Genomic DNA, 112,596 nt, shown 5'->3' with positions numbered 1-112,596 from the left:
CGTGCACGGTGATCAGGCCGCGGCCGTCACCGTCACCGTCCTGGATGCATGGTCAGTCGTACCACGCCCGACGGTCCGACGGGCCGAGCGACTCGCAGCCCCGGGCGCCCTCCCGGCGGCCTGCACGAGCGGTGGAATGCCGTTCCCGGAGGCGGTCCGGCAGCCGTCCGGCGTGGCGTGGCGTGGCGGCCCGGTCCGAGCGGACGAGTCCTGCCCCGGAGGTCCGGGCCGCGTTCGGGACGTTGCCCGACGACCGGTACCGGGCCGGCACGGGGGCCACGGACGGCCTGCCCCGTCCGCGTCCTCCGCGGTTCCACCACGACCGCGGCTGGAGCACCCGCCCGCCGTGTCGCGGCCCGCCTTCTCAGGCGGCAGGCCGTGCGAAGCCGGTGGTGAGGTACTGCACGAAGGTCTCGTTGCCGAGTGCCCGGGGCGAGCGTTGCCGCCGGATGAGGCTGATGGCCGCGTCGGGGTCGTGGCCCAGCTCGACGAGGGTCTGTGCGGCGACCAGTCCGGAGCGGTTGTAGCCGGAGCGGCAGCGCACGAGTACGGTGCGGCCGTCTCGCAGGGCGTGTGCCGCCGTGCGGGCCGACTCCTGGACGGCGTCGATCTGGTCGGCGGTGAGCGGTCCGTCCGGGAGCTCGGTGATCAGGTGCCGGACCGCCGGGTGCGGACCGTGGCCCGCGCGGGTCAACAGGCTGATGACCAGGTCGAACTCGTCAGTTGCGACAGCCGGCCGCTCTTCGCCGGTCGGGTCGGTCCAGAAGTGCCCGCCCATCCAGAGCCCTGGTCGGATCTCGCTCCAGGGCTCGATGGGCTCGGGGATGTCGCGGTCTTTCCGGCGGGCCTTCACTTTGATCCTTTTCCTGAGGAACGACGGCGTGGTCGAGCGCTGACGTGATCTTCTGCGCCTCGGGCACCTCGTGCCCGCGTCACGAGCCGTGGGACACGGCAGGTGGGAGCACCGGGGGCGTAGGCGACCCCGTACGAGTCCGCGCACGGGCGTGAGGGGTCAGGCGCCGGTGGTGAGGGCTCGGGTGAAGCGGGTGATCCGGTCGAGTGCGTCGCGGAGCTGGGCGGTGGGGACGGTGTAGGAGATGCGCACGTGGTGCGGGGCGGCGAAGTCGGCGCCGGGGACGACGGCGACGTTGGCCTGGGTGAGGAGGAGTTCGGCGAAGTCGGCGGCGCTGGTGATGGTGCGTCCGGCGCTCTGGCTGCCGTAGGTGCCGGTGACGTCGGCGAGGAGGAAGAAGGCCCCGTCGGGGTCGCCGTCGACGCGGATGCCGGGAGCGTTCCCGAGGGCCTGGACGGTGATGCGGCGGCGCCGGTCGAGTTCGCTGCGGCGCTGCTCCAGTTCGTGGCGCAGATCGGCGGTGAGGGCACCGAGCGCGGCGTGCTGGGAGATGGAGGACGGCGCCGAGGAGGTGTGGCTCTGCAGGGCCGTGACGGCGTCGGCGACGGGAGCGGGGGCGGCTGCCCAGCCGATGCGCCATCCGGTCATGGCGTAGGTCTTCGAGACGCCGCCGATGGTGACGGTGCGTTCGGCGATCTCGGGTGAGAGGGCTGCGACGGAGGTGAAGGAGGCCCGGCCGAACACCCAGTGGTCGCAGATCTCGTCGCTGACGATGGTGAGGTCGTGGTCCACGGCGACCTGGGCGAGGGCGGCGAGTTCGTCGCGGCTGTAGACGACGCCGGAGGGGTTGGCCGGGCTGTTGAGGAGCAGGACGCGGCTGCGGTCGGTGACGGCGGCGCGTACGGCGCCCGGCGTGACCTTGAGGCCCGGGCCGGGCTGGACGGGGACGGCGCGGGCACCGGTGAGCGCGATGAGGTGGGGGTAGCTGACCCAGTAGGGGGCGGGCAGCAGGACCTCGTCGCCGGGCTCCAGCAGGACGGTGAAGGTGTGGTGGAGGGCCTGCTTGGCACCGGCGGTGATGACGAGTTCGCTGCTGCGGTAGGCGGTGCCGTGCCGGTTGAGGTGGTCGGCGGCGGCCTGGCGAAGCTCGGGGATGCCGGCGGCGGGGGTGTAGGTGGTGCGGCCCTCGGAGATGGCGGTGCGGGCGGCGCGGGCGGCTTCCGGGACGGTGGGGAAGGCGGGCTCGCCGCTGGTGAGGTTGACGACGTCCGCACCGGAGGCGATCAGGGCTTTCGCGCGGGCGTCGAGTGCGGCCGTCGCGGAGGGCGGTATGGCGGCGGCGCGGGCGGCGAGGCGGGGTGCGGTGCGGGCGGGCATGCTCACGGGATCCTTCGGGAAGGGTGGCCGGTCGGGGTGCGGAACGGTCGTCAGATGCGGGTGACGCGCAGGCTCATCCTGGCTTCCTGGCTGCGCCGGTGGGCCACCGCGCGGGCGGCGGCGTCGGTGACCTCGCTGCAGCCGTCGCAGAACCGGATCCCGGCCTGCCGGGTGTTTCTGCGGGTGAGGGAGATCCGGCGCAGGGAGTGACGGATGGACATGCGAACCTCTTTCATAGATGCCTGTCGATGGGTCAAGTCTGGCAGAACTCATAGATGAGTGTCAATGGATTGGAGGGGTGCGGGCCCCGGCGCCATGCGTGGTGGACGCGTGCGGCCCGGATCCGCCACATTGGACACATGATCGGACAGCCTCTTCCCGTCTCCTCTGCCGACTCCTGCTGCGCCGTGCCGATGACACCGGCTCAGGCGGACGACCTGGCCGCAGTGTTCAAGGCGCTCTCCGACCCGGTACGGCTGAGGATCGCCAGCATCGTGGCCTGCTGCCCGGCCGGCGAGGTCAACATGGGAGAGATCGCCGCGGCCTTCTCCGTGACCGGGCCGACGGTCAGCCACCACCTGAAGAAGCTCCGCGAGGCCGGGGTGCTGGCGAGCGAGCGCCGCGCGAACGAGGTCTACTACTACGTCCGGCCCGAGAGGCTGGGCGCGGTCGTCGGCCAGCTCACCGCCATGGGACTCGCCCGCTCCACGGACTCCCGCATCGCTTCGCAGGCCGACTGAGGTACGGCCCTGCGCGGCAGCGCCCCGGTCACCCGGCCCCGGGGACTCGTGGGGCCTGCTCCCGGCTCCGGCGCCGTCCGGTCCGGCTCCGGCCCCCCACGGGCGCCTGCTGCTGCCCTCGACCCGGCGCCGGGCGTCGAGGACGCCCGCGGGCCCTGCCTCGGTGCCCCGGACGGCTACGGGAGGAATCCGCGCCGGGTGCCGACGGGGGCGCGGTCCGCAACGCGGTACGGCCCGCCCCCTGGAGCCGGGGGCGGGCCGTTGCCGTCGGTGCGTCGTTGCTCAGGTGTGCTCGGTGCCGCCTTGTGTCAGAGCCAGAGGGGGGCGAGGTAGCCGAGGGCGACGGCGCCGGTGAACAGGATGCCGACGACGAGGCCGACGACACGGATGCGGGCGATGAGGAGCATGCCGCTGATGGCGCCGATGCTGGTGCCGGCTCCGGTGACCAGGAAGGCCAGGGCGGGGCCGGGGCCCATGCCGCCGTGCATCAGGGTGGCGACCAGGGGCAGGGAGCCGTCCGAGTTGAGGTAGACGGGGATGCCGATGAGCGCGGCGAGCGGCACGGCGAGGAGGGAGTCGCCGCCGAGGTAGTCGGTGAGGAAGCGGGTGGGCAGGGCCTCGATGAGCAGGTAGCCCAGGGAGGCGAAGCCGAGGAAGTACAGGGCGATGCGCCGGGCGGTCGTCTTGAGCTCGGCGCCGAACTCGGCGAGCTTCCAGCGCTCGACGATGCCGGGCTCGGCCGGCGCCGCGACGGGGGCGGGTGCGGTGGGGCGGTTGAGCAGCGCGGTGCGGGCCAGGCCGCCACCGCCGGTGCCCACGCTCACGGGGACGCCGCCGCCGGGGGCCTCGTCCTCGCTCGTGCCGCAGCAGCCCCCGGCCTCGGGCTCGCTCTTGGCGGCGGGCTCGGCGGGTCCGCAGCACGATGCCTCGGCGCCGGCCATGCGGGCCTGGCCCTTGAGCCACCCGGTCCTCTCGATCGCCCAGGTCAGGGCGCCGGCGAAGACGCCGAGCACCATGGCGGCGACGAAGAACGTGGTCGCGAAGTCGAAGCCGAACAGGCCGGTCGAGTAGACGTACTCCTCCGGGCTCGTCAGGGGCGAGGACACCATGAAGGTCACGACCGGTGCCCACGGGACGCTGGAGGCGAGCGCGCCCAGGACGACGGCGGTGGTCCCGCAGGAGCAGAACGGGGTGAACGTGGCCAGGGCGATCGCGCCCAGCACCGCGACCCAGGTCTTGCGGCGCAGCCAGGAGGACAGGCGCTCGGTGCCGACGTAGACGGGGATGGCGGAGGCCAGCAGGATGCTGATCAGCAGGAACGGCCAGTTGTCCTGGAGGGAGTGCAGGACGTCCATGCCGGTGCGGCCGAGGACGTCGAGGACGGTGTGAAGCACGATGAGCTCCAACTCATTGACGGCTGTCGATGGGTCATAGTCTGGCGGAACATATCGATGTACGTCAATGAGTCCGGTGGGAACAATTCATAGACCGTCGTCGTTACGTGACGCATGCCCACCCTCGTGTCCGAGCTCTGCTGCTCACCTGTCCTGTCCGGTCCCCTCACGCCGGAGGCCGCGGACGACCTCGCCGCCGCCCTGAAGGTGGTCGCTGATCCCGCGCGCCTGCGCCTGCTCGGACTGATCCGCTCCCAGACCGACGGAGAGGCCTGCACCTGCGACCTCACCGAGCCCCTGGGCCTGACGCAGCCGACCGTCTCGCACCACCTGAAGGTCCTCTTCGAGGCCGGTTTCCTGGAGCGCGAGCGCCGCGGGCGGCAGACCTACTACCGCATCGCCCCCAACAGCCTCAGCGTGCTGTGCCAGGCCCTGGACCCCTCGCCCCGCGGCTGACACCCGCCCCGCGGACCCGGGACCCCGCACCTCCTGCCGCGTCCCCTCACGAGGGCCGGTGGCCCGCGGACAACCCGCAGGCCACCGGCCCTCGTTCGCATATCGGCAACACCTCGGTGCGCTTTCAGGCATGTGCCTGCCGGACGCGGTTCATGCCAGGCGTCATCCCTTCCCCGGCCCGTCGGCCTTCGCCAGACTCATGCACACCGGGAGGGCGACAAGCCCCCGGGACACCGGAGCCGGCCCGCCGAGCAGCCGGTCACCACACACCCGTCACCGCTCTTGGGGAGATCCATGTCCGTCGCGCGTACCCCGGTCCGCCTCGCCGCCGTCGTCCTTGCCGCCGGCCTCGGCATCGCCGCGCTCGACACTGCCGCCCACACCACCCTCGCCGGCAACGGCGCGGGCTGGGACGTCGTGCCCACCGTGCTCGCCGGAAACGGCGCAGGCTGGGACAGCACGCCCACCACCGTCCTCGCCGGCAACGGCGCGGGCTGGGACGTGGCCCCCCTGGACGCCCCCTCCACCAACGGCGCCGGCTGGGACTGATCCCCACGCCGCAGCCCACCCGCCGCACCCCGCCCGTCGCATCCCACAGCCGTTCACCAGCCGTTCACCGGCGCCCGCCCTGCGAGGAGACCACGATGAGCACCACCACCGACTGCTGCACCACCGAGGAGGCCCCCGCCCTCCTGACGATCGACCAGCCCGAGGCCACCGGCTGCTGCGGCCCGGCCGCCGAACCCGAGTCCGCCGTCCAGGAGGCCCCTTCGGGCTGCTGCGGCTCCGCCGCCGAGCCCGAGCCGGTCGCGGTGGAGGCCCCGTCCGGCTGCTGCAGACCGGCGGCCGGGCCGGAGCCGGTCGCGGTGGAGGCCCTGTCGGGCTGCTGCGGCCCGGCGGCCGGGCCGGAGCCGGAGGCATCGGGCTGCTGCGGCCCCGCGCAGGAGGAGGACCCGGCGCAGGTGCGCACGGGACTGAGCCTCGCGGACGCGCTCACCGCCCTCGGGGGCGAGGTGCCACTGGCCACCGACCCCGCCCCCTACCTGCGGGACGCCTGGCTGAAGGCGACCGAGGACAGCCTCGACGGCGCCCGGGCCTGGCACACCGTCGCCGACCGCGGCGAGCAGGAGACCGCGTTCCTGCCCGGCTTCCTCTTCACCGCCCCGCCCGTCGTGGACGCCGACCCGCGAACCTACCTCGGCTGGCAGCCCGCCTCCGGCGCCGTCGCCTGCTGCTCCGCCACCTCCTGCTGCGACACCACCAACGACACCGTGGAGAAGCTCGGCGAGGACGCGTTCTTCCCCGCCCTGCTGCTCGGCTCCCCGCTGGGCTACCGCAGCGAGGCCTCCGCCTCGGTCGAGGATCCGCTGCTGGTCGCCGACCTCGTCGACCGCATCGTGCCCGAGGCCCTCGGCTCCGGTGTGCGCACCATCGTCGCCCCGTGGCTGCACGACAGCGAGCACAGCGAAGTCCTCGCGCTCGCCCTCCAGGCCTACGGCGGCCACATCGCCTTCCACGGCGAGAACAACCACCTCGACCTCCAGCACGACACCTACGACGCCTACCTGGCGTCCCTGCCGGCCCGCAAGCGCCGCCGCATCAAGGAGGACCGCGACCGCGCCGCCGCTTCGGGCACCCGCATCGAGCGCCTGGACCGCGAGGAGATCCGCCCGTTCGCCGGCCGCATCGCCGAGCTGATCAACCAGAACCGGCAGAAGTACGGCGGCGGCGAGGACGAGGCCCACATCGCCGCCCTGCTCGGCGCCCTGCTCGACGGCGGCTCCGACGTCCGCGCCTACCTCGCCCACAAGGACGAGCAGGTCGCCGCCGTGTCGGTGACCGTCCGCCAGGGCAAGCGCCTGTTCGTGAAGTGGGCCGGCTTCGACTACGACCTGCTCGGCGAGCGCAGCGGCATCTACTTCGAGATCGTGCTCGACCGTCCGCTGCGCGACGCCTACGCCGAGGGCGTCACCGCCATCGAGGCCGGACCCGGTGCGGACGAGGCCAAGCGCCTGCGCGGCTTCCGCCCCCGCCGCATCCGCTCCGTCGTCCTGGCCGCCGACGAAACGCTGCGCCCGAAGGTCGCCGAACTGCACGAAGCCTTCGGCGAGGCCCGCCGCCAGGCCCTCGGCGCACAGGCGGAGGAGACCGCCGGCGTCGTCGGCCGGCTGCGCGCCCGGCTCCTGGGCAACACCGCCTACGAGCCGATCCAGCCCCTGCAGCCCGAGGGCGGCTGCTGCGGCTGAGCCCGCTCCACCACGGCCGCTGCCCGGCTCCGGTGTGCACCGCGCACCGGAGCCGGGCAGCGGCATGCCCCGGCCTCGCCGCGCAGTCGCTCATCCCGACCCGCCGCGGCCGAAAGCGTCGTCGGCCACCGGCGCGAGGTGCCTCCGCCCGGCGCTGCGCCGGCACGCCTGCACCGCGGTCGGCCGGATCGCCGCCTCCCGGCCGGATGTCCTCCGGCCGCCGGGTGTCCAGGGCGACCGTCGGCCTCCGTTGCCGGCGGTGTGCGGTTCAGTCGGTCCAGCCGGCTCTGGCGGCGAGGATGCCGGCTTCGAAGCGGCTGCGGGCGCCGAGGCGGGCCATCATGTCGGACATCATGCGGCGGGCGGTGCGCAGGCCGATGCCGAGTTTCTTCGCGGCGATCTCGTCGGTGGCTCCCTGGGCGAGCTGGCGCAGCAGTTCGCGTTCCTGGGCGGTCAGTCCGGCCTGGTCGCGGTCGGGGGTGCTGGCGATGGGTGCCGCCCTGGCCCACACCTCCTCGAACAGCGCGACCAGGGCGGTCATGACGCCGGGGCCGGTCAGCTGCACCGCGCCTTTCCTGGTGTTCTCCGGGTCGACGGGCAGCAGGGCGACCTCGCGGTCGAAGAGGACCATGCGCAGCGGGAGGGCCGGTGCGGTGCGGACCTCGCCGCCGCTGGCGTGCAGCCAGCGGGCGTAGTCGACGGTCGTGTTGTCGTTGCGGACGCTGTCGAGGTAGACGGTCAGCACGGACACTCCCCGGCCCATGAGGCAGGAGTCCAGGGGCCTGCTGGCGTCGAGGCTGGCCGCGCTCTGGGCGCCGCCGGGCATGAGGGAGAGGCACTCGCTCTTACTGCGGTGGGCGAGCTCCTCCAGCCGTAGCTGGATCGCCTCGATGCCCTGGAGGTACTCCACGCCGTGCCGTTCGCCGGTGCGCAGCTCGGAGTACTCGTCGAGGAGTTTGCTGATGGCGGCCTGGTTTTCGGCGAACTCCTGCTGCTGGCGCAGGAGCTGGGCCTGCTGGCGCTGCAGGAGGAGCTGGAAGCCGAGGTCCGGGCTGACGGGTCTGAGTCCGCCGGGTGCCTGTGCGGAGCGGCGCAGGAGGTTGAGCTCGGCCAGGCGGTCGAGTGCGCAGCGGACGTCGTCCTCGGAGCGGTGCAGGTGGCGGGCGATCTCGCCCACGCCCCAGTCCTGCTGCGTGAGCATGAGGCGGTATACGGATTCCGCTCCTGCGTCCAGCCCCAGACCTGCCAGCATCATGAGCCCCCTCATGCCGAGTCTCGCATTGTGAGACAATCTGACGTTGCATTAGTGAGGGCCGATCTTTACAGGTCATTGACCCCGGCCTCAAGGTGTGTTCTCGCGCGGGGTGGCCGGGTGCGGGCCTCGGCAGCCGCGCCTGTGCGTCCGCGGGGTGACGGCAGGCAGGTGCCTGCCGGACGCGGTTCGTGCCAGCCGGAAGGCCTTCCCGCCGCGCAGCGGCATCAGCAGACTGGTTCTCACCAGGGCGGAGCGGAGCCCGGAAAGCATCCGGAGAAAACCATTCCGCTCAAGCGCCGGGAATCCCTTGCCGGGCCCGCATTCGAAAGAGACGGGGGACAGCTGTGCCCACTGCGCGAAAAGCGCTCGACCGCGGCGGCGAAAGCGCCCCGCGGGGCGGATTCGCCCCGGGGTCGCGGAGGCGCTAGAGCCCGACGGGCCACCGCGCAGGGGCTGCCGCGCCCCGCCGCGGGGTCCGGGTGTGCCCCCCGGTTGGTCCATACCAGGACGTACCGCACGAAGGGGAAGTCGATGCACGTGTCCACCGCCACCCTCGTCGCAGACTGGCGAGCCGCCTCCACCCACGTGGCACCGGCTCTCGTCACCGACATTCTCTGGGCGGCGGCAAGACCCGGGGACGGCCTCGAACACGTCCATGCCCTGACCATGCCAGGGCGCATGGAACTCACCTTCTTCCACTGTGCGCCGAGCCTGGAGAAGGCGCTCGGATCCGCCGGCCGCTTATGCCGCCGCGCCCTGGATTCCAGCCCCGCCCTCAGCCATTGGCGCATCGCCGGCGACACCCCGGCCACCGACTTCGCCAGCACACCGCACCAGCCATCGAAGTGACACAGATCACACGCCAGAGGAAGGCAGCACCATGGGCACCGACCCGCGCCTGAAGGACGAGCAGCTCACCGTCGAGACCCTCGACGCCATCGACCACGACGTGAAGGTCCTCGGCTCCAAGAGCTACACCAACCGGCAGATCGCCATCGCCGCCCTCTCCGGCAAGGAGGGCGTCATCGACGGCGCCCTGCTGTCCGACGACACCGTCTACTTCACCCGCGCCGTCGAGTCCTTCGGCCACGTCAGCGCCGCCATCGACCACGACGCGAACCGCATCACCATCACCCCCACCGGCGCCCCGATGCGCGCCCCCGAGCAGGACGTCTTCGTCGGCGGCGCCGGCACCCCGCTGCGCTTCCTCATCTCCATGGCAGGCCTGGCCGAGGGCACCACCACCATCACCGGCAACGCCCGCATGCAGGAGCGCCCCTTCGGCGACCTGCTGGCCGCGCTGCCGCCGCTGGGCGTCGAGGCGGTCGCGGTACGCGGCAACGGCTCCCCGCCGATCCGCGTCACCGGCGGCACCTTCCGCGGCGGCAGGACCCGCATCTCGGGCGCCGTCTCCAGCCAGTACACCTCCAGCCTGCTCATCAGCTCCGTGCTGGCCGAGCAGGACACCGAGATCGAGATCATCGACGAGCTCGTCTCCAAGCCCTACGTCGAGATGACGCTCGCCACCCTCGCCGAGCACGGCGTCACCGTCGAGCGCGACGGCTACCGCTGGTTCAAGGTGGCGGCCGGGCAGTCCTTCAAGGGCGGCCACGCGATCGTCGAGCCGGACGCCTCGGGCCTGTCCTACTTCATCGCCGCCGCCGCCATCCTCGGCGGCCGGGTCACCGTCCCCGGCATCGGCTCCACCTCCCACCAGGGCGACGTCGGCCTGGTCGAGGTCCTGCGCCGCATGGGCGCCCACACCGAGGTCACCGAGAACTCCATCACCCTCAAGGGCGGCCGGCTGCACGGCATCGAGGTCGACATGGACGCCATGCCCGACGTCGTGCCCTCCCTGGCCGCGGTCGCCGCGTTCGCCGAGGGCAGGACCCACATCACCAACATCGCCTCCCTGCGCGTCAAGGAGTGCGACCGCATCGCGGCCGTCACCACCGAACTGCGCAAGATGGGCATCACCGTCGAGGAGTTCGACGACGCGATGACCATCCACGGCGGCACCCCCAGGGCCGCGGTCATCGACACCTACGACGACCACCGCATCGCCATGACCTTCGCCGTCATGGGCCTGCGCACCCCGGGCGTGGTCATCAACGAGCCCGGCTGCGTCGCCAAGTCCTTCCCGACCTTCTGGCAGACCCTCGACTCCCTGCGGGCCGGCCGGTGAGCGCCGCGAGCCCGGGCATCCTGCTCGTCCTGGACGGCTGGGGCCACGCCGAGGCGGGCGAGGGCAACGCCCTGACCCTGGCCCGCACCCCGGTCCTGGACGGTCTGGCCGCCAAGTACCCCGCCACCCTGGTGGAAGCCTCCGGCACCGCGGTGGGCCTGCTGCCCGGCACCGTCGGCAACTCCGAGATCGGCCACATGGTCATCGGCGCCGGCCGGCCGCTGGACTACGACAGCGTCCTCGTCCAGCGCCGGATCGACGGCGGCGAACTCGCCCTCAACCCGCTGCTGACCGCCGCCCTCGACCAGGTCGCCGCCGACGGCGCCGCCCTGCACCTGATCGGCCTGGTCTCCGACGGGCAGATCCACGCCAGCGTCGACCACCTGCGCACCCTGCTGGCCACCGCCGCCGAGCGGGGCGTGACCACCGTGTGGGTCCACGCCATCACCGACGGCCGCGACGTCGCCGACCGCACCGCCGGCCACTACCTGGAGCGCGTCGAGGGGTTCTTCGCCGACACCGGGGTGGGCCGGCTGGCCACCGTCAGCGGCCGCGGCTACGGCCTGGACAAGAGCGGCGACCTGGAACTGACCGCCAAGGTCACCATGGCCATCGCGGACGGCAGCGGCCCCACGGCCCGTGACAGCGGGCAGATCCTGGCCGGCGCCACCGACGGCGACGTGTGGATCACCCCCACCGTCCTGACCGACGAAGCCGGCACCGCGCCGGCCACCATCGGCGACAGGGACGCGGTGCTGTTCACCAACTTCCGCAGCGACCGCATCCAGCAGCTCGCCGACGACCTGGTCGCCCACCTCGCCGACACCCACGTCACCGTGCTGAGCCTCACCCAGTACGACACCCGCGCCGCCATCCCCGCCCTCGTCGGCCGCGCCGACGCCTCCGGCGGCCTCGCCGACGAACTCGAGAAGCACGGCCTGCGCTCGGTGCGCATCGCCGAAGCGGAGAAGTTCGAGCACGTCACCTACTACGTCAACGGCCGCGACGACCGGAAGCGCGACGTCGAGGAACACGTGAGGATCACCTCCGGGCAGGTGCCCGACTACACCGCCCGCCCCGAGATGAACCTGGCCGCCGTCACCGCCGCCGTCGCCGAAGCGGCCGCCCGCCCCGAGATCGACCTCGTCGTCGCGAACCTCGCGAACATCGACGTCGTCGGCCACACCGGCAACCTGCCGGCGACCGTCAAGGCCGCCGAGCACACCGACCGGCAGGTCGGGCGGATCCTGCGGGCCGCCGCCGCCACCGGCCGCTGGGTCCTGCTGGTCGGCGACCACGGCAACGCCGAACGCATGACCAAGCCCGGGCCCGACGGCACCCCCCTGCCCTACGGAGGCCACACCACCAACCCCGTCCCCGCCGTCATCGTGCCCGCCCCCGGCCAGCTCCTCCCCGAGCGCCCGGTCGACGGCGGCACCCTCGCCGACATCGCACCCACCGTCCTTCACCTGCTGGGCCGCGACCGCGGCCCCGCCATGACCGGCCGGAGCCTGCTGTGACCACGACCCTGCCCACCGCCCTCGACACCGCCCCCGAGCCCGCCCCCCCGGCGGACGCGGAGGCGACCACACCCGGCGGCCCGGCGTTCGCCGCCGCCTTCCGCGACGGCGCCACCGTCACCCCCCTGGACCTCGGCCCCCACCTGAAGGGCGAGATCCGCTCCTGCACCGACGCGACCGTCCACGTGCTGACGGTCCGCAACCCCACCGCACAGGTGCGGGAGTTCCTCCCCGAGGACCTGCTGCCCGAAGGCACGGGCCCGCTGCTCTTCCTCGGCGGCCGCAGCACCAGCGGCGAGCGCGAGGGACGCATCACCGCCCGCCTGGAACCCGACAGCTTCGTCCAGCTCGGACGCCTCACCGACCCCCGGCCCGGCTGCCCCGCCGATTCCCCGCAGGAGACCTCGTGACCCTCACGGCCGGCCCCGGCCCGCGCCTCGCGCTGGTCGGCGACCACGGCAAGGCCCCCGCCCACCCCCGCCTGGACGCCATCCGCGCCGAACTGGGCGTGGACAGCGAGTGGGTGCCCACCGACACCATCACCGGACCCGAGTCGCTGGCCGGCTTCGACGGCATCTGGGTCGTACCCGGCAGCCCGTACGAGAACAAGGACGGCGTACTGGCGGCGATCCGCCTCGCCCGCGAGACCGGCATCCCCTACCTGGGCACCTGCGGCGGCTTCCAGCACGCCCTGATCGAGTACGCCCGCACCGTCGTGGGACTGGAGGACGCCGACGACGTCCAGTACGACCCCGACGCCGCCACGCCGCTCATCGTGCCGCTGTCCTGCTGCCTGGCCGGCGAGCAGGCGCCGCTGCTGCTCACCGCGGACAGCCGCCTCGCAGCCGTGTACGACGGGGCCGGGCAGACCACCGAGACCTACCACTGCAAGTACGGCCTGAACACCGCCTTCATCGAGCAGCTCACCGACGCGGGCGTGCTGTTCAGCGGCTGGGACACCGAGGGCGCCCCGCGCGCCGCCGAGGTCCCCGGCCACCCGTTCTTCGTCGGCACCCTCTTCCAGCCAGAGCTGGTCTCGAGCCCCGGAAACATCCACCCGCTGATCCAGGCGTTCACGGCCGCGGTGAGCGCCAACGCGGCCGTCACCACCTGACCCTCCAGCCGGCCCCGGGCGGGCCACGTCTTGCCCCGGCCCGCCCGGGCTCAGCTCTCCGCCGCTGTTCCCTCGCCCCAGATCAGCGAGTCGAGCACGGCCCGGCGCTCGGGCCTGACCGCGTACCAGGCCCACGTGCCGCGCTTCCGGCGGCTCACCAGCCCGCCGTCCACCAGGATCTTCAGGTGGTAGCTGACGGTGGGTTGGGCCACACCCAGAAGCGGCGTCAGGTCGCACACGCACGCCTCGCCGTCCGGGGCGGCCAGCAGGACGCTGAGAATCTGCAACCGCGTCGGATCCGCGATGCCCTTCAGGCTGCGTGCGAGATCCTCCGCCCGTTCCCTGGACAGCGGCTCCACCTCCAGGGGAGGCCCGCAGGTCGGGTCCTCGTCGATGAAGGGCAGGAGCCCCGAGGGATTGTCGGTCACCTGTTCTGCGGGCATGCGGACAACCCTACGTCTGCCAACGGCACGCAGGCGTCACAGATCATCTTGTTCGCCTGGCGTTGGCCTGTTGTTAAGTTTCGGCCGCGCCGGGCCCCGGAGCCCCCCGTGTGAGGCAGGTGGGTGCCGCACGCGGTTCCTGCCGCACCAACTCCCTTCCCCGCCGGTCCTGCACCGGGCAGTCTCCTCATCACGGGGGTCGTTCAACCGCCCCGGCCCTCACTCAACCAACCATTGACCAGCAAAGGCACCGCCATGTCTTCTGTCACCACCGACATCCGCCAGACCTCGCCCCGTCCCACCGGAAGGCACGGGCAGGCCGGTCTGGCCGCCTCCGCCGCGCTGCTCCTGGCCACCGTGCTGACGGGCTGCGCAGGCTCCGCCAGCGCCGACTCCGGCACGCTGCAGGCCAGTGGCTCGACCACCGTCGCCCCGGTCGCATCGGACGCCGCCGAGGCCCTCAAGTCCCGCGGCCTGAAGATCACGGTGGCCACCCAGGGCGGTTCGGCCGGCGGCATCTCCCAGCTCGGCCTGGGCCAGATCCAGGTGGCGCTGAGCTCGAAGCCCCTGGCGGACAAGGACCGCAAGGACTATCCCAAGGTCGACTTCGTCCCCACCCAGATCGGCGCGGACGCGGTCGGCATCATCGTCACCAAGCAGGTCGCCGACGGCGGGGTCAAGAACCTCACCAAGGATCAGGTCAAGGGCCTGTTCGAAGGAAAGATCACCAACTGGAAGCAGGTCGGCGGCCCGGACCTGAAGGTCTTCGTCTACGACAAGGAGCCCGGCCGCGGCACCCGCGAGGTGCTCGACAAGTTCGTCTACGGCACCGGGACCCCGCCGGCGCCGCCGCAGTCCGGCAACTACGCCATCGTCGGCGGCAACGAGGAGACCCGCAACAAGCTGGAGTCCACCCCGGGTGCGGTCGGCCCGCTGTCGACCGGCTTCATCGAGGGGCACGACGGCCTGGTGGCCGTGTCGCTGGAGGGCATCGCCCCCACCGAGGCGAACATCGCGACCGCGAAGTACCCCATGTCCCGGCCGCTCTTCATGATCACCAACGGCGCGCCGCAGGGCGCCGCCAAGGACTACATCGACTACATCCTCGCGCCCGAAGGCCAGAAGCTGCTCTCCAAGCACGGCTACCTGACCCGCCAGCAGATCGGGATGTGACCGTGAGCATCACTCTGGAGCGCCTTTCCGAGGCGCCCGGACCCGCCGCGCCGCGGCCGCCCCTTCCGGGCGGCCGCCCGCGCCGGGCGAGATGGGTCTGGGGATGGACGTACACCGGGATGTTCTCGGTGGCCCTCTCCCTGATGGTGCTGATCGGCTACCTCGCCACCGGCATCGCCGGCGGCGACGTCGACTGGCTCGCCCTGATCGGCGAGTCGACCTGGAGCCCGCTGAACGGCGCCTTCGGCGCCCTGGCCATGATCTACGGCTCGGCCGTCGTGTGTGTCCTCGCCCTGGTGCTGGCCGTGCCGATCGGCTGGTCGGCGGCCGTCGCGCTCTCCGAGTACCTGCCGCCCCGCCTGGCCCGGCCCCTGCGGGTGAGCGTCGAACTCCTGGCGGCAGTGCCCTCCATCGTCTACGGCCTCATCGGCATCATGCTGATCCGGCCGTTCGTCGCCGCGCTGGGCGACGTGCCGGGCGGCGACAGCCTGCTCGCCGCCGGCATCGTCCTCGCAGTGATGATCATGCCGACGATCGTGGCGGTGAGCGTGGACGCCCTGGCAGCCGTCCCCGGCCGCTACCGGGAGAGCGCGTACTCCCTCGGCCTGACCCGCCGTGAGGTCGTACGCTCCGCCGTCCTGCCCCGGGCGCGAGCAGGCATGCGCGCCGGCGTCCTGCTCGGCCTGGCCCGGGCCCTCGGCGAGGCGATCGCGGTGTTCCTCGTCATAGGACGGGCCGACGGAAGGCTCCCGCAGTCGATCGGGGGCTTCTTCTCCTCCCTGGTCCACCCCGGCCAGACCCTGACCACCAAACTGGCCGGCCCCGAGCCGACGCTCGCAGGGACCTCCGGCCCCTACTTCGCGGCGGTGTGCGGACTGGGCATCGTCCTGCTCGTCCTGGTGGCCGCGGCCACCGTGTGGGGCACACGCGGAGCGGAGGGCCGCACCGCGAAGCGCGGTCGGCGCACGCACCGGGCCACCGCCTGGCTGCGCATCCCGCGGGACCGGCTCGCGACGCTCCTCCGGACGGGAGCCCTGCTGCTGCCCGCGGCCCTCCTCGTCGGGATGTTCGGGATCCTCCTGGTGCGGGGCAGCTCCGCGCTCAACCCGGCCTTCTGGCTCTCGCCCTCGGCCGGTGCGGACGGCGGCGGTGTGCGCGACCAGATCCTCGGCACGCTCCTGCTGCTGGCCACCACGGGCCTGATCTCGCTGCCCCTGGGCTACGGGGCGGGAGTGCTGGCCGGCACCCGCTCCTCCCCGAGGGCGGCACGCGTGCTGGAGACCCTCACCGTGGCCGTCGGCGGAACACCGACCGTCCTGCTGGGCCTTGCCGGGTACGTCATCTTCTCCACGGCCATGGGCTGGGGCAGGTCCTGGCTCGCCGGGGCCATCGTGCTGGTCCCCGTGGTCGTGCCGGTCATCGCCCTGACCACCGCGGGCCGGATCCGCAGCATGCCGGGCGAACTCACCGAGAGCGCCCTGGCGCTGGGGCTGTCCCGTGCGCAGTACGTCCGCTCGGTGGTCATCCCCTACACCTGGCCGGCCACACTCACCGGTCTGCTGCTCGGCCTGGCCCGGGCGGCGGGCGAGACGGCTCCCCTGATCTTCACCGCCACGGTGTTCTTCGGGGCGCCCGCCCTGCCGACCGGAATCGTCGACGCCCCGATCCAGACGCTGCCGACCCACATCTTCACCCTCACCCAGGACTCGGGCTCCCCGCAGGCGATCGACCTGGCATGGGGCAGCGCACTGGTCCTTGTCCTGATCACCGCGGCATTTCTCGGCCTGGCGGCGGCCCTGCGCAACCGCTTCGAAGGAGCACGATGGACAACGTGATAACCGTCCGCGACCTGCGGGTCCTCGACGGCAGGAAGACCCTGGTGGGCCCGGTCACCTTCGAGCTGCCGGGCGGATCGACCACCGGCCTGTGCGGCCCCTCCGGCGCCGGCAAGTCCACGGTGCTGCGCGCCCTGGTCGACCTGCTGCCCCACGGCCTCACCCGTGACGGCGACGTCGAGGTGCAGGGACAGGCCATCCGATACGGCAAGGGCGACTCCGCCCTGAGGAGCACCGTCGTCCTGGTGCCGCAGACGCCCGTGGTCTTCGGGGGCAGCATCCTGGACAACGCCCTCTTCGGGCTCCGGCACCTGGTGCGCGCCTCCCGGGCGGAGATGCGGGACCGGGTGGAGCAGGCCCTGCGGGAGGCGGGCCTGTGGAACGAGGTCAGCGGCCGGCTGGACTCCCCGGCCCAGGCCCTGTCCAACGGGCAGCGCCAGCGGCTGTGCCTGGCGCGTGCCCTGGCACTGGAGCCGGCGGCCCTTCTGCTGGACGAGCCCACCAGCGCCCTGGACGAGCGGAGCCGGGACACGGTCGAGGAGTCGGTGGCCGCCCTGCGCGGCAACCGCACGGTCCTGCTCGTCTCGCACGACCCGGCGCAGGTGCAGCGGCTGTGCGACCGCACGGTGAGCCTGGAGCACCCGGAGACCCTGGCGCTCTCCGCGGCGGCCGCCTGAGTACGGGATGCGGGGATCCGCAGCACCGTGGGGCCGGGCCCGGTCCGTCGTGACGCGACTACGACGGTCCGGGCCCGGGTCTGTTCCGGGGCCGCGCCCGCACGGCGGGCGCGGCCCCGCCGCATGCGTCACACGACGGGCGCGAGAGCCTCCGCCGGTACGTCGGCCAGCGCGGCCAGGTACCGCTCGGCGTCCAGGGCCGCGGCGCAGCCGGAGCCGGCGGCGGTGATGGCCTGGCGGTAGACGTGGTCGACGACGTCGCCCGCTCCGAAGACCCCCGGGACGTCGGTGCGGGTGGTGGGCGCCTGCACCTTCAGGTAGCCCTCGCCGTCGAGGCCGAGCTGGCCGGCGAACAGCTCGGTGCGCGGGTCGTGGCCGATCGCGACGAACAGCCCCGAGACGGCGAGCTCGCGCTCGGCGCCGGTGACGGTGTCGCGCAGCGTCACGCCGGAGACGAGCCGGTCGCCGTGGATCGCCGCGACCTCGCTGTTCCACGCGAAGGTGATCTTCGGGTCGGCGAAGGCGCGGTCCTGCATGGCCTTGGAGGCGCGCAGGGCGTCACGGCGGTGGACGACGGTGACCGAGTCGGCGAAGCGGGTGAGGAAGGTGGCCTCCTCCAGGGCGGTGTCGCCGCCGCCGACCACGACGACGTCCTTGCCGCGGAAGAAGAAGCCGTCGCAGGTCGCGCACCAGGACACGCCGCGGCCCGACAGCTCGTCCTCGCGCGCTATGCCGAGCTTGCGGTACCCGGAGCCCGTCGCCACGATCACCGTCCTCGCGCGGTGCACGGTGCCCGCGGAGTCGGTCAGCAGCTTGACGTCGCCGGTGAGGTCGACGGCGACGATGTCGTCGTCGACCATCTCGGCGCCGAACTTCTGCGCCTGGGCCCGCATGTCCTCCATGAGCTGCGGGCCGTCGATGCCGTCGGGGAAGCCGGGGAAGTTCTCGACCTCGGTCGTGGTGGTGAGCGAGCCGCCGACGAAGACGGAGCTGCCGAACAGCAGCGGCTTGAGCTGGGCGCGCGCGGTGTAGAGGGCTGCGGTGTACCCGGCCGGGCCGGAGCCGATGATGACGACCTCGCGCACGTCACCGGCGGTGTGCTGGACAGCGGTCATGGGGTCACTTCTCCGTCTGGGAGTCGATCTCGGCGATCAGGTGCTCGATGAGGCTCCTGATCTCGTCGCGTATGGGGCGGACCGCCTCGACGCCCTGACCCGCCGGGTCGTCGAGCTTCCAGTCCAGGTACTTCTTGCCGGGGAAGTACGGGCAGGCGTCGCCGCAGCCCATGGTGATGACGTAGTCGGACGCCTGCACCGCGTCGGTGGTCAGCACCTTGGGCCGCTGGTCGGAGATGTCGATGCCGAGCTCGGCCATCGCGGCGACCGCGGACGGGTTGATCCGCTCCCCGGGCACGGATCCGGCCGAGCGGACCTCGACGCGGTCGCCCGCGAGGTGGCGCAGGAAACCGGCCGCCATCTGGGAGCGGCCCGCGTTGTGGATGCAGACGAACAGCACGGACGCGGAAGCGGTGGTGGGCATGGTTCTTCCTTCATCGAGACCCGCGGCGGGGCGCGGTGCGTCTCAGGCCCGGGCGGGCCGTGCGGCTTGGGATTTTCCCCGACGGCCGCTAACGTATCAGCCCATGGTGATGTCAGTCGACAGTGACGTATTGAAGGCCCTGGCCGACCCGCTGAGGGTGCGGATCCTCGCGCTGCTCGCCCAGGAGGCGCTGTGCACGACCCACCTCGTCGAGGAGACCGGGGCCCGGCAGACGAACCTGTCGAACCACCTCAGGATCCTCCGGGACGCGGGACTGGTCGACACCGAGCCGTGCGGTCGCTTCACCTACTACTCCCTCCGCCCCGACGCCCTCGAAGCCGTCGCGGCGGAGTTCACCGGGCTGGCCGCCACCGCCCGCGAGGCCGCCGAGAACAACCGCAAGCGGTCCTGCTGAACCACCCACCCCCGCCCGGCGGCCAGCCCGCCCCTGTACGAGGAGTGCCCTCTTGAGCGCCATAGAGGCCCGACCCGACACCACGGACCCGCTCACGGTCGAACCTCCCGCCGTCCCGCTCGCCAACCGCGTCGCCGCCGAACTGGTCGGCACCGCCGCCCTGGTGACGGTCGTGGTCGGCTCCGGGATCCAGGCCACCGAACTCACCCGGGACGTCGGCCTGCAACTGCTCGCCAACTCCCTGGCCACCGTGTTCGGCCTCGGCGTGCTGATCCTGCTCCTCGGCCCGGTCTCCGGCGCGCACTTCAACCCCGTCGTCACCCTCGCCGAGTGGTGGACCGGCCGCAAGGACCCGAAGGGCCTCGGCGCCCGGGAGGTCGCCGCCTACATCCCGGCGCAGATCGCCGGCGCGATCGGCGGCGCGATCCTCGCCGACGCGATGTTCGGCAAGGCGCTGGTGCAGTGGTCCACCCACGACCGCTCCGCCGGACACCTCCTCCTCGGCGAGGCCGTCGCCACCGCAGGCCTGATCCTGCTGATCTTCGGCCTCGCGAAGACCGACCACCTGCGCCACGCCCCCGCCGCCGTCGCCTCCTACATCGGCGCCGCCTACTGGTTCACCTCCTCCACCTCCTTCGCCAACCCCGCGGTCTCCATCGGCCGGGCGTTCACCGACACCTTCGCGGGCATCGCACCCTCCTCCCTGCCCGGCTTCATCGGCATGCAGCTGATCGGCGCAGTGGCGGGTCTGGCCCTGGTGGCGCTGCTCTTCACGCACCGCGTGCGCCGCAGGGCCGACGCCTCGTGAGCACGGTCCGGCACGCCCGGGTCCTGGTCGTCGGCGGCGGCCAGGCCGGCCTGGCCGCCGGTTACCACCTGCGGCGCGCCGAACTGGACTTCGCGATCCTCGACGCCTCCCCGGGCCCCGGCGGTGCCTGGCAGCACTACTGGGACACCCTGCGCCTGTTCTCCCCGGCCGCCTACGCCTCCCTGCCCGGCCGCCCGATGCCCCACCAGGCGGGTGGGGAGTACCCGGACGCCGCGCACGTCGCCGCCTACCTCGCCGACTACGAGAAGCGCTACGACCTGCCCGTGCAGCGATCGGTTCGCGTGGAGCGCATCGAGCGCGGCCCGCACGGCCTGACCGCCCGCACCGACGCCGGCACCTGGCACGCCGACGCCCTCGTCATGGCGACCGGCACCTGGGAGCGGCCCTTCATCCCGGCGATCCCGGGCACGGCCTCCTTCACCGGCCGGCAGCTCCACACCCACGGCTACCGCACCGCCGCCGACTTCACCGGCCGGCGCGTCCTGGTCGTCGGCGGCGGCAACTCGGGCGCCCAGATCGCCGCCGACCTCGCCCCCACCGCCACCGTCCGCTGGGCGACCCCGCGCCCGCCCCGCTTCCTGCCCGACGACATCGACGGCCGCGCACTGTTCGACCTCGCCACCCGCCGCGTCCAGGGCGACGGCACCGGCATCTCCACCCTCGGCGACATCGTCGCCGTCGATCCGGTGCGCCGCGCCCGCGACACGGGCCTGCTGCACGCCCACCCCATGTTCGAGCGGCTCACACCCGCAGGACCCCGCTGGAGCGACGGCAGCACCTGGGAGTGCGACGCCGTCGTGTGGTGCACCGGCTTCCGCCCCGACCTCGCCCCTCTCGCACCACTCGCACTGCGCGCCCCCGGCGGCAGGATCCCCACCGACGGCACCCGCTCCCTCCAGGACGGACGCATCCACCTCCTCGGCTACGGCGACTGGACCGGACCCGCCTCCGCCACCCTCATCGGCGTCGGCCGCACCGCCCGCACCGCCGTCGCCGAGATCTCCGGCCTCCTGCGCTGACCCTCCCCGGCACCGGGGCGGAGGGTTGCAACCGGTACCCGGGTACAGGTCTACCGTCGGAGATGTCCCCGCCCGCACGGCGCGGGGACGGATGGGAGCGAGCCATGACCGAGCTGAGCTGGGTGCCAACGTCCTGCACCCTCCCCACCGAGCAGCAGCCGCTGCGGGTGGCGGAGTGGGACGAGCTGTTCGCCGAGCGCCTGACCGCCGCGACCCGCCGCGACCGGCTGCGGCTGCACCTGGTGCTCGCCGGCGGTGAGGGCGTCGAGGAGACGGTGCGGGACCTGGCGGGCCGCGAGAGCGGCTGCTGCTCGTTCTTCACCCTCACCGTCACCCCGGGCCCCGACGGCGACGTGCGCCTGGACGTCGCCGTCGACCCGGCGCACGAGAAGGTGCTGGACGCCTTGCAGGCACGGGCCGAGGGCGGCGGGCGATGAGCGGGGAGGGCCTGCGGTCCGGGCAGGTCGCCGAAGCCGCCGGGGTGAACGTCCAGACCCTGCGCTACTACGAGCGGCGCGGCCTGCTGGTCGAACCGGACCGCAGCCCCGGCGGCCACCGCCTGTACGACGAGGACGCGGTCACCGCGCTGCGGGTCATCAAGGCCGCCCAGCGCCTGGGCTTCTCCCTGGACGAGGTCGCCGAGCTGCTGGAGACCGGCCGCCACCGCCACGGCCGCCCCGTCCCCGGTCTGCAGGAGCGGGCCCGGGCCAAGCTCGCCGAGGTCGACGCGAAGATCGCCGACCTGACCACCATCCGCGCCGCTCTCACCACCGCCGTCGACGCCGGCTGCGACGACCTCACCCTGTGCGCCACCAGCCCGTGCTGCCCCATCCCGTTCACCGACCTCGCCGAGGAGCGCCGCCATGCCGGACCCTGCTGCTGACCAGCCCACCGCCCGCACCCCGAAGGCCCTGGGCGCACTGGCCGCCCTGGCGTGCGTGGCCTGCTGCGCGCTGCCCGTCCTGATCACCGCCGGGGTGGTCGGTGCCGGGGCCGGGGCGGTGGTGGGTTGGTTGCCCGCGATCGCCGCCGCCCTGGCCGTCCTCGCCGTCGGCACGTGGTGGGTGGGGCGGCGCAGGGCCGCGCGCGGCTGCGGCTCGACGGGCTGCGGCAGCGGCGGGTGCGGGTGCCAGAAGACCGAGGACCCGCTGCAGATCACCCCGGCCGGCCGCCGGTAGGGTCGCCGTCCATGACCGTCCTGCGCTCCATCGCCCTGTTCGTCGCCGCCGCCCTGTTCGAGATCGGCGGCGCCTGGCTGGTCTGGCAGGGCGTGCGCGAGCACAGGGGCTGGGCCTGGATCGGCGCCGGCGTCATCGCGCTCGGCGTCTACGGCTTCGTCGCCACCCTCCAGGACGACGCGAACTTCGGGCGCATCCTCGCCGCGTACGGCGGGGTGTTCGTCGCAGGCTCCCTGGCCTGGGGCATGGCCGTGGACGGCTACCGGCCCGACCGCTACGACGTCGTCGGCGCCCTCGTGTGCCTGGCCGGCGTCGCCGTCATCATGTACGCCCCGCGCGGCCACTGACGCCCCTCACCCCGACGAGCCTGCTGCACAGCGCCGTGGCCGTCGGCGCCCGCCACATCGCGTCGGCGGGTTGACGCGCCGCACGGGAAGCCCGGACAGCGGCCTCCGCGCAGGAGGTTCAGCCGATGGCGGGGCTGCGCCGTTCGATCAGCAGGACGTCGCGCCACACCCCGTGGTGGCGGCCCACGCGCTCGCGGGTGCCGATCACCCGGAATCCGGCCCGCGCGTGCAGGGCCAGGCTGGCGGTGTTCTCCGGGAAGACCCCGGACTGGATCGTCCAGATCCCCGCAGCCTCGGTGGAGGTGATCAGCTCCTGCAGGAGCCGGGCGGCGACGCCGCGGCCGCGGGCCGCCGGGTGGACGTAGACGGAGTGCTCGACCACGCCCGCGTACGCGCGCCGGGCCGAGACCTGGCTCACCGCGGCCCAGCCCAGCACCTCGCCGCCCGCCCCCAGCGCGACGAGGCGGTGGTCCGGCAGCCGGGCGGCATCGAAGGCGTTCCAGGCAGGGGCGGCCGTCTCGAAGGTGGCGTCGCCCTCGTCGATCCCGGCCTGGTAGATCGCCAGCACCTGCCCGGCGTGGTCGGCGGTCATCGGGGCAGTGGTGAAAGCAACCGGCACGGATTCCCCTGGGTGGAGGGCCGCCCTCCGGGGGCGGCACGACGAGGCGACCAGAGCGCATTGTGTCCTGCCCCCTGCCGGAGTTCCAGCGTCGGCACGGTACCGCCCGGCCGCCCGGTGCCGCGTACCGCCGAACCGTCCGGCCGGCCCGGCGGTCAGGTGCGCAGGTCGAGCATCGCCGACATCGCGGCGACGACGGACGGGGCCACCTTGTAGTAGACCCAGACCCCGCGCCGCTCGCTGGTCAGAAGGCCTGCCTCGCGCAGCTTCTTCAGGTGGTGCGAGACGGTCGGCTGCGAGACGCCGACGTCCTGGATGTCGCACACGCACGCCTCTCCGCCCTCGTGCGAGGCCACGCGGGAGAACAGCCGCAGCCGGACAGGGTCCGACAGCGCCTTGAACATCGCGGCCATCCGTACCGCGTCCGGCTCCGACAGGGGAGCGGAGGTCAGCGGCGGGCAGCACGGCACGGTCTCCGGCTGGAGGACCGGCAATTCCAACCACTCCAGATTCGACATGTGTCTATGTTGACATCTATCGATTCACGGGGCAAGCTCCAGACATAGACAAACATCGATCCAGGGCGGACCCGGCACCGAACACCCAACCCGCCCGGACGAAGGGAGCAACCATGCCCACCCCCGCCACCCCGCAGCCCACCTGCTGCGCCCCCGCCCCCGCCCCGGAACAGGCCGCCACCGAACCCAGGCCCGCCCCCGCACCCTGCTGCGGCACCGCACAAGCCGCCGCCGACAACAACGCCTGCTGCGCCCCGGCCGCCAAGGAGCAGGCCCGCGCCGCCGACGCCACCTGCTGCTGAACACCCGCCCCGCCAACGCCTCCCGCACGGAGAACCCCGAGATGAACGAGAACACCCCCGCCGACCACCTGCCCGTGCTCGTCATCGGCGCAGGACCCATCGGCCTCGCCGCCGCGGCCCACCTCGTCGAACGGGGAATCAGCCCGCTCGTCCTGGAAGCCGGCCCCACCGCCGCGGCAGCGGTACGCGAGTGGAGCCACGTCCGGCTGTTCTCCTCCTGGGCCGAACTCGTCGACCCCGCCGCCGAGAAGCTCCTGGCCCCCACCGGCTGGACCCGCCCCGACCCCACCGCCTACCCCACCGGCGGGGACTGGGCCGACCACTACCTCCAGCCCCTCGCCGACGCGCTCGGCCACCACGTCCGCTACAACGCGCGCGTCACCGGGGTCGCCCGCGCCGGACGCGACCGCGTCGTCGACGCCGGCCGCGCCGAGCAGCCCTTCACCGTGCACCTCACCACCGCGGAAGGCCGCCGCGAACGCCTCACCGTCCGCGCCGTCATCGACGCCTCCGGCACCTGGTCCACCCCCAACCCGCTGGGCGCCGACGGCCTGCCCGCCCTCGGCGAGGACGACACCGCCGCCCGCATCACCTACCAGGTCCCCGACCTCCGCAACCCCGAGGTCCGCGCCCGCTACGCCGGCAAGCGCACCGCCGTCGTCGGCTCCGGCGCCTCCGCCTTCACCACCCTCGCCTCCCTCGCCGAGCTCGCCGAGGACGCCCCCGGCACCCACGCCGTCTGGATCCTGCGCCGCGGCATCAACGGCACCACCTACGGCGGCGGCCAGGCCGACCAACTGCCCGCCCGCGGGGCGCTGGGCCTGCGCGCCAAGGCCGCCGTCGACGCCGGCCACGCCACCGCACTCACCGGCTTCCGCACCACCGCCGTCGAATCCGACGGCGAGCACGTCGTCCTCGTCGCCGACGACGGCCGCCGCAGCGACCCCCTCGACGAGATCATCACCCTGACCGGCCTGCGCCCCGACCTGTCCTTCCTCTCCGAGGTCCGGCTCGGCCTCGACGACCGGCTCCAGGCGCCCCTGGCACTCGCCCCGCTGATCGACCCGAACCAGCACTCCTGCGGCACCGTCCACCCGCACGGCGCCGCCGAGCTCGCCCACCCCGAGCAGGACGTGTACCTCGTCGGCATGAAGTCCTACGGCCGCGCGCCCACGTTCCTCGCGATGACCGGCTACGAGCAGGTCCGCTCCGTAGCGGCCCACCTCGCCGGAGACCTGGAGGCCGCCGCACGCGTCGAACTCACCCTCCCCGAGACCGGGGTCTGCGGCGGCGCCGGCCTGTTCGACGACCCGCAGGCCGCCAAGGAGACCGGCGGCGGCTGCTGCGCCACCCCCGCCGCGCCCGCCGCCGAAGAAGCCGCCGGCAGCCAGGACGGCGGCTGCTGCTCCGCCCCGGCGCCCCAGCTCCTCGCCGTCACCACCGGCGCCCCGGCCGGCTGCTGCTGCTGACCTCCGTCGTGACGGATCTTCAGGCCGGCGCGGCCACGACCGGAACAGGGGACCGGTCGTGGCCGCGCGCCGCCCTCCCCGCCCTGTGCGCCACCCAGATCATCGGCTGGGGCATCCTCTACTACGCCTTCCCCGTGCTCGCCCCCCACATCACCGCGGCCACCGGCTGGTCCACCGCGCAAGCCACCGCGGCGTTCTCCGCAGCCCTGCTCGTCTCCGCCCTCGCCGGCATCCCGGTCGGACGGATCATCGACCGCCACGGCCCCCGCACCGTCATGACCACGGGCTCCGTGGCCGGAGCGCTCGCCCTCACCGGCGTCGCCCTCGCACCCGACCTGCCGGTCTTCCTCGCGGCCTGGCTGCTCGCCGGTGCCGCCATGGCCGCCACCTTCTACCCGCCCGCGTTCGCCGCCCTCACCCGCTGGCACCACCCCCACCACGTCCGCGCGCTGACCACCGTCACCCTCGCCGGAGGACTCGCCTCCACCCTCTTCGCGCCCCTGACCGCGGCCCTGGCCGACCACCTCGACTGGCGTGCCACCTACCTCGTCCTGGCCGCGGTCCTCGCCGTCACCACGATCCCGCTGCACGCCCTCACCCTGCGCGCACCCTGGCCGCCGGCCCCGCGACCCGATCCCCGGACCGGAATCGCACCGGAGCACGCGGCCTCCTCGCCCGCCCGCAGCCGGCCCTTCCTGCTCCTGGCCGCGGCCCTGACGCTCTCGGCGTTCGCGATGTACGGCACCGTCTTCGCCCTCGTACCGCTGATCATCGCCCGCGGCGCCCGACCTGCCACCGCTGCTTGGACGCTGGGCCTCGCAGGGTTCGGCCAGACCCTCGGCCGCACCCTGTACGCCGCCCTGGCCCGCCGCACCGGCGTCACCGCCCGCACGACGGTCCTGATCGCGGCAGGAGGCGCCACCACCGCTCTGCTGGCCGCCGTTCCCGGGCCGATCCCGCTGCTCGTCGTCCTCGCCGTGGCCTCCGGCACGGTCCGGGGCAACCTCACGCTCCTCCAGGCGACGGCGGTCACCGACCGCTGGGGCACCGGCGCCTACGGCCGTCTCAGCGCCCTGCTCACAGCGCCCACCACGGTCGCCGCCGCCCTCGCCCCCTGGGCCGGGGCGGCGCTCGCACCCGCCCTGGGCGGCTATCCGGCCCTGCTGGCCGCATGCGCCGCGGTGTCCGGCCTCGCTGCTGCCCTCGCCGTCCTGCCCGCGAGGGCGCGGCGCGACAGCGCGTAGGGAGCCCGGCTGACCCCGCCCGTGGGCCGGCCCGCCGGTCAGCCCTGCCGGGTCGGCACCCACGGCTGACCGGTTCGCCCGCACCTCCCTCCCAGGGAGTAGGTCGAGTGGCGTAGACCGACGCCGGGAGGGGGTCCTGCGGCAGTCGTGGCCGCGAGCGCAGGTTCCTAGATTGGCGCTTCTCGCACGGATGTCCTGCGGCAGCAGCGGAGGCTTTGATGACGGACACGGGCCGGCCCCACGACGGTCTCTCCAGACGCGTCTTCGTGCGATCGGCGATCGTCGGAGGCGCGGGTGCGGGCACCGCGGCCCTTCTGCCCGGCTCCGCCCACGCAGACCCGGCCCCTACAGCGGCGGCAGAGGCCGGCTCCGCCGTGCCGGGCCCCCCGGTACCCGCCGGGGAGCCCGGCACGGCCACCGTCCGGACCCTGCTGCCCATGGCCGGCGGCGACTTCGTCAAGGGCTCCGCGGCCCTGGAGCCCGACAGGGTCGTCACCACCGCCTGTCAGTTCTGCAACTCCAACTGCCGCCTGCACATCGGCCTGAAGGCCGGGCGGGTCGTCTCCGTCGACGGCGAGACCAAGGACCCCGTGCAGCAGGGCAACCTGTGCATCAAGGCCGACCTGATGCCCCAGCTGGTCTACAACCCCCACCGGCTGACCCGCCCCCTCAAGCGCGTCAAGGGAGCCAAGGGCTCCACCGACTCGGTGTTCGAGCCCATCGGCTGGGACGAGGCGCTCGACATCATCGCCAGGAAGTTCCTCGCCCTGCGCGACGCCGGCCAGGTCCACACGATCGCCAACCGCACCACCGGCCGGCTGCCGCGCGGCACGGGCTCCCTGGTCGCACGGATCTTCCAGCTCCTCGGCAGCCCCAACAACACCGACGTCGGCCCCGTGTGCAACGACGCCGGCGGCAACGCCCTCGCCGCCACCTTCGGCCTCGGCAACTTCACCAACGGCTACGGCACCGACGGCGCCACCGGCAAGGAAGACCTCGGCTCGGCCCGGTACTTCCTGTTCCTGGGCACCAACCAGGCCGAGACCCACCCCGTCACCTTCGACCACCTGCTGCGCGGCCGCGCAGCCACCGGGGCCGAGCTCGTCGTCGTCGACCCCCGCCTCACCCCGACCGGGGAGAAGGCCGACCTGTGGGTCGCCCCCAAGCCGCACACCGACTTCGCCCTCGTCCTCGGCATCCTCCACCACGTCGTGACCACGGGCCGCTACGACAAGGCCTTCGTCGACCGCTGGGTGATCGGCTTCCCCGAACTGAAGGCCCACCTCGTCGAGCGGGGCTACACCACCGCGTGGGCGGCGAAGGTCACCGGCGTGCCGGAGTCGACGATCGTCCGCATCGCCGAGGACTACAGCGCGGCCAAGCCCGCCGCGATCTTCTGCAACGCCGGCATCTCCCACCAGCTCGGCGCGTTCGACACCTACCGGGCCATCGCCATGCTCGCCGCCGTCACCGGCAACGTCGGCGTACCCGGCGGCGGCTGCAACTTCATGCACAACACCTGGCCGGGCGGCCTCGACCTGCCGCCGCTCACCGTCACGACGCCACCGGTGGGCACCGCCCTGCCGGTCGGCCCCGACTATTTTGCCGAGTCGATCCTCACCTCCAAGCCCTACCGGCTCCGGGCGATCATGACCCAGGGCAACCCGCTGGTGTCCTCCGCGCACTCCGGCAAGGTCCGCGAGGCCTACGAGCAGCTCGAGTTCTACGTCTACACCGGCCTGTTCATGGAGGAGCCCGCCTACTACGCGGACGTCATCCTGCCGGTGTGCAGCGGCCTGGAGATGGACGGCGTCTACATGCGCCGCGACGACCGGGGCATCCGCTGGCAGGACCAGGCCGTCCCCCGCGTCGGGCAGTCCCGCCCCGACTGGGAGATCTGGATCGAACTCGCCTACGCCCTGGCCCGCAACGACACCAGGAACCCGCCCTCCTACTGGACCGACGCCTTCCCCCGCACATGGCTCGACTACACGAACCTGTGGGCCGAATTCGTCGCCCACACCCCCGGCGCCGGCGGCATGACCAAGGAGCGCATGGCCAAGCGGGCCGAACCCCTGCGCTGGCCCTGCCCGACCACCTCCCACCCCGGCGTCAGCACCCTCTACCTCGACCACCCCAGCTGGTACCAGGCCGCCGAGTCGCTCGACCCCGCCAACAAGGGCAAGCGGTTCCTCACCCCCTCCGGCAAGGTGGAGATCACCACCCCCGACCTCGACAAGCGCCTGCGGAGCGCCGGCCATTCGGCCCTGCCGGTCTTCTTCACCCACCCCGAGGTCACGGGCACCAACCCGACGCTGCGCTACGAGAAGCGGTTCGTCACCAACCCGGTCAACCCCCAGGCCGTCACCCACCCCGTCCAGATCGGCATCCCGTCCGACAACCGGGTCCACACCCGCTACCCCCTGATGGGCATGACCGGCCGTCCCAGCGTCGTGCACTTCGCCGAGGTCACCCACTGGACCTACACCGGCGAACAGCTCAACGGCATCCGCCTCATCCAGATCCACCCGAAGACGGCCCGCCGCGCCGGAATCGCCAACGGTGACGACGTCGTCGTCGAAAGCCCCCGCGGCCGGATCACCGGCACCGCCCTGCTCACCGAAGGCATCCGCGAGGACACCGTCTTCGTCCCCAACACCTTCGGCCCCGCCCAGAAGGTCGGCGACATCTTCGGCGACCCCCGCTACGAACCCGCCAACACCCTCCCCGACGACCAGTACTACGACAACCTCTCCGGCCAGCAGGCCTACAAGTGCTTCGCCTGCCAGGTCCGCAAGGCGTGACGGCGTTCGGGCCGGTCCCGCCGGAGGACGAATTGCACCTTCCGATGCTGCTGCCAGGAAACATTGATCGGTGCCGATGCCGACCCTATATTGAGTGCCGCCGACGATGATCGCGGGGATTTCCCCGTAGCGGCCGCACCATGCCTGCGCCCCGGCGCGGGAGGCGGTCGTTCCTGGGAGGGGCAGCATGCCGACACCGCCCGACCGGCTCCGCATAGCCCTGGTCGCGGACCAGCACCTCACCCGGGCCGGCTTACGCATGACCCTGGAGATGCACCCCGATCTCCACGTCGCCGCCGAAGCCGCTACCGCCGCCGAGGCGGTACACGCAGCCTCGGAGGCGGACGTCGTGCTGGTGGACACCGTCGAGCCCTGCTCCGACACCCGGGCCCTGACGGCAGCCGTCAAGCACGCCCACCCCTCCACCGCGCTCCTGGTGGTGGCCAGCCGGCTGTGCCCGGGCAGTCACCGCGTTCTCGACGTGGGTGCGTCAGGGGTCCTCCTCAAGAGCGCCCGACCCGAACAGCTCGCAGGTGCCGTCCGGAGTGTCGCAGCCGGCTACGCGGTCCTCCCCGCCCCGATGGTCGGCGAACTGCGAAGCAGCGGTGGGTTCGCGGAAGAGAGCCGGCAGCCGGACGGTCACCGGCCGGCCCAGTTCCGCCTGGCCAGTCTCACCAGCCGCGAACGCGACGTGCTGAAGTGCCTCGCGGACGGAGCCAGCAACGGTGAAGCCGCCCATCAGCTCCACCTCAGCGAAGGCACCGTCAAATCCCACGTACAGCACCTGCTTCACAAGCTCGGGGTACGGGACCGGATGCAGGCCGTCGTCTTCGCCTACCGAAGCGGCTTCGCCGACGTACGGCCGCGGCCCGACCCGGCAGAACACCCCCCATCGGCCGTGAGGGCGAGCTGACGGGCGGGGAGTGCCGCGCGGCCACGGCCGGCACCGGGCGCGACGGCGGGCACCCTCCCGCCGGCGCCCTGCCGACGTACACGGACGGTGTCCGATCCGCGCCCGTCGCAGCCGTGCGCGGATGCCTCTTGGGGCAGGGTCCTGCAGCCTGAAAAAATCGGCAGCCATCAATGTAGTGCCAATTCGTCTCATGACGTGAGACTCGGCATGAAGGGGCTCACGATGCTGACAAGTCTGGGACTGGACGCAGGAGCAGAGTCCGTCTACCGCCTCATGCTCACCGAACCGGACTGGAGCGTCAGCGAGATCGCCCGCCACCTGGGCTGGCAGGAGGACCAGGTCCGCACCGTCCTGGACCGCCTGGCCGAGCTCAACCTCCTGCGCCGCTCCGCACAGGCACCCGGCGGACTCAGACCCGTCAGCCCCAACCTGGGCTTCCAGCTCCTCCTGCAGCGCCAGCAGGCCCAGCTCCTGCGCCAGCAGCAGGAGTTCGCCGAAAGCCAGGCCGCCATCAGCAGCCTCCTCGACGAGTACTCGGAGCTGCGCACCGGCGAACGGCACGGCGTGGAGTACCTCCACGGCGTGGACGCCATCCAGGTCCGGCTGGAAGGACTCACCCACCGCAGCAGCAGGGAGTGCCTGTCCTTCATGCCCGGCCGCGCCCAGAGCCCGGCCGCCCTCGAAGCCAGCCGCCCCCTGGACGCCTGCCTGATGAGACGCGGGGTGTCGGTCCTGACCGTCTACCTCGACAGCGCCCGCAACGACAACACGACCGCCGACTACGCCCGCTGGCTGAACGCCGGCGGCGGCGAGGTCCGCACCGCACCGGCCCTCCCGCTGCGCATGGTCCTCTTCGACCGCGAAGTCGCCCTGCTGCCCCTGGATCCGGAGAACATCGCAGGGAGCGCCGTCCAGCTGACCGGCCCCAGCATCCTGGCCGCCCTGGTCGCGCTGTTCGAGGAGGTGTGGGCCAGGGCGGCACCCATCGCCAGCACCCCCGACCGCGACCAGGCCGGACTGACCGCCCAGGAACGCGAACTGCTGCGCCAGCTCGCCCAGGGAGCCACCGACGAGATCGCCGCGAAGAAACTCGGCATCGGCCTGCGCACCGCCCGCCGCATGATGTCCGACATGATGGCCCGCCTCGGCGCCCGCAGCCGCTTCGAAGCCGGCATCCTCGCCGCCAGAGCCGGCTGGACCGACTGAACCGCACCCGCACACCGGCACACCCGCGCACCGGCGAACGGCACCCCGGCGAACGCGCCCGGCCGGTGCGCTCGACGGATTTCGCCGCGCACCTGGCCGGGACGCATCAGCCGTACCGAACGAGGACACTCAGCCGCAGCAGCCGCCCTCGGGCTGCACGGGCAGGACCGGCTCGTAGGCGGAGTCGCCGCGCAGGCGCGCCCGCAGCCGGCCCACCACCCCGGCGACCTCCTCCTCGCCGGCGCCCAGGGCCTGACGCTGCGCCTCGCCGTAGGCGGCGTGGAGCCTGGCCGCCGCGGGGCGCAGCGCCTCGTCGGCCAGCAGGATCGCCGAGCGCACCTGGCGCGGGCGGAAGCCGCGCAGGCGCTTGGCCTCGTCGGCGCCGGGGCCGGCCTCGATCACCGCCAGGCCCTCTTCGAAGGAGTCCCGCACCGGCCGGTCGAAGACCAGCTCGAAGTACAGGCCGCTGCGCTCGCCGAGGATCTCGTAGTCGAAGCCGGCCCACTTCACGAACAGGCGCCGGCCCTGCCGGACGGCCACCACGGCTGCGGCGAGCCGGTCGTCCTTGAAAGCGAGGTAGGCCCGCACGTCGGCGCCGTCGTCCAGGAGGGCTCCCAGGAGGGCGCCGATGTGGGCCTCGTCCTCGCCGCCGCCGTACTTCTGGCGGTTCTGGTTGATCAGCTCGGCGATGCGGCCGGCGAGCGGGCGGATCTCCTCGCGGTCCAGGCGCTCGACGCGGGCGCCCGAAGCGGCGGCGCGGGCGCGGTCCTGGCTGATGCGGCGGCGCTTGCGCGAGGGCAGTGCTGCCAGGTAGGCGTCGTAGTCGGCGTGCTGGAGATCGAGGTAGTGGCTCTCGCCGTGGAAGGCGACGTGGCCGCCGTAGGCCTGCAGGGCCAGGGACAGGACCTCGCTGTGCTCGCCCTCGTGCAGCCAGGGGACGACGACGGACCGGATGCCCGACTCCAGGGCGCTCGGCACGATCCGGTCGATCAGGTCCGCGACCAGCAGCGGGTCCGCGACGGAGGCGGCGGTCTCGCTGCGGTAGCCGAGCGGGGAACCGAGCAGCAGCGAGGGGAAGAAGGCGTCGGCGCCCAGGGCCTCGACCTCGTCGACGGCGCCGTCGCAGCAGGAGGTGGTGGCGGAGCAGCAGGCGACCGTGCCGGAGGCGGGCTGCCAGCCGAGGTAGGTGCGGGGGTCGGCGTCGACGATCGGGTCGGCGTCGAAGACGAAGCCGGGCAGGAGGGCGGTCTCCTGTTCGCCGCGGTCGGCGACGGAGTGCCAGGCCCTGGCGTTGTCCAGGCTGGCCTCGGTGGCCTTCAGCCAGCCCGGCAGCAGGTACGGGGAGGGCTCGGTGGCCAGGGGAAGGCCCGGGCCGACGACCTTGGTGGCCTCTTCCAGGGACAGGCCGGTGGTCACCGCTGCGGGCTCGCCCTCCTCGTCGGCGCCGGTGGCGCAGCACGAGGTCTCCTGGACCGGCTCCGCGGTGGCGCAGCACGAGGTGTTCTGCGGGGCGGGTTCGGGTGTGGTGGAGCAGCAGCCGGTGGTGGGCCGGGCGAGGGGGAGGAGCTGCGCGGGGGCCGCCGCCTCGGGGGAGGTGGTGCCGCAGCATTCGGTCGTCATGTGCGTGGTCTCCTCGGTCTTCACTCGGTTGCGGAGTGTCGTGTCGTCAGGTGTCCCTGCAGTGCTGGTGCTGGTACTGCGGCTGCTCGGCTCCCGGCCGGCCTCGATGGCCGGACGGTCGCCGTCGGGCCGGACGGTCGGGGCGGCGGGTCAGACCCGGGGGCCGTAGGCGGCGCGCAGGGCCTCGGCGTGGCGGCGGCGCTCCTGCGCCCGCGAGGCGGCGTCGCTGACCGTGGAGCACTGCTCGCACAGCTGCACGTCACCGGTGCGGTGGGTGCGCGTGGAGAGGACACGCTGGAGGCCGCGGAGGATGGCGGGCATGGCCGACCCCTTTCCATAGATGCCTGTCGATGTATCGAGTCTGGCATTCCCATAGACCATCGTCAATGGTTTGGTCCGGGGCCTCCTGCGCGGGCGGATGCGGACGGGCCGCCGGTGAACCCGCGACACCGGGCCCACGGCGGATCGGTCGCCCTCCGCCGGTCCGGCACCCCGTCGCTCCACGGGCCCTCGCGGGGTTTCCCGATGACCTCACATCAGGCCGTCGACCTGGCAACCGCGTTCAAGGTCTGGCGGATCCGGCCACGCCGAGGAGCGCCGGCATCGTGATCCGGGCGTTGCCGCAGCCGCCGCGGCGCGCGGCGCAGGCTGCCTGGGGTGGGCCGGGCTGTCCGGGAGGGGTGAACGTCGGTTAAAGTCGTGCCCGGAGTGCCGGGAAGCCTGGTCGGCGATCAAGGGACAGTTCTCTTCATCGCTCGGGGTTGCCATGGTGCTCATCGCTGTTTTCGGGGTCGCGTTGCCGGTTGCGGTCCTGCTGTCCGACCTGACGGCCCGCACGGTGCTGCCAGCCTCGCTGCTGCCCTCGCCGGTCCGCTCCCGGATCGAGCGGCGCAACCAGTCGGTCGCCGCGTGGTTCAGCTCCAAGGGCTTCGCCTCCGTGGTGCACGCCGGCTCGGACGTGCCCGTCGCCCGCCTCTTCGACGTCACCCCGACGGACACCGCGGACACCGCCTCCGCGGGAGTCGCCGCCGGTACGGCGACCGGCCCGCTGGTGCAGCCGATGCCGGGGACCCCTGCTCCCGCCGCCGCCCCCTTCCCCGTTTCTGCGGAACGCGTCCCGAGCGGCGTTCCCACCCTGACGACCAAGGAGATGCCCTGATGCGTGCGCGTGACCTCGTCGAGCCCTACCCGACCGTCGGCCTGGACGACCAGGCCCTGGACGCGGCCCGCCTCCTGGCGGAGCGCCGGCTGCCCGGGGTGCTGGTCGTCGACGACCGGGGCCTGCCGACGGCGGTGCTGCCCGCCTCGCAACTGGTGCGTCTGCTGGTGCCCGGCTACGTGCTGGAGGACCCCTCGCTCGCCGCGGTGATCGACGAGGCGCACGCCGACCGGATGTGCGCCGCCCTGGCCGGCCTGCGGGTCCGCGAGTGCCTGCCCAGGGACGCCCCGCCCCCACCCCTGGCCGACGCGGACGACACCACCGTCGAGGTCGCCGCCCTCATGGCATCCGGCCGCACCCCGCTGATCGCCGTCCTGGAACACCCCGCCGACCGCGACCCCACCGGGACCCGCCTGCTCGGCGCGATCACCGCCGCCAACCTCCTGCAGCACCTCCTGGACGCCGCCCGATGAACAACTGGCACGCCTGGGCGGCCCTCGCGGTGTTCGCCGCCGCCTACGTCCTCATCGTCACCGAATGGGTCCACCGCGTCGCCGCCGCCCTCGGCGGCGCCGCCCTCATGCTCGCCATCCGCGCCACCGACGACCACGCCGCGTTCTTCTCCACCGACACCGGCATCGACTGGAACGTCATCTTCCTGCTCCTGGGCATGATGACCATCGTCGGCGTGCTGCGCCGCACCGGCGTCTTCGAGTACCTGGCCATCTGGTCCGTCAAACGGGCCCGCGCGAAGCCGTTCCGGGTGATGGCCATGCTCATCGTCATCACCGCCGTCGCCTCGGCCCTCCTCGACAACGTCACCACCGTGCTGCTGGTCGCCCCCGTCACCCTGCTGGTCTGCGACCGCCTCGCGCTGAAAGCCGCGCCCTTCCTGATCGCCGAGGTCTTCGCCTCCAACATCGGCGGCACCGCCACCCTCGTCGGCGACCCCCCGAACATCATCATCGCCAGCCGCGCAGGCCTGGCCTTCAACGACTTCCTCATCCACCTCGCCCCCCTCGCGATCGTGCTGACCGGCGTGCTGCTGCTCATGTGCCGGGTGATGTTCCGCCGCTCGTTCGTCTTCGACGCGGACCGCGCCGCCGAGGTCATGGCCCTGGACGAACGCGAGGCGATCCACGACCCGCGGCTGCTCGCCCAGGGCCTCGCCGTCCTCGCCCTGGTCGTGGCCGGCTTCGTCCTGCACCCCGTGGTGCACTACGCCCCGTCCGTGGTGGCCCTGCTCGGAGCCGGCCTGCTGGTGGCCGTCTCGAAGGTCGAGGTCAAGGACGCCCTCGCCGACGTGGAGTGGCCCACCCTCGCCTTCTTCGCCGGCCTGTTCGTCATGGTCGGCGCCCTCATCGAGACCGGCGTCATCGCCACCGTCTCCGAGACGCTCGCGGACGCCACCGGCGGCAACGCACTGGCCGCCACCATGACCCTGCTCGGCGCCTCCGCCGTCCTGTCCGCGATCGTCGACAACATCCCCTACGTCGCCACCATGGCCCCCATCACCGCCGACCTCGTCCACACCGTCGGCGAACCCCACGGGCAGATCCTGTGGTGGGCCCTCGCCCTCGGCGCCGACCTCGGCGGCAACGCCACCGCCATCGGCGCCTCCGCCAACGTCGTCGTCCTCGGCATCGCCGAGCGCAACCGGCAGCCCATCAGCTTCTGGACCTTCACCCGCTACGGCATCCCCGTCACCGCCGCCACCATCGCCATCTCCGCCCTCTACCTCTGGCTCCGCTACTACGCCCTCGCCTGACACGTCCGCCACGTCCGCCTCCGTCGCCGTCGCTGCTCGGGCTGGTGCCGCCCTGGGCGATGGCAGCGGTGCGCCTGCCGGAACTGCTCCACCGCTCGGTCTGCTGCTCCTCCGCGGTGCCGACGGCCGGGCTCCGTGGGAAGCCTTACGGAAGGGCGCCCACGGGGACGGCCAGTGCGCCGGCTTCGGCTTCGGTCTCGGGGGTGACGGGGATGTCGGGGGTGCGGAAGCGGTCGAGGAGGGCGAGGGCGATCGCGGGGACGGCGAGGTAGACGAGGAGGACGGTGAGGGCCTGGGTGGTGCCGTGGCCGTCGAAGTAGATCGTGTTGCGGAGCAGGAGGTAGGCGTTGCGCGGTGGCAGGAAGGGGCCGATGTCGCGCCAGAACGCGGGGAGGTAGGGGACGCCGTTGGCACCTCCGGAGGAGGGGTTGCCGAACAGCACGATGACGATGACGGTGACGAGCGTGCCGACGGCTCCGAGGAGCTTCTGCAGGACGGCGGCGACCAGGGCGACGCCGGCGATGACCAGGGAGAGGACCGGCCAGACGATCCAGAACTTCTCCAGGGGGTAGCCCTGCAGCCAGGGGCCGACGACGAGGTTCATCGCGAGGCCGGCCAGGGCGGAGAAGCCGAGGAGGGCGGTCAGCCGTCGGCGTCCGGTGGCGCTGCCGGTGACAGCCCTGAGCAGGGTGGAGGCCATGTAGCCGCCGACGAGCAGCGGGACGAGCATCATCGAGGGGACGAGGCCGAAGGGGTCCTTCTTCGCCAAGGGGTGCGGGGCGTACTGCTTGACGCTGAGCGGCTTCCCGAGCTTCCTGGCGGCGAGTTCGAAGTTCGCGGCCAGGTCGAGGGGCGCGACGTCGCTGATGCTGGGGACGACGAGCAGGGTGGTCGACGTCCGTCCGGGGATGAGGGCTCCGTAGATCCTGGCCTGGTCGATGGCCTCCTTCGCGGCCTGCTCGTCGGGGTACAGGGTGACCTTGAGGGAGAGGTTCTTCTGGGCCGCGGCCAGGAGCGGGGACTGTCCGGTGGCACCGAACGGCATGTTCGTCGCGACGGGTTCGTGCGCCGAGCTGATGTAGTTGACGGTGAACAGGCACTGCATGACGGCGGCGATCGCCAGGGCGGCGAGGACCCTGACGACGGTCTTCCGGCCCCCGTTCTTCGGGCCCGTCGCCCTCGCGGCCGGGGCTTCTGCGGCATCGGCGGGCGCGGCCGGGCCGACCTTCTTCACCGGCCGCCAGCGCCCCAGGTAGCCGATGACGACGGCTCCGACCAGGGCGTACAGGCCGAGGACGATCAGCGGCATGGTGATGTTGTTGCCGTTGAAGTAGATGACGTTGCGGATCAGGGTGACGGCGTGCTGGGGCGGGAAGACCGCGCCGAGGTGCTGCCAGTACTCGGGTAGGAGGGTGACGCCGACGCCGCCGGCCGCGGAGCCGCCGATGATGATGAACAGGGTCGCGACCACGAGGGTGCCCGCAGGCCCGAGGAGGCGTTGGAAGGCGGCGGCCGCGAGGGTGACGGATGCGGCGATCAGGATGAAGCAGGGCAGGAGCGGCCAGAAGTGGCTGTTGGAGTAGGCGCCGAGGCCCGGCCCGGCGATGAGGTCGGTCAGCAGGGCGCCGACGGCGGAGTAGCCGACGAGCATGGCCACGTGCCAGGGTGCTGCCGCCGTCCTGGTCGCCTTGAGCAGCAGGGTGGCGGCCAGGTAGCCGCCGATGAGCAGCGGGATCAGGAGCAGGCCGGAGACGCCGCCGAGGCGGTCGTACTTCGGCAGCGGCTTGACGGTCCGCACCGTCAGCGGGCGGCCGATCTTCTTGGCCGCGTCCTCGAACGCGGCCTCCAGCTCGACGCGGCCGAAGAAGCTCTTCGCGGGGACCACGACCAGGGTGTCGCTCTTCGTGCCGGGCAGGTAGGCGCCGTAGAGCTTGCTCTGTCCGATCGCCTCCATCACCGCCGCCTCGTCCGCGTAGCCCAGCGACTGCAGGGACACCTTCGAGGCCACGGCGTTCACGACCGGGGACGCGCCGGTCACCCCGAACGGGGTGTTGCGCAGTACGAGCAGCTGCAGCGCGCTGACCAGGCAGAGCGCGAACAGACTCTGCAGGACCAGCACCACCACGAGTGCGGCCACGGCTTTCTTCAGCATGCCGGCACCCGCCGGTCAGTGTCCGCGTCGGCTCCGCGGCACCGGTCGGGCCAGGGCCGGTCCGGCCTGCGCCGAACACCCGGGCGGCCCCGCCGTCCCTGACCCGCCCCCACCGCATCGCTGCACATCGTACTCATGTGGACACGCTACGTTTCGGGCATTCGCAGGGACGGCAACGCCACCAGGTCGGCTGACGGTGCGCCAGGAGGTGTGGCACCGGCGTCCGCGTCCGGCACCGGCCCGGTCCCCGTACGGCGGGGACCGGGGGGACCGGTCAGGTCCAGTAGCCCTCCAGCGGGGCCCGGGCCTCCTCGTACAGGGCGGGCCCGTCCTGCCTGACCACCGGTGCGGTGGTGGAGGGTCTGAGCGCGGCGTTCTGCTCGCCGGAGAGGGCGAACACGACCCGCCCGAGGCCGGAGCGGTCGATGGCGGCCGCGCACATGCCGCAGGGCTGGCAGCTCGTGTACATCGTGGTCGCGGCCGCCACGGCGGGTTCCAGCTCGCGGGCCGCCCAGACGGCGAGCTTGAGCTCGGGGTGGGCGCTGATGTCGGATTCGGAGAGCACGGTGTTGTGGTCCTCGGCCAGCACCGTCCCGTCCGGGCCGACCAGCAGCGAGCCGAACGGCGCGTCCCCGCCGGCCCGCGACTCCGCGGCCAGGTGGATCGCGCGGCGCAGGAAGGCCAGGTCCTCTTCGGTCATGGTTGCTCCGTTCTCGGTGCCCGGTGGTGGGCGATGACGGTCGCGAGGGCCTGCCACGCGACCTCGGGACGGCGGGTCTCCTCGGGATCCCCCGCGAAGGTGTCCAGCACGACGGTCGCGGCGCCCAGCAGGCGGAGCCGGTCGAGGTCGGCCAGGACCTGTTCCACGGTGCCCTCGCCCGCGAGGCGCCCGGTCGTGGTGATCGGTTCGGGCGTGAGCCGCAGGGCGATCCGCGGGGCGAACGCGGGGACGGGCCGTTGCTGCTCGTCCGCGATCGCCTTCATCCGGTCGAGCCCGTCGTGCAGCGCGTCGATCGTGAGCCGCAGCGGATGCCACGCGTCGCCGTGGCGGACCGCCCGGCGCCGTCCCGCGTCGCCGTTGCCGCCGACCCAGACCGGGATCCGCCGGCCCCGGTGGCCGGCTTCGGCGTCCCACGCGGCGCGGATGGTGCCGAGGTGCTCGTCGGTGAGCCTCCCGCGCCGTTCGAACGGGACGCCCAGTGTCTCGAACTCCTGGCGGGCCCAGCCGACACCGACGCCGAGGACGAACCTGCCCCCGCTCAGGTCGTCGAGGTTCGCGGCCATCCGGGCGACCAGCAGGGGATGCCGGTACGGAAGGACCAGCACGGTGGTGCCCAGCCGGATGCCGTCGGTCGTCCCGGCGAGCCAGGACAGCGTCGTGAACGGTTCGTAGAACGGCTCCGGGTACTTCCCGGCGACGTCCGGAGTCACGGCGACGTGGTCGGAGACCATCAGCAGGTCGTACCCCAGGCCCTCGACCGTGCGGGCCCAGCCGCGGAGGATGCCGGGATCGGTCCCGGGGCCGAAATTCGGTACGTTCACGCCCAGATGCATGGCCCAAGGCTATCCAGCGGTTCCCGGCACCAGGAAGTGATCTTTCGCTGCGTCGGGCGGCCTCCGCCGTGGATCTGCCGGTATCCTGGCCGGATGGCCGAGACTCTCGACGCGACCGACTGGGCGATCCTCGCGGAGCTCCAGCAGGACGGCCGCGTTCCGCTCACCGTGCTCGCCAAGCGGGTCAGCCTCAGCGCCTCGGCGACGACCGAGCGGGTCAGGCGGCTGGAGTCGGCCGGGGTGATCACCGGGTGCCACGCGAGCGTCGACCTGGAGAAGGCCGGGTACGCCGTGCTCGCCGTCGTGCGGCTCAAGTACCCGGGCAGCAACCACGGACCGCTCCACCGGCTGCTCGCGGAGCGGTTCGAGATCCTGGAGTGCCTGCGTACGACCGGCGACGACTGCTACGCCCTGAAGGTGGCGGCCCCGTCCATGGGGCGGCTGGAGGAGATCGTGAACGAGCTGGCGGCGTTCGGCAGCACCAACACCAACGTCGTCTACCGCCAGACGCTGCCCTACCGGGGCCCGCACGGCGGTTGACGCTCCCGCGGGAGGAGGCGGCCGCTCGTCCCCCGTCAGCCGCACGCCCCCCGGCCGCACGTCCCCGTCGGGCGACGAGCCCGTAGACGCTCCGGGCGGTCGGCGGGCATCCCCGAGCCGGGTGCCCCGCGGGCCGCCTGAAGCGATGCAGGAACAGTGCAACTAGCCCTTTCGGGTGCTTCCGGGCGAGCGTTACGGCGTGACGACGCTCAGGGGGTACCGATCCGACAGCGACTCCCCGGGTTCCGTGCGGCTCTCCGGATCCGGGCTCGGTCCGGATGACCTGCGCCATCAGATGACGCTGGTGGCCCTGGGAGACCATGATGCGTTCGCGCGCCTGTACGACGCCGTCGTCGCGCGGGTTCTGGGCCTGGTCCGCCGGGTGCTGCGGGATCCGGCGCAGTCCGAGGAAGTGACGCAGGAGGTCATGCTGGAGGTGTGGCGGACCGCGGCCCGCTACCGGCCGGAGCGGGGTGAGGTCATGCCGTGGGTCCTGACCATCGCGCACCGGCGGGCGGTGGACAGGGTGCGCGCGGTGCACGCCTCCGCCGACCGCGACCGGAGGGTTGCCGCCTCCTCCCACACCCCGGTCCTCGACGAGGTCCCCGAGCAGGCCGAGGGCCGGCTCGAACGCGAGCAGGTGCGACGCGTCCTGCGGCAACTCCCTCATCGGCAGCGCGAATCGCTGGTGCTCGCCTACTACGGCGGATACTCGCAGGCGCAGATCGCCGACATCCTCGGCACGCCGCTGGGTACCGTCAAGACCCGCATCCGTGACGGGATGATCCGGATGCGCGGCATCATCGCCACCGAGAGTTGACGGGTCCGGCCCGGCCCGATTGCCGGAGTCCAGGCTTCGGCCCCGCGCCGCCCTGCCGGACCCGCCCCGACCCGCGCCGCCCTGCCGGCCCCGACCCGACCCGCGCCGCCCTGCCGCCCCGACCCGCCCTGCCCGCTGTCCGGCTGAGCCGGCGCCGCTCTCACCCGCCGTCCGTCCAGGTCCCGGTCGCCATCGCGTACTCGGCGGCCAGCGCCTCCGCCATCGCCTCGACCGAGAAGCGGGCCGCCACCGTGCCCCGGCCGCGCGCCGCGACCTCCGCCCACCGCGCCGCGGGCAGGTCGCAGACCTCGCGCAGCCGCGCGGCGAGCTCCGCGGTGCAGCCGGTCGGCAGCAGGAAGCCGTTCACCCCGTCCCGGACGTAGTGCGGAACACCACCGCGAACCGGCCCGGCCGCGGGCAGGCCGGCGTCCATCGCTTCCAGCACCGCCAGCCCGAACTCCTCCTTGGCGCTCGGGCACACGTACAGCGCCGGGCCGCACCAGCGGCCCGAGGCCAGCGCCCGCTCCAGCACCCGGACCTGCCGGTTGGGCACGGCAGCCCACTGTGCGACCCGTCGCCGGGCCGCCGGCCGGGCGGACAACAGCCCGGAGATCCGGCTGCGCATCTCCGTCTCGGCGGACGTCGGGTGCGATGCCGAACCACCGACCAGGAGGAGGGCCGTCGACCGGTGGAGGCCGGCGTCGAGCCAGGCTTCCACCAGCCGGTCCTGCTGCTTGACCGGGTTCAGGCGGCCCACGCTCAGCAGCACCCGCAGCCCGGGTCCGGCGTCGAGGCCGTCCGGCCGGTCGCCACCGGCGAACAGCCGCCCCATGAGCGCTGCGGCGAGTTCCTCGTCGTCCTCGCCGGGTTCGAACGGCGGGATGCCCTCGGGCGGTGCGGCGATCCGGCCGGGACGGCGCTGCGGTGCCAGCTGGGGGAAGTGCTCGGGCAGGTCGGCGGTGCCCGCCCGGCCGGGAATCGTCACCAGCAGGTCGGCACGGGCGACCAGCCGGTCCGCGACGAAGACCCGGTGCAGGTCCGTGCGGAGGGCCGTGGCCGGCTCGGCCTGCGATCGCACCGGCAGACCGCGGTGCCGCTCGGCGGTCGTGCGGTGCGGGTCCGGTGTGACGGTGAAGGCGAACCGGGCGCCGCGTCGCCGTGCCGCCTCCGCCACGGCCAGCGAGCCGTCGTCGGCGAACCTCGCGTGGACGACGTCCGCGGCCGCTCCGGGCAGTGACAGGAGCCTGGTCGTCCACCAGGCCAGTGCCGCGCGGTGCACGGCCGCGGTCCGGGGCTCCAGCGGCCCCCGGTCGTCGACCGGGATCCGCAGCACCCAGTGGTCGGGACCCCGCCGCACCACCAGGGGTCGGCCGGCGCCCAGGTGCTCGGGCCCGGAGGTGACCAGGGTGAGCACACGCGCCACCCGGCCCGTGCGGGTCAGCGCATCGCCGAGCCCGCCGAGCAGGACGCTCATCCCGCCGCTCGGTCCCGCCCCGGGCTCGTCCAGCCGGCCCAGGAGCATCGACTGGGCGACGGTGAGGCCTCGCCCGGCCGCGTCCGGCAGCGGCCGTACCGCCCGCCGGAAGGCCTCACCGGCCGCTGCCCCCGGCACCGCCCGCTGCCAGGCCGCGGCGAGCAGCAGCCCCTCGTAGTGGTCGGCGGGCCGCAGCGCGACACGCGGCAGGACCTCCGCACCGTGAGGCGTCCCGGACAGGTAGCGCCAGACGGCGTGCCGCTCGGCCCGGTCCGCCGACCGCGCCCGTGCGGCGCACTCCGCGGCCGTCAGCGGACGCAGCCCGCCGGTCTCGGCCAGGTCGAGCAGGAAGGCGGCCTCCTCGGCGGGCGGCGTCGCCAGCAACCGGTGGCGCAGCACGGCACTCGCGTGCCGTCCGTGCCCGGCCGCCAGGGTCACCGTCCAGGCCTCGGCGAGCGCGGTACGGACGGTGGGCGGCCCCTGCGCCGCGCGCACCAGCTCCGCGGGGTCCACCGCGAGGCCGCCGCGGGCCGCGCGCCGCAGGGCCGCGACCGCGAGATCCTCCGCGGAGAGCCCGCCTGCCGTCCCGTCGGGCCCGCCGTGGCCGTACTCGGCCCGGGCGAGTGCCCCGAGGAGGTCCCGGTCGGCGCCGGTGGGGGAGTCGCGGGTCCAGAAGTGCCGACGCCACCGGGCCAGTTCGTCGTCGACCGGCCGGTCGGCGCCGCCGTCCGGGGCGCTGCGGGGGTGTGCGGAGGTGCCGGGGGCGTTCCGCTCCACTGGGTCGGCCTCCCGTCGGTGGCGTGCAGCTGTCACAGCGCGTCGTTCGGAGCCGGGGGCCGGACGGATTGGCCGTACGGCGGCCCGCCCGCCGGCGTCCGGAACCGACCGCCACACCCCCGCGGTCTGGCATCATCGGCATGGCCGGACGTGCGTCCTGCGCCGCCCGACGCCCGCGAGAGGACTGGGAGGACGCAGTGGCCCGTGTCGTGGTGATCAGTCCGCCGTTCCGGTCGCACGCCGCACCGCTGAGCGTGCTCGGAGCCGCGCTGCGCCGGGCGGGCGCGGACGTGTCGCTGGCCTGCACATCGGCCTTCACCGACCTGGCCGACTCCGCGGGGCTCGGCTTCCTGGAGCTCACCGTCACCCGCAACGCCAACCACGGCATCGCCGAACGCACGGCGCAGGACGATGCCGAGGCGGCCCGGCTGCGGGAGTTCCTCGACGCGACCACCGAGGGAGCGGTACCCGCGCTGCTCACCCAGGCCCGCCATCGCCGGGCCGACATGCTGGCCGAACCCGACCGCGTGCTGCGTGACCTGCGCGAACTCGACCGCCGGGTGCGGCCCGACTGGTACGTCGTCGACCAGCTCAGTTACCCGGTGACACTGGCCCTGCACTGCCTGGGGCTGCCGTACGCGACGTTCTGCCCCGGCCACCCCAGCTATCTCCCCGCAGGCCCGGACGCCTTTTTCGGCCTGCCGTACGCGTGGCCCGACACCGTGCGGCCCGACCCGGCGGCGCTCGCCCGGCTGCGGGAGGCGGCCGCAGCCAACGACACCGCCTTCACCGAGGCCTTCCGTGCGGCCGTCCGCCGGAACGCTCCGCGGCGCCCGCTCCCCGAGAGGGCGTTCACGCTCTGCTCGCCGCACGCGGTCGTGTTCAACTACCCGGCCTTCCCGTGGCTGCCCGCAGCCCCGACCGGACCGCGGGCCCTGTACACCGGGCACTGCGGACCGGAGCCGGGCGCCCCGGACCCGGCCTGGCAGGCCGTCGTCGACCGGCTCACGACCGGCGGACGCCCGCTCGTCCTCGTCGCGCTCGGCACCTTCCTGTCGGCCCGTCACGATGTCCTGCGGACCGTCACCGAGGGGATCCTGCAGTACACCGCAGCGTCCGTGATCGTCGCGGCCGGCGACCGGGTGGCCGACCTCACCCGGGCCCCGGTGCTGCGCGCCGCCCCGCACGACCGGCTCCACATCGCGGCCACCGTGCCGCAGCAGGCCCTGCTGCCATGCGTCGCCGCGATGGTCCACCACGGCGGCAACAACTCGTTCACCGAGTGCCTGAACGCCGGGGTGCCCGCGCTCGTCCTGCCGTTCTCCAGCGACCAGTTCGCCGTCGCCCACGACGCCGAGCGGGCCGGGGCCGGCCGCAGCCTGGACCCCAACACCCTCGACCCGCCGACCGCCGGTGCCGCCGTGCGGGCCCTGCTGAGCGGCGACCGGACCGCCAACGACGCCCTGCGCGAGGCGGTCCGGGCCCGTGGCCCCCGCTGGGCCGCCGCGGAACTGCTGCACCGGATGCCCGCCCGCCCGCCGTCCACGCCCTGACGCACGGCCCGCGATCCGTCCGCACCGCCGAAGTGCCGCCTGCGAGGAGGACGGGCCGCCGACGAGGACGGTGGCCGTGCTCTCAGGGGTGGTTCCCGTGACGGGCCTCCCCGCTCCGGTGTTCCGACGTGCCGGCGGTGACGGTCGCAGGTCCGGGCGTGTGTCCGGTCCGGTCGGTGACCGAGACGACGCCGTCCACGGACCGGCACAGACGCAGCACGATCGGGACGAGATACGGCGGATCGATCGTGCCGCTGAGGACGACCCGGCCGTGCGCGACCTCGATCCCGACGGCTGCCGGGCTCACGCCTTCCACGTGGCCGAGCACCTCCTCGACGATGTCGTGCCGGATCGCCCGGTCGTCGCGGAGGAAGACCCGGAGGAGATCGCTGCGGCTGACCAGGCCGACGAGTCTCCCGTCCCCGTCCACCACCGGCAGCCGCTTGATGTGGTGGCCGGCCATCAGGCGGGCGGCGGCGACCACGCTGGCACCGGGCGTGGTGCACACGGCCGGGCCGGTCATCAGATGGCGGGCAGTGGCCGCTCCGGTCCGGTCCGGGCCTTCGGCCGGCAGCGAGGGGGGCTGCATGCCGGAGGGGTCCTCCTGGGCGGCCTGGGTGCGCAGGAGATCCGCCTCCGAGACGATGCCCACCGGACGGTCGTCCGCGTCCACGACGGGGACGGCGGAGATGTCGAACTCGGTGAGCAGGTCGACGATCTCGCGGAACCCGGTCGCCGGTGCGACCCGCACGACCTCGCGGGTCATCACGGACCCGACGGTGCGATGCGTCAGCACGACGGCTCTCCATGCGCGGCGGCCTCCCGGGAGCCGGTCAGGTCGAGGATCTCGCCGGCCGGACGGCGCGGGGTGGAGGGCCCGGGCGGACCGTAACCGAGGCGCAGGACGAGCTGGGCGTAGCCGATTCCTTCGGCCGGGTCACGCAGACCCCGGCGGGTGTCGGGCCACTCGACGGCCTGGTGGAGGACGGAGGCACGCAGGCCGTGCACCGTGGCCACCAGCCAGACGCGCTGCATGGCCTGGCCCGCACGGAGCCAGTCCGCCCGATGGTCGCCGTGGGTGGTGAGAGCGGCCAGCTGGGGCAGCGCCTCGAAGCGCCGGGACGGCGCCGAGGACAGTGACCCGCCGGTGAAGCTGCGCATGGGCACGCGGGCGTCGTGGTCCTGGGGGCCCAGGGCGGCCGCCGGTATGCCGTCCGCCGCAGGTTTCTCCAGCCGTAGCCAGCTGCGGGTCTCGGCCATCCGTGCCAGGTCCCCTCCGGTGCGGCGTTCGGCCTCGGCGGTCAGGGAGAGCACCCGACGCACCCCGTCCTCCTCCAGGGCGGACAGCACGGCGCCTTCGTCGAGGGCCGCCGCGCTCAGCTCACCCAGGACCGCCTCCGGCACGTCGCGGTTGGCGAACGGTTCCCGGCTGGAGTGGCGCTGCCCGATCGCATCGAAGAGGTCCTTCCCGAACGGGGGCGACGAGGGGGCGGGACGGGAGAGGCGGACCGTGGCCGCCAGGGTCGGCTCGGCCGCATCGGGCAGGAGCCGCACCTCCGGATCCCGGCCGAGGCGGAGCCCGGCGACCCGCAGGTTGAACAGTGCGGCGCCGACCGAGATGTGCAGCGCCCGGCCGTCCGGGTCGGTGAGCGGTACGGCCCGTCCCGGGTCGGTGTACACGTGCATGCCGAGTGAGTCGTGCACCGGCGCGAAGCGCCACGGCTGGCTGTTGTGCAGAGACGGCGCCGCGCCTGCCGCGGAGGTGAGGAACAGCAACTGCTCCAGGGTCAGGGCGTACTCGGTCATGGCGGACTGCTTTCTGCTTCCGGCTGCCCCAGCCGTGGTGGACGGCCTGGGCGCTGTGACGAGTGGGGGCCGGGCGAGCGCCGCCGCGTCGGCGGTTCCCGCACGCGGCAGCCGGTGGCCGAGGCCGACCGGGGCGCGGCCTGCTGCGAACTCGTCGCCGATCCCGGGGACCGAAGGGTCGCGGCATCGGCGGTGACGGTCACGGCCGGGTCCGTCCTTCCGGCGGGTGCTCCGGTCTGCCGTGCGGGTACCGGTATCCGACTCCTCGTTCAGGCTTCGGTTCCATGCTTCTCCGGGCGGGGCTCCCCGACATGGGCCCACCGGCCCGGAAGGCCGGCCGGACGGCCCGGGCCCGAAAGGACTGCGGACGTTCCCGTTCCCCGCTCCGGCCGGACGGGGAAGTGTCCGTCCCTCCCCGCCGGTGTCCAGGGAGAAGCGCCTCCCGGCCACGCAGCGAGCGCCCGCCGGGCCGTCGGGCGCAGTCGACAGGGTCTCCTCCGTGCCCTGTGCGCCTTTCCGCCGAACGCCGGACAGGGCCGTTCGGGCCGGAGGGAGGCCTCAGTGGGCGGCTGCGCTGCCCCGGTACCGCGCGAGCTGTCCCGCGATGCGCTCGACGAGGGTCTCCACGGCGCCCAGGACCGGCGTGGACAGGCCCGTGCCGTGGGTGCAGTCGGCACCCTCCACCGCGTACACGACCAGCAGGCGCGGCAGCCTGTTCAGCTCCCGGGCGAGTCCGACGGCGTCGCCGAGCCCGAGCCCGTGGGAACTCGTCGCACCGTCGGCCCGTGCAAACCCCCTGCCGTCCACCACCAGGCGGTGCACCCGGCCGGGCTGTCCGGGGTGGGCGTGCGCCGCGTCCACGACGACGGCGAGGTCCGTCCCCTCCCAGTGACCGATCAGCCGGGCCGGGTCGCCGTCGCACACCACGAGGGCGGGCCCGTGCGGCACAGGCAGGCGCTCCAGCCGTTCCGACAGCCGGGCGACGACGGCCGGGCCGACGCCGTCGTCACGCCGGTACTCGTTGCCGACCCCGATGACGACGGCCCTCGCGGCGCTGCTCACCCGGCATGCCCTTCCCCTCCGCGACGCCCGTCAGCCGCGGCGGGCGCCGGATCGGCCCGGACGAGGCGGGGAGAGGGCCACCTGGACCATCGCGGTGCGTCCTTCCTGCGCCGGGGGCTCCGGGCTCCCCATACTGGGCAGCACAGCCGCACAGGTCCCAGGAGGTTCGGTGGCGACGGACGGCAGCAGCTCGGCGGTGATCGACAAGGACGGCCTGGACGATCTGATCACGGCCCTCGCCGACCGTGGCCGGACGGTGGTCGGACCCACCGTCCGCGACGGCGCGATCGTGCTGGCCGAGATCTCCGGCGGAGCGGAGCTGCCCTACGGCTGGGGCGTCGAACTGGAGGCCGGCACGTACCGGCTGCGCGCCCGCGAGGACGGCGCCGCGTTCGCACACAGCGCGGGGCCGCAGTCCTGGAAGACCTTCCTCCACCCGCCGCGGGTCCGTGAGTGGAGTGCCGACCGCGGCGCCGACGGCGACCTGGTGGTGACCGAGGACGACACCGTGCCCCCGTCGTACGCGTTCCTCGGGGTGCGCCCCTGCGACCTGCGGGCCATCGCGATCCAGGACCGGGTGCTGACCGGCGGCCGGTACACGGACCCCGCCTACCGGGGCCGCCGCGAGCGGGCCTTCCTCGTGGCGGTGGAGTGCACCGATCCGGGCGCCACCTGCTTCTGCGTGTCCATGGGCAGCGGGCCCGCCGCGGGGCCCGGTTACGACCTGGCGCTGACCGAGGTGGTGGACGCCGGCGGACACCGCTTCCTGGTGCGTGCGGGGAGCGAGGAGGGCGAGTCGGTGCTGGCGGGGCTCCCGCGCCGTCCCACCGATGCCGCCACCCGGGCCGCGGCCCGTGAGCGGGTCGAGGGGGCGGCGGACCGGATGGGCCGCAGCATGCCGCCGGTCGACCTCCGGGCACTGATGCGGGAGACCCTCACGGCCGCCCGCTGGGACGACGTCGCCGCCCGCTGCCTGACCTGCGGCAACTGCACCATGGTCTGCCCGACCTGCTTCTGCACCACGGCCGAGGACGTCACCGACCTGACCGGCGACCACGCCGAGCGCTGGCGGCGCTGGGAGTCCTGTTTCGACCTCGACTTCTCCCACCTGCCGACCGGCCCCGTCCGCGAGTCGCCGCGCAGCCGCTACCGGCAGTGGGCCACGCACAAACTCGGCACCTGGTACGACCAGTTCGGCAGCTCGGGATGTGTCGGCTGCGGTCGCTGCATCGTGTGGTGCCCGGTCGGCATCGACATCACCGAGGAAGCCCACGCGCTCCACCGGGAACGGGAGAGCCAGAGCCCGCCGGCCGGGGAGGACCCGTCGTGACGCTCGCGGGCCAGGGCTTCCTCGCCGCGCTGCCGCCCGGCCACCGCGACCGGCTCGCGGACCTCGGCCACGACGTCCCGATCCCCGCGGGCACCCGCGTCTTCGAGGAGGACGGCGTCGCGGACCGGTTCTGGATCATCCGGTCCGGGACCGTCGCGCTCGACGTCCACGTCCCGGGGCGGCGGTCGGCCGTCGTGGAGACCCTCGGCGAGGGCGATCTGCTCGGCTGGTCCTGGTTGTTCGAGCCGTACCGGTGGCACCTGGGCGCACAGGCCCGCAGGACGGTCACGGCCACCGAGTTCGACGCCGGGCGCGTCCGCCACGCCTGCGGGACGGACCCCGCCTTCGGCCTGGCGGTGACCCACGCGGTCGCAGCCGTGATCGCCCGCAGACTGAAGGCGACCCGCACCCGGCTGCTGGACCTCTACGGGCCTCCCGGCACCGGGACGGCCGACGGACCGGCGGGATGACAGCGCCCGTCACGGCGGCACGCCGCGCCGCGACGCCCGTCCCGTACCGGGTGCTCACCCGCGAGACCGAGACGGCGGACATGACCACCCTCGTCCTGGAACCGGCCCGCTCCGCCCTGCCGCCCTTCGCACCCGGGCAGTTCGCGATGGTGCACGCGTTCGGCGTCGGCGACATCCCGCTGTCCGTCAGCGGGATCGACGGGGACCGGCTGACGCACACCGTCCGGGCCGTCGGCGCGGTCTCCGCCGCGCTGCACGGGCTGGGGACCGGTGCGACGGTCGGCGTGCGCGGCCCGTTCGGCACCGGCTGGGAACTGCCCGCCGCGGCCGGCCGCGACCTCCTGGCCGTCGCCGGCGGCATCGGCCTGGCGCCGCTGCGCCCACTGGTCCGCTCCGCGCTCGCCGCCCCGGAGGCCTACGGGCGGCTGAACGTCCTGATCGGCTCCCGCACCCCCCGGGACCTGCTCTACGCGGGGGAGACACGCAGATGGCAGCAGCAGGCCCGGGTGCTGACCACCGTCGACCGCCCCGACGCGTCCTGGGAGGGGGAGGTCGGTGTCGTCACGACCCTGCTCGACCGGGCCGCCTTCGACCCCCGGACGCTGGCGGCCTTCATCTGCGGCCCCGAGCCGATGATCCGCGCAACCGCCACGGAACTCGTCCACCGCGGAGTCGCCCCCGAACGGATCGCGGTCTCCCTGGAACGCACCATGCACTGCGGCACCGGCCACTGCGGCCACTGCCAGCTCGGCCCCCTCCTGCTCTGCCGCGACGGCCCGGTCGTCACCTGGACCACCGCCCGACCCCTGCTCGCGGTAAGGGAGTTGTGACATGACGGACGAGCCCCGCAGGCGGCCGACGCTCGCGGTCTGGAAGTTCGCCTCCTGCGACGGCTGCCAGCTCACCCTGCTCGACTGCGAGGACGAACTCCTCTCCCTCGCCGGACAGGTGGACATCGCGCACTTCCTGGAAGCCTCCAGCGCGAGCGGGCCGGGCCCGTACGACCTGTCGCTGGTCGAGGGCTCGGTCACCACCCGGCAGGACATCGACAGGATCCACCACGTCCGAGCGGTCTCGCGGCGCCTGGTGACCATCGGCGCCTGCGCCACCGCCGGAGGCGTCCAGGCACTGCGCAACTTCGCGGACGTCGACGAGTTCCGGGCCGCCGTCTACGCCCGCCCCGACTACATCGCCACCCTGGCCACCTCGACCCCCGTCAGTGCCCACGTGCCCGTCGACCTCGAACTGCGCGGCTGCCCCATCGATCGCCGCCAGCTCCTGGAGGTCATCACCGCCCACCTGGCCGGACGCACACCGGACATCCCCGCCCACAGCGTCTGCTTCGAGTGCAAGCAACGCGGCACGGTCTGCGTGACGGTCGCCCACGGCACCCCCTGCCTCGGCCCGGTCACCCACGCCGGCTGCGGCGCCATCTGCCCCACGTTCGGGCGCGGCTGCTACGGCTGCTTCGGCCCCGGCAACTCCACCAACCTCCCCGCGTTCGTGCCGCTGCTGCGCCGCGACGGCATGGACACCCTCGACGTGGTGCGGGTGCTGCGCACCTTCAACACCGCCGCCCCCGAGTTCGACGCGGCCGCACGGAAGGAACTCGAACGGTGACCCACCGCGGCTCCCGGGTGCTGCGCGTCGGATCGCTCTCCCGCGTCGAGGGCGAGAGCTCCCTGTACCTGCGGGTGCAGGGAGCCGAGGTCGCCGAGGCCCGGCTGGCCATCTACGAACCCCCGCGCTTCTTCGAGGCGTTCCTGCGCGGACGCTCGTACACCGAACCCCCCGACCTCACCTCCCGGATCTGCGGGATCTGCCCGATCGCCTACCAGCTGAGCGCCTGCCGTGCGATCGAGGACGCCTGCGGCGTCACCGTGGACGGCCAACTGGCCGCGCTGCGCCGCCTGATCTACTGCGGCGAATGGATCGAGAGCCACACCCTGCACGTCCACCTCCTGCACGCACCCGACTTCCACGGCTGCGACAGCGTCATCGAACTCGCCCGGACCGCACGCGCGGACGTCGAACGCGGCCTGCGGCTCAAACAGGCCGGCAACGCGATCGTCGAACTGCTCGGCGGCCGGGCGATCCACCCGGTCAACGTCCGTCTCGGCGGCTTCCACCGGGTGCCGGTCAGGGCCGAACTCCAGCCACTGAAAGAACAGTTGCTCAGAGCACGCGACGACGCCGAGCTGACCGTCCGCTGGGTGGCCGGGTTCGACTTCCCCGACGCGGGGTGCGACCACGACCTGCTCGCCCTGACCGAACCCGACACCTACGCCATCGAATCGGGCACCCCGACCGTCATGCCCGCCCCGAACACCGCCGGACTGCCCGCCACGAGCAGCCGCGCCCTGCCCACCCGCACCTTCGGCGTCCGCGAGTTCGGCGACCACGTCGTCGAGAACCAGGTGCCGCACTCCACCGCCCTCCACGCCCGCCTCGACGGCCGCCGCCACCTGACCGGCCCCCTCGCCCGCTACGCGATCAGCGGACGCCTGCTCTCGCCGATCGCCCTCCGGGCCGCCCGGGACGCCGGACTCGGCGACCCCCGGCAGGGCACCGTCTGCCGCAACCCCTACCGCAGCATCGTCGTCCGCGCCGTGGAGGTGCTCCACGCCGTCGACGAGGCGCTGCGCCTCATCGACGCCTACGAAACCCCGCCACGTCCCCACATCGAGGTGCGCCCGCGGGCCGGAACCGGCCACGGCGCGACCGAGGCGCCACGCGGCCTGCTGCACCACCGCTACACCCTGGACGCCCGGGGGACCGTCACCGAGGCGGTCATCGTCCCGCCCACCGCGCAGAACCAGGACGCCATCGAGGAGGACCTCCGGCGCGCCGTGCAGGAACACCTGCGGACGGGGGAGCCCACCGACGCCGAACTGACCACCCTGTGCGAACGGGCCATCCGCAACCACGACCCGTGCATCTCCTGCTCCACGCACTTCCTCGACCTCACCGTCGACCGGACCTAGGGCGGCACCTGACCGTGCTGCCGTCGGCCCCGCCGGTATCACGGCGTTCTGCGACCGTGCTCGGCGGCGACCCTGCGGGCGTGGTCGACGATCTCCGCGGCGGTGTGCTCGTCGATGCCGAGGGCGTGGGTGAGGCGGTGGGCGCTCCAGCCGTGGCGGGCGAGCAGGACGGCGACCGGGTGATGGCCGGAAGCCTCGACGGAGGGCCCCACGGGCGCGGGGACGAAACGCCTCGGCGCGGCAGGGACGGTCGTGCGGCGACGTACCAGGGCCCTGCGCAGTTCGTCCGCGCCCCAGACGACGAAGGGGAACGGTGCCACGATCGCCAGCTGGGCCGGGCTGAGGCCGGCGGTGCCGAACACGTGGTGCAGCGGGGGCAGGTAGACGATGGCGGCGGCGAAGGCGAGTGAGAAGCCGATGCCGACGAGCAGCTGCCGGTTGCCGAGGACACCGACGGACCGCAGGGAGGCGCGTTCGGTGCGGGCGGCGAAGGCGGTGCCGATCTGGCAGGTGACGATGCCCAGCCAGGTGACGGTGGTGGCCTGCTGGTAGACCGGATGAAGCGTGCTGCCCGCCCCCGTCGGGTCGCCGGGGTGCCAGCCGCCCAGCGTCAGGGTGAGCAGGAAGCCGCCCATCACGAGGAAGGCCGAGATCAGGCCGAGGAATCCCCAGGCCCGGGCCAGCATCGACCGCTGGATCACCTTCTCGCCGCGCGGGCGCGGCGGGCGGTCCATCAGGCCGGGCTCGGCGCGTTCGCGGCCGAGCGCGAGCGCGGGGAGGGTGTCCGTGCCGAGGTCGACGGCGAGGATCTGCATCACCGTGAGCGGGAGCGGGACGGCGCCGCCGGCGAGGGCGAAGACCAGGAAGGGGACGACCTCGGGGACGGCGTGGGCGAAGATGTAGACGATGAACTTGCGGATGTCGTCGTACGTCCGCCGCCCGGCCTCGACCGCCGCGATGATCGTCGCGAAGTTGTCGTCGGTGAGCACCATCGTGGCGGACTCGCGGGCGACGTCGGTGCCGGAGCGGCCCATGGCCACGCCGATGTCGGCGCGGCGCAGTGCGGGCGCGTCGTTCACCCCGTCACCGGTCATCGCGACGGTGTGGCCCTCGGCGCGCAGCGCGTCCGCGATCCGCAGCTTGGCCTCGGGCGAGGTGCGGGCGAAGATCACTTCGTCGCCGCGGGCGAGCAGGGTGTCGAGCTCCTTCTCGCCCATGGCCGTCAGCTCGGTGCCGGTGACGATGCGGGAGCCGCGGTGGCCGATGCCGACCCCGCCGGCGACGGCGGCGGCGGTCAGGCCGTTGTCCCCGGTGACGACGTGGACGGTGATCCCGGCGCGGTGGGCGAGGGTGATCGCGCCGGCGACCTCCGGGCGGGCCGGGTCGGCCATCGCGACCAGGCCGATCAGGCACAGATCCCGTTCGGCCTCCTCCCGCCGGTCCGGCGGTGCCTGGCCCGGCCGAAGGGGGCGCCGGGCCACGGCGAGCACCCGCAGCCCCCGGTCGGCCATGGTGCCGACGGCGCGGACGACCTCGCTCCTGTCGGGCGGGGTGAGCAGCCGCTCCCTGCCGTGGTCGAGAAGCCGGGCGGCCCGGGCGAGGACCTCCTCGGGTGCGCCCTTGGTGTGAAGGACGACCGTGCCGTCCTCGGGGTCCGCCGTCGTCATCAGCTTGATGCGGGGATCGAAACGGAACAGCGCCTGGCGGTCCGCGTCGCGCCGGTCGGGCACGCACACCGCACCGAGCCGGGCGGTCAGGTCGAGCAGGGCGACCTCGGTGGGATCGCCGTGACCGGCGTCCGGGTGGGCCGTCGTGCAGACCGCCGCCGCTTCGGCGAGCAGCCGGACCTCCGGCGGCGGATCCTCCGGGGTGCCGACGGCGTACTCCCCGCCCGGCGTCCAGACGGCCGTGGCCAGCATCCGGTTCTCGGTCAGGGTGCCCGTCTTGTCCGTGCAGACGACCGTGGTGGAGCCGAGGGTCTCGACGGCGGAGAGTCGCTTGACCACGGCCCCGCGCCGGGCCAGGTCGCGGACACCGGAAGCCAGCGACAGCGTGATGGTCGGGAGCAGGCCCTCGGGGACGTTGGCGACGAGCAGGCCGATCGCGAAACTCGCGGCTGCGGCCAGCGACAGGCCCGCGGCGAGGCCGATCGGCAGGAAGGCGACCCCCACACCGATCGCGACCAGCGCGATCAGGCGGGCGGCCCGCTTGACCTGGCGCTCCAGCGGGCTCTCCTCACGGTGGGTGCGCTGGCTCAGTGCCGCGATCCTGCCCAGTTCGGTGTGCATCCCGGTGGCGGTGACCACCGCCCTGGCCTGTCCGCCGGTGCAGGCCGTTCCGGAGAACAACAGGTCACGGGCGTCGAGCAGTTCGCCCTCGACGTCCACCAGGTCCGCCGAGCGGAACACCGGCACCGACTCGCCCGTCAGCGCCGAGAGGTCCACCTCCACACCGCCGGACAGCAGCCGGGCGTCGGCCGAGATCCGCTCGCCCTCCTCGATCACCAGGATGTCGCCGGGGACCAGCGACGTGGCCGCCACCTCGCGCCGCACCCCGTCCCGGACGACCGTCGCCCGGTCCGGCAGGAAGGCGTTCAACGCCTCCACCGCCTTCTCCGCCTGCTGTTCCTGGGCGAAGGCGAGTGCGGCGTTCAGCAGGATCACGGCCACGATCGCCACGGCGAGCGCCGGCGCTCCGCTGACGGCGGCGAGGACCGCCGCGAGTGCGAGGAGAAGGGCGAGCGGGTGGGTGAACTGCTGGGCGAGCTCGCCGGGCCAGCGCCGTCCACCCCGGCGGATGAGGGTGTTCGGGCCGTGAACGGCCTGGCGGCGGGCCGCCTCGCGTTCCGGCAGGCCCCGGCCCGAGGTGCGCAGGTCCCGGAAGAGCAGGGAGACCGGTTCGCGCGGGTCCGGAGCGTCGTCTCCGTCGCCCGGCTGCCGGAGTGCGGCCTGTCCGACGGTGTCGTGGCCGTCGGTACTCATGGGTTCGGGTGACCGGTCGGTCGGGGCACGGTGACGACCGGGCAACGCACGTGGTGCAGGAGGCCGTGCGGCACGGAACCCGTCCGCATGCCGTCGGCGGCCCGGGTCGTCGCGAGCCGATCCGGGCCCCGGGAGCCGACGCCGGGGACCACCGGACGGCGTCTGCTGACGGGTGCCATGGCTCCTCCACCGGTCGTCGACGGGCGGCCCGTGGGATCCGGGCCCCGTACGAACCGTAGGCGGCGGCCCGCGAGGGGCGGCAGGGCCGAGTGGCCCCGACAGGACGGCCGGGTGCACCCGCGGCCTTGGGGCCTGACGCGCCCGTGCAGGACCTCGCTGGCGGATCGGGCGGGAGGGGTGCAGCGTGGGAGGTGACCGAGACGGAAGCGAGGTGGTTCCGTGTGACCGGGAACGGCTCGACGGGCCGCGTCGTGGTGGGCGTCGACGGCTCGTCCTCCTCACGGGCCGCGCTGCGATGGGCGGTGAACCAGGCGGTCCGGACGGGAGCGACCGTGGACGCGGTGGGTGCGTGGGAGGCCACGCCGCTTTTCGCCGGCCCCACCGTGGTCGACCCCACGCTCGAGGCGGAGACGGCACGCCGACGTTTCGACCAGGAGGTCCACGACGTGCTCGGGGACGACCGGCCGGTCGAGGTCCGCGAACACCTGGTGCGCGGAAATCCGGCGGACGTCCTGCTGGAGGCTGCCGTCGGTGCGGAACTCCTGGTCGTCGGCAGCCGCGGGCACGGCACCTTTGCCCGTGCCCTGCTCGGTTCGGTGAGCCAGCGGTGCGCGTTGCACGCCTCCTGCCCCGTGGTGATCGTCCGTCCGCCCGCCTGATCGCGGTCGGACGTTCTCGTCCTCGTCCGTGGGGGACCCGGCGATCCCGTCGGCCGGTGACCGGGAGCCACGGCACCGGTGACGCCGTGGTGGCCGCACGGCTCGTCCGGCCCTCGGCCGTGGCGGCGTTCGTGCTGCCTGCCCACCGGGCTCCGGGGCCCTGATCGGTCGGCGGTCCGGACTCAGAGGGAGAAACGGTGGCTCCCGCCCGGCAGGACGGTCGTCGACGAGCCCCGGAAGACGATCCTGACGGGTGCCTGGTGGCCCTCGGGAAGGCTGACCGTGACGGTGCGCCGGTCGGCGGCGAGACGGACGCCCCAGTGCCCGCGGTAGCGGAGGTCCAGTTCCAACCGGCCGATCTCCGAGGGCAGGCGGGGGTCGAGCCAGAGCGCGTCCTGGCGGATCTCCAGGCCCGTGTAGCAGCGTTGCAGGAGGTCGACGGTGCCCGCCATGGCGCCGAGGTGGACGCCCTCGGCGGTGGTGCCGCCCTGTACGTCGATCAGGTCGCCGTGGAGGGCGTCGCGGAAGAACCGCCAGGAGGCGCGGCGGTCGGTGCGGGTCAGGACCCAGGCGTGCACCACCGCGCTGAGGGTGGAGCCGTGGACGGTGCGCCGCAGGTAGTAGTCGGTCGTGCGGTGCTGCAGTTCGTGGCCGGCCGGATAGCCGAGCCGGCGCAGGAGGTCGCGGACCTCGCGGGCGGAGAACAGGTAGAACAGCATGAGGACGTCCGCCTGCTTGGAGGCCCGGTACCGGTTGACGGTGTCGCCCTCGGCCTCCAGGACGCGGTCGAGCCGGCGCAGGTCGGGGTAGCGCCGGCGGTAGGCGGCCCAGTCGAGTTCGGCCAGGCGCTCGTAGCCGTCGAACTGGCTGAGGACCCCGTCGTGGAACGGCACGTGCAGGCGGCGGCTCACCTCCTGCCAGCGGTCGAGCTCGCCGGGGTCGAGCGCGAGCCGCTCCAGCAGCTCCTCGCGCCGGTAGGCGGGCAGCGCGTGGACGGCGTCGAGGGCGCGGGCGAGCACCCAGGAGGCCAGGACGTTGGTGTAGGCGTTGTCGTCCAGCCCCGGGCGGTCGGACCAGGGGTAGGCGTCGTGGTACTCGTCGGGTCCGAGGACGCCTCGGATCGAGTACCGGTCGCGCCGCGGGTCGTGCACGGCCGCCGACGACCAGAAGCGGGCGATCTCCAGCAGCATCTCGGCGCCGGTGCCCGCGAGGAAGTCGAGGTCGCCGGTGGCCTGGTAGTGCTGCCAGACGTTGTACGCGACGGCGGAGCCGACGTGGCGCTGGAGGTGGCTGTGGTCGGGCAGCCAGCGCCCCGACAGCGGGTTCAGGTGGAGCCGCTGCGACTCCTCCGCGCCGTCCGACGCGCTCTGCCACGGGTACATCGCCCCGCGCAGGCCGGCCTCCCGGGCGGCCTGCCGGGCGGCGTCGAGGCGGCGGTGGCGGTAGCGCAGCACGGCCCGGGCCAGCTCGGGGAAACGCAGGTTGAGCAACTGGAGGACGAACAGCTCGTCCCAGAAGACGTGACCGCGGTAGGCCTCGCCGTGCAGGCCGCGCGCCGGGATGCCGACGTCGAGGTCGACCGAGTGCTCGGAGTAGGTCTGCAGGAGGTGGAACAGGTGCAGCCGTACGGCGCCGATGCCGTCGAAGTCCGCGTCGATCCGGCAGCGGCGCCACAGCTCCGTCCAGCGCAGGGCGTGGTCACGGGCGAGCCGGTCGAAGCCGGGGGCCTGTGCCGCCAGCGTCCGGGCGGCTCGCAGCGGAGCACCGATGGCCGGATCGCGGGAGGTGTACACGGCCACGGTCTTCTCCACGGTGACCGGCGACCCCTGCGTCGCCTCCACGACGAGCGTTCGGGCCGCCATGCCGTCCCGGAGCTCGTCGGTACGGGTCACCGGGAGGGGGGTTCCCGCCCGGTGCACCCGGGTGCGGGCGGCGAGCGCGATGCGCAGCGGCGAGCCGGCCGCCGCCACCTGGAGCCACAGGGTGCCGTCGGGATCCGCGCCCTGCCCGTCGGGGCGGAGGTGCCGGCCGGTCAGCAGCCGGTAGCGTGCGACGCCGGTGTTGGACACGTCCGCGTCGAGCGCGGAGCGGACCTCCAGCGGGCCGGACCAGTTCTCGGGGACGAGTTCGGTCTCCAGCGCCACCAGGTGCGGCTGGGCCTGGCTGGCGATCCGGCGCTGCACCAGCTTGGTGCGGCGGCCGGATCCGTCCACGACGACGGCGTGCCGGGTCAGGACGCCGCGGCGCAGGTCCAGCTCCAGCCGCTCGGTGGCGGCGGGCCCGGCGAACCAGTCGCCGCCCGCCGGCCGGAAGGTGAGGGGGAGCCAGTTCGGGCAGTTGACCAGGTCCTCGTTCTCGACGGTGCGGCCGCCGACCACGGAGACCGCGCGGTCGTAGCAGCCGGCCAGGTAGGTGCCCGGGTAGTGGACGCCGTCGGCGCGGCTCTCGGGCGCAGCCGCACGGCTGACCAGGTAGCCGTTCCCCACCGCGCACAGCACCTCGCGGACGCCCTCCTCGGCCGGGTCGAAGCCCTCGTAGCCGAGCCGCCAGGGCTCTGCACGTCCGGCGCCGTGGAGGGCCGTGCTCCCCGCTCTCACGGTGCGTCGTCGGAGGCCGTCGTTCCGGCGCTGCGGATGACGCGTCCGGTGACCTTCTCCGGGCTGATCCGCACCCAGGTGTCGCGCCCGTCGCCCACCCAGGGCCTGGGGTCGGCGTGCTTCCCGAACCACGTCACGGCGTCCGCCTCGGTGACCTGACGGGCCGGGCCGGTGACGAGGACGCTCCAGCCGGTGCCGAGCGCCTCGTCGAGCCGGTCGACCTCGAAGGCGACCTGCTTTCCCACCGCGGTGGCGGCGACGCTCCGCGTCGTGGTGCGGTAGAGCACGGTGCCGTCCAGGATGCGGTAGTTGACCGGCAGGACCTGCGGGCCCCCGGAGGTGGACAGGGCGACCCGTCCGACGCCGCCCGGTTCCATCCTCGCCCAGCACTCCCAGGGTTGCAGCTCCTCCACCACGGGGCGCAGGGACGGCGTGCCCTGTCCGGGCGGCAGGTCGAGGCCCCCTTCGAGGAGGTACCGGACGGACGTGCCGAGCGGGCCCGCGAGCGCGGTGACCGTCTCCACGCCGACGTCGGCCGGCCGCGTCTCCAGGTGTTCGAGATAGGTGGCGGCCACACCGGCCCTGGACGCCACCTGCTCGCGGGTGAGTCCCACCTGCTCACGGCGGTGCGCGACGCGGCGGCCGATGTCACCGGGCTGCGGGGGACGGCCCTTGCTGCGGCTGCGTTCCGATGTGCTCATGAACATCGCTGTTCTCCCGTCGCGGCCACCTGTGTCCGATGGGGCTCCCGGCCTTCATCGTCCGGCGCGCCCTGCGCGCGGGCGAGGGCCGTTCGGGACCCGGCGGACGGCCGACCGGCCCTGCCGGACACGTGCCGGGCGCCGAAGGTCCGCTCGGGGCCGACCGGCCCTGGCGCGGCGCGGCGGTGCGGGCGGACGCTGGAGTCGGACCCGCCACGGGCCGCCCTGCCGTGGCCGGGCCGGACCGAGGGAGCCGCAGATGTCCACCGCTCCGTACCTGCCGTCCGCCGCGGAAGTCCTGCTGGCCGACGGCACGACCGCGTTCATCCGGCCGCTCGGGCCACGGGACCGGGCCGCCGCACTGGACCTGCACGAAGTCCGGATGTCCGAGGCGAGCCGCCGGATGCGCTTCTTCGGTGTCAGCCGTACGGCGCCGCAGATCGCCGCCGACCGCCTCTGCGGGCCGCCCCGCCCCGGCTTCCTGGCGCTGGGCGCGTGGGCCGGGGGCGAGCTGATCGGGGAGGCCGACTACGAGGCCGGGGCCGGCCGCGAGGACACCGCGGAGCTGGCCCTCTCCGTCGCGGACGCGTGGCAGCACCGCGGCGTGGCGACCCTGCTCGTCGAGCACCTGCTCCACGCCGCCCGCGAGCGCGGCGTCCACGTGGTCGAGGCCGACACCCTGGCCGGCAACCGGGCGGTCCACCAGGTCTTCTCCGACCTCGGACTGCCCGTCCGCCGCAAGCTCGAACAGGGCGAGATCCGGGTGCGGGTCCCGCTGGACGAGGCCGACGAGCGGTACCGCGAGGCGGTCGACGAGCGCGGGCGAACCGCCGACGTGGCCAGCCTCGCGGCGCTGCTGCGGCCCCGCTCGGTCGCGGTCGTCGGCGCGTCCCGGCGGCCCGGGTCGGTCGGCCGGACCGTCCTGACCAAGATCCGTGAAGGGGGGTTCACCGGCCCGGCGTGGGCGGTCAACCCCCGTGCCGGGACGGTCGCGGGCGAGCCCGCGTACCCCTCGGTCGCCGGCCTGCCGGGAGTGCCCGACCTCGCGGTGATCGCGGTTCCGCCCGCCGCGGTGGCGGGCGCGGCGGAGGAGTGCGGCCGGGCCGGGGTCCGGGCCCTGGTGGTGCTCACGTCCGGCCTCGACGCCGCCGTCGCCCGTCGACTGGTGCACGCCTGCCGCAGCCACAGCATGCGCCTGGTCGGCCCGAACAGTCTCGGCATCGCGCAGACCGACCCGGCGGTCCGGCTGGACGCCGAGTTCGGCGGGGCGTTCCCGCTGCCCGGCACCGCGGGGGTCGCCGCGCAGTCCGGCGGAGTCGGCATCGCCCTGATCGAGCGGCTCACCTGGCTCGGCATCGGCGTCTCCGGTTTCGTCTCGCTCGGGGACAAGTACGACGTCAGCGGCAACGACCTGCTGCAGTGGTGGGAGAGCGACGGTCTGACCGACCTGGTCCTGCTGCACCTCGAATCCTTCGGGAACCCGCGCGCCTTCGCCCGCACCGCCCGCCGGGTCACCCGCCGACTGCCGGTGCTCACCGTCGACGCCGGCCGCTCCGCGGCCGGCCGCCGGGGCGCCGCGTCGCACACGGCCGCCGCCGCGACCCCGACCGTCACCAGGGAGACCCTCTTCCGGCAGGCCGGCATCACCGCGGCCCGCAGCATCGCCGAACTGGTCGAGACCGCGGCCCTGTTGCACAGCCAACCGCTGCCCGGCACCCGCGGCACCGTCGCCGTGGTCTCCAACGCCGGTGGCATCGGCATCCTGGCCGCCGACGCCTGTGCCGAGGCCGGACTGCTCCTGCCGACCCTGCCCGCCGACCTGGCGGCCGACCTGCTCGGCCTCCTCCCCGCCGGCGCGAGCGCCACCAACCCGGTGGACACCACGGCGGCCGCCGACCCGGCGGAGGTGCGCGGCTGCATCGACGCGCTGGCGCGCAGCCGGGCCGTGGACGCCCTGCTGGTCTGCCTGGTGCCGACCGCCCTGACCGTGGACGCCGGACACGACCCGGTCCGGGCCCTGCTGGACGCACCGGCCAGGAGGGAGATCCCCATGGCCGCCGTTCTGGTCAGCCAGGAGGTGCCGGTCCGGTACCTCCCCTGCGCGGACGGCGATCTCCTCCCCGTCTACGCGGACTCCCGCGCCGCCGCCCGGGCCTTCGCCCACGCCCGCGACCGCGCGCGGTGGCTGGCCGAACCGCCCGCCCGCGACGCCGTGGCCACCGGCACCGACCCGGACGCGGCACGGCGGATCGCCGACGACCCCCTCACCGCCCGTCCCGGCGGCGGCTGGCTCGACCCGGACGCGACCTCCCGGCTCCTCGCGTGCTACGGGCTCCCGCTCACCACGTCCCTCTGGGCCCGGGACGAACACACCGCCGTCCTCGCGGCGCGGTCGCTGTGCCGCACCGGCCACGACGGCAGGGTCGCGGTGAAGGCCTACTGGCCGGGGCAGGTCCACAAGAGCGTGGAGGGAGCCGTCCGCACCGGGCTGGCAGGGGACGACGAAGTCCGTGCGGTGTACCGCGACTTCACCGAGCACTTCGGCGACCGGATGGCCGGCGTCGTCGTGCAGCCGATGGCCGCGCCCGGCCTCGAACTGCTCGCCGGCGTCGTGAAGGACCACGTGTTCGGCCCCCTGGTCGTCCTCGGCCTCGGCGGCACCGCCACCGACGTGCTCGACGACCGGTCCGCCCGGCTCGCCCCGCTGACCGAACGCGACCTCACCACGATGGTCACCGAACTGCGCAGCGCCCCGCTGCTCCTGGGCCGGCCGGGCCGGGAGCCCGTCGACCTGGCGGCGGTGGAGCGGATGCTCGCCGCGCTGTCCCGGCTGGCCACCGACCTCCCGCAACTCGCCGAGGCCGACCTCAACCCCGTGACGGCGAGGTCCGACGGGCTGGTGTGCGTCGACGCCAGGATCCGCCTGGAGCCCCCGCCGGTCTTCGACCCGTACCTGCGCCGGCTGCGCAGACTGCCGGGCACGGACGTCCCGGAGGACGAGGAGCGGTGAGACACGGTGCCGCCGCCGGACCTCCGCTCAGCGTACGAGGACGCGCTCACCGGATCGGGGGACCACGGCGGTCCAGCCGAGTTCGCGGTCGATCCTGTCGCGTAGCGACCGGGAGCCCCCGGGTTCGCCGTGCACCAGGTAGGTGGCGCTCGGGGGCGGTGCGGTGCGGAGCCAGTCGATCACCTCGGCGGCGTCGGCGTGGGCCGAGAAGGCGGGCACATCGACGATCTCGGCCCGGACCGGCACGTAGGTGCCGTACATCTTCAGCACCTCGGCGCCGTCCACCAGGTCGCGGGCCCGGGTGCCGGCCGCCGCGTAGCCGACGACGATCACGGTGTTGCGCGGGCCGGGCAGCAGCCGGCGCAGGTGGTGGACGACCCGGCCGCCCGTGGCCATGCCGGAGGCGGACACCAGGACCGAGGGCCCGGCGGCGCGCTCCAGTGCCAGCGACTCCTGCAGCGAGTGGATCGGTCTGAAGGGCTCCGGATCGAGGGCCGTCGCGCCGTCGTCCAGCACGTCGGGGCGCAGTTCCGGGGAGCGGGCGGCGAAGGCGTCACGGTAGATCTGCAGGGCGGCCAGCGCCATGGGGCTGTCCACGCGGACCGGGGTCAGCGCCGGCCCCCGGAACCCGCCGCGGACCAGGCGCGGCAGGTAGCCGCAGTGGTCGAGGTGGGCGTGGGTGAGCACCACGGCCTGGATGTCCGCCGGATCGAGCGGCAGCGGACGCCAGTTGCGGCGGCGCAGCTCGGCCAGGCCCTGGAAGAGGCCGCAGTCGACCATGATCCGGGCGTGGTCGGTCTCCACCATGAACTTGCTGCCCGTGACGGTCCCGACGCCGCCGAGGAAGGTGAGGAGGCCGGGCCGGGGCTCCGGGGGAGGGGGGCGCTGCCGGCTGTCGTCATCGTGTCCTCCCGGTGGCCTCCTCGCTCCCATGCCGGCGCGGTACCGGTCCGGCTTCCTGGGCCGTTGCGGCCCGGTGGCCGGACCGAACGGCCCTGTGCGGGCCGCCGTGCCCGCCGGACAGTGGAGTGGTACGGCTACCCGCGAAGGGGTGAGGACCATGCAGCACCGCAGCGTCCACGACGTGATGACCCAGGAGGTCGTCACCGCCGGGCCCGACACGCCGTTCAAGGAGATCGCGGGGCTCTTCCACCGCAACGACATCACCGCGATCCCGGTCGTCGACGACCAGCGGCGTCCGGTCGGCATGGTCTCCGAGGCCGACCTGATCCGCAAGGAGGCCGTCCTGCCCGACGTCGAGGGGGGTACACCCGGCCGCTGGCTGGATGCGCGCGACCGCGCCCGGGCGGAGGCCGAGACCGCGGGCGGGCTGATGACGAGCCCGGCCGTCACCGCCCGTGCGGGCTGGTCGATCCCCGAGGCCGCCCGCGTCATGGACCGGCACAAGGTGAAGCGGCTTCCCGTCGTCGACGAGGCAGGCCGGCTGATCGGCATCGTCAGCCGCCGCGACCTGCTCCAGCTCTTCCTGCGCCACGACGCCGCGATCCGCCAGGAGATCGACCACGACGTCCTCGGCCAGACCCTCTGGCTGGCCCCCGGCGACGTCCGGACGGCGGTGCAGGACGGCGTGGTCACCCTCACCGGACGGCTGCCGCGCCGAAGCATGATCCCGATCACCGAGCAGCTGTGCCGGGCCGTGGACGGTGTCGTCTCGGTGCACCAGACACTCGACTGGGCCGAGGACGACACCGACGTCCGCGTCGAGCACCCGCACGCCTACCGCGCGGGCAGGTGACGGGCGGACATGAGAGCACCGGGCCCACGCCCACGGCCTCGCCGACCGCGATGCCGTCGACCAGCCGCTCGCCGGTGCCGGTCAGCCGGTAGCTGCGCAGCACGGCCCCGCGCCGCCGGTACCGGGCAGCCCCCGGAGTGGTGGGCGCCGAGGTCGGGGCCGCCGCCCCCGTACGACGCACTCCGGGACCGTCCGCTCCGGCGGTGCGCGCTCCGGCCGGGGTGCGGGGACAATCGGAGCAGGTGTCCGCCGTCCGGTTCGGGAGACAGTCCATGGACGTGACCGAGGCCCGCGAGTCGGGGCAGGCCGTGAGGGTGTTCCTGCTGGACGACCACGAGGTGGTGCGGCGCGGCGTGCGGGACCTGCTGGAGGCCGAACCCGACATCGAGGTGGTCGGCGAGGGCGGGACGTGTGCGCAGGCGCTGGCCCGGGTGCCGGCCCTGCGGCCCGAGGTCGCGGTGCTGGACGTCAGACTGCCGGACGGCGACGGGGTGACGGTCTGCCGGGAACTGCGCGACCGGATGCCCGGGCTGGCGTGCCTGATGCTGACCTCCTTCGACGACGACGACGCCCTGCTGGACGCGGTCATGGCCGGTGCGGCCGGGTACGTCCTCAAGCAGGTCAAGGGCGCGGACCTGGTCAGCGCGGTGCGCACGGTGGCGTCGGGGCAGTCGATGCTGGACCCGATCACCACCCGGAGGCTGATGGAGAGCGTGCGCCACCACGACGAGACGGATGCCGGGAGCGCCCTGTCGCAGCTGACCCCGCGCGAACGGGAGATCCTCGCCCTGGTGGGCGAGGGGAGGACCAACCGGGAGATCGGCCGGGAGCTCTACCTCGCCGAGAAGACCGTGAAGAACCACGTGTCGCGGCTGCTCGCCAAGCTCGGCGTCGAACGCCGGCTCCAGGCCGCCGTGATCGCCGCCCATGCCGACACCGCCCGCGCCGACACCGCCCGCGCCGACACCGGGCAGCACCCGACCCGGCCGCACTGAGCCGAGCCCGCCCGGCCCAGCGGATTGAGCCGGTCGGCCCAAGCCGCGACCCCGCGACCGGGCGCACCGTGGGAGTGAGGCAACAGCCTCGCCCCCACGACCGGGAGCCCGCGATGAGGTACTGGAACGACCACGACATGAACGGCTGGGGCTTCGGCCTGATGGCCTTCGGCATGCTGCTGGTACTGGCTCTGCTGGTCTTCGTCGCCGTCACCCTGACCCGGAACCTCGGCCGCGCGCCCCAGCAGCCCCCACCCGAGCGGCAGGCCGTCCCGCCCCCGCCCGAGCAACTGCTCGCCGAACGGTTCGCCCGCGGGGAGATCGACGCCGACGAGTACCGCCACCGCCTGGACACCCTGCGATCCGGCCGTAACGGGCCCACACCGGGCTGACACCGGGCCGACCACCGACAGAGGGAGAACGCCATGGACGTCCTGGCCCTCGACGCCGCCGCACTGGAGAACCTGCTCTCCGCCGCGGTCGCCGCGCCGTCCGTCCACAACAGCCAGCCCTGGCACTTCCGGCTGGACCCGGAGACCTCGACGCTCCAGGTACGCGCCCTCCGGGAACGCGCGCTGCCGGTCACCGACCCGGACGGCCGCGCGCTGCACATCTCGGTGGGAGCCGCGGTACTCAACCTGCGCGTCGCCGCCCGCCGGCTCGGCTGGGCACCCCGTGTCCGGTTGCTGCCCGACTCCTCCGAACCCGACCTGCTGGCCGAGGTCGAGCTGGACGAGCCCTCCCATGCCCGGCTCACCAGCACCGAGGACCTGTACGGCGCGATCTGGCGGCGGCACACCGTCCGGACCCCGTTCACCGGCCCACCCGTCCCCGCCGCCGTGCTCGACGAACTCGCCGAGACCGCGCGGGCCGAGGAAGCCCTGCTGCGCTTCCCGGCCGGCGAGGAGAGAACCCGGCTGCTGGAACTCACCGCGGAAGCCGAGCGCCGCAACACCACGGACCCCACACGCAGCACGGAGAGCCGCAGCTGGATCCAGGGACCCGACGCACCCGCGTACGGGATCCCCCCTGCCGCACTCGGCCCGCAGGACAGCGCAGGGCGGATGCCGATGCGGGACTTCTCCGCCACCCACCCCCCGCAGCCCCTGCCGCCGGCCCGGTTCGAGACCGAGCCGTGCATCGCCGTCCTCACCACCCGGGGCGACACGCCGGCGGACTGGCTCCGCGCCGGCATCGCACTGGAACACGTGCTCCTGGTCGCGACCGTCCACCGGATCCGGGCCTCGCTCCTGCACCAGGCCATGGAGTGGCCGGAGCTGCGCAGGATCGTCCGTGACCCGCGGCAGGGCCCCGGTCACGCACAGGTGCTCGTCCGCCTCGGTTACGGGCCGGAGGGGGCGCCGACACCCCGCCTGGCCGCCCCCGACGTCCTGGACCCCGAAGACCGCGGCTTCGGCCTGCCGTGAGCGGTACCGGCCGGACGAGCCGTCGGCGCCGGGGCAGCCCTTCTTTCTCCGGCTGCACGGACCGATCAGCAGGGAGATGACCCGCATGACCTTCCCGATGACCGCCGGGCCGGTGCGCGTCGACGCGCGGCTGGACCTGCCGCTGTCCCGCTGGCTGTGGCTGGTGAAGTGGATCCTGGCGATCCCGCACTGGATCGCCCTGTTCTTCCTCTGGATCGCCTTCGTCCTCCTGAGCGTGTTTGCCTTCTTCGCGATCCTCTTCACCGGCCGCTACCCGCGACCGGTCTTCGACTTCAACCTCGGCGTGCTGCGGTGGTCCTGGCGGGTGTCCTACTACGCCTACGGGGCGCTGGGCACCGACCGGTACCCGCCGTTCACCCTCGCCGAGGAACCCGACTACCCCGCGTACCTGGACATCGCCTACCCGGAGCAGCTCTCGCGCGGCCTGGTGCTGGTCAAGTGGTGGCTGCTGGCGATCCCGCAGTACGCCCTCGTGGCGGTCTTCGCCGGGGGAGGCCGGGAGAGCTGGTCCGGCGGCGGCCTCGTCGGACTCCTGGTGCTGTTCGCCGGGGTCGCCCTCGCCGTGACCGGCCGCTACCCTCTGGGGATCTTCGACCTCGTCGTCGGCCTCGACCGCTGGGTGCTGCGGGTCGCCGCGTACGCCGCGCTGATGACCGACACCTACCCGCCGTTCCGCCTCGACCAGGGCGGCCCGGAACCGGGCCCCACGACAGGGCCGTGATGACGGCCGGTGACCGCCGCAGCCGGGGCCGTCGCGACGGGAGCCGAGCCGGTGCCCGCAGCCGTCCTGGCCTCCGCCGGGCTCGCCTGCGCGGCGCTCTACGTGCCGTTCCTCCGGGCGGTCCTGGACCCGGCCGCCGGCCTGGCCGGACCTCGTCGCCGCCGGCATGGCGGCGCCGCCCGGTTTCGCGGCCGCCCGCCTGAGCACCGGGAACGCGCGTCGGGCGCGACGCACCACCGCCTGAGCGGGCCCGACCGGCGGGACGACCGCACACCCGTGGGGATCAGCACGGAAGGACGACCGCACTCCGCTGGCCTAGCCTGGTGTCCGGGGGCATCGGCAGCTACGGCTCGCACGAACGGAGTGTGCGGTGGGCTCATCCCCGGAGCCTGGCTCCACCCCCACCCACCCCGCTCAGCCGATCCTCGACGACCTGCTCAGCGCACTCCGGTCACGGCTGGACGCCGCGCATGCCACCAGGGAGCGTGTCAACAGCCTCCTGGAGGCGGTCCTCGCGGTCGGCCGGGATCTCGACCTCGACCAGGTGCTCCACCACATCGTCGAGTCCGCCGTCGAACTCGTGGACGCCGAGTACGGGGCGCTGGGCGTCATCGGCGACGACCGGCGGCTGTCGCGGTTCATCCCGGTCGGCCTCACCCAGGAGCAGATCGAGCGCATCGGCCCGCTCCCACGCGGACTCGGCCTGCTGGGCGAACTCATCCGCCACCCCGAGCCGCTGCGCCTGACGGAGATCTCCGACCACCCGTCCTCCTACGGCCTGCCGGCCCACCACCCGCCCATGCACAGCTTCCTCGGGGTGCCGATCCGGATCCGGGGCAAGGTGTTCGGCAACCTCTACCTGACCGAGAAGCGCGGCGGTACCGGGTTCGACGCCGAGGACGAGACGGTCGTCTCGACACTGGCGGTCGCCGCCGGCGTGGCCATCGACAACGCCTGGCTCTACACGATGGCCAGGCTGCGCGAGCGCTGGCTGGCGGCGAGCGCGGAGGTCACCAGCCTCCTGCTGTCGGGCAGCTCCCAGCAGGAGGTGCTGGACCTGCTCATCGCACGGTCCGCCGACATCGCCGGCGCCGACCTGACCGTCGTCGCCCTGCCCGTCCGGGACGGTTCCTCCCTGGAGGTGCGGGTGGCCGTCGGCACGGACGCCGACGTGCACCGGGGGCTCGTCCTGCCGAGGGAGGGGTCCTTCATGGGCGCCGCCCTGGAAGCGGGTGGACTGGTCACCAGTGTCGATGTGCAGCGGGACCCGAGAATCACGGCCGGGCCGCCCCGCTGGGCGGGCCTCGGCCCAGCCGTGGCGGTGCCCATCGGCACCGTGGCCGGCGGTGTCCGCGGTGTGCTCCTGATGGCCAGGGCATCGGGCAGGCCGGTCTTCGGACCGGAGGAGTCCGCCCCGCTGGCGGGCTTCGCGGGGCAGGCCGCCCTGGCCATGGAGCTGGCCGAACGCCGCAGGGACTCCGAACAGGTCGCGCTGCTGGAGGAACGCGACCGGATCGCCCGGGACCTGCACGACCTGGCCATCCAGCGGCTGTTCGCCACCGGCATGACCTTGCAGGGGGCCACACGCTTCATCGACCACCCCGAGGCGTCGGACCGGGTCCTGCGCGCCATCGACGACCTCGACGAGACCGTACGGACGATCCGCTCCAGCATCTTCGGACTGCGGGCCAGGGAACGCGGACCCGCCGCCCGCGGACTGCGGAGCAGGGTGGCCGGTGCGGTCGACCGGGCAGCCGCCGGGCTCGGCTTCACCCCGGTCCTGAGGATGGAGGGGCTGCTGGACGCCCGCGTGCCGCTGCCGGTCGCCGACGACGTGGTCGCCGTGCTGGAGGAGGCCCTGTCGAACACCGTCCGCCACGCGCACGCCCGCAGGGTCGGCGTGGCCCTGAGCGCCGGCCGGGAGCTGAACCTGACGGTCGCCGACGACGGCGTCGGCCTCCCGGCCGGCGGACCCCGCAGCGGGCTCGCCAACCTCGCGGAGCGGGCGAAGCGCCTCGGCGGGACCTTCCGGGCCGGTGCGGGCCCCGACGGCGGGACCCGGCTGGTGTGGCAGGTTCCGCTTCCCCCGCCGGAGCAGCCGACGCGATCGGGCTGACCCGCAGCGGGAGTGCGGCCGCAGGCTCTCCTCACCGGACGCACCGCTCACCCGCCGGGTGCCGGCCGATCAGGGCCGAACGGCCCCCGGACCGGTCCGAAGGGCCCAGCACCGGGTACGGCCGCGCGAGGCAAGGTGGAGAGGCACCCGGGCCGTGTCGCGTAGACCGGGCGGCGGCCCGTCAGGTGCGCGGACAGGAGGGAGACCACCATGAAAGCGGCAGTGGGGGACCGGCTGGTCATCGACGGCCCGACCACGGGCGCGCCCCGCCGGGACGGTGAGGTCGTCGCCCTGCACCACGAGGACGGCACCCCCCCGTACGACGTCCGCTGGTCGGACACCGGCCGGGTCTCCCTGGTGTTCCCAGGTCCCGACGCCCATGTCCACCACTTCGAACACGCCCGCCACCCGGGGCCGGGGAAGGCCCTTCCCACAGGGACCGGTCGGGGCATCGCCGGGAGCTGACGGCGGCCACCGCACCGACGGACCGTCAGGAAGGCGCCTTCGGGCTGCCGCTGCGGGCGCTTCGGCTTCGTCTCCCGGATGAGGCTCCCGCCGACGGGAAACGCAGGAGCGGGCCGTTCGGCGCACCCCGGTGGACCGGGAGGCCCCAGCGCAGGACGACCGGCACGCGCATGCTGGCCAGTGGGGAGGCTCTGGCCGGCGGACTCACCGAAGGAGGCCCGCACCATGTGCGCCGGTCCGCATGGCGCACTTGCCACCGGAACCGGCACGATCCGGCGCCGTTGCCGGTGGACCTGAAGCCGCAGCGCTCGGAGGTGGACCCCGTGGTCCGTTCTGACACCCCGTACGGTGCCTCCGCGAAACCGGAGGCGGGCCGCGCCGCAGCCGAGGAGTGCACGCGGGAGCAGAGCCTCGCCCTGCTCCGGCAGACGGCGATCGGGCGCCTCATCCACACCGATGACGCGATGCCCGCGGTGACCCCGTCCTGTTTCACACTGGACGGTGTCGGCGAGGTGGTCGTCCCCGTCCCGGCAAGCTGGCGGGCCGAGGTGATGGACGGGGCCGTGGTCGGTTTCCAGGCGGACCTCTTCGACGAGCGGACACTCTGCGGCTGGACGGTACTCGTCGTCGGCCGGTCCCGGCCGGTGACCGATCCCGTGGCGGTCGAGGCGCTGTGCCGCCGAGGCCCACGGTCGTGGGGGCACCGACCGGTCACGGGCTACCTGAGCATCCATCCGGAATTCGTCACCGGCACACGGTTCGGATCATGACTCCGCTTCCGCGCCCCGAGCACGTGCCGGCCCTCCCGTGAAGGAGGAGCACCATGGCACCGGTACCTCCACGGGGCCGGGGCACCGAGCGTGCTGTCCGTCGCCGCTCCGGCGGGCCACGGGCTCACGTGCCGTGCGATCGACCGGGCGGCCGGAACAGCCCGACCACAGGAGATGGACGGCCGTGAACGAGCGAATCCCCCGGTCCGAGAAGCCCGACAGGGCCGCCCGTCCGCCGGATGAGGTCGCCAGGCGTATCGCGCTGCGGGCCAGACAGCTCGGACTCACCCGTGAGGAACTGGCGAGCAGCGCAGGCATGTCACCCCGGTACCTCCGGCATCTGGAGGAGCTGGGCGACGCGTTCGACCCGGCAGCCGTCCTGAGGCTGGCCGCCGTCCTGCGGGTGACCCACGACGAACTGCTGGAGGGACGCACCGACCTCCCGCCGGGGCAGCCTCCCCCCGGACCGCACCCCACGCTGATGACGCTCACCCCCGACGAGTGCTGGGACCGGCTGTCCGACCACGGCATCGGGCGGGTGGCCCTCTCCTCGGGGTCCAGCCCCGCCATCCTCCCCGTCAACTACCTCGTCGATGCGCACTCGGTCGTCTACCGGACATCCCCGACGGGCGCCGCGGCAGCCACCGAGGGCGGCGAGGTCGCCTTCGAGGCGGACCGCGTCGACGAAGGCGACAGCGAGGGCTGGAGCGTGCTCGTCGTCGGCACGGCCGAACGGATCGACGACGGCACCGCGGCACGGCTCGTGTCCCAGCCGGGCGCGAAGCCCTGGGCGGCCGGGATCCGCGACCTCTGGATCCGGATCGTCCCGGCCCAGGTGACCGGTCGTCTGATCAGGAACGTCTGACGGGCCCACCCGCACACCGGCTGCCGGTGTGCGGCTCGTACGGCGCAAGCAGCCGGGGGGCACACGGGAACGCGCCCGATGCCGCCCGCTCCGCGACGATGCCGCCCGCTCCGCGACGATGCCGCCCGCTCCGCGGGCGGCATCGTCGCGGACGGGGTCGTCGGGCTCGCGTCCCCTGTCCGCCGGGGCGGACCACCGGCCGGGCCCGGGTCCGCCCGGCCGAGCGCTCAGTCGGCGAAGGTGTGCCACCTCCTCGGACTCACCGCGCCGGGAGGTTCGACGGGCGCCTCCTCGCGGTCGCTGTGAGGGAGGTGGTGCGGGTGGGCGTCCGGGCCGGGGAAGAACAGCGACGTCCGTCCGTCGTCCGACCACTCCACGTCGTACGGCGGGCTGCCGTCGGCATGGTGCAGGGCGACGATCCGGCCGTCCCGACGCGGGGTGCCGGGCCGGGTGCCTTCCACGGTGACACGGTCCCCGATACGGCTTTCATGGTCGCCTCCGTAGGGTGTCGGACGACTGGGGAGGGTTCCGTACCTCCCAGTCGAGCAGCTGGACCTGCGGGGAACCGGGAGCGACCGGGGCCGCTCCGGTTCGGGTTGCCCGGTCGTGTGCAGGGCCACCCCGGCTGTCCCCGGGGCCGGGGGCAGCCCTACGGGGCACGGGGGAGCGCCGGGCGCTCCGTCAGACGAGCCCGGCCCCCCATGCCCTGGCCCGGTCGAGTTCCCCGGCGCGCAGGGGACCTTCGGCGTCCTCGACGACGAAGCCCTCGGGCTCCACCGTCACGTCGTAGCGATGCTGTGTGAGCCTGCGGGCGATCCCGTTGGCGGCGCCGCCGCTCATCCGGAAGCCGGCCCGGGTGTCGAAGGCCGCGGCGTGGGTGCCGGTCTCGGTCTTCGGCAGGTCGTGGAACCAGGAGCGCAGTCCCGGGCCCCCGGCCTCGGGCTCGTGCGGGGCTCCGGCCGTGTGCGCCGCGTGCCCCGTGGGCCCGGCGGGCTTCGCCATTCTGCGACTGAGTCCGGAGGACATCCCGTGCATGTGGGTCGGACCTCCGACGACCAGCAGGTCGGCCGACCTGGTCACGTCCTGCCCCGCCTCGGCGACCGGGACACAACTCACCGACGCCTCCGGCTCGGCGCTGCGGACACCCTCCGCGACGGCCTCGGCGATCTCGCGGGTGTTGCCGTACACACTCTCGTACACGATCACTGCCTGCATGGGGTCTCGCCTCCTCTTCCTGTCATGCTCCGCGACACAGGGCCTCGGGCGACACAGGGCCCGGCAGAGCCGGACGCCTTCGGCCGGGCCGAGGTGCCGACCCGGCGTCAGTACGGCAGCGGGCAGCCACCGGGAGTGCGCAGGTCGAGCGGAGGGCGCGGTTGCCGGTGAGCGGGTCGCCTGGCGATCCTGATCCGAGGCATCTCTGCCACCTCCTCGGCCGTGCGTTCCACGAGTACCTGCGATCCCACGATCCCCGGGCCCGCGTCCGTACCCCAGAGGCGGTCGTCCCGGTCCCGCAGGTCCGGTGGGCGCCTGCCCACGGGGCCGACAGGCCCATCGAGGGGGTACGCCCGGCACTGTCGGCAACGGCGCGAGGTCGGGTGTGCTTGTCGTACCGAGGCAGTCGGCGGCCGGAGGACGATCATGCAGCCCGAGACCATCCCGTACCAGCGGAATCCCGTGCCCACCAGGTGCGGCCGTACGACGGTCCACAGCGCCTTCGGGCTTCCGCCCGAGACCACGATCGCCCTGGAAGCCGAGCGATGAAGGTCGCCGACCTGATGATCGCCCCGCCGGTCACGGTGCCGCCGGAGGCGACCGCACGGCAGGCGGCGGGCCGGATGGCCGCCGAGGCGGTCGGCTGCCTCCTCGTCGCCGACGGGCAGACCCTGCACGGCGTCGTCACCGACCGCGATCTCGTGCTGCGAGCCCTGGCGGAGGGGGCCGCGCCGGACGTCCCGGTGTCGGAGCTGATGTCCGTGCCCGCCGTGACGGTCGGTGCCGCCGAGGACCTCGAAACGGCCTACCGGGTCTTCCGCCGCACCGGTGTCCGGCGTCTGCCCGTGCTCGACGGGCACCGCCTTGTCGGCCTGCTCGCCGTCGACGACCTCCTGCTCGACGTCCTGGAGCGCCTGTTCGACCTGCTCGGCCCGATCTCGTGGAGCGCACTCCGCGAGCACGGCCAGGCGGCCGGGAGCCCACCGATCCGACCCCTCCGGAGCATGTCATGACCAGTCAGTGGAACACCGTCGGCCACGTGATGACCCATGAGGCCGTCGCAGTCGGCCGCGACGCGACCTTCCAGGAGGTCCTCGGTACCCTCCAGCGCTGGAAGGTCAGCGCCCTCCCGGTGCTGGCCGGCGACGCCCGGGTGATCGGCGTGGTGTCCGAGGCGGACCTGCTCGAGGCCGAGGACCGCGAGGGGGGCCGGACGGAGGGGCTGACCGCCGGTGTCCTGATGTCCGTGCCCGCCGTGACCGTCCATCCCGACAGTCCGACCGGCGAAGCCGCCAGGGCCATGGCCCGCGGCCACTTCAAGCGCCTCCCGGTGGTCGACGCCGACGGGTGCCTGACCGGAATCGTCAGCCGCAGCGACCTGCTCAAGGTCCATCTGCGCACCGACGAGGACCTCGCCGACGACGTGAGGTTCGAACTCCTGGCCGTCCTGAAACCCGCCGTGGCCGCGGCCCTCGACGTCCGGGCCGAGGAAGGCCGGATCACCCTGACCGGCTCCGTTCCCGACCCCTCGACGCTGCCGCTGCTGGAACGGATCGTCCGTGCGGTACCGGGTGTGGTCCACGCCGAGGTCAGGGTCGTTGCCTCACCGGACTGACCGGGCAGGGCACGGGACGACCGCACGCAGGCGCTTCCCCACGTGGTCTGCCCCGCAGCCAGGGCCGGTTCCTCGCGCTCGGACTCGCCCGAAGTCCCGTCGCCTCCGGTCCTTCCGCGCCCGGGAGACCCAGGACGCCAGGCTTTTTCATCGATTCCCGGTTCCCCGCAACCTCCGTGGTCGGTCTGCCCGTCTTGTCGAGGGCCGGTAGGAGTGGTCCTGATCCACTTGTCGTGAATTGGTGACGGTGCGTCATAATCGCCTGGAACAAAGGCTGTTCGGGCACCACCGGCGTGCTCGGGCCGATCTTCTCGCCCCTGGCGTCGGTTGCGGTGGATGGGGTGGTGGTTGACGGCCGCGCGGCGACGTTCACGGCGCGAGCAGTCTCGCTCCAGTGGCGCTGTGGGCTGCTGCTCCAACGGCTGTCCCGACACTTTGGGATCGACGGGGGTCGACCTTCCGGAGCGGCAGCCGGGAACCTCCATCACTCGGGTTCCTCGCCGGAGTGCAGGTCGGGCCGGGGTGTTGCAGGCTCGACACCGTGGCCGCGGCCAGGGCGAAGGGCCCGGTCGCCGGCAGCCCCGACCTCGGCCACACCGCGCGCCTCCCCAAGGAGAACCTGATGATCGTCAAGAAGCTCCACGACTCCGGCATCCGCAGTGAGCACGCCTACGCCGCCGCATTCGCCTCGATCGGCCTGTCCGTCCTGACCTGGGCCACCTCGCTGAAGGCCGAGAAGGGCCAGGGCCTGGAGCGCGCCGACCGCTGGGGCATCTACGTCGGTGAATGGGCGCCCACCTTCTTCGGCCTCGGCCTGGCCCTCGCCAACTACGAGAAGAACCTCTGACCGGTGGCCGAGCACCGGGCCGACGGCCCGGCCGACCTGCCCGGTCACCCGCCCGACCGCAGCACCGAGGCCTCCCGCCACGGACGATGACAGCCCTGGTTCACCGCCGCCCACCAGCTCCGCACCACCCTCCGCCGCCTGTTCCACCGTCACTGACGAGCTTCCGGGAGCCGGCGGCGATGAAGCAGCGGCCCGGGGGAAGGCGCACGCACATGAGCATCAGTGAAGGAACCCGGGGCCGGTGGCAGGTCTACACTGCGACCACCACGGCGGTGCTGGCCACTGCGGTCGCCGGCGGTCGAGCGGTGGATGCCGACAGCGCCTGGTACCGGTCGCTGGAGAAACCGGCGTGGCAGCCGCCCTCCTGGGCGTTCGGAGCGGTCTGGACTCCGCTGTACGCGTCCATCGCCTGGGCGGGTGGCCGCGCGCTGCTGAAGACGCAGGGCAGGCAGCGCCACGCCCTGGCCACCAGCCTCGGCCTCAACCTCACGGCGAACACCGCCTGGAACTGGCTGTTCTTCCGCCGCCGCAGTCCCGCCGCCGGCCTGGCAGGAACCGTCCTGCTCGACGTCAGCAACGCCGACCTGATCCGGCGCACGGCCCGTGCCGACCGCACGGCAGCCGCAGCCCTGCTGCCCTACGCCGCGTGGTGCGCGTTCGCCACCGTGCTCAACGCCGACATCGCGCGCCGCAACCGCGTCAAGGGCCCGTGATCCCACCCGACACGCCTGCCGGCCGTGCTGCCCGCCACGTCCGGGCCCTCGTTCCCGCCGACACGCGCGGAATCCGGGCCGCGCACGCCCCCACCCCGTCCTATGGGGAGGTGTGTACCGCCGCACTGCTGGCCGTCGTCGGGCCGCTGAGACGTCCCGAGTCGGTACTGGTCGAGTTGGCGGGTGGACGGCGAACGGTCACCTCGCCGAGGCTGACGGCCGCCGAGGCCCGGCAGGTGGCCGAGGCGGTCGGAGGCTGCGTGCGGCCGGCCACCGCGGGTCCGCTGGTTCTGGTCCACTGGCTGCTGGAGCCGCTTCCCGCCGTCGACGTCCGCGTGGGCGGGGACCGCAGCACGACCCGCTATGTGCGGATTCGCCCCTCTTGGTCCGCTGTCGGGCGGCCTGCTGGTCAGTCGGGGGTATCGGCCGACGGCGCATCCAAGCCCCGGCCGTGGTGCTCCAGATGGCCCAACAGCGCCCTGAAGGAAGGGTCTGCCTCCTTGCCGCCGGGCGCCGAGATCCGGGCGCAAAGGAATCCGCCTTCGGGCGTGAACGACGCCTCGGCATTCCTCGCGCCGTGCGCCATGACGAGGGTGTTGTCCGCACGCCATCTCACCGACCAGCCGTAAGCCTGGGCCGTGGCAGTCAGATAGTGGGAGTCGGGGCCGGTTGGATGCTCGGTTGCACTCATGCAGGAATCGTCGGGCACCGCGCCCCGGCGCCGCTTTCCGCCACGCCCGGCCACTTTTCCGACTGCCGTCGCCTCACGTTGGGGGCGGTGATCACGCTCGGACCCCCCAGCCCACGCTTTCCGTCCGCTGGGCGACGAGAACCCCGGCGCGTGGGTCGGCGGACGGCCAGGCGGCCATCGGCAGGCCGAAACGGCGGGGTTCTCTCGTGGACGCATCGGGCGGGTGCCCGGCTCGGTCCTCTTCAGGAGCTGGAGTGGTCGCGGGCAGGGCAGCGGTGGCGAGCGCCCGGTGTGGCTGTTGAGTTTCCGGGGCGTGGGGCGTGTACCTGGTCTGGAGCGTTCAGTAGTAGTGGCGACGGCCGCCGACCTCGTGTCCGACCGCGCCCATGATCCACAGGATCAGGCCGATGACGACCAGGACGATGCCGATGGTCCACAGGATGCTGATGCTGGTGACGAAACCGATGACGAGGAGGATGACTCCGAGGATGATCATTGGTGCCTCCGTTCGATATCCCCCCGGATGGTGTGCTCGCTCCCTGTCGGGAGCGGGCCGGGGTGTTGGGCCGGTGCGGGCTCTCGTGGCTGGGTTGTCCGGATGGCGGGTCTGCCCGGCCGTTCACGTGGGCGGCCGCTGGGCCGCCGGGAGGGGCCCTGGGGTCCGGTGTCGTGGGTGTGCTTTCCTGGTCCTCGCCGGTGAAACGGCTGGCCTCGCCGTCTTCCATCGAGGTGTGGGACTTGGTGGTCGAGTTCTTCACGGGTCTCTCCAGTGGTGTTCTGTCTCTGCTGGTGGGAAGTGATGGCTCCCGGAGCCCGGTGTCGTGTCAGGTCTGCCGGTGGGTGGCCGGGTGAGTCCGATGACGGGTCAGTCGGCACGGTGCGGCCGGTGGGAGGCGACACGCAGGACGGCCCGGGTGGTGAGGTCCTGGCGGCCGGTGGAGCGGCGGGCGCGGTGCAGGGGCCCGTCGGCGAGGGCGGCGGTCACGGCGTGCGGGGAGGTGTGCGGATCGAGGGTGAGGGTGATGTGTGCCCGGGGGTTGCCGGCCGGCCCGGCGAGGCGGGCTCCGGCGCTCTTCACCCCGGGGAGGCGGGCGCAGTCCTCGGCCAGGGCCTGGGCCAGGGCGTGGCCGTGCAGCCTGACGCCGGCCACGGGCGGCGTGCCCACCGGCAGGCGGCCGGGACGGCGTTGACGCAGCTGCGCGAGGAGCCACCACAGGGCCAGCAGGAACAGGACGGCCAGGGCGGCGATGACGGTGGGCCACCACCAGCCTTCGCCCGTCCAGCGGGTGCGCTGAGCGTCGGTGAGCAGGACGCTGCCCGGTGTGGTGTAGGGCCATCCGTCGGGGGGCGTGAGGTCCAGACGCCGGTAGAGGTCCAGGCCCCCGGTGAGGACCAGCAGACCGGCGCCCAGCAGGACCAGGCCGGTCAAAGCCAGCAGGACCCGGTTGACTGCGGAGTGGGTCTTCATCGTCGTCGCCTCCTGTCGGGGTGCGCAGGGTGTTCGGCGGGGGCCGGGTCAGGCCGCTCGCGGGCGGACCTGCACGGTGAGCCGGGGGCTGGTGGCGAGGCCGAGGGCGGTGATCTGCTGGTTCAGGGTGTCCGTCAGCTCGCTCTCGACGGTCGCCGGGTCACGGAAGCCGGCCTGCGCCCGTGCCGTGACGTGCCGTCGGCGTACGCGGATCCGGGCCTCGGAGACCCCGGGCGTCTGCAGGGCGGCGTCCCGCAGCAGGACGGCTGCGCCGTCGCGCTCCAGCATGGCCTCGACGTCGGGGTGGGCGGCCTGCCCTGCCAGGGGCAGCAGGTGCCGGCGGCCGGGGGTGAGCGCGATGATGATCAGGCACAGTCCGGTCACTGCGGCGAGGGCGGCGCCGGCGAGGACCCACGGGTCGTTCAGGGGACGGGTGGCGAGTTCGCGGGTGAGGGATGTGCGCCAGGCCGCCGCGGTGTGTCCGGTCCGCACCCGGACCGTGTCGAAGAGCAGTGCGCCGCAGGCCGCCGCCAGGACGAGGGCGACGAGGGCGGCGGGGATCCGGCGCTGGGACCACCACCGTGACACGGTCCGGCGCGCGCTGACTGCTTTGCCGGCGTCGTCGTCGGTGAGGGTTCCGGCGGCCGGCAACTGCTGCCGGTGGTGCTGGGTCATTGAGCCTTCACCTCGCAGGTGGGCGGTCGGGCGAGGGGTGGAGGGGCCCTCTGCTGTTCAGTGGACGCGTCCGCGGTCCTCGCCGGCGTCCAGGTGCTGGATGTCGAGGGTCACTTCCGTGACGCGCAGTCCGGTGAGGACGCCGACCCGCTCCGCGACCTGGTGCTGGATGTCGCGGCAGGCGGAGGCGAGGTCGAGCGGGTAGGGCAGGGAGAGGGTCAGCCGCAGACGGGCCGTGCCCGTGTGCACGGTGGCCGAGACCCGGGGCGGGGTCTTCGCTCCGGTCCGCTCCACGAGGATCTGCCGGCCGGCGCGGGTGGCGATGCGGGTGACGACGCGCTCGGGGACGGTGGTCGCGCCGCGCTCCCGCGACGCGACGGGTGAGGTGTTCACCTGCGGCGCTCCCCGCTACGGGGGTGCAGCAGGCTGTCCACGCTCAGGTCGCCCTCCAGGAGCCGGCCGACGATCAGGCCGACCACCCCGAGGACCAGGACCAGCAGGAAGGCCCAGAAGCCGCCGAAGTAGCCGGCGAAACCCAGGGCCATGCCTGCCAGCAGACCGACTGCGGCTGTGCTCATCCCACTCACCTGTCCCTTGCTCGGTTCCCGTGACGCGACCCGGCGGTGCCGGGTCAGGCGACCCGGCTCCCACCGCCGCCGTCCTCGTCCTCGTCCTCGTCGGGCAGGTGGACGTCGTCGACGGCGATGTTGACCTCGACGACGTCCAGGCCTGTCATGCGTTCCACCGCGGAGATGACGCTCTCGCGGATGTCCCCGGCGACCTCGGTGATCGGGACGCCGTACTCGACGACGATGTCCAGGTCCACGGCGGCCTGGCGCTCACCGACCTCGACCTTGACCCCGCGCCCGGCGCTCGGCCGCCCGCCCGGTACCCGGTCGCGGACCGCGCCGATCGTCCGCGACATCCCCGCACCCAGGGCGTGGACGCCGGGAACCTCCCGGGCCGCTATGCCCGCGATCTTCTCCACCACGCCGTCGGCGATGGTGGTCCTGCCTCGCCCCGTGGGCGCGCTGTCCGACCCGTCGTCCGGCGGACGGCTGAGGCTCTGCGCGGCACGCGTGCTGCTGGTGTCGCCGGAGGTGGTGCTGTCCGTCATGGCGAGCTCCTCGATCGGACCGGGCGGGCGCCGTTGCGGTGCCCGTCACAAGATTGGACGGGCACCGGGGCAAAACCTCACACCCGAATCCCGCATGATGCAGGCCGGATCGCAGCGCGGGATGATGGGCCTGTGCGCACGCTGCCAGCGGCAAGGCGCCCGCCATGACCGCAGCCGAGTCCCCCCGCCCCCCGCCCCCGTCCTCCGGGGGTTCGGCACGGGGCGGATCCCGCAGCCCGCCCCCACGGCCACCGGCGGCAGCACCGCGCGTGTCCTGGCGGGTGGAGAGCACCGCCGAGCAGGAGGACCGGCTGCTGGCGATCCGTGCCGGTGAAGGTGACGACGACGCCTTCGCCACCCTCGTCGACCGCCACATCAGCGGCCTCCTCGCACTCGCCCAGCACCTCCTGGGCAACCGGCACGACGCCGAGGACACCGTCCAGGACGCCTTCCTCAGCGCCTGGCGCCGCCTGCCGCAGTTCCGCGGCGACGCCGCGTTCCGCACCTGGATGTACCGCATCGTCACCAACCGCTGCCTCAGCGTCCTGCGCAGCCGACCCCTGCCCGCCACGCCCTTCGACGTCGGCCCCGAACCTGCCCAGACCAGCGGCGCAGGCCAGCCCGAACGGGCCGCCGAGAGCCACGCGGCAACCGATGCGCTCGCCCGCGCGCTGGCCCGTCTCGACCCTGGCCAGCGCGCCTGCTGGGTGCTGCGTGAACTCCACGGCCTGCACTACGACGAGATAGCGCAGGTCACCGGTATCAGCGAACAGGCCGTACGCGGAAGGCTCTACCGCGCCCGGCGAACCCTCGCGCAGGAGATGTCCCCATGGCGATAGGCCCGCCCACTGCCGGGCACCTCGATGCGGACCGCGAGCAGTACCTCGCCTGCGGGCGCCCCCTCGCCCAGGTCTGGCAGAACGCCCACACCGCAGGCCCACCCGATCCGCACACCGCCCGGTGCCCCTACTGCCGCCAGGCCCTGCAGAGCCTGGCCACCCTCGAACAGGCGACAGCCGCCCTGCGGACCCAGCAGGCCGGCGGCCACCACCTGGCAGGAACCGTCATGCGAGCCGTCCGCGCCGAGATGCACCTCGGCCGGATCCTGCCCCTGGACGACCCCGCCCTGGACCTGCGGGTGGCCGAGAACACCGTGGCCAAACTCCTGCGCCAGGCCGCAGACCACGTGCCCGGGGCAACGGCGGCCAGCTGCCGGCTGACCCCGGTCGGCGACGGTACCGCGATCCACGTGAGCATGACCCTGGCCGCGGAACCCCACCGGCCCCTGCACCCCCTCGCCGCCCGGGTCCGCGAACGAGTCCTGCAGGCCGCCGAACACCACCTGGGCCTGCGGGTGCTGCGGGTCGACATCCACATCGCCGACCTCCTCCCTCCCCCTGCCACCGCATCCACCCAGGCACCCATCCAGCCCGGAGCGCCCCGATGACGTCGGCAGCGGTACACGAGATCCAGGCAGCCGCCGCACAGGCCGCCCTCGCGCACCCCCAGGTCGCAGCCCTCCAGCCCACCCTCGCCGACCGGCTGACCGCCGCCGCCGCATCGCTGCACGCGGCGAGCCGTCCCCCCGCCGCGGTCCGGGTCCACCGCCCGCCCACCGGCACGGGCTGGCACGTCGAGGTGCGCTGCATCGTCCACCGCGACCGCCGAATCCTGGACACCGCCCGTCAGGTACGCGAAAGCGTCCGCGCCGCCCTCACCGCGACCGGCTTCGTCAACGCCGCCGAGTCACTCACCGTCACCGTCACCGTCACCGGCGTCCTGGGCGAGGGCGCCGGCCGGCCGGGGAAAGCGCGACAGCCTCTCCGCCGTCGTGACCTGGTGCCAGGGGATGTGCCCAGAGCATCGCTCCGCACGAAGGCTGGGCTTCAGGACGTAGGGGTTCCGCCGGTGGCCCGGCCAACCTGCGCGGCTTCCCGGTGACGTGGGTACTCGGCAACGTCTGCCACCAGCGGGTGAGGACGACGGCCGCAGCATTCCGCAGATCCGGCAGCAGAACGGCTGATGACGGGAGGTTCCGCCGCGCCGGGAGCTTCCCCGCGTAGTGCTCCTTCGCCGTCTCGACGGAGAGTTCCGGGCTTCCTCCTGCCCGCCCGTTACCGGGCCGGCGCAGAGCGGGGGAACCCGGCGTCGTGCGGGGCGGGGACTTTGGCACTGACCTCGTGGTGCCGGCCGTTCAGGAGGCGTGGCGGTGGGGCAGGGGTCAGGCGCTGGCGAGGCTGATCTGGTCGTTGAAGACCACCCAGTGCTGGCCCGGGTCCTTCGGGTCGCACGGCTTGACCGAGACGTCCTGCTTGCCCCAGGTGTTGGCGAGGCAGTAGGCCGGAGCGAAGGTGAGGGAGATCTGCTGGCCCGTCACGGTCCAGTACTGGCCCTGGTCCCCGGGGTTGCACGGCTTCGTGGAGACGTCCGGCACGCCCCAGGTGTTGGCGAGGCAGTAGGCCCGCGCGTTGGCGAGGGAGATCTGCTGGCCCGAGAGGGTCCAGTGCTGGCCGCGGTCGGCGGCGTCGCACGGCTTGACGGAGTCCTTCGGGGTGTCCCAGGTGTTGGCCAGGCAGTAGAGGCCGGGTGTGCGCAGGGACCGGGCAGCAGTGTCCGCGGCTCCCGCCCCGGTGGCCGGCAGGAAGGAGGCGGTGAGGGCCAGCGCGGCGACGGTGAGCGTCCTGCGGAGTGCGATTGCCATGAGGGGCGGAATCCGATCTTGCAGTGGGCGTGCGGTTCGCGCACGACCGTGAGGTGTTCTTCCGGCTCGGTACCGAGCGCAAGGCAAGTGGTAGCAGTGATCGTTAGTTGGCCAACAGTTCTGTGCGGCCCGTTCATTCGAATGGAGGGTCATGGATGATGATCCGGCCGGGATCCGGGGGGACCCGGCGACTCCGGCGCGACCGCGGCCGCAGTGCCCCCTACGCGGTCGCCGGACCGGGCAGGTGAACTGCGCGGTCACCCCGAAACCCCGGCCCGCGTCCGGCGCCAGCGGCCCCTCTTCACCTGCGAATCTACGGTTCGGCGTCACTGGAGAACCGGGTGTTGCCGCCGAGCGCGGCCCAGGGTCGGCTGGGCCTGGGCGGGGCAGCGGGAGCGAGTGGTGCCATTCGAGTGTCCACGGCCTGGCCGCGCCGTGTCCGGCTGGGGCTGGTCGTGTTCCGTTGCCGCGCCGCTGCAGTGCTGGTGGTGGTTTCCGGCCGGGCGGGGGCGCTGCTCTGCGCTGCCCGGTTCGGCGAAGTACCGCGGTCATTGGTGTCCGGGCACGCGGCGCCTGTCGGAAGTCTGCGCCATTCGTCAAAAACTGGCATCTCTTGATCTGAATCATGCGAGAAAAGCTGACAGATGATCGGAAGTCAGTTGGAAGCGGTCGCGTTTTCTGGGCGGTGGGGCGGGGCCGGGGCCGGCCGGTGGGCGGGCCGGGCGCTGGGGTGCTGTGTGTGAACCGGCCATGTTGATCGGTTCGTGAGGCGGGGACTGCCTTGTGCCGAGATGCTGTGCGCGGCCGGATTCCTGAACTGCCTTGGCCACAAAGCCGTTTCACTCCGCCGTGCGTGCCCTTGTCATGCGGGCGCGGTGCCGTGCCCGGCCGCCGGGTGCGGAACTTCTCAAGGGGGGACCTTGATGACTTCGTTAACCCTGCTCCGTCCTGCCCGTGCCCGGTGGCGCCGACGCACGGCCGCGCTCGCCGCGTTCGCGCTCGCCGCGACCGGTCTGGCCACGCTGGCGGCCTCGCCGGCGGCGGCCTCACCCGTCGTGATCGCCACCGCGCCGACCGGGGGAGGTCCGACGAACCTGGCCGTGGCCCCGGACGGCGCCCACGTCTACGTCGCCAACGCCGGCGACTTCATGGCCTTCGGTAACACGGTCACCGTGCTGGACACGGCCACCAACACCGTCAGCTCCACCATTACCGTCGGCAGTGGTCCGGGCGCGATCGCGGTCACCCCCGACAGTGCGCACCTGTACGTCGCCAACCGCGGCGATGCCACGGTCAGCGTCGTGGACACCGCCACCAACACCGCGGTCGCCACCATCGGCGGATTCAGCGACCCGGTAGGGGTGGCGGTCAACCCTGCCGGTACCCGGGTCTACGTCGCCGATTCCGCCTACCCCAACGGGTCGGTGCGTGTCATCGACACCGTCACCAACACGGTCACCGCCTCGGTCACCGTCGGTCCGCGTCCGCAGGACGTGGCGCTGAGCCCCGACGGCGCGCGCGCCTACACCACGAACCACGGCGACAACACGCTGAGCGTCATCGACACCGCCACCCTCACCGTGAGCGCCAGCGTGGCGCTGAGCGACCAGCCGTTCGACGTCGCGGTCAACCCCGTGACCGGGGCGGTGTACGTCAACCACTCCAACGACAACTTCCTGTCCGTGGTGGACCCGGCCACGCTCGCTGTCACCACGACGATCACCACCGCGGGCAACCCGATCGTCTCCGCGTTCAGCCCCGACGGTGCGACCGCCTACGTGAGCAGCTACTCCAGCAGCTCCCTCGCGGTGATCGACACCGCGACCGGCACCGTCACCGAGAACGCCCCGGCCGGCAGCGGCCCCTACGGTGTCGGGCTGAGCCCGGACGGCACCCGGGCCTACGTCGTCAACAACGGCAGCGCCACCCTCGACGTCCTCCAGCTCACGCCGGCCACGCCGGCGCCGACGGTCACCGCGATCAGCCCCGCCTCCGGCCCGACCGCCGGCGGCACCGCCGTCACCGTCACCGGCACGAACCTGACCGGCGCCACCGCCGTCACCTTCGGGCCCGGCAACCCGGCGACGTCCGTGTCCTGCTCGGCGACGTCCTGCACCGCCACCACCCCCGCCCACGCCGCGGGCACGGTCGACGTCCAGGTCACCACCCCGGCCGGGACCAGCACGACCGGCAGCGCGGATCAGTTCACCTACCTGGCCCCCGCCGCCGACCTGGCGACCGCGGTCACGGACTCGGCCGACCCGGCCGCCCTGGGCGACACGGTCACCTACACGCAGAGCGTCACCAACAACGGCCCGGCCGCGGCGACGCCCACCACTGCCGCGCTGACCCTGTCCGGCACCGCCGCCGCGGTCGTGTCCGCCAGCAGCTCCCAGGGCTCGTGCACGATCAGCGCCCCGGTCGTGACCTGCACCCTCGGCACCCTGGCGAGCGCCGCCTCGGCGACCATCACCGTGGTGGTCGAACCGCAGGCCACCGGCACGATCACCGCGACCGGTACCACCAGCTCCGCGGTGGCCGACTCCACGCCGGGCAACAACACCGCCGCGCAGTCGACCACGGTCGGCAACGGGCACGGCTGCACCATCACCGGCACGGCCGGCAACGACACCCTGACCGGTACGAACGGTGCTGACGTGATCTGCGGCCTGGGCGGCAACGACACCATCAACGCCGGGAACGGCAACGACCTGATCTACGCCGGGAACGGCAACGACACCGTCGACGGCGGCAACGGCAACGACACCCTCTACGGCGGGGCCGGCGACGACGTCATGGGCGGCGGCAACGGCGCCGACTACCTCTACGGCGAGGCCGGCAACGACACCAACTACGGCGAAACCCTGCTGGGCTCGCTGCTGTACCTGTTCGACAACGGTGACGACCACATCTACGGCGGACCCGGCAACGACGACCTCGACGGCCAGAACGGCAACGACACCCTCGTCGACACCTCCGGCACCGACACCATGAGCGGCAACCTCGGCAACGACACCATCAACGTCCAGGACAACACCGGCGGCGACAGCGCCAACGGCGGCCTGGGCAACGACACCTGCACCACCGACAGCGGCGACACCACCACCAGCTGCTGACCCGCGAACAACACACCACGGGGGCCGTCCGCGAACGCGGACGGCCCCTGCCACGCTCGTCCGTCGCCCTGCTGTGACCCCGGCGGTGGACGGAGGGGGTGCCATGCCGCGCCCTGGCGGCCCGTCACCCGCACCCTGGGCGCCGGCGCGTCGGCCATCCGTGACCGTGGCGGTGACACCCACTGCCCCGAGCCGAAGCCCGGCTCCGATGGCAGCTGCTGCCAGGTGATGCCGGTGTACAGCATGTACAGGACACCCTGCGGGCGGTGCCGGGCCGTCGACCGGGCGGGGGCCCGGCGACCTCTCCGGTCAGGCCGGCAGCAGCGGTTCGATCCGGGCCCACGGCTCGTCGTCCACGATCCACGGTTCGCTTCTCCCGCCATCACGAACGGACGGATCGTCATATCGGTAACGCCCGCCAGCAACGATCGGCGAGATCGTGTTGCGGGTTCTCACCGCAGGCGGGTGTGGGCGATCAGAGGCATGAACAGGTCGTCCACGATCGCGGTGAGCCGTTCGGGCGGAATCGGCTGAAAGGTCATCAGCATGTCGTGACGCAGCAGGTCGAACGGCATGGCCAGGACGGCGGGAGGGATCCGGTCGAGGTCGATCTCGCCACGTTCATGGGCCCGTTGGAACACCTGGCCCGCCACGCGCGGGCGGTCGGCCATGAGCTGCTCGCGCACTTGTGCGGGGGTGAGACCGGCGTCGGCCAGCAGCCCGGCGAACGCTGCTCCGACGAGGGCGAGGAAGCCGGCCCTTGCGCCGGCCACGCTGTCGAGCAGCGTGATCACGTCGTCCCGCAGACTCCCGGTGTCGGGAACCTCGATGGGCCGCGTCGCGCCGTAGTGGCGGATGGCGGCGATCACGAGGTCGTTCTTGTTGGACCATCGCCGGTACAGCACCGCCACGCCGGTCCTGGCGCGGGCCGCGACGGACTCCATCGTCAGCTTGGCGTAGCCGACCTCGAAGAGCTCCTGCCACGCGGCCTCCAGCAGCGCCGTCTCCAGCTCCTTCCCGCGCCGCCGTTGCCGGGTCTGTTGTGCTGCTCCAGTCATGGCATCAAGGATAACGACGGCCGAAAGTAAGAGATGGTTGCATTCCTTATCGGGCGTCACTACGCTCATAAGAGAAGGATCCATCTCTTGTGAGGGAGTCGTGGCATGGAGGCCATACCGGTAAGGCCCGCGGCCCAGAAGCTGGATCCCGGGGTGGTCAAGACCGCCCTGATCCTCATCGTCGGCGCGATGGCCGTCGTCTTCGACACCACCATCGTCAGCATCGCCCTGGACACACTCTCGGTGAAGCTGAACACCTCGGTCACCACGATCCAGTGGGTGACCACCGGCTACCTGCTGGCGCTCGGTATCGCGGTGCCCCTCAGCACGTGGGGCCTGCAGCGGTTCGGCGGCAGACGACTGTGGATCTTCTCCCTGGCCGTCTTCCTCGCCGGCTCGGTCGGATGCAGCCTGGCCTGGAGCGTCGGCTCGCTGATCAGCTGGCGCGTCGTCCAGGGCCTCGGTGGCGGCCTCATGCTCCCGCTGATGACCACGCTCATCTTCCAGAGCGCGGGCGGCAAGGGGCTTGGGCGGCTCGTTACCTACGTCGCGCTGCCGGTACTGCTCGGCCCGGTCCTCGGCCCCGTGATCGGCGGCGTCATCCTCACCCATCTGAGCTGGCGATTCATGTTCTGGGTGAACGTGCCGTTCTGCGCCGTCGGCATCCTCCTCGCCTGGCGTCATCTGCACATCGACACGCCCGACCGTAAGGCCGCCGGGGCCGCTGGGCCGAGGCTCGACATAGCCGGGCTCCTCCTCCTCGCGCCAGGCACCTCGCTTGTTTTGCTCGGACTTGCCAACGCGGGCACAGCCGCCGGGTTCGCACACCCTGAGGTCATCGTCCCCCTGGTCCTCGGCGTCGCGCTGCTCGCAGCATTCACCAACTACGCGCTACGCAAGAGCCGCCCTCTCGTCGAGGTCCGACTGCTCGCCCGGCGGCAGGTCGCCGCCTCCAGCGCGGTGCTCTTCTTCTCCGGCTTCTCCCTCTACGGTGCGATGCTCCTGATGCCGCTCTACTACCAGGACGTGCGCGGCGCCACCGCCCTGACCGCAGGCGTCATGCTCGTCCCTCAGGGCATCGGCAGCCTCCTGTCCCGCATCGTCGCCGGAAGCAGCATCGACCGCTTCGGCCCGCGCGTCATCGCCCTGTCCGGCTTCGCCGTCGTCGCGGCCACGACCGTTCCGTTCGCCCTGGCCGGGCCACACACCAACGAGTGGCTGCTCGCCCTGTGGCTGGTCCTGCGCGGGTTCGGCCTCGGGGCCGTCACCATGCCGGTCATGGTCGCCGGCTACATGGGCCTGGAGAAGCACCAGATCCCGCACTCCAGCGTGCTGACCAGGACAGCACAGCAGATCGGCGGCTCCTTCGGTACGGCCGTCCTGGCGGTGATCCTCACCAGCGCCCTTGCCTCGCACACGAGCACACCGGTGGACGCGTTCCACGTGGCGTTCTGGTGGTCCGCGGGCTTCTCCGCCGTCGCCGTGCTCCTCTCCCTGTGGCTGCCCGGCGCCCAGCGAGAGCCCAGGACCGGCCCGGGCGAGGCCGGCAGCCGAAGCGCGGAGCACCTTGACGGTCCACCGACCGCCCCGGTCCGGACGCCTTGATGCGCCCCCCGGCGGTTCGGGACGGGCATCAAAGGCAGGGTGGTGGTGCCGGGTCAGGGCCTGGTGCCGGTCAGCTCCCAGCAGGGGCCGGGTTCGGCTTCGAGGTCGGCGATCGACCACCGCAGGTCGGAGCTGGGGCCGTCGGCCTCCAGGTCCTCCAGCTTCGCGACGCCGGCCGGGACGGTGTGCAGCATCTTGGCGACGGGGCGGGTGCGGGCGATGCGTTCCAGGTCGTCGGCGCGGTTGGCGAAGCCGGCCTGGCCGGTGCGGGTCCGCTGTTTGCAGGTCGTCCCGGGGGCATCGGCAGGGACCGGCCGGGTGGTTCCTCGTGCCCGGCCGGTGCCACCACGGGAGTTCGGTCACCGTGGTCGGGGAGGGGCAGGGTTGTCGTCCTTTCCTTCCGTTGGATGGGCGGTACGCAAAGGACAGTTGGGCCGGTGGGAGGATGGGGGCATGGATGTCATGCGCAGGAACAACGTCGTGGTGACCGGGCGGGTGGGCGGGCCTGTGGTGCTGCTGGCGCACGGGTTCGGCTGTGACCAGAACATGTGGCGGCTGGTCGTTCCGGCGCTTGCGGGGGAGTACCGGGTGGTGCTGTTCGACTACGTGGGCTCGGGCCGGTCCGAGGCGTCGGCGTGGAGCGAGGAGCGCTACGGCTCGCTGGAGGGGTACGCCCGGGACGTGGTGGAGATCTGCGAGGAGCTGGACCTGCACGACGTGACCTTCGTGGGGCATTCGGTCAGCGCCGTGGTGGGGGTGCTCGCCGCCGAGACCGCACCGCAGCGGATCGCCCGGCTGGTGATGGTCGCCCCCTCGCCCCGCTACATCGACGAGGACGGATACCGGGGCGGGTTCAGCGCCGAGGACATCGACGAGCTGCTGGAGTCGCTGGAGTCCAACTACCTCGGCTGGTCCGCGGCGATGGCGCCGGTGATCATGGGTAACGGGGACCGGCCGGACCTCGGCGAGGAGCTCACCGCCTCGTTCTGCGCCACCGACCCGGGCATGGCGAGGGTCTTCGCCCGCACCACGTTCCTGTCCGACAGCCGTGCAGATTTGAAGTCGGTGGCGGTGCCGACGCTGGTGCTGGAGTGCGCGCAGGACGTCATCGCCCCGCGCGAGGTGGGCGCCTACGTCCACGCCGCGATCCCCGGAAGCCGCCTGGTGACCCTGGACGCGACCGGGCACTGCCCGCAGCTGAGCGCACCGCAGGCCACCGCCGGGGCGATCCTCGCCTTCCTCGGAGGAGCCCGATGAACGCATCCCGGGCCACCGCGACGGTCACCGCGTACCCTGGCGCCGTCCGGCGCGGAGCGGCCTGGTGACATGCCGCACCGGCCAGGACCCCCACGAACCGGACGGCGGTGAGGACGTGCACGCCGACGACGCGGCGTTCACCGCCCTGCTGGAGGACAGCGCCGAGGACCTGTACGAGCACGCGCCGTGCGGCTACCTGTCCACCCTGATGGACGGCACCATCGCCAAGATCAACGCCACGATGCTGGACTGGCTGGGCCTGTCCCGCGAACAGGTCGTGGGACGGACGCGGTTCACCGACCTGCTCACCGTCGGCGGCAGGCTCTACCACGAGACGCACTTCGCGCCGCTGCTGTTCATGCAGGGCGAGGTCAACGGGATCGCCCTGGAGATCAGGGCCGCGGCCGGGCGGCGGCTGCCGGTCCTGGTCACCTCCAGGGTGAAGACCAGCACGGACGGTGAGCCGGTACTGATCCGCACCACCGTCTTCGACGCCCGCGAACGCCGCGCCTACGAGAGCGAACTGCTACGCGCCCGCCGGACGGCCGACGAGGCCCGCAGACAGGCCGAAGAGGCCCACCGGCAGGCCGAGGCGGAGCGCAGGCAGTCCGAGGCGGACCGCCGACGCCTGCAGGAAGCCCTCCACGTCCTGCAGCAGAGCCTGCTGCCCTCCGTACTCCCCGCAGTACCGGGACTGGAGGCCGCCTCGCACTACCACACCGCCTCCCCGGACCTGCTGGGCGGAGACTTCTACGACCTGTTCCCCCTGGACGGCACCCGGTGGGCGTTCTTCCTCGGCGACGTGTGCGGCAAGGGCCCCAAAGCCGCCGCCCTGACCTCCCTGACCCGCCACACCCTGCGCGCCGCGGCCCTGCACGACCCGGACCCCGTCACGGTGCTCACCACCCTCAACACCGTGCTGAACGACAGGTACACCAGCGGCGGCGACACCCGCTACTGCACCGCCGTGTTCGGCGTCCTGCACCCCCAGGGCGACGCGTGCGAGGTGCGAGTAGCCTCCGGCGGCCACCCCTCCGCGCTGATCCAGCGCGCCGACCGCACCGCCGAGTTCCTCCCCACCCCGGGCGGCATGCTCATCGGCGTCCTGCCCGAAGCCCAGTTCACGCCCGCCCGCACCGTGCTCCACCCCGGGGACACCCTGCTGCTCTACACCGACGGCCTGACCGAAGCCCGCATCGGCCCCGACCGCGACCTGTACGGCGAGGACGCGCTGCGCATCTTCGCCGCCCGGGCTCCCGCCGGGCCGCAGGCCCTGGTCACGGCCCTGACCGCACTGCTCGCCGGTTTCGGCGACGGCCTCGACGACGACACCGCCCTGCTCGCCCTCGGCGTCCCCGGCATCCCGTCCAGCCCCACGAGTGAAGACCCGACATGAGTCCATTGACGATCACCGTCCGAGACGCCGCCACCGGGCCCGTCCTGGAGATCACCGGCGACCTCGACTACCATCACGCCCCCGAACTGCGCAGAGCCGTGGAGGCCCTCACCCTCACCGCAGGGCAACTGCTGGTGCTGGACCTGGCCCGGCTGGAACTCTGTGACTCCAGCGGCATCACCGCCCTGCTGGCCGCCCGCAGACTGGCCATGGCACACGGCGCCGGCATCGCCCTGGCGGCCGTCCCCGACAACACCGCCCGGATCCTCGGCATCGTCGGTCTGGCCCGGGTCTTCACCCTCCACCCGGACGCCGCCACCGCCACCGCCACCGCCCCCCACCCGCCAGGGGCGAGCACTGCCGAGCAGGCCGCGCCCACCGTCCACACCGCCTATGAGCACAACCTCTGACCAGCCCCGAGCCGGATTCGGCCCGTGCCCCGGTGATCGGCGGCGTGCCACTCATGACGGAGCCGTAGACTTCCCGGCTGCTTTCGGGTGGGGGATCGGGCAGAGTGACGCCGTCGCTGCCCGGCCGCGGCGATCACTGACCGCGTGAGCACTTGCCTGGCCTCGCCCAGCGGCGGACGGCCCTCTACGTGAAAGCGCCGACTTCGCAGCTCGATGCGCTCGCCGCCCGGCAACCGGGAAGACCTGCCGACGGATCGGTGACCTCTCACCGTGTCCGAGGTTGCGCCGCGTCGCCGGAGACGTCCGGACGCGGGGCCGGCCCCGACAGTCCAAGCGCGCCCGCCGTCGGGACGCGGCAATGGTGGAGGCGGTCGGCCAGATCGTGCCGGATGGACTGGAGTTGGGCGAGGCATGCGTCCATGCCGGTAATCGCTGCGCCGATCTCGGCGTGCAGGTGGGCCCCGACAGCGGCCAGCCGGTCTTCCAACTGCTGCCACCGGTCGGCGGCGTGAGGGGCGGTTTCGGCCGCTGGGCGAGTCGGTGGGCCGCTCGCGTCGGTGCTGGGCGGGGTGCGCGGTGCGGCGTGGAGCTGGTGCGGGCGGGGGCGCGTGCTCTCAGGAGCGGTGGTGGTTGCTGTCATCGCGGAGTCGGTCCGTGTGGGTGGCGAGGGTTTCGAGGCGGGCGGCGATGTCGGGGTGCCGACCGGTGTCGAGGTGGGGGCGGATGTCGGCGAGGGGACTGATGAGTTGGGCGGTGTCGTTGTGGCCGAGGGCGGTGCGGAGGGCGTCGAGGTGGGGGTGGGCGGTGGCGGGGAGGTCGGTGAGGCCGGTGATTCGGGCGGCGAGTATGCGCAGGTCGGTGGCGTTGTCGCGGGCCCAGGCGGTGATGGCGCGGTCAGCGGCGCGGCGGTCGCGGATGTCCTTGACGCGCTGGGCGCCGGTGGTGGCGTCGTCGTCGGTGGTGGGGCGCAGGCGCAGGTATCGGTTCTCGGCGGCCTGGCGGCTGGCGACGCCCAGGGGGTGGGCGAGGTCGGCCCAGGTGGCGCCCGCGGCGCGGGCGCACTCCACGAGGGGGCTTTCCCAGGTGGCGAGTCGGTTGCGTAGTTCGCGTAGGAGCAGGAGCGCGGCCAGGGACTGTTCGGGGCTGTCGCAGGGGGCGGGCGGCGTGAGCCCGGGCTCCGGTGGTGCGGGGTTCTGGGCGTTACGGATAGCGGTGTCGATGGCGGCGAGGGCGGCGGTGGCGGCGAGGAAGGAGGCGGGTTCGCCTGGGTGTGCAGTGCCTGGGGCGGTGGGGGCCGGGCGCTCTCTCACGTTGTCACTCTTTCGAAGACTTCAGAGTTTGTCATCGGATGGATGACATGCTACAACAGTGTCAGGTGAAGCGCATTGGCACTAGTTGCCTGGACCACTGGAGGTGTTTCGCGATGTTGATGCGCACCGATCCCTTCCGCGAGCTGGACCGTCTGACCCAGCAGTTCCTCACCCAGAGCGGGACCTGGAGCAGGCCCGCCCCGATGCCGCTGGACGCCTACCGGGCCGGCGACGAGTACGTCATCGCGTTCGACCTGCCCGGGGTGGACCCGGCGGCGATCGACATCGACGTGGAGCGGAACATGCTGACCGTGAAGGCCGAGCGGCGTCCGCGCCCGGAGGCCGAGGGCGCGCGCATGGAGCTCTCGGAGCGGCCGCTCGGCGTGTTCTCCCGTCAGGTGATGCTCTCCGACACCCTCGACCCGGAGGGCATCAGTGCCGACTACGACGCGGGCGTGCTGACCCTGCGCATCCCGGTCGCGGAGAAGGCCAAGCCCCGCAAGATCTCCGTCACCGCCCAGGGCGAGGGTCGCAAGCAGATCCGCGCCTGACCCCCGGAGAGGTGTCGCCCTGCCGCCGCCGACCCCCCAGGGCGGCGCAGGGCGGCACCTCTCCGGCGGTCTCGGGTGCCAGATGGGGAAAGCTCGACCAGCGCCGAGACAGAGGGTCCGCCACCAGCACCGCGGTCACCTCCTCGTGGTGGCGGTCCGCGGCGACGGCGCCCCGAGCGCCGCACCTCCTGGCACGGACTCCTCGACGCCGAGGCCACCGGCCATCGGACCGTCCTGCGTGCTGCCGGCACCCCGGTCACCCAGGTCCTGCGGCATCCGGTCTGTGCTCGCGCCCGACCGGCGAGCCCTGACACCGCCGCCGGCCACCCCCGCTCGCCCGCACACTCGCCCGGGAGGCAGTGGGCGATGACTCTTCGACGTGAGGCGTCCTGACGCAGATCCAGGAAAGTGTCGGACACCCCGCGGTCGGCGAGGCCAAGCAGGCACCCGCGTGGTCCTGGCCCTGTTCGGCGCCTACGTCGCCGGCCGCGGCCGGACTGACCTTACGGTCCGGCACCCGGGACTCCTCGCAGGGCGCGCAGTTCGTGAGGGTGGCCTGTTCGGCGAGGCGGGCCGGCAGTCGGCGCAGGCTCCGTTCGTCCCGGTCGCTGACGGCTTCGGTGAGGTGGCCGGCAGCGAGGCCTGCGTGTGCGGCTCGGTGCTGGGTGCGGGGTCCGCCCTGCCACGGGCGAAGGCTATCTGCCCTTCGAACACCGAAAAATCTATACCGGCTGGAGTAGACATTGCTCAGTGCTGTGGTTAGTGTTTCTCTCGTAGTCGAGGTCGAGAAGTACCCGCCAGACATGAACTGGCGGGCAGTAGTACAGGTTTTCGCAGGTCGGCATGGTTGCAGGGTCCTGAAGCCAGGGATGGTGCAGTAGGCGACAGGGCCGGTGGCCGGGCCGGGCGGCCCGCAGTGACAAGGGGCTGCCAGCGAGCGGTACCGCGGTTCACGCATGCAGTACCCGCAGGTGAATCCGAGTTGAGTGGTACCGGCAGTACGGCAGTCGAAGGACGGGTATCCCGGTAAAGGCGCCATGACTGCGGCGCGCGTGCCGGGTGGTCCGGGCAGTGGGGTTCCAAGCCGGGCAGGTGAGCAGGACGGGCGACGGGGCTGGCTGCCGGACCGGACGGTCCACCGGGACCGCCACAGCAGTACCGGGTAGGTGTAGTTCAGCAGTACCGAGAAGTACCCGTGTGAGCAGTACGAAGCAGTTCCCGCAGGTGGCAGTACCCGAAGTAGCAGTTCCGATCAGTACCCGCAGAGGATGAACGGAGGGACGAAGCGCCATCTGGATCGCCCGGCCCGTGAGGTGATCACCCGGGCGGAATCCGAAGACCCCAAGGCAAGGACGGTGGTTTCCGGTCACGCATACGCGATCCCCGCACGCCCCATCCCCCGGGGCCACGCGGACACGAGGAACCCGGCCCGAGGGCCGGTAGATGGTGTCAAACCCTTCGGGGCCCCGGGAGCAGCAAGCACCCGGGGCCCCTCAGCGCGTCCCCGGACACAACAGGAAGAGGTGCAGTGACCACGACAGCCTTGCGACCGCACACCCCCGACACCCCGGAGACGCCCGACCGTCTCGACGATGACGACTACCCCGCCTACACCATGGGCCGCGCAGCCGAAATGACCGGCACCACCCCCGGCTTCCTGCGCGCCCTCGGCGAACACCACCTCATCACCCCGCTGCGCTCCGACGGCGGACACCGCCGCTACTCCCGCTACCAGCTGCGCATCGCGATGCGCGCCCGCGACCTCGTCGACCGGGGCACCGCCATCGATGCCGCCTGCCGCATCGTCATCCTCGAAGACCAGCTCGAAGAAGCCCTGCGCATCAACGAACAACTGCGCCGACCCACCCGCGACCCTGCGCCGACCGCGGACACCTGACCCGCCGGGGAAAGGGCGCCAGGGCCGGGTGAGGCTCCACCGGCTTTACCGGCCCGCGGGCGGAGGCTGCCTGCAGTGAGCAGGTTGACCACGACAGCGGGCAGTTCTGTGCAGATCTTTCCCGTCGACCAGCACGTGCCCGCAGCCCACACCGCTCGTTGAACCATCGAGCGTCCCCGCCGGGACGCGTCGGCTGCGCTTCTCCTCCACGCACGGCCCGGACATCCCCACAAAGCCGGGCTCCGCAGCGCAGCCAGACCAGGGCGGCCGGACGGTATGCACCGGCCGTCCCGGCTACGGTCCAGGACTCCTCCCGCCCCCCGCACCTGGCCCGTGTCCAGCTGGCCGATGGTGTTCTTCGAAGGTTCCGGGCCCACTCACGCTGGTGACCCTGGAAAGCCGCAGCACTGCACCGCGGCACACGGATCCTTCCACCTGCCCGAACTTCACAGCGGCCCGGCGTCATCGAGGAACGCGGCACCGCGGCCGAAGCTCCACGCCGGCCCGGGCACGGCGCACGGCCCGCCGGGCTGAGCCGCCGGGGCGTCGTGCGGCCGGCTGCTACCGGTGGGGCGGGCCGGGGATGAGGTGGTACATGCCGCGGGCGGTCTTGCGGAAAGCGGCCGCCTTCGAGTTCGGAGGGACGGGCACGGCGCAGGTCGCCCCGGTCGGCCTCGACGCCGTCGGCGAGGTCGACGTAGCGGCGGATTAACCCGCTTTCCTGCTCGGTGAGCTCCTCGTCGGCCATCTGCTCCTCCGCACGCCTCGCCGTGCTTGCCGGCATGTCCCCGCGGGGCAAGGGCAGCCGTCCCGGCATCCGGCCGGCTGCCACGGGCGGGAGCGTCCGCCACCCGGGAGGCTGTCCAGGGTGGCGGACGCGGCATCGTGCGGGGCCGGCAGGCCGGTCGTCTGTCGAAGATCCGGGCTGTCCGCCTCCGGCCTGCTCTTCATTGCCAGGATCGCCGTCATCGGTGCGCTCGGCTGGAGCCGGTCGGCGACGATTCCGGTGGCCCGGTGGCCCGGTGGCCCGGTGGCCCGGTGGCCCGGTGGCCCGGTGGCCCGTTGGCCCGTTGGCCCGTTGGCCCGGTGGCCCGGTGGCCCGGTGGCCCGGTGGCCCGGTGGCCCGGCGGCCCGGCCGATCGGCTCACCGGTGAACGGGAGCGAGAACTGCCCGGGCAGCGTGACCGCCGCCTCCAGCAGCGCCTCGTCCACCCGCACGTTCTTCGCGTCCTTCCCGGGTGCGGCCGGCAGGCGATCGACGGGCGCCGCAGGTCGGTCCCGCTGACCCCGGGTCAGTCAGTCGGTGGGCCGGACCCCCACCGGAAGGCGCTCATGAACGTCCTCACTGTCAGTAGACGTACAGGTGGGTGGTGAGGTTGGCGAAGGAGATCGTGCTGCCGCTCTTCCACGCCTTGTAGCCGGTGCCCTTGGCCAGGTCGGCCTCGAAGGTCGGGCCGCTCTCGTAGCTGATGCCGTACTGGGTGGTGCTGCGGCCGGCGCCGACGAGTTCCCTGGCCATCTTGACCATCTGGTAGGAGTGGTCGGTGGGGGAGTTCGGGGAGGAGAAGACGTCGCTCCAGCGGCTGCCGACCGTCCCGCTGGTCGGGGCGTAGGCGGGCTTCGTGGAGGTGGCGGTCCAGGTGGCCGGGTTGTAGGTGTCGCCGTTGGTCAGGTAGGTCCACTTGACGCCGTCGACGGACCAGTAGCCGCTGTGGGTGCCGACGGTGTCGCTGCGCAGGTCGAGGATCGAGACGCCGTTGGTGCCGACGACGGCGTCGGACTCGTTGGCGGTGCCGGGGTTGGTGACGACCAGGGCGGTGTCCTCGTCGACGCCGAAGGCGCGGGTGTGGCCGGTGGCGGCGGCGAGGCGGGTGATGCGGCCCTCGCGGCCGCGGGCGGCGAAGTGGGTGTCGATCAGGCCGGAGGTGAAGAAGTTGAAGCCGCCCTCGGGCCGGTAGCTGAGGTCGTCGGGGTAGCTGTCGCTGATCGTGGTGTGGGGGCCGTAGCGCAGCGCGTCCCAGCTCTCGCCGCCGGTGACCATGTCGCGGCCGTTGGTGATGGCGGTGCCGGCGCTGGTGCCCATGACGGCCGCGCCTGCGGCGAACTTGGCGCGGATCGCGGCGAGTGCGGGGGAGTCGCTGTTGTCGCTCTTCATCAGGGTGGTGACCAGGCGGCTCTGGTCGCCTCCGCCGAAGAAGAAGCCGGTCATCGAGTTGATCTGGTTGAGGACGCTCTGGCTGGCGTTGTTGCCGATGTGGTCGAGGTCGATCGGGATCCACTGGGCGTCGGCCGCGCCGTAGCTGTTCTTCAGCAGGTTGCCGTAGTAGGTGCCGTTGCAGACGGAGTTGCTGCAGGTGGCCGGGTCGCCGGCGTTCGGGTCGTCGGCCGGGACGACCGAGGCGGCGGTGATGATGCCGATCCTGGCCGCCGAACCGCCGGACTTCGTGACGAAGGTGCTGTAGACGGCGCTGTTGGTGTCGGCGATGGCGCCGCCGCCCAGGATCAGGGCGCCGGGGCCGGTGGCGGCGTGCGCTGTGCCGACGGGCGTGAGGGCCCCGAGCGCCGCGGTGAGCGCGACGGTGAGGGCGAGGGCGGAGGTGCGGCGAGCGGTGGAGGTCACTGGCTGCTCCGTGGGGAGAGGCCCGGGCGCGGTGAGGGCCCGGGCGGGAGGGCCTGGCGCCGGGGCGGCGCGCAGGCAGACGCTCGGCCGTCCGGTGCGGGGTGTCCGGCGGCGGCAGAAACGGAACATACAGAAGCGCGGCTTCTGTGGGTAGATGTAATGAGAGGTTCGCCGAATGTTTAACACGGACGTGCCGTTGTGGTCTGGCCCGCCGGGATCCGACTGTCGTTATCTATTCGTAGCCGCTGTTACATCTGGCGCTTTAACTTGCCGATCTGTAACGTCTGCGGGGCCTGCTTCGGTACCCTCTGAAAGGTCCCCATGTCTCGCTCCGCCCTGCACAGAACCACGCTGCCCGTCGTCCTGCTCGCCACCGGCCTCGCAGTCGCCGCCTGCGGCAGCTCCACCACCCCGGCCGCCGACGCGAGCGTCGTGGCCCCCGTGACCGTCGCGGGCGTCACCCTCACCCCGGACCAGGCCCTGCACGACGCGCTCCCCGACGCCGTCAAGAAGTCCGGCAAGGTCCGGGTCGCCACCGACGTCCCGTACCCCCCGTTCGAGATGTACGTCTCCGAGGGCAGCAAGGAGATGACCGGCCTCGACTACGACCTCGGACAGGCCATCGGCGCCAAGCTCGGGGTCCGCTTCGAGTTCCAGGCACAGAAGTTCGACGGCATCGTCCCCGCCCTCCAGGCCGGCAAGTACGACGCCGCGATCAGCGCCATCACCGACAACAAGGAGCGCGAGCAGGTCGTCGACTTCGTCGACTACTCCGTCTCCGGCAGCGGCATCCTGGTCGCCAAGGGCAACCCGCAGAAGATCACCACCCTCGACGACCTGTGCGGGCACGCCGTCGCCGTGCAGACCGCCACCAACCAGCAGAAGCTCCTGGACAAGCACCAGGACAAGTGCCGCGAACTCGGCAGGGGCGCCGTCGACGTCCAGGCCTTCCCCAAGGACTCCGACGCCCAACTCGCTCTGCGCTCCGGCAAGGTGGTCGCCGACGTCCTCACCAAGCCCGCCGCCGGGTGGACCGCGAAGACCGCCGACAACGGCGCCGCGTTCGAACTCGCCGACGACCCGGCCGCGCTCGGCGGCTACAACGCCTCCCCGAACGGCATCGCCGTCTCCAAGAACCTGCCGCAGCTGACCGACGCGGTGCAGAAGGCCCTGCAGTCCCTGATCGACGACGGCTCGCTCGCCAGGATCTACGACAAGTACGGGGTGGCTTCGATCGCCGTGCAGCAGGCCACCAAGAACAGCGCGGTGGACTGACATGCCCGTCACCGCACCCCCCACCGAGGCGGCCCCCGCCCGGCCGGACGACCTGGTGGCCGTCCCGGTCCGGCGCTGGGGTCGGTGGGCCGCCGCCGTCGCAGCCGTGCTCGCCGTCGTCGGCCTGGTCGGCTCGCTCGCCAAGAACCCCAACCTGCACTGGGACGTGGTCGGGCACTACCTGTTCGCCGACCTCATCTTCGACGGCCTGGCCACCACCCTGTGGCTCACCGTCGCCGCGATGGCCGTCGGCCTCGGCCTGGGCGTCCTGGTCGCCGTCATGCGGCTTTCCGCGAACCCCCTCCTGTACGGGCTCTCCACCGGCTTCGTCTGGCTGTTTCGAGGCACCCCGCTGCTGGTCCAGATCATCTTCTGGGCCTACGCGGCCGCGCTCTACAAGCACCTGATGATCGGCATCCCGTTCACCACGGTCACCTTCGTCGAGCTCGACACCAACAGCCTGCTCACCCCGTCCGTCGCGGCACTGCTCGCGCTCGGCCTGAACGAGGCCGCCTACGCCTCGGAGATCGTCCGGGCCGGCATCCAGTCCGTCGACCCGGGCCAGACCGAGGCCGCCCACTCCCTGGGCATGAAGCCCGCCCTGACGATGCGCCGGATCGTCCTGCCGCAGGCCATGAAGGTCATCATCCCGCCGATGGGCAACGAGACCATCAACATGCTCAAGACCACCGCGTACGTCTCGGTGATCGCCGCGCACGACCTGATGTCCAACATCCAGGACGTCTACGCCCAGAACTACCAGGTCATCCCGATGCTGGTGGTCGCCGCCCTCTGGTACCTGGCGCTGACCACGGCGCTCTCCGGGCCGCAGGCCTGGCTGGAGCGCCGCTACGGCCGCGGCGCCGCCCGCGCCGGGCACGTCTCCCCGCTGCGGCGGATGTTCACCGGCCTCCCCGGCCTGCTCCCCACCACCCGCGAACGGAAGGGCTGAACCGATGGCCCGGCCCATGGTGCACGCCGAGGGCGTGCGCAAGCACTTCGGCAGGCTGGAGGTCCTCAAGGGCGTCGACCTGACCGTCGAGCGCGGACAGGTCTGCTGCCTGCTCGGCCCGTCCGGCTCCGGCAAGTCCACCTTCCTGCGCTGCATCAACCACCTGGAGAAGGTCGACGGCGGACGCCTCACCGTCGACGGCGACCTGGTCGGCTACCGGCAGTCCGGCAACCGGCTGCACGAGCTGCGCGAGGCCGAGGTCGCCGAGCGCCGCCGCGAGATCGGCATGGTCTTCCAGCGCTTCAACCTCTTCCCGCACATGACCGCCCTGGAGAACATCACCGAGGCACCGGTCCGGGTCGCCGGGGTCAACCGCACCGACGCCCGCCGGGAGGCGCTGCGCCTGCTGGACCGCGTCGGCCTCGGCGACCGCGCCGACCACTACCCCGCCCAGCTCTCCGGCGGCCAGCAGCAGCGGGTGGCGATCGCCCGCGCGCTGGCGATGAAGCCCAAGCTGATGCTCTTCGACGAGCCGACCTCCGCCCTCGACCCCGAACTCGTCGGCGACGTCCTGGACGTGATGCGCGACCTGGCCGCCGACGGCATGACGATGGTCGTGGTCACCCACGAGATCGGCTTCGCCCGCGAGGTCGGCGACACCGCCGTCTTCATGGACGAGGGCGTGGTCGTCGAGGCCGGCCACCCCCGCACCGTGCTGGTCGAACCGGAGCAGGAGCGCACCCGCGCCTTCCTGTCCAAGGTCCTGTGAGCGCCGCCCCCGCCCGTGCCGCCCTCGACCCGCGCGCCGCGGTGATCCTGGACGCCGCCCGGGCCGCCCTGCCCCGCTACCTCGCCGACCTGGCCGACCTCGTCGCCGTCGACTCCGGCAGCCACCACCCGGACGGGGTCAACCGCGTCGCGGACCGGCTCACCCACCGGCTGCACGGCATCGGGTTCGCCACCGAGCGGATCCCCGTCGAGTCGGTCGGCGGCCGCTCCTGGGGCGACGTGCTGGTCGGCCGGTTGCCCGGCACCCTGCCGCCGGGCGAGGGCGGCGCCCGGATCGTCCTGATCGGCCACATGGACACCGTCTTCGAGGAGGGCACTGCCGCCGCCCGGCCCTTCCGGGCCGACGGCTCCCGCGCCCACGGCCCGGGCGTCAGCGACGACAAGGGCGGCCTGCTGGCCGGCGTCACCGCCGCCGAGCTGCTGGTCCGCCAGCACCGGACCTCCTTCGCCGAACTCGTCCTGATTGCCACCCCCGACGAGGAGGCGGGATCGCCGGCCAGTCGCCCGGTGACCGAACTCCTCTGCCGCGGCGCGGACTTCGCCCTCGGCCTGGAGTGCGCGCGGGAGAACGGCGACCTGGTCGTCCAGCGCAAGGGCGTCGCCGACCTGCTCGTCACCGTCACCGGACGGGCTGCGCACGCCGGCATCGAACCCGAACGAGGCGCCAACGCCGCCCTCGCCGCTGCCCACCTGGTGGTCGCCCTCCAGGCCCTCAACGGCATCCGGCCGGGCGTCACGCTCAACGTCGGCGTCGTTCGGGCCGGCACCAGGCCCAACATCGTCTGCCCCGAGGCCGAACTCCACGTCGAGGTCAGGGCCACCACCCGCGACGCCCTGCACACGGCCCTCGACGCGATCCGGGAGACGGCGAGCCGCACCGCCGTCCCCGACACCACCGCCCGGGTCGACCAGCTCGACCTCTGCCCGCCGATGGAGTTCGGCCCCGGGACGCGGGACCTGCTCGCCCTGGCCCGCACCGCCGCCGCCGACCTCGGCTTCACCGTGGGAGGCGCAGCCACCGGCGGCGTCGGCGACGCCAACTTCACCTCCGGCCTCGGGATCCCCACCCTCGACGGCCTCGGCCCCGTCGGCGGGGCCGACCACACCCCCGAGGAGTGGCTCGACACTGCCGGCGTGCCCGCCCGGATCGCCCTCCTGGCCACCCTGATCGAACGGCTCAGGCGCAGCTGATCCCCGTCGAACCACCCGCCGCACCCTCCCGGAGGGGCCCGCACCGGACACCCCCGTGGTGCCGTGCGGGCCCGCCGCGACCCCGCAAGCACCGGCCCGACCGCCAAGGAGCCCGCCCGTGAACCACTCCCGCCCCGCCCGCCCCCGGCGCGCTGCCCTCATCCTCGCCGCCGCCCTCGCCACCGTCGCCTCGGCCGCCCCGCCCGCCCTCGCCCACCCCGCCGCCGGACACCATCCCGGCGGCACGCTCGTCCTCGTCGGAGGCGGGCTCAAGGACGACAACGCCGAGGTCTACCGGGAGATCGTCGCCAAGGCCGGCGGCCCCGGCCGGGCCCGGATCGGCGTCCTCACCGCCGCCTCCGTCCCCGAGAGCCAGGACCCCAACGCCGCCGACCCCGCCAAGTGCTCCAACTCGGCCTGCAACGGCGCCTACTACGCCGACCTGTTCCGCCACCACGGCGCGGCCGACGCCCAGTGGGTCCCGATCGATCTCGACCACCTCGACGCCGCCGACTCGGACGCCGTGGTCGCCCGGGTCGAGTCGATGACCGGCTTCTTCTTCGGCGGCGGCGACCAGTACCGCTACGTCACCACCCTGCTGCACGGCGACGCCCACACCGACTCCAAGGTGCTGGCCGCGATCCGCACCAAGCTCGCCGCCGGCGCCGTCGTCGCGGGCTCCAGCGCAGGCGCCCAGATCGCTTCCGGACCGGACATGATCACCGGCGGCGACAGCTACCGGGCCCTGCGCGACGGAAGCACCCCCGGCTACTTCGCCGACCCCGCCCGGCTCGGCTACCTCCCACAGGGCGGCTTCGGCTTCTTCGACGCCGGCCTGCTCGACACCCACACCGGCACCTACGGGCGCGAGGGCCGCGCCGTCCGCCTGGCCGCCGACACCGGCCACGGCCGGGTGTTCGCCCTCGACGAGGACACCGCGATCGAGGTCGAGCACGCCGGCACCCGCGACGAGACCCTGCGGGTGCTCGGCACCCACGGCGTCACCGTCCTCGACCTGCGCCGGGCCCGCACCCGCACGGCCGACGGCCGCTGGGCCGTCGACGGGGTCCGCTACAGCTACCTCACCGACGGCGACCGCTACCGACCCCACAGCTGGACGGTGCGGCCCGCCCCCGCCAAGGACCGCCTCCGGGCGACCGGCACCACCCCCGTCCCCGCCAACCACGACGCCTTCTACTCCGTCGACGACCCGAACGGCGCCCCCTACTCCCTCTCCGGCACCGCCCTGGCCCTCACCGCCCAGCGCACCCAGCACACCGCCACAGCCACCACCTACGAGACCGGCCCCGTCTTCACCGTCACCCTCCAGCGGCGGCCCGGCACCCGGGCCTGGACGTCCGACGGCGCCACCGCCGTCTCGTTCGCCGACCTCGACCTCGCCATCGCCCCCAGCGCCCGGTAGCACCCGGCAGGGAACATCACCGAACAAGATCTCCGCAGCCGGGCCCTTCGCTAGGCTGCGGAGCACCACAGCTCCGGACCGTCCACCCCGCCGACGCCCGGGAAAGGAACCGCGCCATGGCACCCGTCACGCTCGCCGAGGACATCCGCCAGCGCCTGGGCGACTGCAGCCCCGCCGAGCGGAAGGTCGGTCGGGTCCTGCTCGCCGGCTGGCCGGCCGCCGGCTTCGAGACCGTCGCCACCCTCGCCGAACGCGCTGACGTCAGCGCCCCCACCGTCATCCGGTTCGTCAACCGGCTCGGTTATCGCGGCTTCCCCGACTTCCAAGCCGCGCTGCGCACCGAACTCGACGAGCGCCAGGCCTCGCCGCTGACCCTCTACAGCACCGGTCGCTACGGCGGGACGGGCGAAGGGGAGGGCGAGGGCGAGGACGGCGGGCACCCCCCGCAGTCCGGCACGGCGGGCCTGCTCGCCCACGGCCGCGAGGTGTTCACCGCGGCCGTCGACCGCACCCTGGCCGAGGTCAGCCCGCACGAACTGGAGCGGGCCGTGCAACTGCTCGCCGACCCCAAGCGCCGCATCACCCTGGTCGGCGGACGCTTCACCCACCTGCTCGCCCAGTACCTCGGCCTGCACCTGATGCAACTCCGCGGCGACGTGCGCTTCCTCCCCGACCGTCCGGTCGAGCGGACGGCGCTGCTCGCCGCCCTCGGACGCCGCGACGTACTGGTCGTCTTCGACTACCGCCGCTACGAGACCGACAAGACCACCCTCGCGGAACTGGTCCGCGAGGCGGGCGGACGCGTCGTCCTGTTCACCGACGCCTGGCTGTCGCCGGTCTCCACCCAGGCCGAGGTGGTCCTCTCCAGCCAGGTCGGCGCACCCTCCCCGTACGACAGCCTGGTGCCGACACTCGCCGTGGTGGAGACCGTCGTCGCCGGGCTGATCGCCGAGATGGGGGAGCGGGCCCACCAGCACATGAAGCACAGCGAAGCGACCGCCGACCGGATCGGCCTGACCTGAGGACAGGCGGCCCCGGCCCGGGAACCGACGCGGGAACGCTGTGACGTTCCCGCGACACAGGGGGGCTCCGACGGTGCAAGACGCCACGGACGGCGGCCCTGGGACGTGGAGGACGCGTTGCTCTTACCCCTGAGAGGGCTGCAGCGGACCGTGTCGGCGCCCGACATCGTCACGTCTCGTAGATCGCCTCTCCTCGAAACGGCTCGCCCGGGGGCAGGGACGACACGAACGTCGCCGCGAGGAGGTCGTCGAGGAGCCCCCCACCCGGTCGGGCGGAAGGCCACGGGTCCGGTCCCCTGCCCGACGGGTGTACCGCTGCGAGGAGCCCGTGATGCCGATGCCGCCCGAGATCGGCCGCGCCGAGATCGACCCCGCCGAGATCAACCGCGCCGTGGTCGCCGCGCTGTGGAGGAGTCGGCCGGTGTGGGCACCGTGATCTGCGACGGCGTCCGGTGGGACCTGATCGTCAAGGCCGTAGCGGCTCGCATCGGTGCCGTTCGGGTGGTTCCGCGTGTCGAGCTGTGACTCCGGGCGCTGTTGCAGCGGCCGACAGGGACTGGCGGGAACAGGACCGGGAACGTCCCAGGGGCCTGGCATCCCGTCGGCGCCGACGGGTGCGTTCGTACACCACGCGCTTGGTACGTCGGCCTGACCGGAGGCTCCCCACCGCCCGGTTCGAACGCGACACCGGCGACGCGGCGGTGCACTGCCTCGGCGAGCGGCAGGCCCGGAGAGGGCGCACGGCAGGCGCAGGTGAGGGCCCGGAAAGTACATAGAGTGCGGCGGAGGGAGGAACCCGGGTCAGGCGTTCCGGTCGACCTTCGGACCCCTCGTCTCCTGGCGCCGGCAAGCTCCTGGCGCCGATCATCCAGTCGGAATTGGGAGTTCACACGTGAGGCCTCAGGCCACCGACACGCGTCAGATCGCCGAACCGCGCCGGACGGCCGATGGCGGCAGAACCGGCCACCGCACCCTGACCGCGTCGGCCACCGTGCAACCCTCCACCGCGTTCCTCGCCGGTCAGCACAGGCACCCGGGCCGACACGACCACTCCGCCCTGCGTGCCGCGCTCGCCGTCGCCACGGAGGACGTCATCGTCTACGACCTGGACGGCATCGGGCGCCAGTACACCGCCCTGTGCGCCGAACTGCCCGGCTTCTCGGTCCGGTTCGCGATGAAGGCCTGCCCGGTGGACGAGGTGCTCGGCCACCTCGCCGGGCTCGGGTCCGGCTTCGACGCGGCCAGCCCGCAGGAGATCGTCCAGGCGCTGCGCACCGGGGTGGCCCCCGAACTGATCCACTACGGCAACACCGTCAAGTCCGACGCCAACATCGACGAGGCCTACCGGCTGGGTGTGCGCGACTTCGCCACCGACAGCCCGGAGGACGTCGCCGCGATCGCCGAACACGCCCCCGGCTCACGGGTGTTCTGCCGGGTCGCAACCACCGGCGACGGCGCGCTGTGGGGTTTGAGCCGCAAGTTCGGCTGCTCGCCCGAGGACGCCCTGCGGGTGCTCGACGCGGCCCGGGCCGCCGGACTGGTGCCCTCCGGTCTGTCGGTGCACGTCGGTTCCCAGCAGATGACGGCCGACGCCTGGGGTGAGGCGATCGAGACGCTGGCCGGCGTGCTGGAGGCGCTCAACCGGCACGGCATCGTTCCGGACCGGATCAACCTCGGTGGGGGACTGCCCGCCCTCGGCGTCCTCGACCGGCACGGCCGTCCGCTGGAACCGCCGCTGGACAAGATGTTCGCGGTGATCCGCGAAGGCGTGGAACGGCTGCGCGCCGTCAACGCCGCCCCGCTGGACTTCCTGCTGGAGCCCGGCCGGCACCTGGTCGCCGACCACGGCGCGATCCGTGCCCACGTCGCCCGGCTCACCTCGCGCCACCGGCTCGACGGCACCCGTGAGGACTGGCTCTACCTCAGCTGCGGAAAGTTCAACGGCCTGTACGAAATGGACCAGTTGCAGTACCGGCTGGAGTTCCCGACCCGTCCCGGCGGGCAGTCGGTCGACGCCGTGGTGGCCGGTCCGACCTGCGACAGCGACGACGCGTACGCCCAGGAGGACGGCTTGGTGCGGGTCCCGCGCACGATCGCCTCCGGCGACCCGGTCTGGGTCCACTCCTGCGGCGCGTACGCCGCCGCCTACGCCACCCGGGGGTTCAACGGCTTCCGCCCGTTGCCGTACACCTGCGTAGGCGGTTCGGCGCCGGACGGAGCCGCCGCATGAGCGACACCCGGATCCGGCTGCTCCGGGAGGAGGACTGGGACGAGGTGGTCGCACTGGAGGAGCGCGCCTACACGGCGAGCGGCCTGTCCGAGGGGGAGGAGGCACTGCGCTCCCGGCACCGCGCCTCGCCCTCGACCTGCTTCGTGCTGGAGCACGCGGGCGGCTTCGGCGGCTACCTGCTCGCACTGCCGTACCCGCTCTTCCGCTGCCCGGACCTGAGCCTGGCCGAGGGGGGCACGGTGAGGGAGGACCGCGAGGGGAGCAACCTGCACCTCCACGACCTGGTGATCGCCGAGCGAGCACGTGGCCGGGGCCTGGCCCGACGGATGCAGCGGCACCTGGAGGAGACCGGGTGGTCGGCCCGCTACCGGACGCTCTCCCTGGTCGCCGTGCACGGCTCGCAGAGGATGTGGACGCTGCTGGGCTACCGCACCCGGCCGGAGATCGGGCTGCCCGCGAGCTACGGCGCCGAGGCGGTCTACATGGCGAAGCCGGTGGAGCGGGCCGTCACCGACCCGGCTCCCGGCCGTCCGGCGCAGGTCGCGGACGCGGAGGGCGCGCCGCGGGCGATCGGGTGCGCCGGGCTGCCCGCCGGGTCGGCGCGGGATTGAGCGTGCGGGCCGGCCGGCCGCGGACCGGCCGGCCGTTCGGGGGAGATGCGTGATTCTCCGTCAGTACCGCCAGCGGACGGCCTCGATGACGTCCTCGTCCGTGTGCGCGGCGAACAGCTCCGCCTCAGCCCGCCGTACGGCCAGCACGTTCCCGTACAGCTCGGGGCCGAGTGCCTGCCGCAGCACCGCGGACTTCTCGTACGCGTCGGTCGCCTCCGACAGGCTCGCCGGGAGGCGCTCGGCGCTGCCGAGGGCGGCGGGGTCGCTCCGGGTCTCGGGCGGGAGGGGCAGGCCGGCGTCGAGCCCGGCGAGTCCGGCGGCCAGCACGCCGCCGATCGTCAGGTACGGGTTGGCGGCGGCGTCGAAGCACTTGAACTCGGCGTTGGCCTGCCCGGCGGTGGAGCCGGCGATCAGGCGTAGCGCCGCCTCGCGGTTCTCCAGGCCCCAGCAACGGTAGGCGCCGGCGAAGTGGGAGGGGACCAGGCGCAGGTAGGAGGCGACGCCGGGCGCGCCGAGGGCGAGCAGGGCGGGCAGTTCGGCCAGTGCGCCCGCGAGGAACTGCTCGGCTTCGGGGTGCAGCCCGTGGCGGCCGGGGCCGCCGTGCCCGAGGTTCCGGTCCTGTCGCCAGATGCTGAGGTGCAGGTGGCCGCCGTTGCCGATCGCGCCCTCGGAGAAGACGGGCGCGTACGAGACCCGCAGGCCGTGCCGGGCGGAGACGGCCCGGACGGTGTGGCGCACCAGCATCGCGGTGTCGGCGGCCTCCACCGGCCCCTCGGCGGCGACCGAGACCTCGAACTGCCCGGCGGCGTACTCGGGGTGGATCTGCAGCACGGCCAGCCCCTGCTCGGTGAGGGCGCGCAGCACCTCCCGCAGGTAGTCGGAGTGCTCGATGAAACGGGCCATGCCGTACGCGGGTTCGACCGTCGCGGGGTTTCCGGCGGCGTCGGCCACCACCCACTCGATCTCGATCCCGGCCCGCACCGAGAGCCCGCGTCGCTCGACGGCCTCGGCGGCCCGGCGGGCGAAGCCGCGCTGGCAGCCGGGGTGCGGGGTGCCCTCCTGGGTGTGGCGGTCGGCCGGGGCCCAGGCCCAGCCGGGCTGGGCGGCGAGCACGGTGAGCCGGTCGAGGTCGGGGACGAGCCGCAGGTCGCCCACGGGGCCGGTGCTCGAAGGTGTGGTGGTGAAGGAGTCGTCCACCAGGGAGAGGTCGAAACAGGGTACGGCGCCGACACCGTACGCGGCGGCGTGTTCGAGCTGGTCGAGCGGGACGGACTTCACCCGGGTGATCCCGGCGTTGTCGACCCAGCCGAACACCACCCCGTCGATTCCGTCGGCGGCGAGCTGGGCTTCGGCCGACCGGGCCTGGGCGGCCCGTTCGGCCCGGGAGTGCGTGGTGGTCATGACGCCCATGCTGGTGTCCGCGGCGGCGGGCGTGCCGGGAAAACTGCCGGGGTTCACTCGTTCGTGAACGCTCGGAGTGGTGGCGTGCCACAGGACGCGGGCGCGGGAGACGCCGGGGGAGGGCGCTGTCCGTCCCGGGGATCCCTCAGACGTGCCGGAGGCAGAGGGTTCCCCACTGGAAGCCGGCGCCGATTCCGGACAGCACGTAGACGTCTCCCGGGAGCAGGGCGCCTGCGGAGACGGCGGAGTGGAGCGCGGTGAACAGGCCCGCCGAACCGGTGTTGCCCAGCCGGTCGACGGTGACGGGCGCGCGCTCACGGGGAACGCCCAGGGCTGCCAGGGCTGCGGTGAGGATGTTCAGGTTGGCCTGGTGCAGGAAGAAGTGCCGGACATCGTCGATCGGCACGCCGGCGCGCCGGGTGGCACTGGTGATGCTCTCGGGCAGGCGGGTGGTCGCCGCGTCCCAGACGGCGCGACCGTCCATGGACAGGTAGTGGTCTCCGGCGGCGACGGTGGCGGCGCTGGCGGGCAGCCGGGAGCCGCCGGCGGGGATCTGTACGCCGTAGGACAGCCGGGAGCCCAGATCGTAGGAGAGCAGGCCCGCTCCGGGGGCGTCGGTGCGGGTGAGGACGACGGCCGCCGCGGCGTCTCCGAAGAAGACGGCGGTGGTGCGGTCGTGGGGATCGGTGATCCTGGACGCGCAGTCGGCCGCGAGGAGCAGGACGGTGGTGATGGAGGGGTTCTGCAGGAGGTGGGCGGCGATCAGCATGGCCTGGACGCCGGAGGCGCAGGCGGCCTGGGTGACGTCCAGGGACAGCGCGCGGTGGGCGCCGAGGGCGTCCTTGACGATCAGCGCGGTCGACACGAGTGGCTGGTCACCCGTGTAGGTGGCGACGATGACCGCGTCCAGCCGGGCGGGCTCGATGCCGGCGGCTTCCAGGGCCGGGTGGGCGGCGGCGACGCACATGTCGGAGGTCGCCAGGTGCGGGGCCAGGCGGCGGCGTTCGCGGATACCGGTGCGACTGGTGATCCATTCGTCGGTGGTGTCCAGAGTGCGGGTGAGTTCCTGGTTGGTGACGACCGCCGGTGGCAGGTGCATCCCCGTCCCGGCGATGGAGAACGGCACGGACAGGCCGGCGCCGGTCTGATGGAACAGGGTCTGGTCCAGGGCCACGGTCACGCTGCGGCGCTCCGCCCCGGCGCGATCGGCGCACCTCGGTGAACTCCCATATTCCGTTCCTTTCGAAATCGTCCGTGAATGACCTGGCGCTGCCCGGTCCGTTGAATTCCGACGCCGAATCTTCTCACGGAAAGAAGGTGGGTAGATCGCCCTTTAATCCGTGAGTGTGAGGAAATATTTGACCGCTTGACACCGCGGTGCCGGAAATTCTTCGCCGTGTCGCGGAACGGCAGCCGCCGGGCGTCCACCGCGATCCGAGTGGGGGCGGACGGGCCGAGGACGGATACTGGTGGCGATCGGATTTCGAATGCCTTTGCGGAGGGTCGATGCGCCGGGACGGACGGGTCGCGGACTCCTTGCTCGCGCTGCTGAGCCGGGACTGGCTCGGGGCGCCGGTCGCGGTGCTGGTGGTGGGGGTGGGCGTCGGGCTGGTCGGGTCGCGGGCGGCCTGGGCGGTGGTGCTCGGCGGCCTGGCTGTGGCCGTCGGTGCGCTGCTGGCGGCGGGCAGCGCGCGGCACCTGGTGCTGTTGGCCCGGAAGGCGCGGGCGAGTCCGCCGCCGGGGCGGCTGGTGGACGTGGGTGACCACCGGATGCACGTCCTGGGCGAGGGGGAGGCGGACGGCGGGCCGACGGTGGTCTGGATGCCCGGCGGGCATGCCCCCGGAGCGGAGTTCCGGGAGTTGCACACGATGCTCGCCGGTAGCAGCCGGTCGGTGCTGGTCGACCGCCTCGGGACGGGCTGGAGCGATGTCGGGCCCTTCCCCCGGACGACGGCGGGCGAGGCGGAGGAACTGCTGGCAGCGCTGGAGGCGGCGGGGGAGCGGGCCCCCTTCGTGTTCGTCGGCCACTCCTTCGGCGGGCTGCTGGTCGCGAACGCGGCGAGGCGGCGGGCGGACCTGGTGGCGGGGCTCGTGCTGCTCGACCCGACGCCCCTGGAGGTCATCGCCTTCGGGCCGCCCAACGGGCAGCTCGCGGCGATGCGCCGGGGCTTCCTGCTGACGGCGGTGCGGCAGTTGTTCGGTGCCCACCGCGGCCCCGCGGACCGGGTCGGGCAGGGCTGCGCGGCCGTCTCGGCCTTCGCCGAGCTGTCGCCGTCCGGGCTGGCGAGGGTCGGCTGGGAGACCGTGGTGTACGACGGGGATCTCGGGGACCTGCCGCTGGTGCTGGCGGTACCCCGTGACCTCACCGGCGGTGAGGCGGTGCTGGCCGCTGCCCGGGACGCCGCCGAGGCCGAGCGGATCAGCCGCTTCTACCTCCGGAGCAGGGTCCGGTACCTGGCGGCGTCGACGGCGGCACGGCTGGTGTACACGCCGGAGGGGACGGGCCACGACTTCCCGAGCGAGGCACCGGAGTTCGTGGTCGGCGTGGTCGAGGGCCTGCTGCGGGAGCTGCGGGCGGCCGGCCCCTGACCGTCCGCGCGGAGCCGGCGGGGAAGGAGCGCCCGCATCCCCGTCCGGGGGCTCCGGCGGCCGCCGTGTCCGGGGCCCGACGGTCATGACGTGCTCCGCTCGGGCGGGGAGGCGCGCAGGGAGGGCACGGAGGCGAGCAGCGTCCGGGTGTAGGGATGCCGCGGTGCGTGCAGGATCGTCCCGGTGGGGGCGGACTCGACGATCCTGCCGTGCCGCATGACCGCCACCGTGTCGGAGACGTGGCAGACCGCCGGCAGGTTGTGGCCGATGAACAGCATCGACAGACCGAGCCGCCGCTGGAGTTCGCGGATCGTGTTGAGGACGCCGGCCTGCACCGAGACGTCGAGGGCCGAGGTGACCTCGTCCGCGATCAGCAGGCCCGGTCCGACGGCCAGGGCGCGGGCGAGGGCGACCCGCTGACGCTGGCCGCCGGACAGCTGCCGCGGCAGGCGGTCGACGAGCCGGGGGTCCAGGCCGACGAGGCCGAGCAGTTCGGTGACGCGCGCGGCGCGGGCGGCCCGGTCGAGCCGGCGGAAGACGGTGGCGGCTTCGACGAGCGTCTGGCGGGCCGTCATCCGGGGATCCAGCGCGGTGTCCGGGTCCTGGAGGACGACCTGGACGAGGCGGCCGAGTCGGCGCCGGTCGCGCACGGTGCGGGTGCGGACCTCCTGGTCGTTGATCAGGATCCGTCCGCCGTGCACGGGGAGGAGGCCGACGATCGCGCGGGCCAGGCTGGACTTCCCGGAGCCGGACTCGCCCACGAGACCGAGCGTGGTGCCGGACGGGACCTCCAGCGAGACGCCGTCGACGGCGGTGACCGGTCCGCGCGGGCCCGGGTGGCGGACAGT

110 protein-coding genes (1 of these 110 only partly in view) are annotated in these 112,596 nt (G+C 73.3%); 70 read left to right on the top strand and 40 right to left on the bottom strand.

The genetic code is table 11. The annotated features are described in order from the left end of the window. Positions 1-364: 364 nt before the first annotated feature. The 3 genes from OG335_RS05420 to OG335_RS05410 all read right to left on the bottom strand — a co-directional run bounded on the left by OG335_RS05420 (position 365) and on the right by OG335_RS05410 (position 2,451). Positions 365-853, bottom strand: coding sequence for a protein phosphatase (locus OG335_RS05420; RefSeq protein ID WP_405009843.1), 489 nt, complete (start codon positions 851-853; stop codon positions 365-367). Positions 854-1,012: 159 nt separating this feature from the next. Continuing rightward, positions 1,013-2,230: a pyridoxal phosphate-dependent aminotransferase gene (locus OG335_RS05415; RefSeq protein WP_405009842.1), complete on the bottom strand. Its 1,218-nt coding sequence runs from the start codon at positions 2,228-2,230 to the stop codon at positions 1,013-1,015. 50 nt (positions 2,231-2,280) lie between these two features. Next, positions 2,281-2,451 carry a hypothetical protein gene (locus OG335_RS05410; RefSeq protein WP_405009841.1) on the bottom strand — a complete coding sequence of 57 codons (171 nt, stop codon included), beginning with the start codon at positions 2,449-2,451 and terminating at the stop codon, positions 2,281-2,283. A 138-nt stretch (positions 2,452-2,589) separates the two neighbouring features. Between OG335_RS05410 and OG335_RS05405 the strand changes: the two genes are divergently transcribed. Next, the gene (locus OG335_RS05405) at positions 2,590-2,970 is read left to right on the top strand and encodes an ArsR/SmtB family transcription factor (RefSeq protein WP_405009840.1); all 381 of its coding nucleotides are present in this window, start codon (positions 2,590-2,592) and stop codon (positions 2,968-2,970) included. 308 nt (positions 2,971-3,278) lie between these two features. Here OG335_RS05405 and OG335_RS05400 read toward each other — a convergent pair whose 3' ends face one another. After that, a complete protein-coding gene (locus OG335_RS05400) occupies positions 3,279-4,364 on the bottom strand; it encodes a permease (protein ID WP_405009839.1) in 1,086 nt (361 codons plus the stop codon). 114 nt (positions 4,365-4,478) lie between these two features. Here OG335_RS05400 and OG335_RS05395 point away from each other — a divergent pair, with 114 nt between their 5' ends. The 3 genes from OG335_RS05395 to OG335_RS05385 all read left to right on the top strand — a co-directional run bounded on the left by OG335_RS05395 (position 4,479) and on the right by OG335_RS05385 (position 7,066). Beyond that, positions 4,479-4,820, top strand: a complete 342-nt coding sequence (locus tag OG335_RS05395) for a metalloregulator ArsR/SmtB family transcription factor (protein WP_405009838.1) — start codon at positions 4,479-4,481, stop codon at positions 4,818-4,820. Between the two features lie 294 nt (positions 4,821-5,114). Continuing rightward, complete coding sequence (locus OG335_RS05390; protein ID WP_405009837.1) at positions 5,115-5,369, top strand: hypothetical protein; 255 nt, start codon at positions 5,115-5,117, stop codon at positions 5,367-5,369. A 95-nt stretch (positions 5,370-5,464) separates the two neighbouring features. Continuing rightward, positions 5,465-7,066, top strand: coding sequence for a GNAT family N-acetyltransferase (locus OG335_RS05385; RefSeq protein ID WP_405009836.1), 1,602 nt, complete (start codon positions 5,465-5,467; stop codon positions 7,064-7,066). A gap of 268 nt (positions 7,067-7,334) precedes the next feature. Here the strand turns inward: OG335_RS05385 and OG335_RS05380 are convergent, their stop codons facing one another. Next, on the bottom strand, positions 7,335-8,267 hold the full coding sequence (locus OG335_RS05380) for a LuxR C-terminal-related transcriptional regulator (RefSeq protein ID WP_405009835.1): 933 nt from the start codon (positions 8,265-8,267) through the stop codon (positions 7,335-7,337). Positions 8,268-8,858: 591 nt separating this feature from the next. Between OG335_RS05380 and OG335_RS05375 the strand changes: the two genes are divergently transcribed. From OG335_RS05375 to OG335_RS05355, 5 genes are read left to right on the top strand one after another with little or no spacing between them, the layout of a single operon-like run. Then, positions 8,859-9,170, top strand: a complete 312-nt coding sequence (locus OG335_RS05375) for a hypothetical protein (protein WP_405009834.1) — start codon at positions 8,859-8,861, stop codon at positions 9,168-9,170. Positions 9,171-9,201: 31 nt separating this feature from the next. Beyond that, entirely contained in the window at positions 9,202-10,506 is a 1,305-nt protein-coding gene (gene aroA, locus OG335_RS05370; protein ID WP_405009833.1) for a 3-phosphoshikimate 1-carboxyvinyltransferase, read from the top strand. Further along, entirely contained in the window at positions 10,503-12,026 is a 1,524-nt protein-coding gene (gpmI, locus tag OG335_RS05365; RefSeq protein ID WP_405009832.1) for a 2,3-bisphosphoglycerate-independent phosphoglycerate mutase, read from the top strand. Before aroA ends, gpmI begins: the two co-directional genes overlap by 4 nt. Beyond that, complete coding sequence (locus tag OG335_RS05360; RefSeq protein WP_405009831.1) at positions 12,023-12,436, top strand: hypothetical protein; 414 nt, start codon at positions 12,023-12,025, stop codon at positions 12,434-12,436. Before gpmI ends, OG335_RS05360 begins: the two co-directional genes overlap by 4 nt. Next, the gene (locus tag OG335_RS05355) at positions 12,433-13,140 is read left to right on the top strand and encodes a glutamine amidotransferase-related protein (protein ID WP_405009830.1); all 708 of its coding nucleotides are present in this window, start codon (positions 12,433-12,435) and stop codon (positions 13,138-13,140) included. The genes OG335_RS05360 and OG335_RS05355 overlap by 4 nt, the downstream gene beginning before the upstream one ends. Positions 13,141-13,190: 50 nt before the next feature. On the opposite strand, the gene OG335_RS05350 is transcribed toward OG335_RS05355, so the two are convergent. Continuing rightward, complete coding sequence (locus OG335_RS05350; RefSeq protein WP_405009829.1) at positions 13,191-13,583, bottom strand: ArsR/SmtB family transcription factor; 393 nt, start codon at positions 13,581-13,583, stop codon at positions 13,191-13,193. Between the two features lie 255 nt (positions 13,584-13,838). Between OG335_RS05350 and OG335_RS05345 the strand changes: the two genes are divergently transcribed. The 3 genes from OG335_RS05345 to OG335_RS05335 all read left to right on the top strand — a co-directional run bounded on the left by OG335_RS05345 (position 13,839) and on the right by OG335_RS05335 (position 17,268). Beyond that, complete coding sequence (locus tag OG335_RS05345) at positions 13,839-14,756, top strand: phosphate ABC transporter substrate-binding protein (protein WP_405009828.1); 918 nt, start codon at positions 13,839-13,841, stop codon at positions 14,754-14,756. A gap of 119 nt (positions 14,757-14,875) precedes the next feature. Then, positions 14,876-16,591 carry a phosphate ABC transporter permease subunit PstC gene (gene pstC / locus OG335_RS05340; RefSeq protein WP_405015315.1) on the top strand — a complete coding sequence of 572 codons (1,716 nt, stop codon included), beginning with the start codon at positions 14,876-14,878 and terminating at the stop codon, positions 16,589-16,591. After that, on the top strand, positions 16,579-17,268 hold the full coding sequence (locus tag OG335_RS05335) for an ATP-binding cassette domain-containing protein (protein WP_405009827.1): 690 nt from the start codon (positions 16,579-16,581) through the stop codon (positions 17,266-17,268). Before pstC ends, OG335_RS05335 begins: the two co-directional genes overlap by 13 nt. Positions 17,269-17,396: 128 nt before the next feature. Here the strand turns inward: OG335_RS05335 and trxB are convergent, their stop codons facing one another. Continuing rightward, the gene (gene trxB, locus OG335_RS05330; RefSeq protein ID WP_405009826.1) at positions 17,397-18,383 is read right to left on the bottom strand and encodes a thioredoxin-disulfide reductase; all 987 of its coding nucleotides are present in this window, start codon (positions 18,381-18,383) and stop codon (positions 17,397-17,399) included. Between the two features lie 4 nt (positions 18,384-18,387). Then, positions 18,388-18,807 carry an arsenate reductase ArsC gene (locus tag OG335_RS05325; protein WP_405009825.1) on the bottom strand — a complete coding sequence of 140 codons (420 nt, stop codon included), beginning with the start codon at positions 18,805-18,807 and terminating at the stop codon, positions 18,388-18,390. 103 nt (positions 18,808-18,910) lie between these two features. On the opposite strand from OG335_RS05325, the gene OG335_RS05320 reads away from it, so the two are divergent. The 7 genes from OG335_RS05320 to OG335_RS05290 all read left to right on the top strand — a co-directional run bounded on the left by OG335_RS05320 (position 18,911) and on the right by OG335_RS05290 (position 22,595). Beyond that, complete coding sequence (locus OG335_RS05320; protein WP_405009824.1) at positions 18,911-19,222, top strand: ArsR/SmtB family transcription factor; 312 nt, start codon at positions 18,911-18,913, stop codon at positions 19,220-19,222. Between the two features lie 52 nt (positions 19,223-19,274). Next, positions 19,275-20,030 carry an aquaporin gene (locus OG335_RS05315; protein ID WP_405009823.1) on the top strand — a complete coding sequence of 252 codons (756 nt, stop codon included), beginning with the start codon at positions 19,275-19,277 and terminating at the stop codon, positions 20,028-20,030. After that, a complete protein-coding gene (locus OG335_RS05310; protein ID WP_405009822.1) occupies positions 20,027-21,070 on the top strand; it encodes an ArsO family NAD(P)H-dependent flavin-containing monooxygenase in 1,044 nt (347 codons plus the stop codon). The genes OG335_RS05315 and OG335_RS05310 overlap by 4 nt, the downstream gene beginning before the upstream one ends. A gap of 104 nt (positions 21,071-21,174) precedes the next feature. Continuing rightward, positions 21,175-21,507, top strand: a complete 333-nt coding sequence (locus OG335_RS05305; RefSeq protein WP_405009821.1) for a hypothetical protein — start codon at positions 21,175-21,177, stop codon at positions 21,505-21,507. After that, positions 21,504-21,953 carry a MerR family transcriptional regulator gene (locus tag OG335_RS05300; protein ID WP_405009820.1) on the top strand — a complete coding sequence of 150 codons (450 nt, stop codon included), beginning with the start codon at positions 21,504-21,506 and terminating at the stop codon, positions 21,951-21,953. The genes OG335_RS05305 and OG335_RS05300 overlap by 4 nt, the downstream gene beginning before the upstream one ends. Then, entirely contained in the window at positions 21,934-22,248 is a 315-nt protein-coding gene (locus OG335_RS05295; protein ID WP_405009819.1) for a hypothetical protein, read from the top strand. The genes OG335_RS05300 and OG335_RS05295 overlap by 20 nt, the downstream gene beginning before the upstream one ends. An 11-nt stretch (positions 22,249-22,259) precedes the next feature. Then, the gene (locus tag OG335_RS05290) at positions 22,260-22,595 is read left to right on the top strand and encodes a YnfA family protein (RefSeq protein ID WP_405009818.1); all 336 of its coding nucleotides are present in this window, start codon (positions 22,260-22,262) and stop codon (positions 22,593-22,595) included. Positions 22,596-22,713: 118 nt separating this feature from the next. Here OG335_RS05290 and OG335_RS05285 read toward each other — a convergent pair whose 3' ends face one another. Next, positions 22,714-23,187, bottom strand: a complete 474-nt coding sequence (locus OG335_RS05285; protein ID WP_405009817.1) for a GNAT family N-acetyltransferase — start codon at positions 23,185-23,187, stop codon at positions 22,714-22,716. Between the two features lie 182 nt (positions 23,188-23,369). Beyond that, the gene (locus OG335_RS05280) at positions 23,370-23,732 is read right to left on the bottom strand and encodes an ArsR/SmtB family transcription factor (protein ID WP_405009816.1); all 363 of its coding nucleotides are present in this window, start codon (positions 23,730-23,732) and stop codon (positions 23,370-23,372) included. A gap of 113 nt (positions 23,733-23,845) precedes the next feature. On the opposite strand from OG335_RS05280, the gene OG335_RS05275 reads away from it, so the two are divergent. The 6 genes from OG335_RS05275 to OG335_RS05250 all read left to right on the top strand — a co-directional run bounded on the left by OG335_RS05275 (position 23,846) and on the right by OG335_RS05250 (position 31,670). After that, positions 23,846-24,034, top strand: coding sequence for a hypothetical protein (locus OG335_RS05275; protein ID WP_405009815.1), 189 nt, complete (start codon positions 23,846-23,848; stop codon positions 24,032-24,034). 41 nt (positions 24,035-24,075) lie between these two features. Further along, complete coding sequence (locus tag OG335_RS05270) at positions 24,076-25,503, top strand: NAD(P)-binding domain-containing protein (RefSeq protein ID WP_405009814.1); 1,428 nt, start codon at positions 24,076-24,078, stop codon at positions 25,501-25,503. Between the two features lie 8 nt (positions 25,504-25,511). Beyond that, positions 25,512-26,747 carry an MFS transporter gene (locus tag OG335_RS05265; RefSeq protein WP_405009813.1) on the top strand — a complete coding sequence of 412 codons (1,236 nt, stop codon included), beginning with the start codon at positions 25,512-25,514 and terminating at the stop codon, positions 26,745-26,747. 218 nt (positions 26,748-26,965) lie between these two features. Further along, complete coding sequence (locus tag OG335_RS05260) at positions 26,966-29,551, top strand: molybdopterin-dependent oxidoreductase (RefSeq protein WP_405009812.1); 2,586 nt, start codon at positions 26,966-26,968, stop codon at positions 29,549-29,551. A 187-nt stretch (positions 29,552-29,738) separates the two neighbouring features. After that, positions 29,739-30,464 carry a LuxR C-terminal-related transcriptional regulator gene (locus OG335_RS05255; RefSeq protein ID WP_405009811.1) on the top strand — a complete coding sequence of 242 codons (726 nt, stop codon included), beginning with the start codon at positions 29,739-29,741 and terminating at the stop codon, positions 30,462-30,464. A gap of 222 nt (positions 30,465-30,686) precedes the next feature. Continuing rightward, on the top strand, positions 30,687-31,670 hold the full coding sequence (locus OG335_RS05250; protein ID WP_405009810.1) for a LuxR C-terminal-related transcriptional regulator: 984 nt from the start codon (positions 30,687-30,689) through the stop codon (positions 31,668-31,670). 129 nt (positions 31,671-31,799) lie between these two features. Here OG335_RS05250 and OG335_RS05245 read toward each other — a convergent pair whose 3' ends face one another. Together OG335_RS05245 and OG335_RS05240 are read right to left on the bottom strand one after the other, a co-directional pair. Continuing rightward, positions 31,800-33,290, bottom strand: a complete 1,491-nt coding sequence (locus OG335_RS05245; protein WP_405009809.1) for a GNAT family N-acetyltransferase — start codon at positions 33,288-33,290, stop codon at positions 31,800-31,802. Between the two features lie 150 nt (positions 33,291-33,440). Beyond that, positions 33,441-33,611 (bottom strand): hypothetical protein, encoded by a 171-nt coding sequence (locus OG335_RS05240; protein ID WP_405009808.1) that lies wholly within the window; start codon positions 33,609-33,611, stop codon positions 33,441-33,443. Positions 33,612-34,059: 448 nt separating this feature from the next. On the opposite strand from OG335_RS05240, the gene OG335_RS05235 reads away from it, so the two are divergent. The 3 genes from OG335_RS05235 to OG335_RS05225 are packed head-to-tail and all read left to right on the top strand — an operon-like array spanning position 34,060 to position 36,217. Continuing rightward, entirely contained in the window at positions 34,060-34,449 is a 390-nt protein-coding gene (locus OG335_RS05235; protein ID WP_405009807.1) for a hypothetical protein, read from the top strand. After that, positions 34,449-34,922 carry a CBS domain-containing protein gene (locus tag OG335_RS05230; RefSeq protein WP_405009806.1) on the top strand — a complete coding sequence of 158 codons (474 nt, stop codon included), beginning with the start codon at positions 34,449-34,451 and terminating at the stop codon, positions 34,920-34,922. The genes OG335_RS05235 and OG335_RS05230 overlap by 1 nt, the downstream gene beginning before the upstream one ends. Continuing rightward, positions 34,919-36,217: an ArsB/NhaD family transporter gene (locus OG335_RS05225; RefSeq protein WP_405009805.1), complete on the top strand. Its 1,299-nt coding sequence runs from the start codon at positions 34,919-34,921 to the stop codon at positions 36,215-36,217. Before OG335_RS05230 ends, OG335_RS05225 begins: the two co-directional genes overlap by 4 nt. Positions 36,218-36,362: 145 nt before the next feature. Here OG335_RS05225 and OG335_RS05220 read toward each other — a convergent pair whose 3' ends face one another. The 3 genes from OG335_RS05220 to OG335_RS05210 all read right to left on the bottom strand — a co-directional run bounded on the left by OG335_RS05220 (position 36,363) and on the right by OG335_RS05210 (position 39,923). Then, entirely contained in the window at positions 36,363-38,369 is a 2,007-nt protein-coding gene (locus tag OG335_RS05220; RefSeq protein WP_405009804.1) for a hypothetical protein, read from the bottom strand. A 274-nt stretch (positions 38,370-38,643) separates the two neighbouring features. Then, positions 38,644-39,069, bottom strand: a complete 426-nt coding sequence (locus tag OG335_RS05215) for a nucleoside deaminase (protein ID WP_405009803.1) — start codon at positions 39,067-39,069, stop codon at positions 38,644-38,646. Then, positions 39,066-39,923 carry an LLM class flavin-dependent oxidoreductase gene (locus tag OG335_RS05210; RefSeq protein ID WP_405009802.1) on the bottom strand — a complete coding sequence of 286 codons (858 nt, stop codon included), beginning with the start codon at positions 39,921-39,923 and terminating at the stop codon, positions 39,066-39,068. The genes OG335_RS05215 and OG335_RS05210 overlap by 4 nt, the downstream gene beginning before the upstream one ends. 93 nt (positions 39,924-40,016) lie before the next feature. Here OG335_RS05210 and OG335_RS05205 point away from each other — a divergent pair, with 93 nt between their 5' ends. Next, positions 40,017-40,463, top strand: a complete 447-nt coding sequence (locus OG335_RS05205; RefSeq protein WP_405009801.1) for an Lrp/AsnC family transcriptional regulator — start codon at positions 40,017-40,019, stop codon at positions 40,461-40,463. A gap of 247 nt (positions 40,464-40,710) precedes the next feature. Continuing rightward, positions 40,711-41,283: an ECF RNA polymerase sigma factor SigK gene (sigK, locus tag OG335_RS05200; protein WP_405015314.1), complete on the top strand. Its 573-nt coding sequence runs from the start codon at positions 40,711-40,713 to the stop codon at positions 41,281-41,283. A gap of 160 nt (positions 41,284-41,443) precedes the next feature. On the opposite strand, the gene OG335_RS05195 is transcribed toward sigK, so the two are convergent. Continuing rightward, a complete protein-coding gene (locus OG335_RS05195) occupies positions 41,444-43,534 on the bottom strand; it encodes a glycosyltransferase (protein ID WP_405009800.1) in 2,091 nt (696 codons plus the stop codon). A gap of 197 nt (positions 43,535-43,731) precedes the next feature. Between OG335_RS05195 and OG335_RS05190 the strand changes: the two genes are divergently transcribed. Beyond that, positions 43,732-45,087 (top strand): glycosyltransferase, encoded by a 1,356-nt coding sequence (locus OG335_RS05190; RefSeq protein WP_405009799.1) that lies wholly within the window; start codon positions 43,732-43,734, stop codon positions 45,085-45,087. Between the two features lie 82 nt (positions 45,088-45,169). Here the strand turns inward: OG335_RS05190 and OG335_RS05185 are convergent, their stop codons facing one another. The 3 genes from OG335_RS05185 to OG335_RS05175 all read right to left on the bottom strand — a co-directional run bounded on the left by OG335_RS05185 (position 45,170) and on the right by OG335_RS05175 (position 47,955). Then, positions 45,170-45,880 carry a CBS domain-containing protein gene (locus OG335_RS05185; RefSeq protein ID WP_405015313.1) on the bottom strand — a complete coding sequence of 237 codons (711 nt, stop codon included), beginning with the start codon at positions 45,878-45,880 and terminating at the stop codon, positions 45,170-45,172. Next, positions 45,877-46,893, bottom strand: coding sequence for an Acg family FMN-binding oxidoreductase (locus OG335_RS05180; RefSeq protein ID WP_405009798.1), 1,017 nt, complete (start codon positions 46,891-46,893; stop codon positions 45,877-45,879). The genes OG335_RS05185 and OG335_RS05180 overlap by 4 nt, the downstream gene beginning before the upstream one ends. Before the next feature lie 558 nt (positions 46,894-47,451). After that, positions 47,452-47,955: a hydrogenase maturation protease gene (locus OG335_RS05175; RefSeq protein WP_405009797.1), complete on the bottom strand. Its 504-nt coding sequence runs from the start codon at positions 47,953-47,955 to the stop codon at positions 47,452-47,454. A gap of 169 nt (positions 47,956-48,124) precedes the next feature. On the opposite strand from OG335_RS05175, the gene OG335_RS05170 reads away from it, so the two are divergent. The 5 genes from OG335_RS05170 to OG335_RS05150 are packed head-to-tail and all read left to right on the top strand — an operon-like array spanning position 48,125 to position 52,739. Then, entirely contained in the window at positions 48,125-49,285 is a 1,161-nt protein-coding gene (locus OG335_RS05170) for a 4Fe-4S dicluster domain-containing protein (RefSeq protein ID WP_405009796.1), read from the top strand. Further along, positions 49,282-49,755, top strand: coding sequence for a Crp/Fnr family transcriptional regulator (locus OG335_RS05165; RefSeq protein ID WP_405009795.1), 474 nt, complete (start codon positions 49,282-49,284; stop codon positions 49,753-49,755). Before OG335_RS05170 ends, OG335_RS05165 begins: the two co-directional genes overlap by 4 nt. Beyond that, positions 49,752-50,585, top strand: coding sequence for an FAD/NAD(P)-binding protein (locus tag OG335_RS05160; RefSeq protein ID WP_405009794.1), 834 nt, complete (start codon positions 49,752-49,754; stop codon positions 50,583-50,585). The genes OG335_RS05165 and OG335_RS05160 overlap by 4 nt, the downstream gene beginning before the upstream one ends. 1 nt (position 50,586) lies before the next feature. After that, the gene (locus tag OG335_RS05155; RefSeq protein WP_405009793.1) at positions 50,587-51,375 is read left to right on the top strand and encodes an oxidoreductase; all 789 of its coding nucleotides are present in this window, start codon (positions 50,587-50,589) and stop codon (positions 51,373-51,375) included. After that, positions 51,372-52,739, top strand: a complete 1,368-nt coding sequence (locus OG335_RS05150) for a Ni/Fe hydrogenase subunit alpha (protein WP_405009792.1) — start codon at positions 51,372-51,374, stop codon at positions 52,737-52,739. Before OG335_RS05155 ends, OG335_RS05150 begins: the two co-directional genes overlap by 4 nt. A gap of 38 nt (positions 52,740-52,777) precedes the next feature. Here OG335_RS05150 and OG335_RS05145 read toward each other — a convergent pair whose 3' ends face one another. Continuing rightward, positions 52,778-55,720, bottom strand: coding sequence for a cation-translocating P-type ATPase (locus tag OG335_RS05145; RefSeq protein WP_405009791.1), 2,943 nt, complete (start codon positions 55,718-55,720; stop codon positions 52,778-52,780). Between the two features lie 401 nt (positions 55,721-56,121). Here OG335_RS05145 and OG335_RS05140 point away from each other — a divergent pair, with 401 nt between their 5' ends. Further along, positions 56,122-56,559, top strand: coding sequence for a universal stress protein (locus OG335_RS05140; protein ID WP_405009790.1), 438 nt, complete (start codon positions 56,122-56,124; stop codon positions 56,557-56,559). A gap of 182 nt (positions 56,560-56,741) precedes the next feature. Here the strand turns inward: OG335_RS05140 and OG335_RS05135 are convergent, their stop codons facing one another. Continuing rightward, positions 56,742-59,156, bottom strand: a complete 2,415-nt coding sequence (locus OG335_RS05135) for a glycoside hydrolase family 65 protein (protein WP_405009789.1) — start codon at positions 59,154-59,156, stop codon at positions 56,742-56,744. Further along, on the bottom strand, positions 59,153-59,857 hold the full coding sequence (locus OG335_RS05130) for a helix-turn-helix domain-containing protein (RefSeq protein ID WP_405009788.1): 705 nt from the start codon (positions 59,855-59,857) through the stop codon (positions 59,153-59,155). The genes OG335_RS05135 and OG335_RS05130 overlap by 4 nt, the downstream gene beginning before the upstream one ends. A gap of 259 nt (positions 59,858-60,116) precedes the next feature. Here OG335_RS05130 and OG335_RS05125 point away from each other — a divergent pair, with 259 nt between their 5' ends. Next, positions 60,117-62,867, top strand: a complete 2,751-nt coding sequence (locus OG335_RS05125; RefSeq protein WP_405009787.1) for a GNAT family N-acetyltransferase — start codon at positions 60,117-60,119, stop codon at positions 62,865-62,867. Positions 62,868-62,894: 27 nt separating this feature from the next. On the opposite strand, the gene OG335_RS05120 is transcribed toward OG335_RS05125, so the two are convergent. Then, positions 62,895-63,674, bottom strand: coding sequence for an MBL fold metallo-hydrolase RNA specificity domain-containing protein (locus tag OG335_RS05120; protein WP_405009786.1), 780 nt, complete (start codon positions 63,672-63,674; stop codon positions 62,895-62,897). Between the two features lie 253 nt (positions 63,675-63,927). Between OG335_RS05120 and OG335_RS05115 the strand changes: the two genes are divergently transcribed. The 9 genes from OG335_RS05115 (at position 63,928) to OG335_RS05075 (ending at position 72,003) form a co-directional block, all read left to right on the top strand. Next, positions 63,928-64,623 (top strand): CBS domain-containing protein, encoded by a 696-nt coding sequence (locus tag OG335_RS05115; protein ID WP_405009785.1) that lies wholly within the window; start codon positions 63,928-63,930, stop codon positions 64,621-64,623. Positions 64,624-64,895: 272 nt separating this feature from the next. Continuing rightward, on the top strand, positions 64,896-65,618 hold the full coding sequence (locus OG335_RS05110) for a response regulator (protein ID WP_405009784.1): 723 nt from the start codon (positions 64,896-64,898) through the stop codon (positions 65,616-65,618). 113 nt (positions 65,619-65,731) lie between these two features. Beyond that, positions 65,732-66,010, top strand: coding sequence for an SHOCT domain-containing protein (locus OG335_RS05105; protein WP_405009783.1), 279 nt, complete (start codon positions 65,732-65,734; stop codon positions 66,008-66,010). A 33-nt stretch (positions 66,011-66,043) separates the two neighbouring features. Further along, entirely contained in the window at positions 66,044-67,045 is a 1,002-nt protein-coding gene (locus tag OG335_RS05100) for an Acg family FMN-binding oxidoreductase (protein WP_405009782.1), read from the top strand. Positions 67,046-67,130: 85 nt separating this feature from the next. Continuing rightward, on the top strand, positions 67,131-67,787 hold the full coding sequence (locus OG335_RS05095; RefSeq protein WP_405009781.1) for a DUF4389 domain-containing protein: 657 nt from the start codon (positions 67,131-67,133) through the stop codon (positions 67,785-67,787). Between the two features lie 370 nt (positions 67,788-68,157). Then, on the top strand, positions 68,158-69,903 hold the full coding sequence (locus OG335_RS05090) for a GAF domain-containing protein (protein WP_405009780.1): 1,746 nt from the start codon (positions 68,158-68,160) through the stop codon (positions 69,901-69,903). A 210-nt stretch (positions 69,904-70,113) separates the two neighbouring features. Beyond that, positions 70,114-70,368, top strand: a complete 255-nt coding sequence (locus OG335_RS05085) for a DUF1918 domain-containing protein (RefSeq protein ID WP_405009779.1) — start codon at positions 70,114-70,116, stop codon at positions 70,366-70,368. A 323-nt stretch (positions 70,369-70,691) separates the two neighbouring features. Beyond that, positions 70,692-71,138, top strand: coding sequence for a pyridoxamine 5'-phosphate oxidase family protein (locus OG335_RS05080; protein ID WP_405009778.1), 447 nt, complete (start codon positions 70,692-70,694; stop codon positions 71,136-71,138). A 184-nt stretch (positions 71,139-71,322) separates the two neighbouring features. After that, entirely contained in the window at positions 71,323-72,003 is a 681-nt protein-coding gene (locus tag OG335_RS05075) for a helix-turn-helix domain-containing protein (RefSeq protein ID WP_405009777.1), read from the top strand. 227 nt (positions 72,004-72,230) lie between these two features. Here the strand turns inward: OG335_RS05075 and OG335_RS05070 are convergent, their stop codons facing one another. After that, positions 72,231-72,623 (bottom strand): DUF1918 domain-containing protein, encoded by a 393-nt coding sequence (locus tag OG335_RS05070; RefSeq protein WP_405009776.1) that lies wholly within the window; start codon positions 72,621-72,623, stop codon positions 72,231-72,233. A gap of 61 nt (positions 72,624-72,684) precedes the next feature. Next, positions 72,685-73,218, bottom strand: coding sequence for a flavodoxin family protein (locus OG335_RS05065; protein ID WP_405009775.1), 534 nt, complete (start codon positions 73,216-73,218; stop codon positions 72,685-72,687). Between the two features lie 545 nt (positions 73,219-73,763). Here OG335_RS05065 and OG335_RS05060 point away from each other — a divergent pair. From OG335_RS05060 to OG335_RS05045, 4 genes are all read left to right on the top strand, one after another. Next, entirely contained in the window at positions 73,764-74,231 is a 468-nt protein-coding gene (locus OG335_RS05060) for a CBS domain-containing protein (protein ID WP_405009774.1), read from the top strand. Further along, the gene (locus OG335_RS05055; RefSeq protein ID WP_405009773.1) at positions 74,228-74,833 is read left to right on the top strand and encodes a CBS domain-containing protein; all 606 of its coding nucleotides are present in this window, start codon (positions 74,228-74,230) and stop codon (positions 74,831-74,833) included. Before OG335_RS05060 ends, OG335_RS05055 begins: the two co-directional genes overlap by 4 nt. Before the next feature lie 541 nt (positions 74,834-75,374). Next, complete coding sequence (locus tag OG335_RS05050) at positions 75,375-75,680, top strand: hypothetical protein (RefSeq protein ID WP_405009772.1); 306 nt, start codon at positions 75,375-75,377, stop codon at positions 75,678-75,680. A 212-nt stretch (positions 75,681-75,892) separates the two neighbouring features. Continuing rightward, positions 75,893-76,393, top strand: coding sequence for a TspO/MBR family protein (locus OG335_RS05045; protein ID WP_405009771.1), 501 nt, complete (start codon positions 75,893-75,895; stop codon positions 76,391-76,393). Positions 76,394-76,802: 409 nt separating this feature from the next. On the opposite strand, the gene OG335_RS05040 is transcribed toward OG335_RS05045, so the two are convergent. The 7 genes from OG335_RS05040 to OG335_RS05010 all read right to left on the bottom strand — a co-directional run bounded on the left by OG335_RS05040 (position 76,803) and on the right by OG335_RS05010 (position 80,344). Further along, complete coding sequence (locus OG335_RS05040; protein WP_405009770.1) at positions 76,803-77,084, bottom strand: hypothetical protein; 282 nt, start codon at positions 77,082-77,084, stop codon at positions 76,803-76,805. Between the two features lie 340 nt (positions 77,085-77,424). Beyond that, positions 77,425-77,580, bottom strand: coding sequence for a DUF6131 family protein (locus tag OG335_RS05035; RefSeq protein ID WP_405009769.1), 156 nt, complete (start codon positions 77,578-77,580; stop codon positions 77,425-77,427). Positions 77,581-77,949: 369 nt separating this feature from the next. Then, positions 77,950-78,552, bottom strand: a complete 603-nt coding sequence (gene amaP / locus OG335_RS05030) for an alkaline shock response membrane anchor protein AmaP (RefSeq protein WP_405009768.1) — start codon at positions 78,550-78,552, stop codon at positions 77,950-77,952. Between the two features lie 48 nt (positions 78,553-78,600). Continuing rightward, positions 78,601-79,227 (bottom strand): DUF6286 domain-containing protein, encoded by a 627-nt coding sequence (locus tag OG335_RS05025; protein ID WP_405009767.1) that lies wholly within the window; start codon positions 79,225-79,227, stop codon positions 78,601-78,603. 57 nt (positions 79,228-79,284) lie between these two features. Beyond that, a complete protein-coding gene (locus OG335_RS05020) occupies positions 79,285-79,620 on the bottom strand; it encodes a hypothetical protein (protein WP_405009766.1) in 336 nt (111 codons plus the stop codon). Continuing rightward, the gene (locus OG335_RS05015) at positions 79,617-79,805 is read right to left on the bottom strand and encodes a hypothetical protein (protein WP_405009765.1); all 189 of its coding nucleotides are present in this window, start codon (positions 79,803-79,805) and stop codon (positions 79,617-79,619) included. The genes OG335_RS05020 and OG335_RS05015 overlap by 4 nt, the downstream gene beginning before the upstream one ends. Positions 79,806-79,858: 53 nt before the next feature. Beyond that, positions 79,859-80,344, bottom strand: coding sequence for an Asp23/Gls24 family envelope stress response protein (locus OG335_RS05010; protein ID WP_405009764.1), 486 nt, complete (start codon positions 80,342-80,344; stop codon positions 79,859-79,861). Between the two features lie 281 nt (positions 80,345-80,625). Here OG335_RS05010 and OG335_RS05005 point away from each other — a divergent pair, with 281 nt between their 5' ends. The 3 genes from OG335_RS05005 to OG335_RS04995 are packed head-to-tail and all read left to right on the top strand — an operon-like array spanning position 80,626 to position 82,285. Further along, entirely contained in the window at positions 80,626-81,183 is a 558-nt protein-coding gene (locus OG335_RS05005) for an RNA polymerase sigma factor (RefSeq protein WP_405009763.1), read from the top strand. Then, positions 81,174-81,791 (top strand): hypothetical protein, encoded by a 618-nt coding sequence (locus OG335_RS05000; protein ID WP_405009762.1) that lies wholly within the window; start codon positions 81,174-81,176, stop codon positions 81,789-81,791. Before OG335_RS05005 ends, OG335_RS05000 begins: the two co-directional genes overlap by 10 nt. Next, positions 81,788-82,285, top strand: a complete 498-nt coding sequence (locus OG335_RS04995) for a hypothetical protein (protein ID WP_405009761.1) — start codon at positions 81,788-81,790, stop codon at positions 82,283-82,285. Before OG335_RS05000 ends, OG335_RS04995 begins: the two co-directional genes overlap by 4 nt. Positions 82,286-82,565: 280 nt before the next feature. Here the strand turns inward: OG335_RS04995 and OG335_RS04990 are convergent, their stop codons facing one another. Beyond that, positions 82,566-83,045 carry a ricin-type beta-trefoil lectin domain protein gene (locus OG335_RS04990; protein ID WP_405009760.1) on the bottom strand — a complete coding sequence of 160 codons (480 nt, stop codon included), beginning with the start codon at positions 83,043-83,045 and terminating at the stop codon, positions 82,566-82,568. Positions 83,046-83,968: 923 nt separating this feature from the next. Here OG335_RS04990 and OG335_RS04985 point away from each other — a divergent pair. Beyond that, positions 83,969-86,161: an IPT/TIG domain-containing protein gene (locus OG335_RS04985; protein WP_405009759.1), complete on the top strand. Its 2,193-nt coding sequence runs from the start codon at positions 83,969-83,971 to the stop codon at positions 86,159-86,161. Positions 86,162-86,613: 452 nt separating this feature from the next. Here OG335_RS04985 and OG335_RS04980 read toward each other — a convergent pair whose 3' ends face one another. Then, complete coding sequence (locus OG335_RS04980; protein WP_405009758.1) at positions 86,614-87,219, bottom strand: TetR/AcrR family transcriptional regulator; 606 nt, start codon at positions 87,217-87,219, stop codon at positions 86,614-86,616. Between the two features lie 105 nt (positions 87,220-87,324). Here OG335_RS04980 and OG335_RS04975 point away from each other — a divergent pair, with 105 nt between their 5' ends. Further along, complete coding sequence (locus OG335_RS04975; RefSeq protein ID WP_405009757.1) at positions 87,325-88,824, top strand: MDR family MFS transporter; 1,500 nt, start codon at positions 87,325-87,327, stop codon at positions 88,822-88,824. 53 nt (positions 88,825-88,877) lie between these two features. On the opposite strand, the gene OG335_RS04970 is transcribed toward OG335_RS04975, so the two are convergent. Next, the gene (locus tag OG335_RS04970) at positions 88,878-89,018 is read right to left on the bottom strand and encodes a hypothetical protein (RefSeq protein WP_405009756.1); all 141 of its coding nucleotides are present in this window, start codon (positions 89,016-89,018) and stop codon (positions 88,878-88,880) included. Between the two features lie 259 nt (positions 89,019-89,277). Between OG335_RS04970 and OG335_RS04965 the strand changes: the two genes are divergently transcribed. From OG335_RS04965 to OG335_RS04955, 3 genes are all read left to right on the top strand, one after another. Then, positions 89,278-90,081 (top strand): alpha/beta fold hydrolase, encoded by an 804-nt coding sequence (locus OG335_RS04965; RefSeq protein ID WP_405009755.1) that lies wholly within the window; start codon positions 89,278-89,280, stop codon positions 90,079-90,081. Between the two features lie 64 nt (positions 90,082-90,145). Further along, the gene (locus OG335_RS04960) at positions 90,146-91,477 is read left to right on the top strand and encodes a PP2C family protein-serine/threonine phosphatase (protein WP_405009754.1); all 1,332 of its coding nucleotides are present in this window, start codon (positions 90,146-90,148) and stop codon (positions 91,475-91,477) included. After that, positions 91,474-91,887, top strand: a complete 414-nt coding sequence (locus OG335_RS04955; RefSeq protein WP_405009753.1) for an STAS domain-containing protein — start codon at positions 91,474-91,476, stop codon at positions 91,885-91,887. Before OG335_RS04960 ends, OG335_RS04955 begins: the two co-directional genes overlap by 4 nt. 614 nt (positions 91,888-92,501) lie before the next feature. On the opposite strand, the gene OG335_RS04950 is transcribed toward OG335_RS04955, so the two are convergent. Continuing rightward, positions 92,502-93,197 carry a type III effector protein gene (locus OG335_RS04950; protein WP_405009752.1) on the bottom strand — a complete coding sequence of 232 codons (696 nt, stop codon included), beginning with the start codon at positions 93,195-93,197 and terminating at the stop codon, positions 92,502-92,504. 113 nt (positions 93,198-93,310) lie between these two features. Here OG335_RS04950 and OG335_RS04945 point away from each other — a divergent pair, with 113 nt between their 5' ends. Beyond that, complete coding sequence (locus tag OG335_RS04945; RefSeq protein ID WP_405009751.1) at positions 93,311-93,748, top strand: Hsp20/alpha crystallin family protein; 438 nt, start codon at positions 93,311-93,313, stop codon at positions 93,746-93,748. 1,615 nt (positions 93,749-95,363) lie between these two features. Further along, positions 95,364-95,645: a MerR family transcriptional regulator gene (locus tag OG335_RS04940; RefSeq protein ID WP_405015312.1), complete on the top strand. Its 282-nt coding sequence runs from the start codon at positions 95,364-95,366 to the stop codon at positions 95,643-95,645. Between the two features lie 1,348 nt (positions 95,646-96,993). On the opposite strand, the gene OG335_RS04935 is transcribed toward OG335_RS04940, so the two are convergent. After that, positions 96,994-98,265, bottom strand: a complete 1,272-nt coding sequence (locus tag OG335_RS04935; RefSeq protein ID WP_405009750.1) for a cyanophycinase — start codon at positions 98,263-98,265, stop codon at positions 96,994-96,996. 321 nt (positions 98,266-98,586) lie between these two features. Between OG335_RS04935 and OG335_RS04930 the strand changes: the two genes are divergently transcribed. From OG335_RS04930 to OG335_RS04895, 8 genes are all read left to right on the top strand, one after another. Then, positions 98,587-99,540 (top strand): ABC transporter substrate-binding protein, encoded by a 954-nt coding sequence (locus tag OG335_RS04930; RefSeq protein WP_405009749.1) that lies wholly within the window; start codon positions 98,587-98,589, stop codon positions 99,538-99,540. A 1-nt stretch (position 99,541) separates the two neighbouring features. Beyond that, positions 99,542-100,492, top strand: a complete 951-nt coding sequence (locus tag OG335_RS04925; RefSeq protein ID WP_405009748.1) for an amino acid ABC transporter permease — start codon at positions 99,542-99,544, stop codon at positions 100,490-100,492. A gap of 16 nt (positions 100,493-100,508) precedes the next feature. Next, positions 100,509-101,261 carry an amino acid ABC transporter ATP-binding protein gene (locus OG335_RS04920; RefSeq protein WP_405015311.1) on the top strand — a complete coding sequence of 251 codons (753 nt, stop codon included), beginning with the start codon at positions 100,509-100,511 and terminating at the stop codon, positions 101,259-101,261. Beyond that, on the top strand, positions 101,258-102,472 hold the full coding sequence (locus tag OG335_RS04915) for a M20/M25/M40 family metallo-hydrolase (protein ID WP_405009747.1): 1,215 nt from the start codon (positions 101,258-101,260) through the stop codon (positions 102,470-102,472). Before OG335_RS04920 ends, OG335_RS04915 begins: the two co-directional genes overlap by 4 nt. 118 nt (positions 102,473-102,590) lie before the next feature. Then, complete coding sequence (locus OG335_RS04910) at positions 102,591-103,895, top strand: cyanophycinase (RefSeq protein WP_405009746.1); 1,305 nt, start codon at positions 102,591-102,593, stop codon at positions 103,893-103,895. A gap of 116 nt (positions 103,896-104,011) precedes the next feature. Next, positions 104,012-104,917 (top strand): MurR/RpiR family transcriptional regulator, encoded by a 906-nt coding sequence (locus OG335_RS04905; protein ID WP_405009745.1) that lies wholly within the window; start codon positions 104,012-104,014, stop codon positions 104,915-104,917. A 1,057-nt stretch (positions 104,918-105,974) separates the two neighbouring features. After that, positions 105,975-107,147: a type III PLP-dependent enzyme gene (locus tag OG335_RS04900; protein WP_405015310.1), complete on the top strand. Its 1,173-nt coding sequence runs from the start codon at positions 105,975-105,977 to the stop codon at positions 107,145-107,147. Beyond that, positions 107,144-107,758, top strand: a complete 615-nt coding sequence (locus OG335_RS04895; RefSeq protein WP_405009744.1) for a GNAT family N-acetyltransferase — start codon at positions 107,144-107,146, stop codon at positions 107,756-107,758. The genes OG335_RS04900 and OG335_RS04895 overlap by 4 nt, the downstream gene beginning before the upstream one ends. A gap of 60 nt (positions 107,759-107,818) precedes the next feature. On the opposite strand, the gene OG335_RS04890 is transcribed toward OG335_RS04895, so the two are convergent. Both OG335_RS04890 and OG335_RS04885 read right to left on the bottom strand, forming a co-directional pair. Continuing rightward, positions 107,819-109,159: a glutamine synthetase gene (locus OG335_RS04890; protein WP_405009743.1), complete on the bottom strand. Its 1,341-nt coding sequence runs from the start codon at positions 109,157-109,159 to the stop codon at positions 107,819-107,821. Between the two features lie 145 nt (positions 109,160-109,304). After that, a complete protein-coding gene (locus OG335_RS04885) occupies positions 109,305-110,339 on the bottom strand; it encodes a 3-oxoacyl-ACP synthase III family protein (protein ID WP_405009742.1) in 1,035 nt (344 codons plus the stop codon). A 326-nt stretch (positions 110,340-110,665) separates the two neighbouring features. Here OG335_RS04885 and OG335_RS04880 point away from each other — a divergent pair, with 326 nt between their 5' ends. Next, positions 110,666-111,748 carry an alpha/beta fold hydrolase gene (locus tag OG335_RS04880; protein WP_405009741.1) on the top strand — a complete coding sequence of 361 codons (1,083 nt, stop codon included), beginning with the start codon at positions 110,666-110,668 and terminating at the stop codon, positions 111,746-111,748. 83 nt (positions 111,749-111,831) lie between these two features. Here the strand turns inward: OG335_RS04880 and OG335_RS04875 are convergent, their stop codons facing one another. Beyond that, positions 111,832-112,596 carry the 3' portion of an ABC transporter ATP-binding protein gene (locus tag OG335_RS04875; RefSeq protein ID WP_405009740.1) on the bottom strand. It continues 12 nt past the right edge of the window, so only the last 765 of its 777 coding nucleotides appear in the window; its start codon lies beyond the right edge, outside the window; it ends in the stop codon at positions 111,832-111,834.

It is taken from the genome of Kitasatospora sp. NBC_01539 (genome assembly GCF_045040525.1).
Taxonomy (GTDB): Bacteria; Actinomycetota; Actinomycetes; order Streptomycetales; family Streptomycetaceae; genus Kitasatospora.
This window is presented reverse-complemented; position numbering and strand designations above follow the sequence as displayed.

Excerpts from the sequence above, each read along its gene's own strand:
- OG335_RS05025 (WP_405009767.1), bottom strand. The coding sequence starts at position 79,227 with ATGACCCAGCACCACCGGCAGCAGTTGCCGGCCGCCGGAACCCTCACC.
- OG335_RS05180 (WP_405009798.1), bottom strand. The coding sequence starts at position 46,893 with ATGACCGAGTACGCCCTGACCCTGGAGCAGTTGCTGTTCCTCACCTCC.
- OG335_RS05130 (WP_405009788.1), bottom strand. The coding sequence starts at position 59,857 with ATGAGCACATCGGAACGCAGCCGCAGCAAGGGCCGTCCCCCGCAGCCC.
- OG335_RS04905 (WP_405009745.1), top strand. The coding sequence starts at position 104,012 with ATGGCACCCGTCACGCTCGCCGAGGACATCCGCCAGCGCCTGGGCGAC.
- OG335_RS05215 (WP_405009803.1), bottom strand. The coding sequence starts at position 39,069 with ATGACCGAAGAGGACCTGGCCTTCCTGCGCCGCGCGATCCACCTGGCC.
- OG335_RS05320 (WP_405009824.1), top strand. The coding sequence starts at position 18,911 with ATGGTGATGTCAGTCGACAGTGACGTATTGAAGGCCCTGGCCGACCCG.
- OG335_RS04980 (WP_405009758.1), bottom strand. The coding sequence starts at position 87,219 with ATGACTGGAGCAGCACAACAGACCCGGCAACGGCGGCGCGGGAAGGAG.
- OG335_RS04880 (WP_405009741.1), top strand. The coding sequence starts at position 110,666 with ATGCGCCGGGACGGACGGGTCGCGGACTCCTTGCTCGCGCTGCTGAGC.
- OG335_RS05000 (WP_405009762.1), top strand. The coding sequence starts at position 81,174 with ATGGCGATAGGCCCGCCCACTGCCGGGCACCTCGATGCGGACCGCGAG.
- OG335_RS05415 (WP_405009842.1), bottom strand. The coding sequence starts at position 2,230 with ATGCCCGCCCGCACCGCACCCCGCCTCGCCGCCCGCGCCGCCGCCATA.
- OG335_RS05305 (WP_405009821.1), top strand. The coding sequence starts at position 21,175 with ATGACCGAGCTGAGCTGGGTGCCAACGTCCTGCACCCTCCCCACCGAG.
- OG335_RS05240 (WP_405009808.1), bottom strand. The coding sequence starts at position 33,611 with ATGCCCGCCATCCTCCGCGGCCTCCAGCGTGTCCTCTCCACGCGCACC.
- OG335_RS05345 (WP_405009828.1), top strand. The coding sequence starts at position 13,839 with ATGTCTTCTGTCACCACCGACATCCGCCAGACCTCGCCCCGTCCCACC.
- OG335_RS04985 (WP_405009759.1), top strand. The coding sequence starts at position 83,969 with ATGACTTCGTTAACCCTGCTCCGTCCTGCCCGTGCCCGGTGGCGCCGA.
- OG335_RS05275 (WP_405009815.1), top strand. The coding sequence starts at position 23,846 with ATGCCCACCCCCGCCACCCCGCAGCCCACCTGCTGCGCCCCCGCCCCC.
- OG335_RS05380 (WP_405009835.1), bottom strand. The coding sequence starts at position 8,267 with ATGCTCACGCAGCAGGACTGGGGCGTGGGCGAGATCGCCCGCCACCTG.
- OG335_RS05095 (WP_405009781.1), top strand. The coding sequence starts at position 67,131 with ATGACCTTCCCGATGACCGCCGGGCCGGTGCGCGTCGACGCGCGGCTG.
- OG335_RS04895 (WP_405009744.1), top strand. The coding sequence starts at position 107,144 with ATGAGCGACACCCGGATCCGGCTGCTCCGGGAGGAGGACTGGGACGAG.
- OG335_RS05040 (WP_405009770.1), bottom strand. The coding sequence starts at position 77,084 with ATGAGTGCAACCGAGCATCCAACCGGCCCCGACTCCCACTATCTGACT.
- amaP (WP_405009768.1), bottom strand. The coding sequence starts at position 78,552 with ATGAAGACCCACTCCGCAGTCAACCGGGTCCTGCTGGCTTTGACCGGC.
- OG335_RS04945 (WP_405009751.1), top strand. The coding sequence starts at position 93,311 with ATGTTGATGCGCACCGATCCCTTCCGCGAGCTGGACCGTCTGACCCAG.
- OG335_RS04990 (WP_405009760.1), bottom strand. The coding sequence starts at position 83,045 with ATGGCAATCGCACTCCGCAGGACGCTCACCGTCGCCGCGCTGGCCCTC.
- OG335_RS05100 (WP_405009782.1), top strand. The coding sequence starts at position 66,044 with ATGGACGTCCTGGCCCTCGACGCCGCCGCACTGGAGAACCTGCTCTCC.
- OG335_RS05260 (WP_405009812.1), top strand. The coding sequence starts at position 26,966 with ATGACGGACACGGGCCGGCCCCACGACGGTCTCTCCAGACGCGTCTTC.
- OG335_RS05060 (WP_405009774.1), top strand. The coding sequence starts at position 73,764 with ATGAAGGTCGCCGACCTGATGATCGCCCCGCCGGTCACGGTGCCGCCG.
- OG335_RS05035 (WP_405009769.1), bottom strand. The coding sequence starts at position 77,580 with ATGATCATCCTCGGAGTCATCCTCCTCGTCATCGGTTTCGTCACCAGC.
- OG335_RS05290 (WP_405009818.1), top strand. The coding sequence starts at position 22,260 with ATGACCGTCCTGCGCTCCATCGCCCTGTTCGTCGCCGCCGCCCTGTTC.
- OG335_RS05160 (WP_405009794.1), top strand. The coding sequence starts at position 49,752 with ATGACAGCGCCCGTCACGGCGGCACGCCGCGCCGCGACGCCCGTCCCG.
- OG335_RS05045 (WP_405009771.1), top strand. The coding sequence starts at position 75,893 with ATGAGCATCAGTGAAGGAACCCGGGGCCGGTGGCAGGTCTACACTGCG.
- OG335_RS04920 (WP_405015311.1), top strand. The coding sequence starts at position 100,509 with ATGGTGCACGCCGAGGGCGTGCGCAAGCACTTCGGCAGGCTGGAGGTC.
- OG335_RS04955 (WP_405009753.1), top strand. The coding sequence starts at position 91,474 with ATGAGTCCATTGACGATCACCGTCCGAGACGCCGCCACCGGGCCCGTC.
- OG335_RS05155 (WP_405009793.1), top strand. The coding sequence starts at position 50,587 with ATGACGGACGAGCCCCGCAGGCGGCCGACGCTCGCGGTCTGGAAGTTC.
- OG335_RS05285 (WP_405009817.1), bottom strand. The coding sequence starts at position 23,187 with ATGACCGCCGACCACGCCGGGCAGGTGCTGGCGATCTACCAGGCCGGG.
- pstC (WP_405015315.1), top strand. The coding sequence starts at position 14,876 with ATGTTCTCGGTGGCCCTCTCCCTGATGGTGCTGATCGGCTACCTCGCC.
- OG335_RS05295 (WP_405009819.1), top strand. The coding sequence starts at position 21,934 with ATGCCGGACCCTGCTGCTGACCAGCCCACCGCCCGCACCCCGAAGGCC.
- trxB (WP_405009826.1), bottom strand. The coding sequence starts at position 18,383 with ATGACCGCTGTCCAGCACACCGCCGGTGACGTGCGCGAGGTCGTCATC.
- OG335_RS05010 (WP_405009764.1), bottom strand. The coding sequence starts at position 80,344 with ATGACGGACAGCACCACCTCCGGCGACACCAGCAGCACGCGTGCCGCG.
- OG335_RS05250 (WP_405009810.1), top strand. The coding sequence starts at position 30,687 with ATGCTGACAAGTCTGGGACTGGACGCAGGAGCAGAGTCCGTCTACCGC.
- OG335_RS04975 (WP_405009757.1), top strand. The coding sequence starts at position 87,325 with ATGGAGGCCATACCGGTAAGGCCCGCGGCCCAGAAGCTGGATCCCGGG.
- OG335_RS05270 (WP_405009814.1), top strand. The coding sequence starts at position 24,076 with ATGAACGAGAACACCCCCGCCGACCACCTGCCCGTGCTCGTCATCGGC.
- OG335_RS05395 (WP_405009838.1), top strand. The coding sequence starts at position 4,479 with ATGCCCACCCTCGTGTCCGAGCTCTGCTGCTCACCTGTCCTGTCCGGT.
- OG335_RS05390 (WP_405009837.1), top strand. The coding sequence starts at position 5,115 with ATGTCCGTCGCGCGTACCCCGGTCCGCCTCGCCGCCGTCGTCCTTGCC.
- OG335_RS05110 (WP_405009784.1), top strand. The coding sequence starts at position 64,896 with ATGGACGTGACCGAGGCCCGCGAGTCGGGGCAGGCCGTGAGGGTGTTC.
- OG335_RS04925 (WP_405009748.1), top strand. The coding sequence starts at position 99,542 with ATGCCCGTCACCGCACCCCCCACCGAGGCGGCCCCCGCCCGGCCGGAC.
- OG335_RS05405 (WP_405009840.1), top strand. The coding sequence starts at position 2,590 with ATGATCGGACAGCCTCTTCCCGTCTCCTCTGCCGACTCCTGCTGCGCC.
- OG335_RS05350 (WP_405009829.1), bottom strand. The coding sequence starts at position 13,583 with ATGCCCGCAGAACAGGTGACCGACAATCCCTCGGGGCTCCTGCCCTTC.
- OG335_RS05210 (WP_405009802.1), bottom strand. The coding sequence starts at position 39,923 with ATGCATCTGGGCGTGAACGTACCGAATTTCGGCCCCGGGACCGATCCC.
- OG335_RS04970 (WP_405009756.1), bottom strand. The coding sequence starts at position 89,018 with ATGCTGCACACCGTCCCGGCCGGCGTCGCGAAGCTGGAGGACCTGGAG.
- OG335_RS05335 (WP_405009827.1), top strand. The coding sequence starts at position 16,579 with ATGGACAACGTGATAACCGTCCGCGACCTGCGGGTCCTCGACGGCAGG.
- OG335_RS05255 (WP_405009811.1), top strand. The coding sequence starts at position 29,739 with ATGCCGACACCGCCCGACCGGCTCCGCATAGCCCTGGTCGCGGACCAG.
- OG335_RS05055 (WP_405009773.1), top strand. The coding sequence starts at position 74,228 with ATGACCAGTCAGTGGAACACCGTCGGCCACGTGATGACCCATGAGGCC.
- OG335_RS05205 (WP_405009801.1), top strand. The coding sequence starts at position 40,017 with ATGGCCGAGACTCTCGACGCGACCGACTGGGCGATCCTCGCGGAGCTC.
- OG335_RS05325 (WP_405009825.1), bottom strand. The coding sequence starts at position 18,807 with ATGCCCACCACCGCTTCCGCGTCCGTGCTGTTCGTCTGCATCCACAAC.
- OG335_RS05115 (WP_405009785.1), top strand. The coding sequence starts at position 63,928 with ATGCAGCACCGCAGCGTCCACGACGTGATGACCCAGGAGGTCGTCACC.
- OG335_RS04890 (WP_405009743.1), bottom strand. The coding sequence starts at position 109,159 with ATGACCACCACGCACTCCCGGGCCGAACGGGCCGCCCAGGCCCGGTCG.
- OG335_RS05410 (WP_405009841.1), bottom strand. The coding sequence starts at position 2,451 with ATGTCCATCCGTCACTCCCTGCGCCGGATCTCCCTCACCCGCAGAAAC.
- OG335_RS05245 (WP_405009809.1), bottom strand. The coding sequence starts at position 33,290 with ATGACGACCGAATGCTGCGGCACCACCTCCCCCGAGGCGGCGGCCCCC.
- OG335_RS05065 (WP_405009775.1), bottom strand. The coding sequence starts at position 73,218 with ATGCAGGCAGTGATCGTGTACGAGAGTGTGTACGGCAACACCCGCGAG.
- OG335_RS05015 (WP_405009765.1), bottom strand. The coding sequence starts at position 79,805 with ATGAGCACAGCCGCAGTCGGTCTGCTGGCAGGCATGGCCCTGGGTTTC.
- OG335_RS04940 (WP_405015312.1), top strand. The coding sequence starts at position 95,364 with ATGGGCCGCGCAGCCGAAATGACCGGCACCACCCCCGGCTTCCTGCGC.
- OG335_RS05145 (WP_405009791.1), bottom strand. The coding sequence starts at position 55,720 with ATGAGTACCGACGGCCACGACACCGTCGGACAGGCCGCACTCCGGCAG.
- OG335_RS05220 (WP_405009804.1), bottom strand. The coding sequence starts at position 38,369 with ATGCTGAAGAAAGCCGTGGCCGCACTCGTGGTGGTGCTGGTCCTGCAG.
- OG335_RS05105 (WP_405009783.1), top strand. The coding sequence starts at position 65,732 with ATGAGGTACTGGAACGACCACGACATGAACGGCTGGGGCTTCGGCCTG.
- OG335_RS04995 (WP_405009761.1), top strand. The coding sequence starts at position 81,788 with ATGACGTCGGCAGCGGTACACGAGATCCAGGCAGCCGCCGCACAGGCC.
- OG335_RS05225 (WP_405009805.1), top strand. The coding sequence starts at position 34,919 with ATGAACAACTGGCACGCCTGGGCGGCCCTCGCGGTGTTCGCCGCCGCC.
- OG335_RS05230 (WP_405009806.1), top strand. The coding sequence starts at position 34,449 with ATGCGTGCGCGTGACCTCGTCGAGCCCTACCCGACCGTCGGCCTGGAC.
- OG335_RS05300 (WP_405009820.1), top strand. The coding sequence starts at position 21,504 with ATGAGCGGGGAGGGCCTGCGGTCCGGGCAGGTCGCCGAAGCCGCCGGG.
- OG335_RS04965 (WP_405009755.1), top strand. The coding sequence starts at position 89,278 with ATGGATGTCATGCGCAGGAACAACGTCGTGGTGACCGGGCGGGTGGGC.
- OG335_RS05125 (WP_405009787.1), top strand. The coding sequence starts at position 60,117 with ATGTCCACCGCTCCGTACCTGCCGTCCGCCGCGGAAGTCCTGCTGGCC.
- OG335_RS05120 (WP_405009786.1), bottom strand. The coding sequence starts at position 63,674 with ATGGTGGAGACCGACCACGCCCGGATCATGGTCGACTGCGGCCTCTTC.
- aroA (WP_405009833.1), top strand. The coding sequence starts at position 9,202 with ATGGGCACCGACCCGCGCCTGAAGGACGAGCAGCTCACCGTCGAGACC.
- OG335_RS05385 (WP_405009836.1), top strand. The coding sequence starts at position 5,465 with ATGAGCACCACCACCGACTGCTGCACCACCGAGGAGGCCCCCGCCCTC.
- OG335_RS05085 (WP_405009779.1), top strand. The coding sequence starts at position 70,114 with ATGAAAGCGGCAGTGGGGGACCGGCTGGTCATCGACGGCCCGACCACG.
- OG335_RS05280 (WP_405009816.1), bottom strand. The coding sequence starts at position 23,732 with ATGTCGAATCTGGAGTGGTTGGAATTGCCGGTCCTCCAGCCGGAGACC.
- OG335_RS04930 (WP_405009749.1), top strand. The coding sequence starts at position 98,587 with ATGTCTCGCTCCGCCCTGCACAGAACCACGCTGCCCGTCGTCCTGCTC.